This is a genomic window from Serratia odorifera (genome assembly GCF_041448735.1).
GTDB classification, from domain to species: domain Bacteria; phylum Pseudomonadota; class Gammaproteobacteria; order Enterobacterales; family Enterobacteriaceae; genus Serratia_F; species Serratia_F odorifera.
Genome location: NZ_JBGMUT010000002.1, coordinates 575,021 through 690,363, shown reverse-complemented (window position 1 = coordinate 690,363; position 115,343 = coordinate 575,021). Strand labels below are relative to the sequence as shown.

The window sequence follows — 115,343 nt, the reverse complement described above, 5'->3', positions numbered from 1 at the left end:
CCGACGGTGAAACGGTCGCCGCATTGGCAGTCCACATTGACGAAGCAGAACCCAATGCAGACAGCAGCCGCGGTGAAGTACGCCGTACCTGAGCCAGTACCGCTTCGTCGCTGCCGCTAAACCCCAACCGCCGCAGCGTTGGCAAATGCGGCCGCTCTTGCGGTGGCAACACGCCCTGCTGGAAGCCAAGATCCGCCAGCGCCTTCATTTTCAACAACCCCTGTTTGGCCGCCAGTTTCGGGTTGGATACACGATTCTGATACAGCGTAGAGGCTTCATTACCAAACGATAAACCGGCGTAATGGTGGGTTAACCCCACCAGTCCGTCAAAATTGACTTCATATCCCGCCATGCGGTTCTCCCGGCCGGCAGCAAGCCGGCCCTGACGATTAATTGAACGACAATCCCGGCGACAGACTGGCCGGCAGCGTCAGGCTTTCGCTTTCCAGCGACGCCATCGGCCAGGCGCAGTAATCCGCTGCGTAATAGGCGCTTGGACGATGGTTACCCGAAGCACCGACGCCGCCAAACGGTGCCGCGCTCGACGCCCCGGTCAGCGGCTTGTTCCAGTTGACAATACCGGCACGCGCTTCCAGCAACAGTCGCTCGAACTGCGCCCGCTGCGGTGACACCAGCCCTACCGACAGGCCGTAGCGCGTCTGGTTGGCGATCTGCAATGCCTGATCGAAATCGTCATAGCGAATAAGGGTGGTCAAAGGACCAAAGTACTCTTCGTCGGGTACTCCCGCCACGCCGGTGACATCGATAATGCCGGGGCTAAGCAGCGCACTGCCGCTTTCCAGCTGCCGCATGGTCAGCAGGGCCTTGCCACCCAGTGCGAGCAGCTTCTGCTGCGCCGCCAGCATGTTTTGCGCCGCCGTCGACGAGATCACCCCTCCCATAAACGGCTGGGGTTCGGCATCCCAGCGGCCAATGCGCAATGCGCCAGCCACCTGTACCAACCGTTCGATAAACGCATCGCCCTGCTGACCGCGCTTGACCAGAATACGGCGCGCGCAGGTACAGCGCTGGCCGGCGGAGATAAATGCCGACTGGATCGCCAGATTGACCGCCGCGTCGCGATCGTCGATCTGTTCGACGATCAGCGCGTTATTACCGCCCATCTCCAGCGCCAGTATTTTCTCTGGCTGGCCGGCCAATTGGCGATGCAACTGTTCACCGGTAGCGGCGCTGCCGGTGAACAGCAGACCATCAATGCCCTGACTGGCCGCCAGCGCCTCGCCGGTGGCCCGTCCGCCCTGAACCAGATTGATCACGCCGTTCGGCAGTCCGGCATCGAGCCACAGCCGCAGCGTGACCTCCGCCGTCAATGGCGTCAGTTCGCTCGGTTTGAAGACCACGCTATTGCCCGCCAACAGCGCCGGCACGATATGGCCGTTTGGCAAATGGCCGGGGAAGTTATACGGTCCGAACACCGCCAGTACGCCATGCGGGCGGTGACGCAACGCTGAAGCGCCGTCGGCCATGACGCTTCGACTCTCGCCGGTACGTGCCTGATAGGCCTGTAGCGAAATGGCCACTTTACCGATCATCGCCTGCACCTCGGTCAGCGTTTCCCAACGAGGTTTGCCGGTTTCGCGACTGATGGTTTCTGCCAGACGTGCTTTATTTTCTTCCAACAACGCGGCAAAACGCCGCACCAGCTGTTCACGCTCGGCGAACGGCGTGCGCGCCCAGTCAGGGAAAGCGCTGCGCGCGGCGTCACAGGCATCGGCCACATCCTGGCGGTCAGCGGCGTTGGCCTGCCACAGCGGCTGGCTGTCAATCGGATCGTATTTGCTGAATGCAGCGCCGCGGCCCGGCCGCCATGCGCCATTAATAAGCAGTGCAGGATGTGACATCAGGCGTTCTCCTGTCCAATAAGAGGGGTAACTCGCACCGGGCTGCCTTGTTCGACGCCAAGCGCCGCCGCGGTATCGGCATCAAGATGCAAGCGGCCGTCATACAGATCGGCGGGCATCAGTAGTGCACGGTAATGTTGATAGTTATCGTTGGCCACCAGATACAGCGGCGCATCGGCGCGCATCGGCGTGGTATCAAGCACCACTTTGACCAGTTGGCTGCGTTTGATGGCGCGGATCTCGTCGATCTCCGCCTCCAGCGTCGGCCCGCCGTCGAAAATGTCGACGTAACCCTGATAGCGCAATCCTTCTGCTTCCAGCAGACGCCGCGCCGGCGCGGTCTGCGGATGCACTTCACCAATCACTTTCTGCGCGTCTTCCGCCAGAAAGTCGACGTACAGCGGGTGTTTGGGCATCAGTTCGGCGATAAATGCTTTCTGGCCCGTGCCGCTCAGGTAGTCGGCCTTGGCGAACTCAATCGAAAAGAAGTGCCGGCCAACGCTTTCCCAAAACGGCGAACGGCCGTTTTCATCCGAAAAACCGCGCATTTCGGCGATCACCTTGCGGGAAAAATGCTCACGGAAAGCGGCGATGAACAAAAAGCGCACCTTGGAGAGCAGCTTGCCGTTTTCACCATGCCGGTAATCCGGGTCGAGAAACAGCGTACACAGTTCGGAATGGCCGGTGTGATCGTTACTGAGGAACAGCGTCGGCACAGACTTGTACACCCCAAGCTGCTTCGAGGCATGCACCTGCGTGCCAACGCGAAAGCTGTACCATGGCTCTGTCAGGCCAACCGCCACTTCAATGGCGCTGACACCGACCACCTGCTGGCGCTCGCTGTCCTCCAGCACAAACAGATAACACTGGTCGCTCGGTGGAAGTTCGCCTTGCCAGGTTTTCAGCGCCCGCTCAATGCGTGCCGACAAGGTGTCTTCATTTTGCGGCAAGGAGGTGAGGCCTATGCCGGATTTACCGGCAAGCGTCAGTAAATCGGCCAGATCGCGACGCTCTATCGGGCGAATAATCATCATAATGCGAACCTCTATGTCATCCGGCGGCGCCCTTGCGAGCGCCACCGTGGTATCAGCTGCAAATACGCGCCACCGCTCGCGCGAAACGCGCCAGCCCCTCGTTGATATCCGCTTCAGGAATGATCAGGGAAGGCGTGAAGCGCACCACATTTGGCCCGGCGATCAACGCGATAACCCCTTCTTCGTTGGCATATTGAGTGATTTGCTTGGCCTTGCCGGCGAAATCCTGGTTGAGTACGCAACCAATCAACAGGCCGCCACCGCGGATCTCCGAGAAAATCGGATAGCGCTGGTTGATGGCATTCAACTGCTCGATAAACCATAAATGGCGCTGCTTGACACCGTTGAGCACCTCAGGCGTATTGATCAGCGACAATACCGCCCCCGCCACCGCAGTTGCCAACGGGTTGCCGCCGTAAGTGGTGCCATGGGTACCGACGCCCAGCGTGCTGGCCAGCGCATCGGTGGTCAGCATTGCGCCAATCGGGAAACCGCCGCCCAGCGCTTTGGCGGTGGTCAGCACGTCGGGCACCACGCCGTATTGCATGTAGGCATACAGATCGCCAGTGCGCCCGACGCCGGTCTGCACTTCGTCGAAGATCAGCAACGCGTTATGGCGGTCACACAGATCTCGCAGCCCCTGCAGGAATGCGCCATCCGCCGGCAGCACGCCGCCCTCCCCTTGAATCGGCTCTACAATCACCGCACAGGTTTGGTCATTGATCGCCTCTGCGGCAGCCGCAAGGTCGTTGTAGGCGGTATGCATAATGCCGCCTGGCAACGGCGCAAAATCCTGAGAATACTTTGGCTGCCCGCCGGCAGAAACGGTGAACAGCGTGCGGCCGTGGAAGGCATTGTTGAACGCCACGATGCGATTTTTTTCGCTACCGTAGTTATCCATCGCATGTTTGCGTGCCAGCTTCAGCGCCGCTTCGTTGGCTTCGGCACCGGAATTACAGAAAAACACCTTTTCTGCAAAGGTGGCGTCGATCAGCTGTTTTGCCAAACGCAGCACCGGTTCGTTGGTATAGCCGTTACCGAGATGCCACAATTTGCCGGCCTGCTCGACCAGCGCTGCCTTCACCACCGGGTGAGCATGCCCCAGCGCATTCACCGCGATACCGCCGGCAAAATCGATATACTGTTTCCCCTGCTGATCCCAGACGTGTGAGCCTTCACCGCGCACCAAAATAAAATCAGCGGGAGCATAAACCGGGATCATCCAGTCATCAAAAGACTGGCGGGTAACTGCGATTGGCTGTTCCATAGTGACCTCATCACTTCAGCAAAGGCTGAATTTTGACTGTAAGGACCGCTCCTGCGCCGTAACGGCGACAATCAGACAAAAAACCGCGTTGCGATCCGCATCGATACACCGATGATAATTCTCCTTACCCACCGGCATTTAGACACAAATCTGTTACATAAATGCGCTTTTCCGCTATATCTGCCGCCTGACAGCCCCAGAGACGGGGAATAAATGTTAACGGGTAGTTAAAATACATGCCGTTTGATAAAGAGTGTAGAGCAGCTATCGTGCCAACGCGGGATTTGGGAGCCATTTCTCATTTTTTTTCGTTAAAACAACAAGTTATATTGCATAAGTATTCATTTTTTATGCATTCATAATGAATAAACGCAAAAATAGCGCCTGAAATCATCATTGGCGGCGAAATACTATTCATTGACAGAAAGATTCGTTTTTTCTGATCGCGCTCGCAAAAAATAATTCGCTTCGCCCGGTAAAAATCATACTTTTGCTCCACCTCGGTGCAGCCGCGCGCTATTGCAGTGCGCAACGACGTTTGCCCGACGCGCGCACCCTTCGTCTATATGTGCACAGCGTGCCGATACCCGGCTGTTGGCGCCTGCCAGCGACCCTTGAAGGAGGAAACGATGTCCAAACAAGCACTGCCAGTACAGGCTCACGTCAACCGTGAGGTGGCGGCCTTTTTACAAACCCTGCATGACGGCAGCGTCAGGCCCATTGGCCCTCTCAAGCCAAAAGAGGCAAGTAACTCGCTGGAGGAACTGCAAAAAGCGTCGAGGCTCCGCAACGCCTGGAGGAAATCAGTGAAAAAACGCAGCAGGCCACCGGAGAGGCATGGGAATTTTATCTACGCTGAGCTGGCTGGCTGCGGTTTCAATGCGCGGATCAGCGAGGCCAGCGTAGCGATCGCCGCATCCAGCCTGTCGTTCCATTCGAACGAGGCGTTAAGACGAAAACAGTGGTTAAAGTGGTTGCCGGTAGTAAACATTCGCCCAGGCGCGATGCTGACGCCCAACGCCAACGCCCGCTGATACAGTTCCATCGCCGACAGCGAAGGCTCCAGCTCCAACCAGAGAAAATAGCCGCCGTCCGGCTGGCTGACTTTGACCGTCGGCGGAAAATGCTGGGCGATGGCCTGCCGCATGGCGCTTTGACGCTGCGCCAGCAGCCGACGCAGGCGCCGCAGATGGGTATCGTAGCCCCCATGCAGCAGATAGTCGGCGATGGCCAACTGGGTCGGCACGCTGGCCGACACGGTGCTCATCAGTTGCAAGCGCTGAATCTGCGGCGCGTGCTGCCCCGCAGCAACCCAGCCCACGCGGAACCCTGGCGCCAGGCATTTGGAAAACGACGAACAGTGTAAAATGTGCCCGTCGCTATCCAGCGCCTTGGCCGGCAATGGCCGTTCGGCGCTGAAATACAGTTCGCCGTAGACGTCGTCCTCAATCAGTGCAATCTGCCGCTGGCGCAGCATGGTCACCAGTCGCTGTTTGTTGACTTCCGGCATACTGGCGCCCTGCGGATTCTGGAAATGGGTCATCAACCAACAAGCCTTGATCGGGTATTGCGTCAACGCCTGCTCAAGCGAGGCCAAATCAATGCCGTACTGCGGATGCGTGGCAATCGCCACCGCCTTCAGCCGCAGCCGTTCCAGCGCCTGCAGCGCGCCGTAGAACGCCGGCGACTCGATCGCCACATAATCGCCCGGCTGCGTCACCGCCTGCAAACTGAGGCTCAGCGACTCCATGGCACCGGCGGTAATCACGATTTCGTCCGGCGCTACCTGCATACCGCTCAAGGCATAGCGCTGAGCGATATTGCGCCGCAGCGCATCATTGCCCGGCGGTAGGTTGGCCAGCGAGCTGTGCGGGGTAAACTTGCGCGCAACGCTGCTCAACGCGCGCGCCAGTTTGGGTTGTACAAACAGCGTGGCGTCGGGGAAAGCCGAACCGAATGGCACGATATCAGGATCCTTGCACGCCTGCAGCACGTCGAAAATAAAGGCGTTGATATCAACCTGTTCACTCAACAGCAGTTTTTCGCCACGTTCGGCCTGCGGCAACGGCTGTGGTCGCGCTGCCACATAATAGCCCGACTGCGGTCGCGCCACGATCCATCCCTGACTTTCCAGTAGTTGATAAGACTGTACTACCGTCATCAAACTCAGACCGGCACGTTTACCACTCTCACGCAACGACGGCAATTTGTCACCGGCGCGCCATACCCGATTCTGGATCTGCTCGCGGATCTGCTGCGCCAGTTGTTCATATCTTGTCATATCGCGCCACTCACCAACTGTTATAGGGAAAAGTGAAATAACTGTCACTATTATAGTTACTGTACTCCATGCTTAACTTGGCGCCAAGCTTTCCCCATTAGAATTAACGCTATACTGAAGAGGTCAAATTATGTCCAAACCAAGGGGGCGCCATGCTGGGTCTTGATGCACTAGAGCTTGCCAGAATACAGTTCGCCTTTACCGTGTCGTTCCATATTCTGTTCCCGGCCATCACCATTGGATTAGCCAGTTATCTGGCGGTGCTGGAAGGGTTATGGCTGAAGACGCATAACGAAGCCTATCGCGATCTGTATCATTTCTGGTCGAAAATCTTCGCCGTCAACTTTGGCATGGGCGTTGTTTCAGGACTGGTCATGGCCTATCAGTTCGGCACCAACTGGAGCTTTTTCTCCGAATTTGCCGGCAGTATCACCGGGCCGCTGCTGACCTATGAAGTCCTGACCGCCTTTTTCCTCGAAGCCGGCTTCCTTGGCGTTATGCTGTTTGGCTGGAACCGCGTCGGCCCTGGCCTGCACTTTTTCGCTACCTGTATGGTGGCGCTCGGCACGCTGATTTCCACCTTCTGGATCCTGGCCTCCAATAGCTGGATGCAAACGCCACAAGGGCACGAAATCATTAATGGTCAGGTGGTACCGGTTGACTGGCTGAAAGTGATATTTAACCCTTCGTTTCCTTACCGTTTGCTGCATATGTCTACCGCCGCGTTCCTGTCATCGGCGTTCTTTGTCGGTGCCTCCGCCGCCTGGCACCTGTTGCGTGGCCGCGATACGCCGGCAATGCGCACCATGCTGTCAATGGCGATGTGGATGGCGCTGATTGTCGCCCCGATCCAGGCGTTTATCGGCGACGCCCACGGTCTGAACACCCTCAAACACCAACCGGCAAAAATCGCGGCGATCGAGGGGCACTGGGAGAATCCTCCGGGAGAAGCTACGCCGCTGATCCTGGTGGGCTGGCCGGATATGCAGCGGGAAGAAACCCGTTACAAACTGGAAATACCGGTACTCGGCAGCCTGATCCTGACGCATAGCCTGACCGAGCAAATTCCGGCGCTGAAGTCCTTCCCGCCGGAAGACCGGCCCAACTCCACCATCGTGTTCTGGACCTTCCGCATCATGGTCGGCATGGGCATGCTGATGATCCTGGCCGGCGTCTGGAGCCTGTGGCTACGCTGGCGCGGCGGGTTGTATCATTCCAGACCCTTCCTGCACTTCATCTTGTGGATGGGGCCATCAGGTCTGATCGCCCTGCTTGCGGGTTGGTTCACCACTGAAATAGGCCGCCAACCCTGGGTGGTTTACGGATTGTTGCGGACCAAGGATGCGGTCTCCGCCCACGGCGAACTGCATATGAGCATCAGCCTGTTGGCATTTATCGTGGTGTATTGCTCGGTGTTCGGCGTCGGTTACGTTTATATGATGAGGCTGATCCGCAAGGGGCCACAAACCCACGAGGGGCATCAGCCCGACGACACCTACGGTCGACCGGCGCGCCCGCTGTCCGCTGTAAAAGAAAATCTGGACGACAGGAGCTGAACATGGGTATCGATCTTCCGCTTATCTGGTTTTTGATCATCGTGTTCAGCATCATGATGTACGTGGTGATGGACGGTTTCGATTTGGGTATCGGCATCCTGTTCCCCTGGGTAAAGGCCAGCCGCGATCGCGATGTAATGATGAACACCGTCGCACCGGTATGGGATGGCAACGAAACCTGGCTGGTGCTGGGCGGTGCCGGACTGTTTGGCGCTTTCCCACTGGCCTACGCGGTGATCCTCGACGCCTTGGCAATCCCGCTGACCCTGATGCTGATCGGCCTGATTTTCCGCGGCGTGGCGTTCGAGTTTCGCTTCAAGGCCAGCGAAAATCGCCGGCATATCTGGGACAAGGCGTTTATCGGCGGTTCGTTGCTGGCGACGTTCTGTCAGGGGATCGTCGTTGGCGCGATACTTAACGGTTTCCCGGTGGAAAACCGGGGCTACGCCGGCGGTGCGCTCGACTGGCTGACGCCGTTCGCCTTGTTTTGCGGTCTGGGGCTGGTGGTGGCTTACGCCCTGCTCGGCTGCACCTGGCTGGTGATGAAGACCGCCGGCGAACTGCAGGCGCGCATGTATCAGCTGGCAGTCCCGCTGCTGCTGACCCTATTGGCGATCCTGGCTGGCGTCAGCATCTGGACGCCCATCGCCCATGAGGAAATTGCCCAGCGCTGGTTCAGTCTGCCAAACCTGTTCTGGCTGCTGCCGGTGCCGCTGCTGGTATTGCTCAGCGCCTGGGGGATCCGCCGCGGCGTACAGCGTAACGCCCACTATTCGCCGTTTATGCTGACGCTACTGTTGGTGTTCCTCGGTTTGAGCGGGTTGGGCATCAGCATCTGGCCGCTGCTGATCCCGCCGTCAATCAGCCTGTGGGAAGCGGCTTCACCGCCGCAAAGCCTGGGCTTTATGCTGATTGGCGCGCTGTTTATCATCCCGATTATTCTGGTTTACACCTTCTGGAGCTACTACGTGTTCCGCGGCAAGGTCAGCCATGAACACGGCTATCACTGATGAAGGAGGCCACCATGAAGGATAATAACAACGCCACCCCGTGGTGGAAACGACTCAGCTGGCTGGTAATTATCTGGAGCGCCAGCGTCTTGGGTCTGTTCGTTGTCGCCTCGCTGTTCCGCCTGCTGATGGGCGCTGCGGGCATGAAATCGCACTGATCGCCTGCCTGTTGCGCCGCCGGCATTATCTGTCGGCGGCGCCGTTCGGGAAATAGAACGACACTACCAGCGTCACCAAAGGCAAAGCACCAATGCGCAGCAGTTCGAACACCTGCCGCAGCGGCTGATTGTCGTCCCAATAGGCATGAGCGGCGAACACGCCGACGCAAATGACAAACAGACCGCCCAGTACCTGTCTGGCCAGACGTAACCGTTCCATTTCGTCAAACGTGGCACTGGTGTCACAGTATAACTCGCTAACGTTCACCAGTTTTTCCTGGCGTTTTACGCGCATTAAAACAATCCCTGTACCTTGCCGATCACCTCAAGCTCACCGCCCTCGGTGTCGCGCACCACGGCAAGCGTCGTGCCATCCTGTCTCAGCCAATGGTGATCGGCCAACGCCAGTAACGAAAACGCCTTCACGATCACCTCCGTTTTAGCGATGCCATGACGTGCGGCCATGGCATTTAAACTGTCATCAATCTCGTTGGAAATCAGTAAGGGCAAACGACGCATGATCCACCTCCTGTGGCCTTGACTAAGCTGGCTAGACTGTAGCGCCATCGCCGCAGCGGTTCAATTAGCGAACTGCGTAACGCTTCGCAAATTCAGCAGGTTTTTAGCGTGAAATCAAATACAAGAGAAAAGAAGAAAAGAAAATCCGCGCTGCCTGGCAGCCTTGCAGCCAGCGCGGAGAGCAGGATTAACGGCGATTGCGCACCAGTTGATAGCGGCGCGTCAGGTACTCCACCGGCGCGCTCCAGATATGCACCAGGCGGCAGAACGGAAACAGCACAAACAGCGTCATGCCTAACACCATGTGCAGTTTGAAGATCGGCGCCACCCCGACCAGGTGCTGCGATGCCCCTGCGTGGAAGGTCACCACCGCCTGCGCCCAAGCCACCAGCTTCATCATCTCGCTGCCGTCCATATGCTGAGCCGAGAACGGAATCGTCAGCAAACCCAGACAGACTTGTATCACCAGCAGCGTCAGGATCAGAATATCGCCGGTACTGCTGGTGGCACGCACCCGCGGATTGGTCAGCCGACGTTTCAGCAACAGTCCGCCACCGATCAGCGTCATCACGCCGCAGGCTCCGCCGGCGATCATCGCCAGTTTCTGTTTCACATCAATTGGCAAGAAAGACGCGTACATCCAGTGCGGCGTCAGCATGCCTAACAGGTGTCCGGCAAAGATGCCGATAATGCCAATGTGAAACAGGTTGGACGCCAGCCGCATCCCCTTCTTGTCCAGCATCTGGCTGGAGCCGGCACGCCAGCTGTATTGACCATAATCGTAACGCAACCAGCTGCCGATCAGGAAAACCGCCCCTGCCAGATACGGGTAAATATCAAAGAAAAACTGATTCAAATATTGCATGGTTATCTTCCTTTGCTTGCCGTTGCCGCCAGATCGAGATATTGCGGCGCTACCGCACCGGCGAAACGCCGCTGGTGCGCGCTCTGCTGTTCGGAGCCACAGCCTGGCTGTTCGCCAAGGAAGCGGATTTGCTCCTCTTCCCATACCGCATCCAACGCCTGCGGCGTGTCGTCGCGCGCTTCTTGCGCCACCTGCGTTGTCAGCGCCTGGGTTTGCACGTCGCTGCCGGACAGTGCCAGCAGCACATCGAACAACACGCCATAAGGGCTTTGCCGCTGGTGCAAACGGGCACCAAGCAGTGCCAGAATCGGCGCAATATCCAACAGGCCATCGCGCGCCGGACTGTTATCCCGGCCGGACAGGTATTCAAGGTACAGCGGCAGGAAATCCGGCAGTTCGCGGCTGTCGATTTCCAGCCCCTCGGCGCGGTATTGCGCCATCAGGTCAACCATCGCCTGGCCACGATCGCGCGACTCGCCGTGCACGTGCTCAAACAGCAGCAGCGAGGTGGCGCGACCGCGATCGAACAACTCACAATATTCCGCCTGCACATCAAGCAATGGCCGCGAACAGAAAGCGTGGATAAAGCCAATCAGCTGGGCGCTATGGTGCAAATCCAGTTCGTTGGCCGACTCCAGCGCCGCCAGCAGTTCCGGATGATGATCCCAGAGTTGACGGTCCGGATAATCCAGCAGGCGCGCAATTATGCGTAGAGCAATCATCACACCTCCTCCCTGCGGATCGTTTTTTGGCTGATATCGATAGCGTCAATACGACGGCTGTTGAACAGGTTGAACTTGCCGTCGCTGCCGTGGCAGCCGTCACCGAAACTGAAACCGCAGCCCTTGCTTTCCGGGAAGGCTTCACGTGCCAACTCACGGTGACTGGAGGGCACCACGAAGCGGTCTTCGTAGTTGGCAATCGCCAGATAGCGGTACATTTCCTGCGCCTGCGCTTCGCTCAGACCGACCTGTTCCAGTGCACGGGTATCCACCACGCCGTCGACGGTTTCAGCACGTTTGTAGTGGCGCATGGCCAGCATGCGCTTGAGCGCCAGCAGCACCGGCGCGGTGTCGCCGGCGGTCAGCAGATTGGCCAGATACTGCACCGGAATACGCAGACTTTCGACCTCTGGCAGCACGCCGCTGTGCGCCAGCTCGCCGGCATCCGCCGCCGACTGAATCGGCGACAATGGCGGCACATACCACACCATTGGCAAGGTACGGTATTCCGGGTGCAGCGGCAGCGCCAGCTTCCAGTCCATTGCCATCTTGTAGACCGGCGATTGCTGCGCCGCGTCGATGACGCTTTGCGGTATACCGTCCGCCAACGCCTGGGCAATCACCGCCGGATCGTTTGGATCGAGGAAGATATCCAACTGTCGCTGGTACAGATCCTGCTCGTTTTCCGCTGCCGCCGCCTGTTCAATGCGGTCGGCGTCATACAGCAGCACGCCGAGATAGCGAATGCGGCCAACGCAGGTTTCAGAACAGACGGTCGGCTGCCCCGCTTCAATGCGCGGATAGCAGAAAATGCATTTTTCAGACTTGCCGCTCTTCCAGTTGAAATAGATTTTCTTGTACGGACAGCCGGTCAGACACATGCGCCACCCCCGGCATTTGTCTTGATCGATCAGCACAATGCCGTCCTCGCCGCGCTTATAGATAGCGCCGCTTGGACAGGTCGCCACGCACGCCGGATTGAGGCAGTGTTCGCACAGACGCGGTAAATACATCATGAAGGTGTTTTCGAACTGGCCGTACATCGCCTTTTGCATATTGTCGAAGTTTTTATCCTTCGAACGTTTGTCGAACTCACCGCCGAGGATCTCTTCCCAGTTCGGGCCGTTTTCGATCTTTTTCATCCGCTGACCGGTAATCAGCGAACGCGGGCGGGCGATCGGCTGATGCTTGCCCTGCGGCGCGCTATGCAGATTCTGATAGTCGTAGTCAAACGGCTCATAGTAGTCGTCCAGCGCCGGTACGTCCGGGTTGGCGAAGATCTTCGACAACAGTCCCACCCGGCCGCCCATGCGCGGCTCCAGTTTGCCGTTGATTTTTCGGATCCAGCCGCCACGCCATTTTTCCTGATCTTCCCAGGCATGCGGATAACCGACGCCCGGCTTGCTTTCGACGTTGTTGAACCAGGCATACTCCACGCCTTCCCGGCTGGTCCAGACATTTTTACAAGTCACCGAACAGGTGTGGCAGCCGATGCATTTGTCGAGGTTCAGCACCATGCCGACTTGCGAACGTATTTTCATTGGTTTTTCTCCTGCTGGCTGCCCTGCATATCGTCGTTACCTTCCCCGTCCAGCCAATCGATGCGGTTCATTTTACGCACTACCACAAACTCATCGCGGTTGGAGCCGACGGTGCCGTAATAGTTGAAGCCGTAGCTCAGCTGCGCGTAGCCACCGATCATATGGGTCGGTTTCGGGCAAACGCGGGTCACCGAATTGTGAATGCCGCCGCGCTGACTGGTGATTTCCGAGCCCGGAATATTCACGATGCGTTCCTGCGCGTGATACATCATGGTCATGCCGGCCGGAATACGTTGACTGACCACCGCACGCGCGGTCAGCGCGCCGTTGGCGTTGAACGCTTCGATCCAGTCGTTGTCGGCAATGCCCAGATCTTTGGCGTCATCCTCGCTCAGCCAGACAATCGGCCCACCGCGCGACAGCGTCAGCATCAACAGGTTGTCGCTATAGGTGGAGTGAATACCCCACTTCTGGTGCGGCGTCAGGAAGTTGAGCGCCTTCTCTTTATTGCCGTTCGGCTTGCGGTTCAGCAGCGGCTGCGCAGCCCGGGTGTCGATCGGCGGGCGGTAAACCAACAGGCTCTCGCCGAAGGCGCGCATCCATTCGTGATCCTGATAAATCTGCTGGCGACCGCTCAGCGTGCGCCAGGGGATCAGCTCGTGTACGTTGGTGTAGCAGGCGTTGTACGACACGTGTTCATCTTCCAGCCCAGACCAGGTCGGGCTGGAAATAATCTTGCGCGGCTGGGCCTGAATATCGCGAAAGCGAATCTTTTCGTCTTCCTTGTTCAGCGCCAGGTGGCTATGGTCACGGCCGGTAACCTTGCTCAGCGCCTGCCAGGCCTTGACCGCAACCTGACCGTTGGTTTCCGGTGCCAGCGACAGGATCACCTCGGCGGCGTCAATGGCGCTTTCGATCTTCGGCCGACCGATAGCCGGGCCGTCGGTCTTGACGTAATTGAGTTTTTTCAGGAAATCGACTTCGGTCTGGGTATTCCAGCCGATGCCTTTACCGCCGTTGCCGAGCCGATCCAGCAACGGGCCAAGCGAGGTAAAACGCTGGTAGGTGGCCGGATAGTCACGCTCCACCAGCATGATGTGCGGCGCGGTTTTCCCCGGGATCAGATCGCATTCACCGCGTTTCCAGTCCTGTACGCCAAATGGCTGTGCCAATTCGGCGGCGGAATCGTGCTGGATAGGCAAGGTCACCACGTCGGTTTCCTGTCCCAGATGGCCGACGCACACCTCGGAGAAGGTTTTGGCGATGCCTTTGTAAATCTCCCAGTCGCTTTTCGATTCCCAGGCTGGATCGACCGCCGCCGACAGCGGGTGAATAAACGGATGCATATCCGAAGTATTCATGTCGTCCTTTTCATACCAGGTGGCGGTTGGCAAGACGATATCGGAATACAGGCAGGTGCTGGACATGCGGAAGTCGAGCGTCACCACCAGATCCAGTTTGCCTTCGCCGCCGTTATCCTGCCATTCCACCTCTTGCGGCTTCACCCCGCCCTGTTGGCCCAGATCCTGGCCCTGAATGCCATTCTCGGTTCCCAGCAGGTACTTCAGCATGTATTCGTGGCCCTTGCCGGAAGAGCCCAGCAGGTTAGAACGCCAGACAAACAGGTTACGCGGGAAGTTCTGCGGATTGTCCGGCTGTTCGGCGGCAAAGCGCAACGTCCCCTGTTTAAGGCTGTCAACGGTGTAATCCAGCGGCGACTGGCCGGCGGCCTTGGCCTGCGCGGCGATATGCAGCGGGTTGACGTCCAGCTGCGGTGCCGACGGTAGCCACCCCATGCGCTCGGCGCGCACGTTAAGGTCAATCAGACTGCCACCGAAGCGTGATTTATCCGCCAGCGGCGACAGCAGTTCTTCGGTACCGACGGTTTCGTAGCGCCACTGACTGGAGTGGTTATAGAAGAACGAGGTACCGTTCATCTGGCGCGGCGGTCGCTGCCAGTCCAGGCCGAACGCCAGCGGTAACCAGCCGGTCTGTGGCCGCAGTTTTTCCTGACCGACGTAGTGCGCCCAGCCGCCACCGCTCTGGCCGACACAGCCGCAGAAGATCAGCATATTGATCAGCCCACGGTAGTTCATGTCCATGTGATACCAGTGGTTCATACCGGCACCGACGATGATCATCGAACGACCGTGGGTTTTTTCGGCGTTCTCGGCAAACTCGCGCGCAATGCGGATGATGTTCTGGCGCGAAACGCCGGTGATTTGCTCCGCCCAGGCGGGAGAATAGGCCTTGATATCGTCGTAGTTCGCCGCACAGTTGTCGTCGTTCAGCCCACGTTCAAGACCGTAGTTGGCCAGCGTCAGATCGTATACGCTGGTAACCAGCGCCTCGCTGCCGTCCGCCAGTTGCAGACGCTTGACCGGCAGCTTATGCAGCAGGATCTGTTGCAGCGCCACGCTGTTGAAATGTTCGCTTTCCACGCCGCCGAAATACGGGAAACCGACCTCGACTACCTCATCATGCGCATCCAGCAGGCTCAGTTGCAGCTCAACCTCCTGCTGATGCTGACCTTCGCGCTGTTCAAGATTCCATTTGCCCTGCTCGCCCCAACGGAAACCGATAGAGCCTTGCGGCGCTACCAGTTGGCCGGTGTGCCGATCGAGCGCAATGGTTTTCCATTCAGGGTTGTTGTCCTGCCCCAGGGCGTCGACCAGGTCGCTGGCACGCAGCATACGGCCGGCGGCATAGTGGCCGGCTTCGCGCGGCTCCAGCAGCACCAGCATCGGCATATCGGTATAGCGGCGCAGGTAATCGCGGAAATAACCGACCTGACGATCGAGGTGGAACTCCTTGAGCATCACGTGGCCCATCGCCAGTGCCATGGCGCTGTCCGTGCCCTGCTTCGGATTCAGCCAGTGGTCGCACAGCTTGGCAACCTCCGCATAATCTGGCGTGACCGCCACGGTTTTGGTGCCTTTGTAACGCACTTCGGTAAAGAAGTGCGCATCCGGGGTACGCGTCTGTGGCACGTTGGAACCCCAGGCAATGATGTATGACGAATTGTACCAGTCAGCGGATTCCGGGACGTCGGTCTGTTCACCCCAGGTCATCGGCGAGGCCGGTGGCAAATCGCAGTACCAATCGTAGAAACTCAGACAGGTACCGCCAATCAGCGACAGATAACGCGCCCCGGCGGCATATGACACCATCGACATTGCCGGAATCGGCGAAAAACCGATAATCCGGTCCGGGCCAAAGGTTTTGGCGGTGTACACGTTAGACGCGGCGATCAGTTCGTTAACCTCTTGCCAGCTGGAGCGCACAAAACCACCGCGACCGCGCGCCACTTTGTAGCTTTTGGCTTTTTCCGGGTCGGCAACGATCGAGCCCCAGGCATCGACCGGATCGCTGTGCTGCGCTTTGGCCTCGCGCCACAGTTTCATCAGGCGTTTGCGCATCAGCGGATATTTCAGGCGGTTGGCACTGTACAGATACCACGAATAACTGGCGCCACGCGGGCAGCCACGCGGTTCGTGGTTGGGCAGATCGGGACGGGTACGCGGATAATCGGTCTGCTGGGTTTCCCAGGTGACCAGGCCATTCTTCACGTAAATTTTCCAGCTGCACGAGCCGGTACAGTTTACCCCGTGGGTGGAACGCACCACTTTATCGTGTTGCCAGCGGCTGCGATAGCCGTCTTCCCAGTCGCGGTTGGCGTTCAGCGTCTGACCATGCTCGCCGGAAAACGGCTCGGCCAACTGCTTGAAATAGCGGAACCGGTCTAAAAACTTGCTCATCCGGAGTTCTCCTGAAGGCTCTCTCGTTGTAGGTATACCCGGGCGCTCAACCAATGTCTGACAGGGTGCAAACGACGGGTATCGACATTGCTCACTCTGCGGCCAGCCTACTTTTGCCTCAGCGCCAACAATTTGATTGTGATCAAGGGAATACCGGGGAAACGGCGACGGAAAACAGAAAATACCACCAAAGGATTAACGCCAAAAAACAGCATTACTCATTGATTAATAACATAATTATAAAAACATCCTTGCCAGGCGACGGGTATCCTGAGGGGGAGGGATATTTGGAGGTAGACGCGCGATGCGCCGGCGGCATCGCGCATCGGAATGCTTGCTTAGCGGTTCAGCCACAGGCTACGGGAACCGACCGCCGGCAGCGACAGGGTCAGCGTCGTCGCCCCCTGATGATGCCAGCCCGCCGGTAATTGCAGCCGCAGCGTCACCGGGCGATAAAACGGGTTGGTCACCAACAGCAAGGCGCGCCGCTGGTCGGCAAAGATGCGCGCCGGGATCGCCGGGTTGCTGCCGATCGGCGTTAAACGCCGGCCGCTAAGCAGATACGGGGTAAAGCTCTTGATCTGCAACGCCACCGCCGCCACGCCGCGCCAGTTGTCGGCCTGCGCCTGCGGATAGAGACGCCCCTGCTGGCGCCGATAGAACAGATCGGTATAGGAGTAAAACAGCAGGCCATTGGCACCGCCGATCAGCGCCTGCCAGGCCTGACTGCGGATCTCGTCTTCATTCGGTTGGTGTGGCCGACGGCGGGGATCATAGGCGGCGTGATCCATGATTTGAATCACCACCCAGGCCCCCTTGACCCGCCTGGCAGCCTGCACCGTCAACGCGGTATAACGCGTGGTGCGGGTCAGATCGTCATCCACGCCCACCGGGTACGGATCGGTCGCCAGAATATCTGCGCCATGGTAATAGGCGTCCAGATCCGCGGTCTTGTTCAACACCTGGAAGGTCGGATGGTCGCGGTCCAGACGACGGATTTGCCGCTGCCTGGCGACAATCTGCCCAAGGTATTCCGGCCCCAGCTCATCGTTGATATACCAGGCCAGCAGATTGGGCTGGCCTTTCAGCCGCATCACCTGCCAGGCGGCCAATGCCGGATAGCCCGAGCGCGTCGGCGGTGCGAAACGGCTACCGGGATACAGGTCTTTCAGCGAATAGATCACCTGCAATCCCTGGCGTTGTGCACGACGGAAAAAACCATAGGGATCTTTGCCGTTGCCATAGTTGTAATTCAGCACGCTGTTGAACCCGGCGGCGGCGATACGCGCCAGATGCCGCTCGCTGGTTATGTCGGCATAAATGCCCAACGGGAAAATGCGCTGCCCGGCCTTGCGGGTAAACCCGTCGGCGTCGATGCTCACCGCCGCCGCTGGCAGGCCCAGTTCAAGCGGTACTTCGCTGCTTGGCCCCTGCGGCGCCATCGTCGCCGTGACTTGCTGACGCAGACGATATTCCCCGGCCGGCAGCGCCGGCGGCAGGTCAAACTGCAACCGATGGCGTTTGTCTATCTGCAACCGCTGCGAGCTGCTTTTGATGGTACGCCCCTGGCGGTCAAGCAGGCGACTGTCTACCTGTACGCGCTGTGCAGACGCGACCTCGATCAGCGTCTGCGCGTTGCCGTTTTGCCCGACACCCAGCGGATACAGCGCCGGCTGTGGCGGCCGCACGCAGGCGTACAGATCGTCAAACCACGCCTCGCCGCTGCTATAACGGCGCAGGTAGACCCCCAGCGTAACCCGGGCCGCCTGCGCCGGCACGGTATATCGGGCGCGGATAGGCTGCCAGTCGGCGCTACCGCTAACGCCCCGCGGGTAGCTGCCCTCCAGAAACCGCCCTTGCGCATCGAAGCTTTGCAGGTAGACGCTGGCACCGTTGTCGCCCGTGGCTCCGCGCACATTATGCACGCGGATCCAGGCGCCAAAGTCGATCGTCTGCCCCGGTTGCACCGACAGCCGCTGACTGAAGGTGTGGTAACCCTCGGCAGGCGAAGGCCGATAATACAGCGCCGCGCCACCACCGCGCCCCGCGGCCACAACCCGCGCCCCTGCGCTGCGCCAGGCTTGCGCCCCCTGTTCAAAGCCGGGATTGATCAGCAGGTTCGGCGCACAGACGTTTGCCTGCGCCCCCGCGGCCAGCCAGCAACTGGCCAGCAGCAGCGCACGATACGGATTGCCGGTGCTCATTGTCTTTTCATCGCCGCGTTGAACAGATAGGCAAAGAACAGCAGGCAGGATTTTTGATACGACAGGCCCAGATGATTGCGATAGATTTTCCACTGCCAGTCCGCCGCCTTGATTTTATTGCCTGACAGCGACTGATCGGAAAGCCGATAAAATGCCAGCGGTTCGGGAATGCAGTAAGCCAGGCTGTTGCGCGCCTTACGCAGGATCGCCAGCCACATCAGGTAATCTTCGTGCCCCAGATTTTGCTGATACACCTTACCGGTACGGCGCTGGTTATAGATGCCGGTCAGGTTGCCGATCCAGTTGCTCTTCAACATATCCTGATAGCCGATGATCTCTTCTGCGCCACGGTAATTCTTGACGCACTGCGGATCGTTTTCAAAGGTGTAGTAATGCGAACACACCACGTCATAACGCTCGGATTGCAGTATTTCAACCTGACGCGCCAGTTTGCTGTGGTGCCAGACATCGTCACTGTCGCAAAAGGCCAGATAGTCGCCGCGTGCCGCTTCTATGCCGATATTACGCGTCTCCGCTACCCCGTAGTTCTGCCGATTGCGAATATAGGTCAGCCGATCGTGAATGTACGGTTTGACCATCTCGGCGGTGTTGTCGCTAGAGGCATCATCAATCACGTACAGGTGATAGTCGCTGAAACGCTGGTTGAGCACGCCGAGTATCGACGCATTGATCGAGGCCGCGGCATTGTAGGCCGGCATGATGATTGACACTTTTTCCATGTTTTCCTCACGTAATGATGTGCTGCCATTGGGGATAAATGCGTTCTGGCGCAAAACGCTGCGCCTTGGCCAGCGACGCGGCGGAAAAACGCCGGCGCAGTGGTTCATCGTCGATCAGCGTCAGCACGCATTGGCAAAACTGCTGCCGATCGCCCTCCGGCACCAGATAGCCGTTGACGTCGGGCTCGATCAGCTGCGCCGGCCCGGTCAGACAGTCATAGGCCACCAGCGGCAAGCCGAAGCTCATCGATTCAATCAGTACCATCGGCAGCCCTTCATAGCGGGAGGTCATCAGCGTCAGGCTGGCACGGCGGTAATACGCCGTTACATCCCGGGTTGCCGGCAGCAGGCGCACCTGCCGTTGCAGGCCGCATTCGATAATCTGCCGTTGCAGCGCGGCGCGATCCGGCCCGTCGCCGACAATCAGCAACTGCCAGTCCGGTGCCTGCTGCGCCACGCTGCGCCAGATGTCGATCAGCCGATCGAAGCCCTTCTGCGGGCTGAGCCGGCCCATCGCCAACGCCACCTTGCCTCGTTGCCCGAGATCTGGCGGCTGCGCCGCAAACGGCGACACATTCTCGATCACCTGGCATTTGTTGCCGCCGATGCGCCGGGCGATAACGTCGCGATCTTGCCGGGTCAGCAAAACCACCTGGTCGCTCAGGCGGTAAACCAACAGCTTCAGCCACTTCATCGGCCAGGGGTACTGGTGGAAACTGACGTGCTCACTCAGCACCAACCGACTATGCGGGCACAGCAGGCGCAGGTACGGCACGCTAATCGCCGACAGTCGGCCCATGGAAACGATGATGATGGCGTCAAAACGCCCGCGCCGCAGCGTCCAGGCAAGCCGCCACGGCCAGAGCGGCGTGCGGCCGGCCAAAAAGCGCAGCAAGACCGCATCCTCCAACGGAAAAAAGGTGCGATCGCCGCTGATGGAAAACAGCGTTACTCGCTGTCCGGCCTGGCGCGCCAACGCATTGGCCAGCCCGCTGGCAACCCGTTCGGTGCCGCCCTTGCCCGCCATGTTTTCAATCACTATGGCAATGTTTCGTTGCGGCATATCACCTCCTGAAACCGTTGCGCGCATTGCGCAGCAGTCGACCGCCGATCGGGAACAGCCCCAGCCGCGCCAGCCAGTCGCCATACAGTTTTATCACCTTGAATTTGCCGCTCAGGGTGTGGCGCACGATACGCGATGAGTAATAGGTGAAGGCCTGCTGATTTTCGCTGTACAGTGACGCCAACAGGTGCTTGCAGGCAAAGCCGCTGATGTGGCGATCGCTGGGGCGTAAAAAGGTGTCGATAAAACGGTCGCTGGCGTCCAGGTTCAACGTGCCGGTCATGCGTCCACTGCGTCCGACGTCGAGAAAGACACCGCTGCCGGCATCGTGCACCACGTTGGCGCCAAGGTTGGTGGCGTTGACCAGAAATCCCCAGTCCTGATGCTTATAAAGGAACTCCGGGAACAGGAAACGCCGGTCGCCGTGTTTGCGCATGCTGATGGTCGAAGAACGGATATCGCCCATTTCCAGAAACAGAAAATCTTCTCCGGCCGAGCCGCTTTTATACTGGTAGGCGTAGTCGCGTACCGACTCGCCGCGCACTTCGGCATAGTTGCCAAAAATGATGTCGATGCTGACATCCTCATGACGCTTGAGGCGGCGAATAATATAGTTGGTGGTGAAATAATCATCCGAGTCGAGGAAAAACACCACCTCGGCCTGCGCCAGCTGCGCCCCCAGATTGCGCGAAACCGCGGCATTACTTTTTTGCGTCTTTTCGTGCAGCATCACCTGACTGTTGGCCGCCGCCAGTTGCCGCACCTGTGCAATATCTTCGGCATCCGAGCAGTCATCCACCAATACAATCTGGTAATCGAACCCCTGGCAGGCGTTAAAAATCCGCGTCAGCGTGGTCGGTAAATAACCTGCGCTGTTATAGATGGGAATAACAATTGAGAAGTCCATTTCTTACCTCAACGTTAAGGGGGAAAAGTCTTTTTTCGCCCGGTACAGCAGTAACAGGGAAATATTGAATACCGGGACCAAAAAATAGGTTTCAGTAAAGGTGGTCAATAAAAACACCGCGACCACCCAGCGCATAAAACGGCTCAGAAAAGCCAAATTAGCCAACAGACGGCAGTAAACCCACAGCAGCCACAGCGACGCGAGAGCGCCGGCGGAATAAAACAGCGCAAAATAGAAAAAGTCGACCGGCTTGTAGGCGTCAATATTCTGACCAAATAGCGGATTGGGCAGCCCCAGCGCCTGGAACATCTGCCAGGAAAACCAGATGCGCCCGGTCAATGCCTGATTCAGCAGCGCATCCAGCGCCGGGTTGGCTCCCCAGCGCAGCACGCTGACAAACTGGATCAGCAACAGCGTCAACAGCAATACGCTGCAGAACTTGCGGCCAGGCGCCAGGCGCCACAGCGGTGCCAGCCAGAACAGCGCCACCAGCAACAGCGCCAGCAGCAAATAGGTGCGCGAATAGGAGTACATCAGGATCGGCAACAGCATCACCGCCAGCAACAAGGCGGCCAGGTTCTTGATGCCACGGCTGAGCGCGGCGCGATCCAGCAGGCATAACAGCATCGCCAACAACGCGAACAGGTAATACGCCAGCGTATTGGGATTATCAAACCCCAGCGTCAGGCGATTGCCGTAGCGTTCGTCCAGATAAACGAAGCTGTCGGTGTATAGCAGGTACGGCAACGCCACCAGCGCCGCGCTGCTGACGTAGGCGATGACAAAAATGGCCCCGGCGCGTGGCAGATCGACCCGCGACAGAATCAGAAAGGCAATGCTGAACACCACGCCAAACAGATAATCCCCGTGCCCGGTTGCCATATTCAACATGAACAGCAGTATAAAACCGCCCAGCAGGCCCTTTTCCCGGCGCGTGGCGACGGTAAACGCATAGCCGACGTACAGCAGCATGATGCCGTTCAGCACCTTCACCGCCTGCGCGATCGGCGCATTATCAAACGCGCCGGAGGTTAAAAAGGTTTTAAAAAAGAAGATCAGCAAAAAGGTCAACATCACCGTCTGGTCGATAACCCGTTGCGATCCCCCTGCCTGGTCGGCGCATTGCCGTGGTACGGCGGAAATTGGTTTGTGCATCGGCTTCACTCGGTGAAATAACTGCCCCATTCCTGTTCGATATTTTTTGGCATCAGCCGACTGAGTCCAGCCCCCGGGGTAAACGTCAACTCACCGAAGTACACCCGCTGGCCAACCTGATACATATCCACCCGCAGATAGGAAAACTGCTGCACGGTCAGCCGGGCCAGGCGTAGCATGTCGTCGAGCTGGCTCGGCCGTGCCGCCGGCTGCTCGGCATTGGGCAGACAAATGCGGATTTCGGTGCGATTCCAGCGTTCATCAAACAGATCACGCCGGTGCTGGCCAAAGCGCTGATAATCCACCTGAATGAATATGCGTATTTCGCCGTCGCGATTAAAACAGTGAAACTTGAGATCGTTCGGTACCGCACCGTTATCCAACAACAGCCGCTCCGCCATGATGCGCGGTTCGATGTCCTGATAGTGCCTTTCGCGGCTTTGTTGATAAAAGTTGCTGCGCAGCCAACGGCGGGACAAATCGTACAGTTCGGCGTAGCTGACCCGTTGCTTGTCAAACACCAGTCGGTTATAGCCGCTGCCGTGATTGGCCTTGAGGACAAACGCCTGCGGCAGCCGTTGGAACATGTCATAGCTCAGCTCACGCCCTTCGGCATACAGTTCGATCAGGTAGTCCTCGCCCCACAGCCCGGCAATGAACTCGCGCACCCTGTATTTATCCGACAGCGTGCTGTAGATGCTGCGTGGGTATACCTTGCGCCGCATGATCTTTTCGCTGAACCCGCGCGGCTGAGCCAAATGAGGCAACCTTTTGAAATACATGGCATATTTTATTTGATGATGCCAGGCATCCGGCAAACGACGGGAAATTCCCTTAATCAGAGCGTTTAACATGCTGTCTCCTTAGCGTGCTGATAAACCGTGGCGCCGCCTGGAAGCAACTGAGCTGCAAACGGGTGATTTTTCCGCCACGGAAAAAACGGTTCAAGACAAAGAATGAGAAGAATTCGGCCAACAGCGTCGATAGCGCGGCACCGACCAGCCCGAAGCGAGGTATCAGCAGCAGGTTCATCGCCACGTTGGCCAACGCCACCAACGGCATTTTTATTGCGATAAAGCGATAGCCGGCCAACAGCACGATGCTGCGGTACGACACCGTGCCCAGCACCGAAAACAGCGAGGTCAGGCCACACAGGCCAAGCACGGTGGCCGCGGGGTGAAACGCCGCGCCATACAGCCAGTCGATCAGCGGTGTCGAAAACAGGTACAGCACCAGCAGCACCGGCAGCGCCATCGTCAACACCGCCAGGTACAGCAGGCGAATGCGGTACTCCTGTTCCACCAGCGTGCGGCAGCCGGCGATGCCCGGCATCAGCGAAGTGATCAGCGCCAACGGCACAAATAGCCATCCCTGGCTCAGCGTTGTTGCGGCGCTGTACCAGCCCACCGCCTGCTCGCCAATCAGCGCAGCCAGCATGATCTGATCGATGCGGGTATAGATAACAATCGACAGGCTGGCGAACGCCAACGGCATGCCGACCCGCAACAGATAACGGTCATAGCGACGTGATGGCCGCAATGCCACCTGCGACAACCGATGCAACTCACGGTGAAACAGCAGCCGACGCACGCCATACGGCAAAGCGCTGCTGACGATATACGGCAAGGCAAACCACGCCAGTGGCAGCGCTGCACTCACCAACGCCAACCGCATACCGATCGACAGCAGCAGCGCCAGGTTGTTGATCAGCGTGTTGCGCTTCGATCGCAGCCGCGCGTCGTAGTAAATCTTGTAGACGTCCTGCACCGAAAAATAGGCGCTCACCAGCAATAACAGCGTCATCAGCCGTTGTGCCGGCGGCTGGCCGAACTGACTCCAGACCAGCAGTGGCAACGCCACCAGCAGAAACAGCCGCCGCCGTAATCGTCGCGATGCCATCATCAGCCGTATGCCACTGACCTGCCGGCGCGCGAGACGATTGAAGATCACGCTGTCTGCGCCAAGCTGCGCCAGCGGCACCACGATGGCGATGGTTGCCAACAGGTAATTCAGCGTGCCGAACTGCGCCGGCCCCAGATAGCGCGCCACGTATATCGAGACAAAAATCCCTGACAGGCTCAGCGACACGCGTTCCAACATCAACCATAGCGCGTTGGCCACAATGGCTTTCATCAGCTCAGTTACCCGCCGCCGTTGCCGTATCGTCCCGATGACTCGGGTAGGCAAACGCGTAATAGCCGGCGGCGTCGGCGGTTTTCTTCACCACGCCGTTGAGTATCACGCCTTTGATCGCCACGCCGTTCTGTTCAAAGCGACGCAGGCTGGTTTCAATCTGCTTGACGGTGTTGACCTCAAAACGCACCACCATCAGCGCCGTTCCCGCATGATGACCGACGATCGCCGCATCGGTTACCGCCAGTATCGGCGGGGTATCGATCAATATCAGGTCGTAGCGCGGCGCGGCCCAGTGCAGGAAATCGGCCAACCGCGGGTGCATCAATAATTCGGAGGGGTTGGGTGGCACCTGTCCGCGCGGAACGAAGTCCAGCTTGGCAATGGCGGTCGATTTCACCGCCTGCGCCGGCGCTATCTTGCCGGCCAGCATATCCGACAACCCCTGATACGGACTGTCGCTCAGCCAGCGGTGCAAAAAGCCCTTGCGCATATCGGCGTCGATCAACAGTACGCGCTGGCCGGCCTGCGCAATCACTACCGCCAGGTTGGAACTGGTGAAGCTCTTGCCACTGGCCGGGCTGGCGCCGGAAACCATCAGGATGTTGTTTTTCGCCGCCATCATGGCGAAATGCAGGCTGGTGCGCAGACTGCGGATCGCTTCAACCGACAGATCTTCCGGCTGCGCCTGCGCCAGGATCGGCAGCCGTGCCGCAGTTGTTTTCGCCAATTGCTGCCGCTGCCCACGGTTATGCTTGAGCTGCCATGGCGACAGCGGCACCGTGGCGTAAACGCTGATGCCGCGTTTTTCCAGCACATCGGTATTGCTGACGCCACGATGAAAGGCAGCGCGCAACAGCACCACCGAGCAAGACAGCACCCCGCCCATCAGCACCGCCAGGATAACGATCAGCATTTTTTGCGGTTTTACCGGTTTTAACCCGGTTTCCGCTGCGTCGATAATACGAATATTGCCCACCGTGCCGGCCTTGCTGATGCTCAGTTCCTGCTGTTTGTTCATCAGTTGGATATAAACCTGCTGATCCACCTGCACGTCACGGGTCAGACGCAAGATTTCCTGCTGGGTTTTCGGCAACGCCTGTACCTGTTTACCCAGGCGCGCCTTCTCCTCCTCCAACGTGGCGCGTTTTTCCAGCAGTGCGCGGTAGGCCGGATGGGCGCGAGTGTAGAGCTTGGAAATTTCCGACTCTTTAAACGTCAGCTCGTTGAGCTGCGCCTCCAGTTGCACCTGCGTATCCAACACCGATTTGGCCTCCAGCGACAGATCCACCGAGTCGTTTTGCTGACGAAACTGATTGAGCTGGTTTTCGGCGTTGGTCAACGCGGCCTGGGTCTGTGGCAATTGCTCAGCGAGAAACGCCAGCATCCGCTGCGCCTCTTCGGTTTTGCGATCGACGTTCTGTTGCAGGTAGTTTTCGCTGATGCTGCGTAATACGCGCTGGGCACGCAGGGGATCCTCGCTTTCCAGTCGGAAGATCATGATGCCGCTGTCCTTGCCGGCCAGCGCAACGTTCAGGCTGTCGCGCAAATCGTCGACCGCCTGCTGCCGCGCCAGCTTGCTGACGGTGAAACGGGTGCCTACCGGGGCGTCCAGCGCGCCGATCCGCAGGCTCCACACGCCGTTGCGCAGCGGTTGGTCGATCGCCCCCGTCAACACGGTCTGCTGGCCATCGTGCAAGCTGACGCGCCGGTTCTCCAGCACGCTGAGGGTCAGCGACTCCCCCAACATCACCTCTGGTACCGTCAGCTCGGTAACGGTTACGCTGGGAACGCTTGCGCCACGCAAACGGGCGAGCCCTTTGCCCAGCAACGGAAAATAGTCGGCGCTGACGCGCACCGTCAGCTGCTGGTCATCGACCGTTTTCCCCAGCACCTGACGCGAATTGACCAACGCAACCTCATCTTGGCTGGCGGAGTTCTGGCCAATGGAACTTTCCAGCGTTTCCTGCAGCAACGACGCCCCGGAGCTTGGCTGTTCTACCTGGATCAGGGTCGAAGCCTGATACACCGGCGTCGCCAGCAGCGCATAGCCGATGCCCAACGCCGCGGCCAGGCCGGTGACCAGCAGGATACGCCAACGGTTGTCCCACAGCGGGCCGATCAGCCGCTCCCAGTCGAGGTTTTCATCCCGATCGGCCAGCACGGCTGGCAATGCATGATTGTTCATTGTCTGTCCTTGATTCCCTGCGGGCGATGGCCGGTTACGGCCTGGTGAAGGTTAACGATCGGCGGAGGGCGAGTCGGCCAGCGCCGCGGGCTCACACGGTTGGCGCAGCAGCAGCAGGTAACCGCCAAAACACAGGGCAAAAGCCAGCAGCATCAGGTTTTCCGGTAGCCACAGCACCTCGCCGAGCACGCCAATGCAGGCCAGCGTTACCGCCAGCAGGCTGCTCATGCCCAGCGCCTGACGCGCATTCAAACCGCGACGCATCAGAATGTGATGCAGATGGTCACGCCCGGCGCGAAACGGATTTTGGCCGCGTACCACTCGACTCGCCATCACCGACACCATGTCCATCAACGGAATGGCGATCAGCCACAACGCGGTCACCGGCCGCATAACCGGCGCGACGCCCTGGGACGCGCTCAGCAGCAGCCATAGCACGCTGAAGCCAATTACCATGCTGCCGGCATCGCCCATAAAGATTTTGTTGCGCCATCCGAAGGCGCCAAGATTGAATAGCAGATAGGCGGCCAGCGTCGCGATCAGACTCAGGCACCACAGCGCGGTGCTAACGCGGCCACCAAGGGTAAACAGCAGCGCCAGCGCGGCAAAGGTGACGCAGGAAATCACCCCCAGTTGGCCGTCGATACCGTCGATCATGTTGTAGGCATTGATTGCCGCCCATACCGCCAGTGGCGTCAACCACAGCGCACCGCCGCCCAGCAGCAGCGCATCCTGTCCCCATAGCTGGCCCAGTGAGGCAAGCTGCAGGTCCGCCGCCAACATCATTGCCAGTGCAACCGCGCCCTGCACCACCACCCGCGGCGTCACCGGCAAGTCGAAGCGATCGTCCATCACCCCCAACAACAGTAACGCCGTCACGCAGGCCAAATAGATGTCACCCTGCGGCAGCAAATCCGGACGCCAGTAAAACAACAGCGCCAGGGTCAGATAAATGGCAATACCGCCGACCAGCGGAATATGCCCGTGGTGACGTTTACGCGAGCTGGGTTTATCCACCAGCCCGATAGTCAACGCCAAACGCCGGCTAACCCCCAGTAACACCAGCGCTAAAATAAATATCACGCTCAGTTGATATAACATGATTCCTCCAGCGATTAAGCGCGCTACCGCCCTTGAGTTACAGCTGCCAATGCGCGATTGACAAAAATAAAATCTATGCTTCCGGGATATAAATCAGCATGGGTTATTCCTGCTTATTGTCGATTCGGCGGTCTGGCCGACAGCAGGCAAAGCGTATTACCGCCGGCGCTGGTCAACGGCCGGTAAATTCATGCCGAATGGTTTTCTCGATTGCCGAGTTAAGGTCAACCGGCGCAATGAAATCGCCTTGCTGGTTGGATTTAAATTGTGTTCTGGCACAAAACTTTTGTATCCGTATTCGGCTGATGGGGAATTTACGGCGGGTTATTTTAGCCAGCAGGTCCAATACGCTCGCGGCGCACACCCCAACGACATAGGGGATGCGCACGGTCATATTATTGCGTCCCAACGAAGAGGAAATAACGTCGACCAGTTGGTTCATGGTAAAATCCGGTTTATCGACGTAGTTGCTGACCTGGTAATGTAATTGCTGATCCAGCGCGTGCTCGAGCCTGGCGGCAATATTTTCGACATAGGCCATCGACTTCATGTTATTGCCGCTGCCGATCATCACGAAACGGCCGCTGGCAATTTGCCGAAACAGATTATAGACGTTGCCGCGGTTGCCTTCGCCGAATACCACCGTCGGGCGGATAATGGTCAGCCGGTTGGCCTGGTCTGCCTTGTGCCAGGCTTCATAAACATATTCCGCTTCCAGCTTGGATTTTCCGTAATGATTGAACGGCGCAAAGGCCCCGTCTTCGCCGGTTTCCTGTTTGACGAAGCCATAGACCGCCACCGAAGAGGTAAACACCAGTTGGCGGATATCGAGCATCGACGCGAGCTTGCACAGGTTGCGCGCCCCCTCGACGTTAACCTGGTAATACCGCGCAATCGGCTCAACATTATCCTGATGCTCGGCCGCCAGATTAATCACCGCATCGCAGCCGGCCAAGGCCGACTGTAAGCTCTGCGGCTCGGTGATGTCGCCGTACTGATAAAGTTCGGCAAACGCCTCGCTCGGCCGCTTGTCGATAATGGTCAACGCCAGATCGCTGCGGGAACGCAGACGTTTAACCAATCGCGTGCCAATAAAACCCGAGCCGCCAATAATCGCTACTTTACGCTTGTCCATAATTTGTCACTCAGCCTGTTTCCATTATTCCTGCCGCATCAGCGAACGGTCGCAAAATACGCGTTAGGTGATGGTTAACAGACTGGACAAATGATTGTGACTATTCAAATAACAAATAATGAAATAGTAATATTCGCAGCATGTGAAATTATGAACGATATGAAATTTCAGATGACGCTAATTTTTAACATCATACGCCACCCGATATTCCAGATTACTATCCGGCAAGATAAGTTTGAGTGAACCGCCATCAAATGCATTTTCGGCGTCATAGTTCACCGGCTGGCGAAACTGCCCGCGCTTGGGGTCGATGCATTCCAGCGTTGCCTGCGTCTGTGCCTGATGCTCTCCCTGATACAGGCACAACAAGGTCTGTGGCACTTTGGCACGCGGATCGTTTAGCGTCAGGGCCAGCATCACACGGGTGTTGTTTTGTATGTCATTGACGATCGGCGGCCGCACCTGGTTTCCCAGCAAAAACGAAAGATGTGAAATAACCAGCAATGATGCCAGCACCGACAGATAGGTCACCACTCTCGCCGTCGGCAGAGAAAAAAAACCACGGCTGCCCCTGTTTTTTTCCGCTGAATCGCTATTCCCCCGCAATGGCCTGGCCGTTATTGTTGCGGTCTGTTCCATGCTATCAGCTGCGGCGCTGATTTTATCCTGGCTGACTGGCGGCAAGGAGGTTTCTTTTTCAGATATTTCCGCTTGAATATTATCATTGTTCGTCAATTCTTCATGGGAAATATCATCTCCACCGTTATCGACTTCTTCACTGATAAAATGGAACACCTCACTATTTTCCACTTTATAACCCAGGCGAGGAATGGTTCTGATAAGCATATGCTCCCCATCGCCGATTTTCTGCCTAATGGATTTAATGGTTTGATTTATCGTTGAATCCGAGCAATAGGTGCCTTTCCAAATATTTTCTATAATTTCCGTACGGGTAACCAATTCTGGCGAACGGGCAACCAGCAGTGAAAGTATCTGATACTCTTTCCAGCGCAGGCGAGATTTTTTCCTGGAAGGGATTAAAACATCCAGATTCCTAATCTTTATTCTTTTATCAAGATTCACTTTTAATTTCCTTAACGTGCCTGTCCTGCACACTTTGTATAGAAATATGAAAAAATGTTCAAGAAATTAAATGTAAACTCAATAGACTGTTATATTTGCGAAAGATAAATATAAAAAAATCCCGATTTCATTTTTTAAAATACGACATATTTTACCCCATCAGGGCGCCAATCACCGATTAACCCTTGAGCAGCAAGGGTTTTATCAATTGTTAAAGATGACGAAAAAACACCAGCAACCAACTGAAATATAAGTACAAAATCAATTTGTTAGCGGGTTGTTATATTTATAAACTTGTGAAATTTCCCCTTCATCGGCGCATGGCAAACGACTTTCCGTTTAATCCTATTGCAAAAAAACATAAAGAGCGCGGCGACCAATAATGAGATTTTTCTTATTCGATTGTTTTGCAGATATAAGCGCCATTAACGCTTCAGTTATCACTATCGGCGTTGGCAATAGCAAGCGTAATGGGATAATCGCCGGCAACGGCGGGAAGTGAAATGATGAAAATAATGCCAGGCAGTAAATATAAATGGCGGGTATCTCTGATTGGAAAGATACCCGCAAATAACGATCAGCGAGCCTTACGGCCGTACACCAGCCAGGTAATGGCAACGCAAACAATATAAAACACCAGGAACAGCTTCATCGCGCCAGCCGGCGATCCGGTCATCGCCAGTGAGGTACCGAACGCTTTTGGGATAAAGAAGCCACCAATGGCACCAATGGCAGAAATAAAGCCCAACGCCGCAGCAGAGTCGGTCACCGCTTCGCGTTGCGCCAACCGATCCGAACCGCCCTGCGCCATGACCCGTTCGATGGTGATTTTACGGAAAATCACCGCAATCATCTGGAAGGTCGAGCCGCTGCCCAGCCCGGCAGTCAGGAACAGCAGCATAAAGACGCTGTAAAAGGCGATGAATGACCCTTGCGAGCCTTCTCCCGGCAAGGTCAGGAACAGCAGACCGGCAAACACCGCCATCAGCACGAAGTTGATCAGCGTGACACGGATGCCGCCAAAGCGGTCGGACAATGCCCCGCCGGCTGGGCGCGCCAACGCACCAAGGAACGGACCAAAGAAGGCATAGTGCAGAATCACCACGTCCGGGAATTGGGTTTTGGACAGCATGGCGAAGCCGGCGGAAAAGCCGATAAACGAACCGAAGGTCGCCAGATACAGCAGGCTGAGGATCCATAAATGGCCGCGTTTCAACACCGGCAGTTGCTGGCTGAGCGACGCCTTGGATGCCGCCAGATCGTTCATGCCGAACCAGGCCGCCAGCGTACCGATGATCAAAAACGGCACCCAGATCCAGGCGGCATTTTCCAACCACAGTTGGCTGCCGTCCGGCTGTGGGTGTCCGTTGCCGCCAAAGATACCAAACATGCCGATGGCAATCGCCAGCGGCGCAATCAGCTGCATCACGCTCACGCCCAGATTGCCGAGCCCGCCGTTAATGCCCAGCGCCCCGCCCTGTTTGGCCTTGGGGAAGAAGAAACTGATATTGGCCATGCTGGAAGCAAAGTTGGCGCCGGCAAAACCGCACAGCAGCGAGATGATGATGAAGGTATTGAAGGTGGTGCTGGTATCCTGTACCGCATATCCCAACCACAGGCAGGGAACGATCAGCAAGCCGGTGCTGATCGCCGTCCAGCGCCGGCCACCGAATATCGGGATCACGAACGAATACGGCACGCGTAAAATCGCACCGGAAACCGAAGGTAATGCGGTGAGCAGGAACAGTTGGTCGGTTGAAAAATCAAAACCGACTTTATTGAGATTCACGGCAACGGCGCTGAACAGCATCCAGACGCAGAAAGCCAATAAAAGGCAGGGAACGGAGATCCACAGATTGCGACTGGCGATACGGTGGCCCCGGCGTTGCCAGAATTCAGTATTCTCGGGTTGCCAATCCTGAATAACCGCGCCCGTTTTTTTCTTTAATGATGGCGTTACAGTTTGCGACATAAAAACCTCTGACACACGGTGATAACTTCGCCCACCCTAGTGATCCCACCGCACGCCAAAGTTGATGCAAATCAACGCAGCCGCAGGTAGCAATACGGCCAAAACAACCTTACATCCCCTAAGGAGTAAGCCAACGCATTAAATAAAAAACTTATAAATCAAAAGGCTGACAGCGAGGTTATCCGCAGTCACGACGGCATGCCGGCATGCTGGAAACTAATGGGTACTTCGTTAGGGGTATGGGGTTATGCCTGGGGATAATGAAAAATAAGGCTGAATCGTTATTGGAACCACCTGCTCACGCCCCGTGTTTCTTGCTGCCAACGTGTTATACCTTCAGGGATTTGCCTTTATGAAACGGTTACTGGCCCCGCTGTCGATCGTTAATCAGGTTGCCGTGCTGATGCTGCTGCTGGGCCTGTTGGGGATTGCCGGCATGAGTACCTCGGCCTGGATGTCGCAAAGCATTCAGGGTAATGCGCATGCCATTAACAAAGCCGGTTCGCTGCGCATGCAAAGTTACCGCCTGTTGGCGCAGGTGCCGCTCAGTGAGCAAAGCGAGGCGCTGATCGACGAACTGGCCGCCGATGAAAACAGCCGCGATTTACAGCGCGCGGTCGAACAGGAAGGATTGACGCCACAGTTTCAGGCGCTGCGCGCCTACTGGCAGCAGACGCTGCAACCCCAGTTGCGACAGGCGCAACGGCCGGCCGACGCCGCGCCGCAGGTGGCGCATTTCGTCAATCTGCTGGACAAACTGGTCTCCGACATCGATCGCCATACCGAACGACGCCTGTTGATGGTGATGCTGGTGCAATGGGTGTTCATTGCGCTGACGCTATTGCTGCTGATCGGCACCATTTGCTACCTGCGCCGCCGTTTGCTGCACCCATGGCGCCAGTTGGTGGCAATGGCGCAGGCGGTCGGGCACGGTGATTTCAGTCGGCGTTTCGCCCAGCGTGGACATCAGGATGAAATGGCCTCGCTCGGTGGCGCGCTGAACACCATGTCGGACGAACTGTCCGCCACGTACCACGGACTGGAACAGCGGGTAGCGGAAAAAACCGCCGATCTGCAACAAAAAAACCAGGTATTGGGTTTTCTGTACCACACCAGCCGCCAATTGCACACCAGCGAACCGTTGTGCAGCCGCCTGACGCCGGTGCTGAGCCAGTTACAGGCTCTCACCCCACTGCGGGCGATCCAGCTGCGGCTGTATGAAAACAACAGCCAGGAACAGTTTTTGCTGTTGAGCAACAATCAGCCGTTACGGCCGGAATATTGCAATAACGCGGCGTGCAGCGCCTGTCTGAACGAAGAACAGTACCCGGCGCATCAGCACCCGTCGCTAAGCTGGAGTCTGAGCGATAAACTGGGCAACTACGGCGTACTGGTGGCGCAGTATCACCAGCCGCTGAACGACGATCATCATCAACTGATCGCTACCCTGGTCGAACAGCTGACCAGCGTGCTGGCCATCGAGCGCCAGGTAGACCATCAGCAGCAGTTGATGCTGATGGAAGAGCGCGCGGCCATCGCCCGTGAACTGCATGACTCCATCGCCCAATCGCTGTCATGTCTGAAGATGCAGGCCAGTTGCCTGCAAATGCAGGGCGATGCGCTGCCGGCCGCCAGCCTTGCGCTGGTACGGCAAATGCGCGAAGAACTTAACACCGCCTATCGACAGCTACGCGAACTGCTGACCACCTTCCGGCTGCGATTAAGCGAACCGGGGCTGTTGGCGGCATTGCAGTCGACGGTGCAGGAATTCAATGCCCGACTGGGGATCGCCATTGAGCTGGATTATCAATTGGGACCACGCACCGTCCCGGCCTATCAGGCCATCCATCTGTTGCAGATTAGCCGCGAGGCCTTGAGCAATATCCATAAACACGCTCAGGCCAGCCAGGTACGGATTCAGGTGACCAATCAGCAGGGCGAAATCACCCTGTCGGTCAGCGATAACGGCCGTGGCCTGCCTGAACACGGTGAGCGGCCAGATCATTACGGCCTGATTATCATGCGCGACCGCGCAAACAGTCTGCATGGCCGCTGCGATATCACCCCACGCAGCGGCGGCGGCACCGAAGTCCGGGTGGTCTTCCGCCCGGATAACCACGCCATCGATTAATAGGAGACAGTATGACTACCGAAGAGGCCGCCACTATTTTGCTGATTGACGATCATCCGATGCTGCGCAACGGCGTGAAACAGTTGATTAGCATGGATTCACGGCTGCAGGTGATTGCCGAAGCCAGCAATGGCGAGCGTGGTGTTGAACTGGCGGAACAGCTCGATCCCGACTTGATCCTGCTCGATCTCAATATGCCGGGCATGAACGGTCTGGAAACGCTCGACCGCCTGCGTTTGACCGCGCTGTCGGGCCGAGTGGTGGTCTTCAGCGTTTCCAATCACGAAGACGATGTGGTGAGCGCGCTCAAACGCGGCGCCGACGGCTATTTACTGAAGGATATGGAACCGGAAGAACTGCTGAAGGCCCTGCATCAGGCCGCCGCCGGGCAAATGGTGCTCAGCGAGACGCTGACGCCAATACTGGCGGCCAGCCTGCGGGAAAATCGCCCGGCCACCGAGCGCGACATCCAGCAGTTGACGCCGCGCGAACGCGATATCCTCAAACTGATTGCCCAGGGACTGCCGAATAAACTGATCGCCCGCAAGCTGACGATCACCGAAAGTACGGTAAAAGTGCACGTCAAGCATCTGTTGAAGAAGCTGAAACTGAAATCACGCGTCGAAGCCGCCGTCTGGGTGTTGCAAGGCAAGAACGGCTAACCGCCAAACGGTCCGGTAGCGGCCGGTACCGTCGGGGTTTGCAGCGTCTGGGCTGCCGGCATCGAGGGTTGCTCGCCGCCCGACAACGACAGCGGCGGCGTCACCTGCAGCGTGATCCAGTTCGAGGTCACCCGCTGCTGCTGGTCATCTTCCAGCGTTACCGACAGTCGGTAGCGATTTTCCGCCCCGGGGTTGCTATCCCATGCCGGCATGATCACGCTCCAACCATGCGGATCGTTGTTATTGTGCGGCGGCGTCAGACTCAGCGCCTGGGTATCGCCTTGCCAACTGACGCGAGTGATTTTATTGCCGGTTTTGATTTCCAGCACCAGCGGCAGGGTTTCGCCGGCGTGCAGACTCCACGGCGGCGTCGCCAGGAACACCTGCAATGTCTTGCGTTGCTGGAATTCCAGCACCGGTACGTTCCTGCGCTCAATGTTATCGTAGCGGCTGCCGCGCAGCGACTTGGCCTGCGCGACGTACTCCGGCGAAATCTGCTTCACCAACGGTACGCCCAGACGGTAGCTCAACCCCAGTTCTACCGTATCTTGCGTTTCGCCGCCCTCGCCCAGTTTATGCTGCGCCTTCAGCGTTACCAGCGGCACCGGGGTATAGCTCAACCCCAGTTGCATGGCACGCGGATCGTCCTGCTTGTTGCCACTGCCGAACAGATCCACATCGTTGCCACGGTATTGTTCAAAGCTCAATGAAGCGCCCAACTGGCGGTAAAACGGCAAATAGCCTTGCGTGCTGATGTCATAGCCGCGCGCCGGACGGCTGCGGAACACCGCACCGTCTTGCCGCGCCGACATGGCCGACAGTGGATGGTAGTAGTTGGCAGAAAAGCGCAGATAATCGCCCCAGGCTTCCGCGCCAATGCTGCCACGGTTACGCTGATTGCCGATGTCGCTGTCGAACACCGTGTTGTAGCCCAACAGCCAGTCGCCCGCGATCCAGCGCTGCCCCAGCCCCAGATTGGCCAACGAACTGTCGGTCTGTTGCAGCACGCTGACCTGGCTATAGGTCAGCAAGCCGTCGACATCATACAGCGGGCTGAATAACTGGCCGCGGCTGCCGGAAAAGTCGCCTTCCGGCGATACCGTCAACGACAGCGTGGCGGTGCCCAGCGGCGACAGCAGATCTTGCGCCTGCTGTTGCAACAGATGGGTTGCCTGACCGATAACGTAGCTCTCGGCGCGGGTACGAACCTGTTGGCCAGAGACCTCATTCAGGTTACGTTCGCCAAGTTGCTTGGCCATGGTGGCCCACTCTTTTTCGCGCTGTTGATCGTTCACCGCACTGCTGCCGAGGTCGGGCAATGCGTTGGCACCGTCTGGCGCCGAGCTGACCAGCGACTCCGGCGCCGGCGGAGATTCCGCCTGGGCCGCAAATGCCAGGGCTAACGGCCACAGCAGCAACGGCCAGCGCTGCCAAGCTGTTTTAGCCGTTTGAACGGTTAGTCTACTGCGGATAATTCGACTCACTTCTGTCATCAGACTGGCGCCATGACCCCATCCGCGGGACACGACCTACCACCTTTTTCTGCTGCAGCCACTCCCGACGACAGACAACCTCACTTGCGCTCACTATAGCACAGCGCTGCTGTCCATCATTCCCCACCGCGATCCCGCGCACACTCAGCGCAGCCGCGTTAACCAGGCATCCTAGATTATTTATCATACTAAACAATCAGATAAACCTCAAAAGCCGAAGTGACGACGTCACAACATGTCGTATCAGGCGATTTCCAGCGTACGTGGAGCGCCAGTATCTGTCCTGCGCAGCCGGTCGCAAGTTTGCCAACGTAGGCTAAAAACCGCTCGGCGAACCTGATATGAGGCGTTATCTTCGGCGCAGGCAGGGCGTGGGAGAAAAGCGGATGGATGACGCAGGTTTACTGCTGTTATGGCTGTCGGTATTACCGGCATCGTGGCTGGTGCAACAGCTGGTGTGGCGGTCGCCGGCACTGCTGCGTTGGCGTTGGCGTGATGCACGCACCGCAAAGGCACCGCCGATAAAGTGGGCGGTCATGGTAAGCTGTTGTAGCTGCGCCGCCCTGCTGATTGCGCTGGGTCCGGCGGCCGATGCTCGGCGGCTGGTATTGATGGCAATGGCAACCGTGCTGATCGCACTCGCTTTTATTGACTGCCGCACCCTCTGGCTACCAGACAGTTTAACCCTGCCGCTGCTGTGGGCCGGTTTACTGGTCAATTTGCACGGGGCGCTAGTCCCCCTGGCCGACAGCGTGTTGGGCGCGGTGGCGGGCTATCTGCTGTTGTGGGGTACCAATCGACTGTATGTGATTTACCGCCAACGTCAGGGGATCGGTCAGGGTGACTTCAAACTGCTGGCAGCGCTGGGGGCCTGGGGCGGCTGGCCGTTGCTACCCGCTATGCTGTTACTGGCCTCGCTGTGCGCTCTGGCGGTCTGGTTGCCCCGCTCTGGCGCACAACGCTCAAGCCGGCAAACGCCGATGCCGTTCGGCTGCTTTCTGGCGCTGGCGGGCGGACTGACGCTGGCGCTGTCAGCGGGGGGATAGCCCCCATGACCACGCCAGCAGGCGGCGAAAAATCACTCACTTCAGTTAACCGCCGAGGTTGGGGTTCAAATCCGGATTATCCTCCGGACCGACCAGCGCACCGACGCCATGCGGCCCTTGATAGTTGCCCTCGGCATCAAAGTTCGGGTTGCCCTGGCGGTCGAAGGCCGGTGTTTTATCCAGAATTTCTTCGGCGGCACGGTGGATCACCACCACGGTATTGCTGCTATTGTGCCTGTCGTTTTGCCGCGCGTTTTTCCGCTCTTCCAGCGCCATGCGCTGCTGCCACTGTGCATTTTCAGCCGCGACCATTTCATCACGATGAATATCGATTTTTTGCATGCATTGGGCAAATTCGACGCTATCGGCTTTAAAACCGTAACCGCTGCACTGCGCCCGATCCATCGCCGCCTGTTGTTCAGGAGAGACACAGCCGCTCAACAGGCAGACCAGGCCTAATACCGCACTGGAAAGTATCACTAATTTCATTTTTATATCCTCGCGTTTAATCAACTGGAAGGTCGCCTGACATCAGGCAAAATAGCCGCTGTCGATCAGATGTTGCATACCGCCGTGCAATTTGCCGCCCGCCTGCTGAAACAGGCCGCGCGCATGTTGGTATTGGCCGTCAAGCTGACGGTTTTGTTGCATCGATGCATTCAGCGCGAACAATACCGTTCCTTCTTTCATCACCATTACCGGCCCACTGAGACGTGCGCTATGGCCGACCGAGTCCAGGGAGCAGAACAGCAGCAACGCCGTTGCGAAAACCACACCAATGCCGCCAAGCAATTTACCGTTTTTCATTTTGTACCGACCTCGCTAATCAAGTAATAATCCGTTGGGATTCGGCGGTTGCCGTAATGTGGGAAGGAGTATAAGAAACGCACACGCGGACAGATATTTGACTAGTCAGAAAAGCAACCCTCTGCTAATCGCAGAAGATTGCTATCATTATTCATCACGGTAGCGGCAAGGGAGAAACACATGGATGCCGGGCGTACATCTCTTCGTTACGGCCTATTACATTGGCTGATCTTTATCGCGCTTTACTTTCTGCTCGCGACCATCAGCCTCGAAACGCGCGACCCCTGGAGCCTGTCCAGCACCGTCTGGCTGCCGGCCGGCCTGCTGCTGGGCATCTTGTGCACCCGGCAACCGGCCCAATGGCCGATGTGGGTGATCAGCGCCGGCGTGATGCATTTCTCGGTCAGTGTGCTGCACGATCGGCCGGTGGATATCGCGCTGGCGTTCGCGCTGGTCGATCCACTGATACTGTGCCCGCTCGCCCTGATCTGGAACAGCGTGCATCGCTATGCAACCGACCTGTCCTACCGTGGAGAAACCCTGCTGCTGCTGGGCGGGGTCTATCTTGGCAGCGCCGTCGGCGGGTTAATCAGCGACCTGCTGCTCAAGGCCCTTGGTTACCCGACGGTGGTCTCGCATTTCGTTAGCTGGAGCATCTCCAACGCTACCGGCTGCCTGGCGATCGCCCCGCTGTTTATCATCCACCGGCTGAATCGCGGCCGCTGGCTAAACCGACAACAGGGCTATACCGCCGTCTGGGTATTACCGCTGGTGGCGGCGATATTTTGCCTGCCGGCCCCCCTGTTGCAGCACCCGTTGCTGAATCATGCCTTGCTGTATATGGCGCTGGCATTGTCCTTGCTGTTGGCGGCGCTGTGGCCGCTGCTGCCGCTGGCGCTGTACTTTATCCTGTTGACGCTGCTGGTCAGCCTGGCGACGCTTTACGGTTACGGCCCTTTTTCCGCCGCACTGGCAGGCACCCAGGCCGTCGAAGCGTCGCAGCTGTACTTGTTGGCGGTTATTTCACTCGGGCTACTGGTCGCCACGCGTGAACAGCAGCACCGCGCCCGCAACCAGCAGCACCAGCAGCGCTTGCAGCTGTTGGGCTACCTGTTACAGGCGCGCCAACCGGCCTTTTTTTGCCTGACGCCCGGGGCGGAAAGTCTCGACTGGCAGCCGCATGAAGCGATTTTCGGCATGCCGCCGCGTCAGTTGGCCAACCTGACGCTGCTGCTGGCGCATGTACATCCCGACGATCGCGAGCCGTTGGCCAGCCTGTTGCGTCATCCGGCCGCCTCAGCGCAGCAGCCCTCCTGCTGCGCCTTGCGGTTGCTGTTGCCCGATGCGGTTTATCATCAGGTTGAATGCCGGTTATTACCGCATCCACACCACGGGGTAAACGGCGTACTGGCATTGGTCACGGCCAATTAATCCTGCCGTATTTATTGTTGTTTCAAGGAGCGTTGAGTGCAAAAAACCGTGGTAATAGCCGACGATCATCCAGTGTTCCTGATTGGGTTACGCACCGTGGTCACCACCAGCTTCGGCGATGATTTTGTCATCAGCGGCGAAGCGCAAACGGTAGATCAATTGCTGGCGCTGCTGGCGGAAAAACAGCCGGATGTACTGCTTACCGACTTCAACATGCCCGGCGATCGGCAAAGCGATGGCTTGAGACTGATTGAAACGCTGCGGCGTAAATACCCGCAGTTGCCGATCGTCGTGATCACCATGATGACCAACCCCGGATTGGTGAAGACCATTCTGGCCGCCGGCGCGCGGGCGGTGATCAACAAGCAGAGCCTGACCAGCGAACTGACCACCTGCCTGAAAGCATTACAGCAAGGGCGACGTCCCGCTAACGTCAGCGCGATGCCGGTCACCGTGGCAGCCATGAGTCCGCGAGAACTGGAGGTGGTGCGCCTGCTGGCGCAGGGACATAGCGTTAATCACATCGCCGCCATGCTTAGCCGTACCAAGCAGACCATCAGCGCACAGAAAAAAAGCGCCATGATGAAAATCGGCGTCGGCTCCGACGCTGAACTGTTTGAATATCTGCGCGAAGCCGGACTATGAACCTTATGCGCTGGCTGCTGCCATTGCTGCTGTTGCCGGCCTGGGGTTGGTCGGCAGAACCGCTACAGATCGGCCTGTTGCGCGATCGCCTGCCCTATAGCGATCTGGATGCGCAGCGCCAACCACAGGGCGCCGCCAGCGATCTGCTGAGCGCGCTGTCGACCCAAAGCGGGTTGCACTTCAGCGCCCAGGCGGCCTCCAACCGCGACCAACTGGCGCAAATGCTCAGCCAGCAGCGTATCCAGCTGGCCCTGCCGCCGCCGCAGAGTTCACCGCCACCGACCGGCATCCTGCTTTCCAAACCGCTGTGGCAGCAGCGTTGGGCGTTGGTTGTGCGGCGGGATAGCCTACCGTTGCAGCATCAACTGATGCCGGATTTGCGTCATCAGCGCTTGCTGTCCTTGCGACACAGCCCGGTACAGGCCGCCTTGCTGACGACCTACCCCGGCGTGGCGCTCGGTGAAGCGGCAACCCTGCATGAAGCGCTCAGACTGTTGAATGCCGGCGCTGCTCAGGGCATCGTTTGCGACGCCACCCAGGCGGCGCTGCTGGCCAGCAATCTGTATCCGGGCAGATTGCTGGTGCGCCCATTGCCGGCCATCGTCAGCACCCAGCGCCTATGGCTGGCTGCCGATCAGCACGCGTTGCTCGACCGCATCAATCAGGCGATCGATGCCCTGCCTGACGGCATGGCGCAGTCGATCAACCAGCGCTGGCTACTCAACGCGGCGCTCAACGGCATGCTGCCCGCGCCTTCCACTGCCCGCCATTGGCTGACGCCGCTGGCGGGGATCAGCGCTGCGCTGTCGCTGTTTCTGATAGGCTTTCTGCTTAGCGAGATCTTCCGCCGGCGCCGCGCCGAGCGTGGACTGCGCGATGCGCTCAAATATTGGCAAACCTTGCTGAACAGCATTCCCACCCCGCTGCTGGTGTGCGACCCGCTCGGCAAGATTACCCATTGCAATCAGGCATTGTTAACGTCGCTGGCGCTGTCCCACCAGCAGGTCATTGGCAGTACGCTGGAACACTTCACCGCGCACCATCCCATCGCCCCACCGATCGGCCACCAGGAACGCATTGCCGCCATCGGCAGCATGCAGCCGCAGTTTTCCGACCGCACCATGGTAATACGCGGCGAGCAACGGGAAATCGCCCAGTGGCTGGCGGCCTACAGCGACAGCCGCATGACGCCGCAGGGCCTGCTGCTAGGCTGGTATGACATCAGCCAACGCAAGCGGCTGGAGCGCGATCTGGCCGACGCGTTGCAGCAAGCCACCGACGCCAGCCGCGAAAAAAGTGATTTTCTGGCGCGCATGAGCCATGAGATCCGCTCACCGATGAACGCCATCCTCGGCATTCTGGAACTGGAAAGCCAGCGTCCAGACGCGGCAGACTCGTCGCTGCCGATTGCCTATGCCGCCTCACGCCAGCTGTTGCAAATCGTCGGCGACGTGTTGGACATCTCGAAAATCGAAGCCGGAGAACTGCATCTGCAACCGCAGCCCACCGCGCTGTACCCCTTGCTGACGCAGCTGCTGGAAACCTACGCCACGCTGGCGGCGCAAAAAGCGCTGCGACTGGACAGCGACATCGAAGCCGCCTGGCAGTGTGACTATCTGTTGGATGGCACAAAGCTGACGCAGGTGCTCAATAACCTGCTGAGCAACGCCATCAAATATACCGAACGCGGTTTTGTAGCGCTGCAGGTCAGCGTTCAGTCGCAGGATACGCAATACGACCGCGTCACGTTCAGCATCACCGACAGCGGCATCGGTATTGCTCCGCAAATGCAGCAAAAAATATTGCAGCCGTATGTCCAGGCCGATCCCAATACGCCGGCCAGCACCGGGCTTGGCCTGGCAATCTGTACCCAGTTGGTACAATTGCTGGGGGGAGAGTTACAGATTGATTCAGCGCCGCAGCACGGCTCGCGTTTTTCCTTTACGCTGAGCCTGCCACGCAGCGCCATCCATAACGAATCCCAGACCACATCGGCACCCAGCGCGCTGGATCCCGCGCTGCATATCCTGGTAGTAGACGATCTGCCAGCCAACCTGACGGTGATGAAGCTGCAACTGGAAAAGCTCGGCCATCACGTTACCACCTGTGATAACGGCATGCAGGCGTTACAGTGGCTGGAACGGCAACACGCCGATCTGGTGTTGACCGATTGTCAGATGCCGACCCTCAGCGGCTATCAGCTGGCACAGACCCAGCGCGAACGCGAGCGCGGTCAGCGGCGCTACCAGCCGATCGTCGGCTGCACCGCCAATGCCTTTAACGATGAGCAACGCCGTTGTCTGGCCGCCGGTATGGATGCGGTATTGATCAAACCGCTAACGCAAAAAGACTTGCGCAACCTGCTGCAGGAACAGCGGGCAATTGGTTTGAACATGCAGGAAATACGGGCGATGAGCGACGGGCAGCCTCAGGTGCTGTCAACGCTAATCGATGAACTGCAACGCAGCAGTGAAGCCGACCGACAGCAACTGCTTGCCAACGCCGGGCAACCGGAGGCGTTCGCCGCGGTGCTGCACCGGCAGAAAGGCAGTTTTGCGCTGGCAGGCTACCAAAGCGCGGTTACCGTTTGCCAGCAGTTGGAACAAGAGCCACCGACCAGCGCGGAACCGACGGTGGCACTGCTGCGGCTGAACGCGCTGACGCTGCGATTTATCGCCCTGTTGGAACTGCAGCGCCCGTCGGCAACTTAAACCGCCACCGCCGGCGTAACCTGCGGCGCCTGCCAATGGCCGGCGCGGTACAGACCGACCACGCTGCCAATCACCAATAAACCGGGTGACTGTGGGCGTTCGCGAGTCAGCAGCGCGGGCAATTCGACCAGCGTGGCGGTGAGCACCCGCTGCTGCGGCTGAGTGCCTCGTTCGATAATCGCCAACGGCGTCTCGGCGCTCATGCCGTGGCGCATCAACTGCTCGGCAATGCTCGCACCGAGCGCCAGGCCCATATAAAACACCAGCGTCTGCCCGTCGCTGACCAGCGCGCGCCAATCCAGCTTCAGTCCGCCATCACGGCAATGACCGGTAACAAAGCGCACCGACTGCGCATGGTCACGGTGGGTCAACGGAATGCCGGTCGCGGCGGCACAGCCGCTGGCGGCAGTGATGCCCGGCACGATATGACAGGGGATGCCATGGCGCTGCAACGCCACCATTTCCTCACCGCCGCGGCCAAAGATAAACGGATCGCCGCCCTTCAGCCGCACGACGCGATTACCGGCCTGCGCCAGTTCCACCAGCAACTGGTTGATCTCCGGCTGCGACAGCGTGTGGCAACGGGGTGATTTGCCCACGTCGATGCGCAGCGCCTGCTTCGGCACCAGCGCCATCACCGCTGGCGACACCAGACGATCGAACACCAGCACCTCGGCCTGACTGATGGCCCGCAACGCCTTGATGGTCAACAGTTCGGCATCGCCCGGCCCGGCACCGACCAGCCACACCTCGCCGCCGACCACCGGCTGGCGTTGCTGCGCACACGCGATCAACATATCAATCGCTTTCATCGACCTACCCTCCGCTATGCCACCCGCTGGGTCGCATGCTGTTGAATCAGTTTTTTCAGTTCCGGCAGGCAGGAACCGCAGTTGGTACCGCATTGCAGTTGCTCCCCCAGCGTCGCCGCGCTGTGGCAGCCTTGGCGTATCGCCGCAATGATGCGATTTTCACCCACGCCGAAGCAACTGCACACCGTGGCTCCGGGCGCCGTCTGCCCTGGGGCGCTGCGGCCGCCTAGCAACGCCAGACGCTGCGGACCGGTGTCCGGCGCATGGTCAAACGCCGCAAGGATCGCGCTGCGATCCAGCGTCGGCGCGTAGCGTCGGCTGTAAAAGGCCAGTTGCACTTCGCCCTGACGCCAACCGATCGCATGGAAGCCACGCTGTGCAAGTTCGGCGATTTGCAGCGTCAGGCCATCCAGCCCAAAGTGCTGTTGCAACCAGGCTGGCCAGTCGTCGATCTGCTGTTGGCCAGCCATGATGAAATGGTTGACCGACTGCTGCGTCACGCGGCTCCAATACACCCCACGCGGCGGCGCGGCGGCGTGGCGCAAGAAAATCTCCGCCTGCCAGCGGCTGTGCCAGCGACTGACACGCACCGGCGCATGCTTGCTTTCCGGCTGGCCGGAATCGGCGTCGACCACCGGCGGGATCAGGCTGTCCACCCGCCCCTGCGCGGTGAACTGCGCGTTCCAGTGCATCGGCACAAACAGGCTGCCGCGCCGTTGGCCTGCGCTGAGCTGCGCTCGCGCGATCATCCAGCCGTGTGGCGAGCTCAGGCGCACCAGATGGCCGTCATCAATACCCAACGGCACAGCATCCTGCGGATGGATCTCGCAAAACGGTTCGCTGATGTGACGCATCAACCGCGCGGCCTTGCCGGTGCGGGTCATGGTGTGCCACTGGTCGCGAATGCGCCCGGTGTTGAGCACCAGTGGATACTGTGCTGACGGCGCAGAATGCGGCAACCGCGGGGTAATCGGCAATAAGCGCGCCTTGCCGTCCGCATGCAAAAAGCGGCCATCGGCAAACAACCGTCGACAGCCCTGCGGGTGCTGCCTGTTGATCGGCCACTGCATGGGAGGCATCTGATACCACTGCTGGCGGCTGTACGCGGCCAATCCGCTGATATCAAAAGCGCGGCTACCGTGGTTTTCAAAGCCGGACAGCGCCGCATGCTCGCGGAAAATATCGGCCGGATGCTGGTAGGCAAACGCGTCGGCAAACCCCATGCGCGCCGCAACCTGACTGATGATCCACCAGTCTGCTTTTGCTTCGCCAGGCGCAGGTAAAAAAGCGCGCTGGCGTGAAATGCAGCGCTCTGAATTACTGACGCTGCCTTCTTTTTCCCCCCAGGCCAACGCCGGCAGGCGAATATGCGCCAGCGCGGCGGTATCGGTGGCGGCCATAACGTCAGAAACCACCACCAGCGGGCAGTCTTTTAACGCCTGCCGCACTACGTCGGCGTCCGGCAGCGATACCACCGGATTGGTGCCCATGATCCACACCGCCTTCACCTGTCCGGCGGCCACCGCGCGGAACAACGCTACCGCGTTCAAGCCGGGCTGGCGCGCCATCTGCGGCGAGCGCCAAAAACGCTGTAGCCGGTCAGTGTCTGCTGCGCTGAATCCCATATGCGCCGCCAACTGGTTGGCCAGCCCGCCCACCTCGCGGCCTCCCATCGCATTCGGCTGACCGGTAATCGAAAACGGCCCGCAGCCCGGCTTGCCGATGCGCCCACCCGCCAGATGCAGGTTGATAATGGCGTTGCATTTATCCGCCCCGCTAGAGGACTGATTAATGCCCATCGAATACAGCGTCAGCCAGTTTTCCGTTCCGGCCAGCAGGCGGTAAAACGCCATCACCGCGTTGAGCGGCAAACTGCAGAACTCGGCCACCCGTGCTGGCGTCCATGATGCAGCGGCAGCCAGCGTAGCGGACGCACCGAGGGTATGACGCTGCAGGAAATCCTGATCCAGCCGCTGCTGCTGCGCCAGCCAGTGCAGCGCCCCGTTGAACAATGCGGCGTCGCTGCCGGGGCGCAGCGGCAGATGCAAATCGGCACCGTCGCAGGTCGCGGTTTCACGCGGGTCGATCACCACCACTTTCATCTGCGGTCGCCGACGACGCGCCGCGCTCAGCCGCTGGTAGGCCACCGGGTGCGCCCAGGCGGTATTCGATCCGCACAGGATCACCAGATCCGCCAATTCGATATCCTGATAGCTGCACGGCACCGCGTCGCCGCCAAACGCCCGCTTATAACCCACCACCGCCGACGCCATGCACAGGCGGGAATTGGTGTCGATGTTGGCCGCGCCGATATAGCCTTTCATCAGCTTGTTGGCGACGTAGTAATCCTCGGTCAGCAACTGGCCGGAGGCATAAAACGCCACCGCCTGCGGGCCATGCTGCGCGATGATGCGGCTAAATCGCTCGGCTACCGCGTCCAGCGCCTGTGACCAACCGACGTTCTGGCCGTCTAGCTGCGGGTGCAGCAGGCGGCCATCAAGATCGAGCGTTTCCGCCAGCGCGCTGCCCTTGACGCACAGCCGCCCCTGATTGGCCGGATGGTTGGGGTCGCCGGCGACGCTGAACGTGCCATTCTGCTCGGCAATCGCCACGCCGCAACCCACGCCACAGTACGGGCAGGTGGTACAGTGCGCCGCGTTCACGATGTCGCTCCCGCCGTTTCCGGCTCGACAATAGCCGCCTGCATCGGCTGGCTGTATACCCGCACCCGCCCTTGTTCCACCCGCACCGGCCAGGCGGTAAGCCGCAATGAGGCATCATCGACGCTCACTCCGTCACGCAGGCGGAAACGCTGCTTGTACAACGGTGAAATCACCACCGGCTCGCCCGCCACGTCCCCCAACAGGCCACGCGCCAGCACGTTGGCGTCGCTGCCCGGCTCACGGTTGGCCAGCGCATAGACGCCGCTGCCCGGCAGATGGAACAGGGCAATCTGCTGGCCGTCGATCCGCGCGGCCATACCGCTGTGCGGCGGAATGTCGTCCAGCGAACAAATGTCTTCCCACCGCCCCTCGCGCGGCCGTGCCGGCTGCACCTCGAACGCCTGGCCGCGTTCTTCTGCGCCGGCCGGGCGGCGTTGCCCACGTTCCGCTTGCCAGACCACCGCCTCGTCCGGCTGCTCGCTGTTAACAAAGGCGCGGAACAGCTGCAAACGTTCCGGACTTGCCAGGGTGGTTTGCCATTCACACTGGTAACTGGTTACCACCGCCTGCATCTCGCTTTCCAGTTCGGCGGCGATGCCGAGACTGTCTGCCAATACCACCTCACGCAGGTAATCCAACCCGCCTTCAAGGTTATCCATCCAGGTGCTGGTACGTTGCAGCCGATCGGCGGTGCGAATATAAAACATCAGGAAACGATCGACGGTGCGGATCAGCGTTTCCGTATCCAGATCGCTGGCGAACAGATCGGCGTGACGCGGCTTCATACCGCCGTTGCCGCACAGATACAGGTTCCAGCCTTTGTCGGTGGCGATCACGCCGACGTCCTTGCTTTGCGCTTCGGCGCATTCACGCGTGCAGCCGGAAACCGCCATTTTGATTTTGTGCGGCGAACGCAGGCCTTTGTAGCGATTCTCCAGCGCAATGGCCAAAGCGGTGGAGTCCTGAACGCCGTAGCGGCACCAGTTGGAGCCGACGCAGGATTTCACCGTGCGCAGCGATTTGCCGTAGGCATGGCCGGTTTCAAACCCGGCGTCCACCAGCTGTTGCCAGATTTCCGGCAGCTGTTCCAGGCGGGCGCCGAACATGTCCACCCGCTGACCGCCGGTTATTTTGGTGTACAGCTGATAACGTTGCGCAATCTGGCCGATGGCGATCAGCCCCTGCGGCGTGATTTCTCCTGCCGGCACCCGCGGCACCACCGAATAGGTACCGTCTTTTTGAATATTGGCGAAGAATCGGTCGTTGGTGTCCTGCAGGGGCAAATGCTGCGGTTTGAGCAGATATTCGTTCCAGCACGATGCCAGAATCGAGCCAATCAGCGGCTTGCACACTTCGCAGCCGTGACCGTGGCCGTGTCTGGCCAACAGCTGTTCGAACGTGCGAATATCGCCGACCCGCACCAGGTGATACAGCTCCTGACGCGAATAGGCAAAGTGCTCGCAAAGGTCTTTTTTCACCGTCGCGCCACGCGCGACCAGTTCATGATCCATCACCTGCTTTACCAACGCCGCGCAGCCGCCGCAGCCGGTTGCCGCCCGGGTGCAGGACTTCACTGCCGCCAGATCGGCGCAGCCTTGCTCTACCGCCGTACTGATGTCGCCCTTGCTGACGTTATGGCAGGAGCAAATCTGTGCGCTGGCCGGCAAGGCGGCCACGCCAAGCGCTTTCGGCGCTGCGCCGCCGGTGGCCGGCAGGATCAGGCTTTCCGGTGCGGACGGCAGCGGCAGCGCGTTCAGCATCAGTTGCAACAGCGTACTGTATTCGGCGCTGTCGCCCACCAGCACCGCCCCCAGCAGACGTTTGCCGTCGCCGGACACCACCAGCTTTTTGTACACCTCGGCCGGGCCGTCGACCCAGCTGTAGCTTTGGCTGTCGGCGGTGCGGCCATGCGCGTCACCGATCGAAGCCACCTCCACGCCCAGCAGTTTCAGTTTGGTGCTCATATCCGCACCGCAGAACGCGCTATCGCGTCCGGCCAGCGTATCCGCCAGCGTGCGTGCCATCTGGTAGCCCGGCGCCACCAGGCCAAAAATCTGTCCGTTCCACAAGGCGCATTCGCCGATGGCAAAAATGGCGTCGTCGCTGGTACGGCACCGATCGTCGATCACGATACCGCCACGAGGCCCCAGCGTCAGCTCGGCGTCGCGCGCCAGGTTATCGCGCGGCCGAATGCCGGCGGAAAACAGGACCAAATCGGCCTCCAACCGCTCACCGTCAGCAAAATCAAGACTGTGACGGTGTAACAAACCGTCATTTATCGCCCGCGTTTCCTTGCCGGTGTGCACGCTGACGCCCAACGCTTCGATCTTTTTACGCAGCATGGCGGCACCGCCGTCATCCAGTTGCACCCCCATCAGCCGCGGTGCAAACTCCACCACGTGGGTCTTCAGCCCCAGCTGCTGCAAGGCATTGGCGGCTTCCAACCCCAGTAACCCCCCGCCGATCACCACGCCCACCTGCGCGTTTTTGGCGCTGTCGGCGATGGCCGCCAGGTCGTCCAGCGTACGGTAAACCAGGCAGCCTGATCGTTGATTGCCAGCGATCGGCGGTACAAACGGGTAAGAACCGGTAGCCAGCACCAACTGGTCATAGGCGGTTTCGCGGCCAGCGGCGTCAATTACGCACTTGCGTTGTCGATCGATGGCGCACAGCTGCTGGCCAAGCCGCAGTTCAATACCACTACGCTCGAAGAACCCCTCCTCCACCATCGACAAGGACTGCGCGCTTCGCCCGGAGAAAAATTCAGACAGGTGGACGCGGTCATACGCCGCCACCGATTCTTCGCCAAACACCACAATGTGGTAGCGCAGGTGCAGTTGGCGTGCCACCAGCTGTTCCAGAAAATGATGGCCAACCATGCCGTGACCGGCAACCAGCAAAACGGGCTTGTGCATTTCGGATGTCCTCTCGCTCACCGCCTGTGCGGCTTCGGGTTCGGTATTGCCAAACAGCAGCGCCGCCGGGTCGTTGACCGGCTGGCCCAACTGCCGCAAATAAAATTGACTGTCGCTGACGTCGCCATACAGCAGCACACCGTCAAGGATGCCGTCGCGCACCAGCAGACGGCGGTAATGTTGTGCCTGCGGATCCTCGGCATAATGAATCTCGGCCCCGTTGTTTGGTTCAATCTCGCCAGCGCACAGCATGTCGATGCCGCTGACCTTGAGACGGGTGTGCAACGGTGCGGGCCGGTACGGCGCCACCGTCTGCCCGGCCAGCCGCTGAGCCAGTAACGCCGCCTGTTGCCAGCATGGCGCCACCAGGCCAAAGGTGGTGTCACCCAGTTGACTGCATTCGCCGACGGCATAAATCGCCGCATCGCTGGTGCGCATGGCCGGGTCGACAATAATGCCGCGCTGGCAGGTCAGCCCGGCCTCGCGCGCCAGCCGCACCGCTGGCTGTACCCCGGCGGCCACCACCACCAGATCGCAGGCCAATTGCTCACCGGTGCTCAGCGTGGCGGCCTGGACCTGCGCCGCGCCATGGAAGGCGCTGACCTGGCAATCGACCTGACAATCGATGCCGCGCGTCGCCAGATTGCGCTGCAACATCAGCGCCGCCCTGGCGTCCAGCTGACGCTCCATCAGGTAATGACCACGGTGCACCACCGTGCAGCGCATACCGCGCACCGCCAGCGCTGCCGCCGCCTCAATGCCCAGCACCCCGCCGCCGACCACCAGCGCCCGGCCGTCGGGACGGCAGTGGCCAAGCATCGCCTGTACGTCGTCCAGGTTACGAAAACCGTATATGCCGGGCAGCGCGATCCCCGGCGTCGGCGGCAGCCAGGGGTGCGAACCGGTGGCCAGCACCAGCAGGTCATAGGCTACGCAGCGCCGCGCGGTGGTCACCCGTTTCGCCTGCCGGTCAATCGCCAACGCCGCTTCCCCGGCCAGCAGCCGTACCCCCTGCTCGGCATACCAGGACAGGGGGTGCAGCACGGTATCGTCAAACGCCTTCTCGCCCGACAGCACCGGCGAAAGCAGGATGCGGTTATAGTTGCCGCGCGGCTCTGCGCCGATCACCGTGATGGCGTAACGCTGCGGCGCCAGTTGGCAGAGGGTTTCCACCAGCCGCATGCCTGCCATACCATTGCCTATCACCACCAATCGTTGTTGCCTCATCGTGCCGCTCCTCTGTGCGCCAACGCAGCGTGGCTTATGCCGCCTTGGCGTGTTTTTCGTACAGGAACGTCAACACCTGCTGGCGGTAATGGTGATAGGCCGCATCGTCCGCCAATGCCACGCGCGAACGAGGACGCGGCAGTTCCACCGACAGGATTTCACCGACGGTGGCCGCCGGACCGTTGGTCATCATCATCACCCGGTCGGACAACAGCACCGCTTCGTCAACGTCATGGGTAATCAGCACTATGGTGGTATGCAGTCGCTGTTGAATTTCCATCACCGCGTCCTGCAAATGCGCGCGGGTCAAGGCGTCCAGCGCGCCAAACGGTTCGTCCATCAGCAGCACTTTCGGCTTCATCGCCAGCGCGCGGGCAATACCGACACGCTGTTTCATGCCGCCGGAAATTTCGTTCGGCCGTTTATGCAACGCATGCCCCATGTGCACCAGTTCGAGGTTATGTTCGATCCAGTCACGCATTTCGCTTTTGTTCATCTGCTGGCGGAACACCTGATGCACCGCCAGCGCCACGTTTTCATAGGTAGTCAGCCACGGCAGCAGCGAATGGTTCTGAAACACCACGCCGCGCTCGGGACCGGGGCCGACGATCTGCTGGTTGTCGCACAGCAACACGCCGTCGCTCGGCAGCGTCAGGCCAGCGATCAGGTTGAGCAACGTCGATTTGCCGCAGCCGGAATGGCCAATCAGGCTGACGGTTTCCCCCGGCTGAATATCAAAACTCACCTGCTGCAACGCGATAAATTCACCCTGCGGGGTATTGAACCGCTGGCTGACGTTCTGCACCTGGATAATCGGTTTCATGGCGCACTCCTTAATGGTTTTGATAGCTAAAACGTTTGGCCAGCAGCATCAGTCCCTGCTCGAGCAATAGCCCGACCACGCCAATCACTACAATGGCGATGATGATGTTTTCCACGTTGAGGTTGTTCCACTCGTTCCAGATCCAAAAGCCGATGCCAACGCCGCCGGTCAGCATTTCTGCCGCCACAATCACCAGCCAGGCAATGCCGATCGACAGACGCACGCCGGTTAACACAAACGGCAGCACCGCCGGGAACAGGATCTTGCGCATCACCGTCCACTCCGACAGCTTCAGCACCCGCGCCACGTTAAGGTAATCTTGCGGAATGCGCGTCACACCTTCGGCGGTGTTGAGGATCATCGGCCAGATCGAACAGATGAAGATGGTCCAGGTCGACGCCGGTTCGGCACGCTGAAACAGCAGCAGGCCGATAGGCAGCCAGGCCAGCGGGCTAACCGGACGTAACAGGGAAATGATCGGATTCAGCATCTGCGCCAGAAACGCGAAGCGCCCCAGCAGAAAACCGGCGGGAATGCCAACCAATGCCGCCAGGCCAAAGCCGGTCGCCACCCGCTGCAACGAGGCCAGCACGTTCCAGCCGATACCCTGATCGTTTGGCCCGGCCGAATAAAACGGATCGGCAAACAGCGTCAGCGCCGCCTGCCAGGTGGCCAGCGGCGTTGGAAAGCCCTGGCTGTTGAGCGCGGCTATCTGCCACACCGCCAGCACCAGCACCATGCCCAACGCCGCTGGCACCACACGGCGAAACGCCTGCTGCCAGCGCAGGCTGCTGCGCGGTTTGCCGACCGGGGCCGAGGCAGGCAGCGCCACGGGCCTGGCCTCCTTCAGCGGGACAATCTGTGCGCTTACCGGCTGCGCGGGTTCAATTCGTTGTGCCAGATTCTTCATTGCCTACCTCTCAACGTTTAACAGCAAAACTGTTGGCATAGGCCGCCGGGTTGCTGCCGTCCCAGCGCTTGCCGTCGATCAGGGTGCTGGCGCGCATTTCGCTGGCCGGCAGATTGACGCCGCCAACGGCGGTTGCCGCCTGGCGATACACGTCGATACGGTTGATCTGCTTCGCCACCGCCAGATAGTCCGGTTCGGCGCTCAACAGCCCCCAGCGTTGCTGCTGGGTCAGGAACCACATGCCATCGGACAGATACGGGAAGCTGACTTCGCCATCGTGGAAAAAGCGCATGCCATGCGCGTCCTGCCAGCTGTTGCCCAGGCCGTTGTCATACTTGCCGAGCATGCGGCCGGTGATGATCTCGGGTCGGGTGTTGATATAGGCGCGCCCCGCCACCACCTGCGCGGTTTGCTGGCGGTTGGCGTCGGAACTGTCGATCCAGCGGGCGGCATCCAGCACCGCCGCGGTCAACGCCCTGGCGCTGTTCGGGTTGTCGCTGACCCAGGCAGCGCGGGTGCCCAGCACTTTTTCCGGATGATCCGGCCAAATCTGCTGTGTGGTGACCGCGGTGAAACCGATGTCTTCGGCAATCGCCCGCTGGTTCCACGGTTCGCCAACGCAGAAGCCGCTCATGTTGCCGATCTTCATGTTCATCACCATTTGCGGCGGCGGCACCACCACGTTGCGCACATCGTTGAACGGGTGAATGCCGGCGTTGGCCAGCCAGTAATACAGCCACATGGCGTGAGTGCCGGTCGGGAAGGTTTGCGCGAAGGTATAGGTGCCCTTGGCGCTGGCATCGAGGTGTTTTTTCAGCGTGGCCGCATCGGTAACGCCGGCCTGCTTGAACTGATTGGATAAGGTGATCGCCTGGCCGTTATTGTTGAGCGTCATCAGCACCGCCATATCATGCTGCGGCCCGGCAGCCCCCAGTTGCAGCCCATAAATCATGCCGTACAGCGCGTGCGCGGCGTCCAGCTCGCCGGACAGCAGCTTGTCGCGCACCGCTGCCCAGCTGGCCTCTTTGCTCGGGATGATTTTGATGCCGTATTTTTCATCAAACTTGTTCACCGCCGCCATAACCACCGAGGCGCAATCGGTGAGCGGGATGAAGCCGACGCGGATCTCTTTTTTCTCCGGCGCGTCGGAACCCGCCGCCCAGGCTGTATTCATCAGGCCCGGCAGCAACATGCCGCCGCCCAGCGCTGCGCTGCCGACCAGAAAACGGCGGCGCGACAGTTTCATCCCGGAGTGTTTGGTGTGCGTCATCAGCAAATCCTTCACGCGTTGCGATAAAAAACAAAAAGGCGTCCCATCAGCACATTCCACCGTTGGGGTGAACGTGCTGAAAGGACGCCTTTATCCAATCTACCTGCGGCCCGTTGGCCGTTGGGTATCGTTGTTGCTCACTGAACCGCCATTGGCCCAGAGACAATCTGAGTAATGCAGCTTGCGTGCCAGATTTGCAACTGGCGGACTGGTGCGGGTTTTCTCTGCCTCGGCGCGGCTCTGCGGCCAGCGCGTGCACAATCCGGAGGCATTAGCTGCACTGACGGTGTGCATATACTCCCTAGGGAGTAAGGCTATTTTCCCGGCAGGATATCCGCTACCGCCAGCATGGCGCGGGCTATATCGATCAGCCGTTTGTTCTGATCCATCGCCATTTTGCGCAGCAGCTGGTGTGCGCCGTCTTCCGTCATGCCGCGATGCTGAATCAGCAGCCCCTTGGCGCGTTCGATTTCGCCACGCTCCTGCAAGGTGGCGCGGGTTGCCGCCAATTCTTGCGACAGCGCCTGCAGTCGCTGGGATTGCTGGCGGATCATCTCGACCATCGAGCGTCCCAGGCGCGGATTGATGCCGTCGCTGAGCATCGGTTCGCCCTGCGAGGCGGCGATAAACACCGTGTAGCCGTCAGCCTGCGGTTGCAACCGGCTTTGCAGCCCGCCAGCGTCTTGCGTCAGCGCGTCGCTGGCAGCGCTCAGCGCGGCGCGACAACCGGTCATCAGCGCCTCTTCCAGCCGATCCTCAATCTGCTTCATCAGATCGATACGCGCGGTGGTGATGTCGAACCAGCGCAGGCTGGTGTCGTTGCCATCGCCTGGCCGCGTCTGGGTGCAGGCAATGCGCCGCAGCCGTTCAAACTCCCGATCGTCCTGTTGCTGCATGCGCTGCCACTGGGCCAGCGACAACGGATCGGCAAATTCGCTAAAACTCTGAAAACAGCGTTCCTGACCGTCGATCAGCTGCAATAACTGCCGGTGTGCCTCGACGCTGAATTGCTGCGCGGCAAACCCGGCGGCGCCGATGGCACGCTCCTGCCCCGCCAGCTCTTTGCCCTGCATAAAACTGAACATGGCGATCAACCGGCGCGCAATCGCCGGATCGACGCAGGCGTCGGCGGCTTCAAACACCAGCGCCAACAGGCTGCGGATAATCTCGTTGAAGGTATGCATGGCATCCGGCTGGGCCAGCTGCTGCAACTGGATCTGACGGCGCAGCGTCGGCAGCGTGGTGAGGTTATGCAGCGCGCAGGCGATGCTGCTGAACAGCCGGCTGGCACCGGCCAAAGATGCGGCGTTGGCGTCCAGTTGCGCCAGCTGGCGCTGCACCGCCAACTCGGCCTGTTCGACGTCGCGGGTGCGTGCCGCCAACCGTTCGCCAAACAGCCCGCCGTGGGAACACAGATAGATATTTACCGTACCGCGCTCGCGTTGCAGCACGTGGATCAGTTGACTTATCCGTCCGACCAGTTGCCCCATTTGCAACAACTGTCGCAGCACGGTGATTTCACAGCGTTTCGAAGCCAGCAGAAAATCGCTGGCGCTGGGCGGAAAAGCAGGATTACGGCTCATGATGCAATTTCCGATTGGGGATAATACAGCGGATCCTGCAAAACCCGTGCCGTCGCAGCGCAGGCAACCCAAAGGCCACCGTCGCGGGCAGTGGCAGCGTGCTACGGCTGCCGGTCGGCATCAGCGACCGGCAGCCCATCACTCACCGCACATTGCCGCCATCAACTTGACAGCAGAGCGCTGCCGAGGGAGTCCTGACGGTCCTTGACGCCTGGCAAAACAAAGAAATAGCCGCCGCCAATCGGCTTGACGTACTCTTCCAGCGCCTCGCCGTTGAGGCGTTTTTGCACCGTCAAAAAACCCTTTTCCAAATCCGCCTGATAGCACACAAACAGCAGCCCCATTTCCAACTGCCCGGCATTGGACACCCCGAGCGAATAGCTATAGCCACGACGCAGCATCAGGTTGCTCTGGCTTGCCGGCGTGCGCGGGTTGGCCAGTCGAATATGCGCATCCATCGGGATGATCTCGCCGTGCGGGTCGTTGGCGTAATCGGGTTCGTCATGCTCGTGTTGCATGCCCAGCGGCGCACCGCTGTGCTTGTCGCGGCCAAAGATGGTCTGTTGTTCCTGCAACGGCGTACGGTCCCAAAACTCGACGTGGAAGCGGATAATACGCGCCGCCTGGTAACTGCCACCCACTGCCCAGGCGGGTTCTCCAGCGTCGTCGCCCACCCACACCACTTTGTCCATCAATGGCGTGTCGCTGGTTTTGGGATTGGCGGTGCCGTCCTTGAAGCCCAGCAGATTGATCGGCGTTTCCTTGCCTTTGCTGCGCGCCGCATGGGTGGAAATAAAGCCCTCGCGCTTCCAGCGTACGCTGAGCAGATCCGGCGCATGCTTGATAATATCGCGCAACGCGTGGATCACCGTTTCATGGGTATTGGCGCAAATCTGCAACAGCAGATCGCCATGACACAGACTGGCATCGAGCGAATCGTTGGGGAAACGCGTCATGCGCTGCAAACGCAGCGGTTTTTGCGCCGCCAGCCCGAAACGCGCATCAAACAGCGAGGCGCCGACCGATACCGTAATGGTCAGGTTATCCGGGTAAATCTCCGGCCCCATGATGCCGGAATCCAGCGGCGGCAGCTTGGCGTCCACCTCCGGCGCCTTGCCACCATGGGTCAGAAACGCAATGCGGTCGGTCAGCAACCGGAATAACCGCGCCAGATCCTGGCGGTTGGTGGCCAGCACGTCGAACGCCACCAGCATCATTGCCGCCTGCTGCGGCGTCACTACTCCGGCCTGATGCTGGCCGTAAAACGGCTGCGTTTGCCAGCGTTCATCCCGGGGTTCGACGCTGGCGGCAGCACGATCGGCGGCACGCGCCAGCGGGTTGCCCCCCAGCGCCAAGGCGCCGCTCACCATGCCCATCCCCAGCAGCAAACGGCGACGCGATGGCGACGCGGCCTCCTGCGGTTGCGAATGCGGCCCGTCCTGCGGGCCGACGATTTGCTTGCTCATCGCCCGTTGCCTCAATCCAGTCCCAACACGCCGCGCAACTGCGACAAATCTTCCGCCAGCGCGGTGATTGGTCCCTTCAACGCGTTGCGATCGGCATCGGTCAGTTTTTCATAAGAGGCGTAGCCGTCCCCGATTTTGTATTTCGCCAGCACGCCGTCGACGGTTTTGAAGTTGGCGTCAATTTTGGCCAGCAGCGCTCCATTGGCCTTGATCAGCAATGGGCGCAACAGGTTGACTATCTTCTGCGCGCCATCGACATTGGCCTGGAAATCCCACAGATCGGTGCGGCTGTAACGGTCCTCTTCGCCACTGATTTTACTGGCGGCCACTTCCTCGATCAGACCCGCTGCGCCGCCCACCACCTTGCTCGGTGGGAACGTCAGACCGGTAATGCGTTTTTGCAGTTCGACGGTGTCTCGGTACAGGCGATCGGCGTAATCGTTCATGCCGTTGGTGGTGTTATCGGCGAACAGCGCCTTTTCCAAACGGTGGAAGCCGGTGAAGTTGGGATCTTCGGCCTTTTTCTCGTAATCGTCTTCACGGGCGTCGATACTGCCGTCCAGATCGGAGAACAGTTCGGCGATCGGTTCGATACGCTCATAATGCTGCCGCGTCGGCGCATACAGCGTGCGCGCTTCTGCCAGATTGCCGGCCTTGACCGCATCGGTAAACCGTTTGGTCTGTTTGACCAGGCCATCGACCTCTTGGCTGACGTAGACCTTGTATTCGGCAATCGGCCCCACCAGATCCAGCACGCTCGGCTTGCCGTCACCGGCGGTGGCGGCCGCAGTCACCGTCAGTTTGCCCTTCGGATTGCTGAGCAGACCACAGGTCATGTCATACTCGCCGGGCTCGAGGTTGGCGGTCATTTTTTGCGTGAACCCCGGCGCAATATTTTCTCGCTCTTCCACCACCATCACGCCTTTGAGAATTTCCCATTCCAGGTTTTTCTGGCTGGCATTATGCACCACGAACTGGGTTTTGCCGGCCGACACGCTCAGTTGCATCGGCTCGCACTGCTTGTCGTTAACGCTAATCTTCACCTGCGGCACATCGGCCGCCGAGGCGCCGACGCTGAACGCCAACGCCGGTGCGGCCAGTAATGCGGCATGTAATGCCTTACGGCGGAATTGAGTCGTCATGCAAGATTCCCTGTTAAAGTTAATGGTTGATTTTACGTTGTGCCGCCACCGTGGCCGCGGCCGCACGCGGCGGCAGCAAAAAGCACACCAGTGCCGGGATCAGGTAGAGGAAATACACCGCCACTTCGCTGACCGACGGCGCTTCCTGATAGCCGAACATGCCCTCAAGCAGCGTGCCAAACAGCGAATGGGTGGAAAGCGTGGCGCTGAGATCGAATGCCACGGCCTGAAAGTGGTTCCACAGTCCCGCTTCGTGGAAGGCGCGGATCGCACCGGCCGCCAGACCGGCGGCGACAAACAGAATCAACAGGCTGGTCCATTTGAAGAATTTCGCCAGGTGCAGCTTGACCCCGCCCCAGTAAATCATCATGCCCAGCGCCATGGCGCAGACCAGGCCGAGTACCGCGCCGATCGGCGCGCCGATGCCCACATCCTGCTGGAACGCCGCCAGCAGGAAGAACACCGACTCCAGCCCTTCGCGCGCCACCGCAAAGAACACCATGGCAATCAATGCCCAACTCTGTCCCCTGCCAGACGCCAGCGCGTTGTCGATAGCCCCTTCCAGATGCACTTTCACCGAGCGGGATACCTTGCGCATCCAAAACACCATATAGGTCAGGATCAGCACCGCCACCACCGCCACCAGCCCCTCAAACAGCTCCTGCTGTTTCTGCGGGAATTCGCCGGTGGTTTCATTGATGAAGATCCCCAGCGCCAGGCACAGCGCGGCAGCGGCGATCACCCCAACCCACATGGCACCAAGCCATTGCCCGCGCTGGGTGCGCTTGAGGTAGCTGGCGATCAGACTGACGATCAGCGCGGCCTCAAGGCCCTCACGGAACATGATAAGAAAGGGTACAAACATAGGTTAACAACCTCTGAGATGACGACGATCGTCGATTGGCCGGCGAGAAATTCGGCGGTCGTTAATGTAAAGAAAAGTAAACCAGAACGATAGTGATTATCATTCTCTCAAGCAGAAATACAAGTGTGCGAAGGGTGATTTTTTCTTATCAAATTGTCGCCAGTTGTAACCATCGTGGATGAACCACCTTGCGCCAGGCTGACGCAGTCCATGCGGGTCACCGCCTGGAACCTGGCGATCGCCGGCGGCGGCATCATTGGCGATGTACTGTTGGATCGCCTTGGCGTCGGCGCGTTTTCGCCCGCATTGCTGGTGCTGCTGACGCGGGTATCGACCCGTGGTCAACACGCCTTTCCTGCCGTTCGCCGCTGAGCGCAACGGCGTTGCATCCCCAACCGTGGGCCAAAACGAAAAACGGCTCCATCAAGGAGCCGTTTCAATTTCGAGTAGAGCGCAGCTTAAACGGTTTTGAACTCCGCTTCCGCCTGGTCGAAACGTTCGGTGATGGTGGCGGACGGCTTACGCCCCATCAGGCTGACCAGCACAATAGCGATGCTGGCGAACAGGAAGCCAGGAATGATTTCGTACAGATCCAGCCAGGCATACTGCTTCCAGACCAGCACCGTCACCGCGCCCACCAGCATACCGGCCAACGCGCCGTTGCGCGTCATGCGCGACCACATCACCGAAATCAGCACCACTGGACCGAATGCCGCGCCAAAACCGGCCCAGGCGTAGCTCACCAGACCCAGTACACGGTTGTCCGGGTTGGCCGCCAGCGCGATGGCGATCAACGCCACCACCAGCACCATCAGACGCCCGACCCACACCAGCTCACGCTGGCTGGCCCCCTTGCGCAGGAAAGCCTTGTACAGGTCTTCGGTAATCGCGCTGGAACACACCAGCAGCTGGCAGCTCAGGGTACTCATTACCGCTGCCAGAATGGCCGACAGTAGAATACCGGCCACCCACGGGTTGAACAGCAGTCTCGCCAGTTCAATGAATACCCGCTCACCGTTCTGCGACACGTTGCCGGCCTGATCCGGGTTGTTGGCAAAATAGGCAATGCCGAAGAAACCGACCGCCACGGTACCAACCAGACACAGGATCATCCAGGCCATACTGATGCGACGGGCGCTGCGAATGGTACGGTGCGAATCCGCCGCCATAAAGCGCGCCAGAATGTGCGGCTGACCGAAATAGCCCAGCCCCCAGCCCAGCAGCGACAGGATGGCTACCAGATTCAGCCCCTTGAACATGTCGATATTGGCCGGGTTCTTGGCCTCGATCACCATCATGGAGGTGTCAATGCCGCCCACCGCCAGGATCACAAACACCGGCGTCAGGATCAGCGCAAAGATCATCAGGCTGGCCTGTACGGTATCGGTCCAGCTAACCGCCAGGAAACCACCGATAAAGGTATACAGAATGGTGGCTGCGGCGCCGGCCCACAGCGCCGTTTCATAACTCATGCCGAAGGTGCTTTCAAACAGGCGCGCACCGGCCACAATGCCGGAAGCACAGTAGATGGTGAAGAACACCAGAATAACGATGGCGGAAATCACCCGCAGCAGTTTGCTGTTGTCTTCAAAACGGCTGGTGAAGTAATCCGGTAGCGTCAAGGCATTGTTGTTGGCTTCGGTGTGTACCCGCAGGCGCCCCGCCACCAGTTTCCAGTTCAGATAGGCGCCTATGGTCAGACCGATGGCGATCCAGCTTTCGGAAATGCCAGACAGGAAAATCGCCCCGGGCAGTCCCATCAGCAACCAGCCGCTCATGTCGGAGGCGCCGGCAGACAACGCGGTCACCACGCTGCCCAGACTGCGGCCACCGAGGATATAGTCGTCAAAGTTATTGGTTGCCCGGTAGGCAAGCAGGCCGATCAGTACCATCCCGAATATGTACACCAGGAAGGTCACCAGCATAGGTGTGCTCATTGTCATAAACTCTCCACTCATTATTATTCGCTCTACGCTTTTTGCGCAGAATCGCGATGTATCATCATTTGCCCAACCGCCGGAACGAGGCGGAATGCGCATGTGCTGCGGGTAAAATAGTTTCAGCCCGGGAATATGAAACCGTTGGCTATCCTAGTTGACCCTTTCCAAAATCAACAACACTTTTAACAACAAAGTTACACAAAGTTTACCCTGCGTCACATTTAACCGCCTTATGGGTTGCACTCGCATCCTGCCAAAACGGTAGCACCTCTGCTGTTAGCAGCTATATCACTACCGCTGACGGTTGTACTGGCTGGCGCCTGATTTATGCAGCAAGAATCGTGCCGTGCTGCGATGTTAAAAAATCGAGTTGACTCACATTTCCCTCACTGGCCTGATTTAACAAGGTTGCACAAAGTTGCAACATGCAGGATATTGTCAGCATTCAAGACACACACAACACATCTCACGAACCTATCCCAACAGGCTAAGCTGGCCCGGTAATTGAATAGCCTGATGGGATAGGTTCTAAACACACAGGAGTTGGATTGGCATGGGCACTACCACAATGGGCGTGAAACTTGACGAGGCAACACGCGATCGCATTAAAAGCGCGGCACAGCGTATCGATCGCACGCCTCACTGGCTGATCAAGCAAGCCATTTTTAATTATCTTGAACGCCTTGAGAGCGGCTCCGATATTCCCGAAATTCCAGCACTGACTGTCGCCAACCAAAGTGACGCGGACGACATTATGCCGCAACCGCAGGAAGAGTCACACCAGCCGTTCCTTGATTTTGCAGAACAAATTCTGCCGCAGTCGGTCAACCGCGCGGCGATTACCGCCGCCTATCGACGCCCGGAGAGCGAAGTGGTGCCGATGTTACTCGAACAGGCGCGTTTACCCGCCGATCTTGCACAGGCCACGCATAAGATGGCCTACGGCATCGCCGAGAAGCTGCGCAACCAAAAGAGTGCACACGGGCGCGCCGGTATGGTGCAAGGCCTGCTGCAAGAGTTCTCGCTGTCGTCGCAGGAAGGCGTGGCGTTGATGTGTCTGGCGGAAGCGTTGTTGCGTATTCCCGACAAGCCGACCCGCGACGCGCTGATCCGTGACAAAATCAGCAACGGTAACTGGCATTCGCACCTGGGTCGCAGCCCTTCGCTGTTTGTTAACGCTGCCACCTGGGGCCTGCTGTTCACCGGCAAGCTGGTTTCCACGCATAACGAAGCCAATCTGTCACGCTCGCTGAATCGCATTATCGGCAAGAGCGGCGAACCGCTGATCCGCAAAGGCGTGGATATGGCGATGCGCCTGATGGGCGAGCAGTTCGTTACCGGCGAAACCATCGCCGAAGCGCTGGCCAACGCGCGCAAGCTGGAAGACAAGGGTTTCCGCTACTCTTACGACATGCTGGGAGAGGCCGCGCTGACCGAAGCCGACGCGCAGGCCTACCTGGTGTCCTATCAGCAGGCCATTCACGCTATCGGCAAAGCCTCCAACGGCCGTGGCATCTATGAAGGCCCCGGCATTTCCATCAAGCTGTCCGCGCTGCACCCACGTTACAGCCGCGCGCAGTACGATCGGGTGATGGAAGAGCTTTATCCTCGCCTGCTGTCACTGACGCTGCAAGCGCGCCAATATGACATCGGCATCAATATTGACGCCGAAGAAGCGGATCGTCTGGAAATCTCGCTCGATCTGCTGGAAAAACTGTGCTTCGAACCGCAGCTGGCCGGCTGGAACGGCATCGGTTTCGTGATCCAGGCCTATCAGAAGCGTTGTCCGTTCGCCATTGACGCGGTCATCGATATGGCGCAGCGCAGCCGTCGCCGCCTGATGATCCGTCTGGTGAAAGGCGCCTACTGGGACAGCGAAATCAAACGTGCGCAGGTTGACGGGCTGGAAGGCTATCCGGTGTACACCCGCAAAGTGTACACCGACGTCTCGTATCTGGCCTGCGCGCGCAAACTGCTGTCGGTGCCAAACCTGATTTACCCGCAGTTCGCCACTCACAACGCCCACACCCTGAGCGCCATCTACCATATGGCGGGCAATAACTATTACCCGGGACAATACGAGTTCCAGTGCCTGCACGGCATGGGCGAGCCGCTGTACGAACAGGTGGTGGGTAAAGTGGCAGACGGTAAACTGAACCGCCCATGCCGCATTTACGCTCCGGTCGGCACCCACGAAACGCTGCTGGCCTATCTGGTGCGCCGCCTGCTGGAAAACGGCGCCAATACCTCGTTCGTCAACCGCATCGCCGACGCCACGCTGCCGCTGGATGAACTGGTGGCCGACCCGGTGCTGGCGGTCGAAGCGCTGGCGGCAACCGAAGGCCAGCTTGGCCTGCCGCATCCGCGTATTCCGCTGCCGCGCGAGCTGTACGGTGACAAGCGCGTCAACTCCAGCGGTTTGGATCTGTCAAACGAGCAGCGTCTGGCGTCGCTTTCCAGCGCCCTACTCACCAGCGCGGTGCAACAGTGGCGCGCCGAACCGATCATTGATGCCGAGCTGGATCAGGGCGTCGAACAGCCGGTGATCAACCCGGCCGAGCCGAGCGACATCGTCGGTTATGTGCGCGAAACCACCGAAGACGAAGTCAGCCGTGCTCTGGACGCCGCCGCTGCCGCCGGGCCAATCTGGTTCGCGACCCCGCCGGAACAGCGCGCTGCGGTGCTGGAACGCGCAGCCGAACTGATGGAAAGTCAGTTGCAAAGCCTGCTGGGCATACTGGTGCGCGAAGCCGGCAAAACCTTTAATAACGCCATTGCCGAAGTGCGCGAAGCGGTTGACTTCCTGCATTACTATGCCGGCCAGGTGCGCGACGACTTTGCCAACGACAGCCATCGCCCGCTCGGCCCGGTAGTGTGCATCAGCCCATGGAACTTCCCACTGGCGATTTTCACCGGTCAGATTGCCGCTGCGCTGGCAGCCGGTAACAGCGTGCTGGCGAAACCGGCGGAACAGACTCCGCTGGTCGCCGCTCAGGCGGTGCGTATTCTGCTGGAAGCCGGCATTCCGCAAGGGGTGCTGCAATTGCTGCCCGGTCAGGGCGAATCGGTTGGCGCACGGCTGGTCAACGATGCGCGGGTGCGTGGCGTAATGTTCACCGGCTCGACCGACGTGGCAGGCATTCTGCAACGCAGTATCGCCGGTCGCCTGGATCCGCAGGGTCGCCCAACGCCGCTGATCGCCGAAACCGGTGGTCTGAACGCCATGATCGTCGACTCGTCGGCGCTGACCGAGCAGGTAGTGACCGACGTGGTGGCGTCGGCCTTTGACAGCGCCGGCCAGCGCTGCTCCGCGCTGCGTATCCTGTGCATTCAGGAAGACGTGGCGGAACACACCCTGCAAATGCTGCGTGGCGCAATGGCCGAATGCCGCATGGGCAACCCGGAGCGTCTGTCGACCGACATTGGCCCGGTGATCGATGCCGATGCCAAAACCGGCATTGAACGTCATATTCAGGCAATGCGTGCCAAGGGTCGCAAGGTGTATCAGGCTGCACAAAGCAACGCGCAGGACGAAAAGGAGTGGCCACGCGGCACCTTTATCAAACCAACGCTGATCGAACTGGAGAGCTTCGACGAGCTGCAAAAAGAGATCTTTGGCCCGGTGCTGCACGTGGTGCGCTTCCAGCGCGCCAACCTGGAAGCGCTGGTCGATCAGATCAACGCCGCCGGCTATGGCCTGACGTTGGGTATCCACACCCGTATCGACGAAACCATTGCGCGGGTTACCGAACGGGCCAAAGTGGGTAACCTGTACGTGAACCGCAATATGGTCGGTGCGGTGGTCGGCGTGCAGCCGTTCGGTGGCGAAGGCCTGTCCGGCACCGGACCCAAGGCCGGCGGTCCGCTGTATCTCTACCGCCTGCTGGCACACCGTCCAGAGGATGCGGTTCAGCGTACGCTGAACCGTCAGGACGCCGAACGCCCGCTGGAGGCCACCGTGCGCCCGGCGTTGCTGATGCCGCATCAGGCGCTGGAAAAATGGGCCACGGCGGAAAACCTGCGCGATCTGGCAACGCTGGCGCAACGCTATGCCGAGCTTGGCCAGGGCGGTACGGTACGTCCGCTGCCAGGCCCGACCGGCGAGCGCAATACCTACGCCCTGCTGCCGCGTGAACGCGTGCTGTGCCTGGCCGACAATGAAGCCGATGCGCTGACGCAGTTGGCAGCAGTGCTGGCGGTAGGCAGCCAGGCGCTGTGGGTCGATACCGAACTGCAACGCACGCTGTATCGCCGCCTGCCGGCCGACGTCCAGGCATGTATCCGCTTTAGCAAGGACTGGCAGAACGACAAGCTGGAGTTTGACGCGGCCATCTATCACGGAGACGCCGATCAGTTGCGCACCCTGTGTGAACAAATTGCCCAGCGCGGCGGTGCCATTGTCTCGGTGCAGGGCTTCGCGCACGGCGAAACCAATATCCTGCTGGAACGTCTGCTGGTCGAACGCTCGTTGAGCGTCAATACCGCCGCTGCCGGTGGCAACGCCAGCCTGATGTCAATCGGCTAACCTGCGTTTGCAGCCCAGGCTGCGATGATGGCGCATTAAACCCCATGCCGCCCGGTTAATCCCGGGCGGCATTTTTATTGGCAACGCTGGTAATGTTCGGTGTGACGCCATGGCGCGGCAGCGCGAGCGATGGTCTGACAACCTCACGGGCCGTTAACGTCGATAGGCGCGTGTGGTGTTCAGCGTCGGGGGCAAGCCAGGCGGCATCCCCCCTTGTCGGCTAAGCCGTCATCACTGGTTGAGGAACTTGTCGAGGAACTGCTGGGTGCGTTGATGCTGCGGATGGGTAAACAGCTCTTTGGCCGGTCCCTGCTCGACGATACGACCGTGATCCATAAAAATCGCCCGATCGGCGACGTCGCGGGCAAAGCTCATTTCATGGGTGACAATCACCATGGTGCGCTTCTCTTCCGCCAGCGCCCGGATGGTATTCAGCACCTCACCAACCAGTTCCGGGTCGAGAGCCGAGGTCGGTTCATCAAACAGAATCACTTCCGGCTGCATCGCCAGCGCGCGCGCGATCGCCACCCGCTGCTGCTGCCCGCCGGACAGACGCTTCGGATAGGCCGCCTCCTTGCCGTTCAACCCGACCTTCGCCAACAATGCGCGGGCACGTTGTTCCGCCGCGCCACGCGCTTCACCCTTGACGATCACTGGCCCCTCAATGATGTTTTCCAGTACCGAACGGTGCGGGAACAGGTTAAAGCTCTGGAAGACAAAGCCCACCTGCTGACGCAGCTCGCGCACCTGGTTTTTTTGCTTGCCCAGCGAGCGCGAACCGTCAATCTGGATATTGCCGACGCGAATGGTACCGGCATCCGGTACCTCCAACAGGTTGATGCTGCGCAATAGCGTGGTTTTGCCCGAACCGCTCGGCCCGATAATCGCCACCACTTCGCCAGAATTCACTTCAAGGTCAATACCGTGCAGTACCGTCTGGCCGTTAAACTGTTTGACCAGGCCTTTCACTTCGATGGCACTCATGCGTTATTCCTTATCCTGACGGTTTACATGCGCTTCCAGGCGGTTTTGCAGCGCGGACAGCAGCGTCGCCATCACCCAGTAAATCAGCGAAGCCGCCAGATACATGGTGAAAACCTCCAACGTACGCGAAGTGATCAGCTGTGCCTGACGGAACAGCTCCGGCACCTGAATGGTGGCCGCCAGCGAGGTGTCCTTCACCAGGCCGATAAAACTGTTACCCAACGGTGGCAATGCGGTGCGCGCCGCCTGCGGCAGGATCACCCGGCGCAGGGTTTGCCACGGCGTCATGCCGATGCTGGCGGCAGCTTCCCACTGCCCTTTGTCGATCGAGGCAATTGCCGCACGCAGCGTTTCAGAGGTGTAGGCCGCAGTGTTGAGCGACAGGCCGATCAGCGCCGCCGGAAACGGATCCAGTTCGATGCCGAACTGTGGCAGACCGTAGTAGATCATGAACAGTTGGGCTATCAGCGGCGTACCGCGAAACAGCGACACGTAGATACGTGACAGCCATGACAGCGGCCAAAAACGCGAAAGGCGCATCAGCGCCAATACGAAGCCCAACACCAGCCCCAACGCCATCCCCCCCAGACTGAGCTGGAGGGTAAGGATGGCGCCTTTCAATAAAAATGGCGCTGAATCCAGCGCCAGTTGAATACTTTCTTGCATTATTTAGTTACGTCCGCACCAAACCACTTATCAGAAATTTTTGCCAAAGTACCATCCTGTTGCATGTTGGCAATCGCCTGATCGATAGCCTTCAGCAACTCAGGGTTGTTTTTACGCAGCGCGACGCCCGACTCCTGCCGCGAGAACGCCGGGCCGGCTACCGCCAGCGTATCACCGGTTTTCTTCACCAGATCCAGCGCCGCCAGTCGATCGACCAGAATGGCATTGATACGGCCAACGCGCAGATCCTGATATTTGGTCGGATCGTCATCGTAGGTGCGCACGTCAACGCCCTGCACGTTTTCGCGCAGCCATTGCTCGTAGTTGGTCCCCAGACCGACGCCGACCTTTTTACCTTTCAGGTCTTCCGGCTTGGTGATACTGGCTTCGTTGCCTTTTTTCACCAGCGCCTGAATGCCGGAAACGGTATAGGGAGTAGAGAAATCGTACTTTTTCTTACGCTCATCGGAAATGGTCACCTGGTTGATCACCACGTCGATGCGCTTGGATTCCAACGAGGCCAGCATGCCGTCCCATTTGGTCGGGTTCAGCTTGGCTTTCACGCCCAGATGCTGCGCCAGAGCGTTGGCGAAGTCGACTTCGAAACCGGTCAGTTTGCCGTCTTCACCCTGGAAACTGAACGGCGGATAGGTTCCTTCCAAACCGACGATCAGCGTACCGCGCTGTTTGACCTGATCCAGCAGGTTTTCTGCGGCGAAGGTTTGCGCATTGATACCGGCGGTGAGCGTTACCGCCATTACACCCAGAAGCAATTGGCGTCGAACTTTGGAAAACATAATAAATACCCCGTATTTGGTGTTATCTTTTTTGATATCAGCACACTAACAACTCGGCTGACTTCTTGAAGGAATATTACCTAATAAATATAGTTCAAAAAGTTATATAACATAACTAGACGCACGGGTGATACGCAAACAGCGCCGGCGCCCCACCGGTATGCACGAACAGAATCGGACCTGCATGACGGTAGCGTTGCTGCGCAATGCCGTCGATCAGTCCGGCCATCGCCTTGCCGGTATACACCGGATCAAGCAAAATCCCCTCCTGCTGCGCCAGCAGTTGCACCGCCGCCGTGCCTTCATCGTTCGGCATACCGTACTGCGGGGCAAAATAGTCATCCCATAGCACGATCGACGCGGGTTCCCCCACGTGCAATAGCGCGCTCAATTCCTGCTGGATCTGCTCAACCTTGGGCAATTGCTGTTGCGCCGTGCGTGATACGGTGACCCCGATCAGCTCGCATTCAGGCAGCAGCTGTTGCAGGCCCACGGCCAGACCGGCATGGGTACCGGCGCTGCCAGAGGCCACTACCACCGAACCGAACGCTACCTCGCGAGCCTGCTCGGCAATTTCCAGTGCGCATTGTACATAACCCAGCGCCCCGAGGGCATTGGAGCCGCCGACCGGCACCACATAAGGGCGAAACCCCTGCGCTTCCAGCCGCGTCGCGACATCGGCCAATTGCCGTTGCGGATCGTCCAACGCGTCGCACATCTGCACCTCGACATTGAACAGATTCAGCAATAAGCGGTTACCGTTAGTCAGGTAGTTTTCCGCCTGGGTGGCGATCGGGTTTTCCAGCAGGGCAACGCAATGCAAACCGAGCTTTGCCGCCACGGCGGCAGTTTGCCGGACGTGATTGGACTGAATGGCGCCGGCGGTAACCAGCGTATCCGCCCCCTGACGCAAGGCATCTGCGGCTAAAAATTCGAGTTTTCTCAGTTTGTTACCGCCCATCGCCATCGGTGTGACGTCGTCACGTTTAATGTAGATTTCGCGGCCAAGGTAGTCAGAAAGGCGAGACAGCTTTTCAAGCGGGGTGGCGGGGCCAACAAAGTCGAGGCGCGGAAACTGCGCCAATTGCTGTTGTAGATTCACAGCGTCTCCCTGGGAGTGAATAGCAACGTGTAAACGTTAGATTTAGCAGATGTGGCTGCAATATTCACCTTTATTAACGATAGGGAAAAGCGTTTTGCCCCGGCCGAGACCGGGGCCACAGGCTAGTAGCGGTTTTGCCAGGCGAGGTACTGATCGTATTTGCGCAGCGCGATACGATAATTGTTATGCGCCGCACTGGGCAAATCGTCAATGATACGCTGGGGACTGACGCCGTTGGCGAACTGCTCAGCCGGGTAATTGCGCGCCACCAGCATTTCATCCAACCGCCGCAGACGCACCACGTATTCGCGCACCGTGCTGTGGCTCATTTCGGTCTGCTCGAACAGATATTGCTTGAACGACATGATGTCGAAATAGCTCGGCTGGCTGTTACAGGAGATCTCGCTGCAAAAACGGCACAGCGCCGTCAGTTCGGTTTGCACGGTTTGCCATACCTGGTCGTCGATCGGCTGGTCCATGCGCGCTATCGCTTCTTTATTGATTATCTTGCCGCGAAATACCAGCGCCATGCGATCCAACTGCTTGCCGCATTGCGAGCAATGGCTCTGGCTGTGTTTGAAATCTTTCAGATAACGGCTTAACGGCCGCTTTTTAATCATGGTTGCTGACATAGTACGGGTCCGGTTCTCAACATCGGGTTAAACATCAGGCATTGTTCGCCAGACGGGCGCGCAAACGCTTGATGGCCTGGCTGTGTAATTGGCTGACGCGCGACTCGCCTACCTCCAGAACCGCGCCAATCTCCTTCAGATTCAACTCTTCCTGGTAATACAACGTCAGTACCAACTTTTCTCGTTCCGGCAGGGCTTCGATAGCGTCGATCACCCGCTGGCGCAGACTCCCCTCCAGCAACTGATGCAGCGGATTGGCCTCTGCGTGCCCTTCCAGCAGCGGCTCGGCGCTTTCCCCCTGCTCTTCGCGCCATTCGTCATAGGAAAACAGCTGGCTGTTGTTGGTATCCATCAGGATCTGGCGATAGTCTGCGAGTGACATGTTCATCGCCTGCGCCACTTCCAGTTCGCCGGCCGGACGCCCCAACTGCTGCTCAAGCCGTTGCATGGCCTGCGCCACGTCACGGGCGTGACGCCGTACGCTGCGCGGTACCCAGTCACGGCTGCGCAGTTCGTCCAGCATCGCGCCGCGAATGCGCTGCACGGCATAGGTGGTGAAGGCGGTTCCCTGCAGGGCGTCGTAGCGTTCAACCGCGTTCAGCAACCCGATACCCCCGGCTTGCAGCAGATCGTCAAGCTCCACGCTGGCGGGTAACCTGACCTGCAGGCGCAACGCTTCATGGCGCACCAGCGGCACATAACGCAACCAGAGAGAATGTTTGTCCATCACGCCGTCGGCGGTATACAAATCGCTCACTATGTCTAAAACCTGCGGATAAGGGAGTCAGCGCTATTATCCGTAGGGGGACAAATGCCAATCGACAGAACAGCCGTACAAAACGGGTCTTATTTGCGTCATGTCGCCGTTTGGCGCGGAGCGCCTGACGGCACGCATAAAAAACCCCGCCAATGGCGGGGTTCTTTATGCAACAGATTAATCGGAGAGAGTCGATTAACGCAGCAGTGACAGCACGTTCTGGGTCGACTGGTTAGCCTGTGCCAGCACGGAAGTACCAGCCTGTTGCAGGATGTTGGCACGGCTCATGTTGGACACTTCGGTCGCGTAGTCGGCATCCTGAATGCGTGACTGAGAAGCAGACAGGTTGTTCACGGTGCTGTTCAGGTTGTTGATGACAGAGTCGAAACGGTTCTGCACCGCACCCAGGGAAGAACGCAGGGAATCAACCTGTGACAGCGCCTTGTCGAGCGTTGCCAGCGGATCGGCCGTTTTTGGTTCGGTAGATTGCTGTGCGCCCTTGGTCACTTTACCGGTCGCATCAACGGAAGCCTTGAAGAAAGCGTCGTTGCCATCAGCATCTTTGCCTTTGACCACATAACCGGCTTTGCCGGCTGGATCGGTGTAAGAACGCAGTTCTTCGCCAGTGCCCAGACCGCTAACGGTGGTGGAACCAACCTTAACCTGGCTGGTTTCGGTCAGGCCGGCAGGCTTGGTCGCTACCACGTTGGCTGCGGTGCCGGAGTCGAAGGTGAACTCGCCGGTGCCGCTTACGCTACCTTTAACCCACTCGCTGGCGCCGGTCTGGATGTAAGAATTGGTACCGTCGGAATACACTTTACCGTCGGTGGAGGTTTTCGGTGCGGCGGTGTTGGTATCGGCAGCAATGGTCGGTGCAGCCATTTTGTCAATGGCGGTCAGCGCGGTGGTACCTACTTTGGTGGTGTCCAGCGCGTCGGCAACGCTGAATTTCTCCAGGCCCAGCGTTTTGGCGTTGATATCTTTCAGTTCGATATCGATGGTTTCGTTGTCGTTGGCACCAACCTGAATGGTCAGTTTCTGATCGCTGCTCAGCACTTTAACGCCGTTGAAATCAGTCTGCTCGGAGATGCGGTTGATTTCAGACAGACGCTGGGAGATCTCGTCCTGGATGGATTGCAGATCGCTGGAGGAGTTGGAGCCGTTTTGCGACTGAACGGTCAGACGACGAATATTTTGCAGGTTGTCGTTCACTTCGTTCAGCGCGCCTTCGGTGGTCTGCGCCAGAGAGATGCCGTCGTTGGCATTACGAGAAGCCTGAGTCAGGCCCTTGATGTTGGCGGTGAAGCGGTTGGAGATCGCCTGACCCGCAGCGTCATCCTTGGCGCTGTTGATACGCAGACCGGAAGACAGACGCTCAATCGCGGTACCCAAAGAAGACTGAGATTTGTTCAGGTTGTTCTGCGCCATCAGCGACAGGCTGTTGGTATTAATTACTTGTGCCATAGTGTGCTTTCCTTACGAATCAGTACGAAGTTGCGACATTCGCATTCACAATTAAAGGTTCGGGCATTTGCCCACGGCGTCAACCACCGTCCCCTCAGGTATCGGCTCTGCCCCAGCAACCTTTAGCAATTTTTTATTTATTTTTCTGCTGGTCGCCAATGCGCTAAACAACGCATGATTTCCCTCTTCTATTACGCCATCGTTTTTTTGTTTTTCTCGTAAACTTTTTCCTCACCTGGCCGATAACGCGTAAAGCGAATAAAGTCATTGACCTTAGGAGAATTACGAATGGCATCGATCAGTTCATTAGGCATCGGCTCAGGACTTGACCTCAACGCCTTGCTGGACAAGTTGAGCAAAGCGGAACAGCAGCGCCTGACGCCGTATACCAGCCAGCAGACCAGCTACAACGCCAAACTGACGGCCTACGGTACGTTAAAGGGCGCACTGGAGAAGTTTGACAATCTGAGCAAGGATCTGGCCAAACCGGCGTTTTTCAACAACACCACGGCAAGCACGCACGACCAGTTCGCCGTCACCACCAACGCCAAAACGGTGCCCGGCAACTACACCATTACCGTCGATAAACTGGCACAGCCGCAAACGCTGACCACCCAGGCCAGCATTGCCGATCAGACTAGCCAGCTCGGTACCCGCGGCGCCACCGATCGCTCAATGTCGATCACCGCCGGCAACCCGCCGAAACAGGTGAACATACCGCTCGGTGACGATCAAACCTCGCTGGTGGAAATGCGTGATGCGATCAACGGCGCCAAAGCCGGCGTCAACGCCAGCATCATGCGCGTTGGCGACAACGAGTACAAACTGGCCATCAGCTCCACCACCACCGGTGAAAACAATAAGGTGAGCGTGACGGTCAACAATGACGCCAAGCTCGCGGGCATCCTCAATTACGATTCCACCAGCAACACCGGCGCGATGAAAGAGACGGTAGCCGGCCAGGACGCTGAAATCACCGTCAACGGCACCAAAATCAAACGCAGCACCAACTCGATCGCCGACGCGTTACAGGGCGTCACGCTGGATCTGAAAACCACCACCAAACCCGGCGAACCACAAAACCTGGTGATCAGCACCGATAAAAGCGGCTCCACCGAAAAAATCAAAGCCTGGGTCGACAGCTATAACTCGCTGCTGGATACCTTTACATCGCTAAGCAAATACACCCCGGTAAAAAGCGGTGAAGAACAATCGGCGAAAAACGGTGCGCTGCTGGGCGACAATACCCTGCGCGGCGTACAGTCTTCGATTAAAAGCGCGTTAAGCGCGGCGCAGGATAACCCGGAATTAAAAGGCCTTGGCAACCTGGGCATTACCACCAATGTCAAAACCGGCAAGCTGGAAATCGATGATGAAAAGCTGAAAAAAGCGGTGGATGAAAAGCCGGAACAGGTGGCGAACTTCTTTGCCGGCAACGGTAAAGATACCGGTATGGCCACCGAGATCCATAATGAAATCCAGACCTATATCAAGGCCGGTGGCGTAATAGAAAATTCCACCAAAAGCATTAATACCAATCTCGATCGCCTGAACACGCAAATTACCCGGGTGACGGAAAGTATTCAGGACACTATCGATCGATATAAACAACAGTTCGTCCAGCTCGACACCATGATGTCGAAACTGAACGGCACCAGTACGTATTTAACCCAACAGTTCTCATCCTAATAAATAGGTTTTCACCAGGTAAAACAGCATGTACAACCGTAGCGGAACGCAGGCCTACGCACAGGTCAGTTTGGAAAGTGGCGTAATGAGTGCCAGCCCGCATCAGTTAATCGTAATGCTATTCGACGGGGCGCAAAGCGCCCTGTCTCGCGCACGAATTCTGATGGACCAGGGCGATATTGCCGGCAAGGGTCAGGCTATCTCCAAAGCAATCAATATTATCGACAATGGTCTGAAAAACAGTCTCGATCACCAGCGGGGCGGCGAGGTAGCGGACAATCTTGCCGCGCTGTATGACTATATGAAACGTCGCTTGTTGCAGGCTAATCTGCATAACGATCAACAGGCTATCGAAGAGGTAGTCAAGCTGCTGGATAATATTGCCGACGCCTGGCGCCAGATTGGCCCCAACTATCAACCTTCTCAGGACGCCATTTAATGGAACGCCAACAGCAACTGCTATCCGCCTATCAGCAAATATATACCCTGAGCAGCCAAATGATCGCACTGGCTAAAACCGGCCATTGGGATCAGTTGGTGGAACTGGAATTGACCTATGTGACCTCGGTGGAAAAAACCGCCGACTTCGCCGGCGTGATGGAATCGTCACTCGCCTTGCAAGAATTGTTGCGCAATAAATTGCAGCAGATCCTGGATAACGAAACGCAATTGCGCGCCTTGCTGCAGGCGCGCATGGATGAACTACGCGAATTGATCGGCCAGTCGACGCGGCAAAATGTGGTTAACAGCACCTACGGGCAATTTCACGATCGCGCATTGCTGCTGGGCGAGCCGCAGATCCGCTGATGCCTACTCCGTAGACTCATTGGCTTGATGGCGACATCATCATCCGCGAGAGGTTTATATCATTAGCATTTGAATTATTCCCACACGGCGTAATTAATCGAGATGCGCGTATTGACGTATATTTTAGGGATATTTATTCCTTCGACACGGACGTTTTCTGTTCAGCAGGAAATTGATTTTTGACCATTGACACACCGCGTTGTTCTGCCCAACGCATGGAAAATAGTTGCTCCAACGCACCGCAACGCGTAAAGATATTCTTAGAGACTGGCAGCGAAACGAATATCGATGGAACGCACAATTAATCTTTGCCCTGGAATCGGCGCTTCAGCGCACCTTATTCAGCATACTGAATTATTATTTTCTTCGGTATATTTCGAACAACCACATCTATATCTGATACAACAAGGCCATAAACGCATCCGCTGGCAACAGCAGGAGCTGGTGGCATACCCTGGGGAGCTGATGATGATAGACGGAGGGCAAACCGTTGATATCATTAATGGTCTTTCAGATGACGGCGTGTTCAGCTGCCAGTTGCTGACCTGCGATCCGCTGCTGTTCGCTGCCGCCAGACCGCTCAGTCCGACGGTGTCGGACCCTGCCTTCGCCGGCGTGCAAACTCTGCGCAACCTCCCCTGTGGTTTTATCCACAGTTTTGAAACCACTCACCTGGCGCTGGCGCTGAACAACAGTTTTCCGACGGCGATCACCCGACATAAAGTGCTGGAGATCCTGTTATGGCTGACGCAGTTTGGCATCAAGTTCGTGCACAATGAGGTGAAGGATCTGACCCAGCGCGTACGCCGTTGCCTGGCAACCGATCCCCACAGCATATGGACCGCCGCCAAAGTCGCCGAAAGTCTGTCGATGAGTGAAGTGATGCTGCGGCGCAAACTGTCGGCGGAAAATACCGCGTTGCGCAATCTGATGATTGACGTGCGTATGAACAGCGCACTGGCATTGCTGCAATCCACCGACTGGCCGATTTCGATCATCGCGCAACACGTCGGCTATGAAAGTTCCTCACGTTTTGCCGAGCGTTTTCGCAAGCGCTTTGGCTTTGTCCCCACCGCCATTCGCGGCCATCAGCGCCCCGAATAAACCGCCAGCGCGCAAGGTAATCAAGCGAGATAATGACCAGCGTATACCGGTGTTCACTGGCGTAACGCGAACACCGGTATGCAGGTTCGACCACAAAAGTGTTGGCCCTGGTTGCCATAATGCGGGCAGGTGGTAGGATCTGCCCCTGGAGTTTTTGGGGTTAATCTTATGGACAAGTCCTTTTTCAAATACGTCGCTATCGGCGTGGTTAACACAGCAATACATTGGGCAATATTTTTCGCCATGCTCAGGGTGGTCAAGGCCGATCAGGCACTGAGTAATTTTGTGGCTTTTTGCGTGGCTGTGAGCTTTTCGTTTTTCGCCAATAGCGCGCTGACGTTTAAAGCGACGGCGACCACGACCAGATATGTCATGTACGTCGCCTTTATGGGATTTTTGAGTATTGCTACCGGGGCCGTCGCCGATAGGCTCACCATTATCCCCTGGGTAACGCTGATTGCGTTTTCTGGCATCAGTCTGTTTTGCGGCTATATCTACGCCAAACATATCGTTTTCAAGGAAAGAAAATGAAAATATCTCTGGTAGTTCCAGTATTCAATGAGCAGGAAGCGGTACCGATTTTCTATCGTTCGGTACGGGCCCATACAGCATTAAGCCAGCAACAGGTAGAAATTATTTTCATTAATGATGGCAGCAAAGATGCTACCGAAACCACCATTGTCAATCTTGCCGCCGACGATCCCCAGGTTAAAGTCATCTCGTTTACCAGAAACTTCGGCAAAGAGGCGGCGCTGTTCGCCGGACTGGAGGCGGCTTCCGGCGAGGTAATCATCCCTATTGACGTCGATCTGCAAGATCCGATCGACGTCATTCCCTTAATGGTGGAAAAATGGCAGCGCGGCGCTGACGTGGTGTTGGCAAAGCGCAGCGATCGATCCTGCGATGGCCGGATGAAACGGAAAACGGCGGAATGGTTTTATCGACTGCACAATAAAATCAGCACCCCAAAAATAGAAGAAAACGTCGGTGATTTCCGACTGATGTCGCGCGAAACGGTGGAAAATATAAAGCTGTTGCCGGAACGCAACTTATTTATGAAAGGCGTATTATCCTGGGTAGGCGGCAAGGTTGCCATTGTTGAATACACCCGGGCCGATCGCATTGCCGGCACCACTAAATTCAACGGTTGGAAACTGTGGAATCTGGCATTGGAAGGCATAACCTCTTTTTCGACCTTTCCGTTGCGCATCTGGTCTTATATCGGCTTTGTCATCGCCGGTATCTCATTTTTTTACGGCGCATGGATGATGCTCGATACCCTGGCATTTGGTAATCCGGTGCGAGGCTACCCCTCATTATTGATATCGATCCTGTTCCTCGGCGGCGTTCAGCTGATTGGCATCGGCATACTGGGCGAATATATCGGCAGGATTTACACCGAAGCAAAACAAAGACCGCGATATATAAAGAAAACGTTTAAGGAAGAAAAACCGTAATGATTAAAAAGCCCGCATTATATCTCGCTGTATTTCTACTGCTTTGCTTTATATATCTGCAGATTACCGCCGGGATTATTGCCAGCTCCGATGGCGCATCGGGTCTGCTAGAGGGGCGGGATCTGGCCGCCGGCAACATTCTGCTCAGCGGCTGGAGCCTGTCTACCGTTTCGTTTTATTTCACCGATCTCATCTGGTATGCGGCAGCCACGTTGCTGGCAGGTTATGGCGCCTGGCAATCCGCGCTGCTGCCATCAATGATGCTGGCGTTGTTGAGCGTATTTTCACTTTATCTGTCAGTAAAAGACGGCAAAAAAAATCTGTGGCCGATCGTTATCGGCTTCGCCGCCCCTGGTGCATTTGCCGCATTAAACACCCTGATGCCGGTGATACATATCGGAACCTATATCTACATACTCGGTTGCTTTATGCTTGCCGACAGATATGCCAATCGCGGTGGCGTCAGTTGCCTGATTGCGTTGGGCCTGCTGCTTGCCATTACTTTGTTCAGCGATAATATCAGCAGCTATCTGGCGGTCGTGCCACTGTGTCTATCCTACGGCTATGCGGCGTACCAGCAAAAATCAGCAAAGCATGCCGGCGTCGTCGTCATGGTTATTCTGTCCTCTCTGTTGGCCAAACTGATTGCTGCCGGGTTTGATGCGCTGGGGGGATTTTATCTTCCCGGTATTCCCTCTCCCACCTTCGTCAACTTTGATGATATCGGCAACAACCTGTACCTGTTCACCAAAGGGCTACTTCTTTATTTCAATGCGGATATCTTTGGCAAGGCGCCGACCAGCAGGCAAACCCTGTTTTACCTGTTCAATCTGTTTGGCATGCTGATGTTCTTCTTGTACCTTGCGCGGGCTGCAAAGAAAATCAAGAGCCTTTCCCCGTTGGATATCACCCTGGGATTGGCGGCACTGATCATGATCCCGGCCTACCTGATCAGCAACAGGCCCATCGACGTATATGCCGTGCGCTATCTGGTACCGGTATTTATTTTTGGCGCCATCTTTATTGCCAGAAACATAGAGATGAACGCGAAGGTGTCATATTTGCTGACGGCGGTGTTTATTATTGCCGCCGCCGGGAGCTGGCGTGCTGAGCCGCTGCGCAACAATCCGGACGAAATTATCAATCAGTTGAAAGACGCGATCAGAAATAACCACCTGCAACGGGGCTATGCCAGCTTTTGGTATGCTTCCTCAGTGTCTATAGACGGTGATATTTCCATTGCGCCAATCGAGATAGACCAGAATACGCATAAAATCTCTGCCAGCAGATGGTTGTCTGACGCTCGGTGGTATACACGCGGCGGCGACTTTTTTATCGCGGATACCCCGGCGATGGCCGAGTTGATCAAGCGCCATTATGGCGATCCCGTCAGGGTGATTGCCGTTAATGAAAAAAGCCTGTTGGTTTACACGCGGAATATTGTGATTGATTAACCGCGGCGGGGATCGCTCCCATCCCCGCCCTGGCGTACTACACCTGCATATTCATTACGTCTTGATAGGCCGCAACCAGCTTGTTGCGGACCTGAATCCCCATTTGCAGCGATACCGACGATTTTTGCAGATCCACCATAACGTCGTTGAGGCTGATGCCCGGCACGCCCATTTCAAAATTCTGCGCCTGCTGGCGCGCGGTTTGCTGGATGTTGCTAATTTTGCCGATCGCCGCCTTCAGTTCGCTGGCGAAACTGGCTCCCTGCGCCGGAGGGGCATTGGTGATGCCACCGGCCTGGAGAGCCGTTGCCTGTAATTGTTGTAATACCCCTTCGATGCCTTGAATCGCCACGCGTCCCCCGGTTGGTTTTTTGTCGGGCAGCGTTGTACCCGAGACAATTCCGATGGTGCACACCCTAACACACCCCAATAGCGCTAAAGCGGCTAATTAACTGCAAAAAACACGGCTTATCGAGCCATCAAACTTGGCGTTAAATGCAAATATGGCATCCGAAAATGGGGACGCTATCTACCCAATGGATTTCGAGTTGTATCTCTGCGGCAACGCGCAACCAACAACCAAACAGCTGAAAGACAAAGGGCGTAGTCCGTTAAGTTATGTGCATCAGGGAGCCAGTTTTGTCACCACACAACGCTAACCATATCGTTCATCTGCCAGGCAAGGGGCAAGCATGAGCGCGTCACTCTCCGCCGGCGAAAACCGTGAAAATGGCCTTCAGGCCCAGTGGAATCGCCTGCGCGCCAACCCCAAAATCCCGTTGCTGGTGGCGGCCTCGGCGGCGATAGCCATCGTTGTCGCATTGTTGTTATGGGCAAAAAGCCCGGATTATCGCGTGCTGTACAGCAATCTTAACGACCGCGACGGCGGCGCCATCGTCACCCAACTGACGCAGATGAATATCCCCTACCGTTTTGCCGAAAACGGCGCAGCGCTGATGATCCCGGCAGAAAAAGTGCACGAAACCCGCTTGCGTCTGGCGCAACAAGGCTTGCCGAAAGGCGGCGCAGTCGGATTTGAACTGCTGGATCAGGAAAAGTTCGGCATCAGCCAGTTCAGTGAGCAGATCAATTATCAGCGCGCCCTGGAAGGCGAACTGTCGCGCACCATCGAATCACTCGGCCCGGTGCAGAACGCCCGCGTGCATCTGGCGCTGCCAAAGCCGTCGCTGTTCGTGCGTGAACAAAAATCCCCTTCCGCTTCGGTGACCCTGAACCTGCAGCCAGGGCGCGCGCTCGATGACGGCCAAATCAACGCTATCGTGTATATGGTTGCCAGCAGCGTCGCCGGTTTGCCGCCCGGCAACGTTACGGTGGTCGATCAGGCTGGTCGTTTACTGACCCAGTCCGACGGCAGCGGACGCGATCTCAACGCCAGCCAGTTGAAATACACCAGTGAAGTCGAAAATCGCTATCAACGCCGTATTGAAGCAATACTGGCGCCAATCGTCGGCAGCGCCAACGTGCGGGCGCAGGTCACCGCGCAGATAGATTTTTCCATCCGTGAACAGACCGACGAACAGTACCAACCGAACCCAACGCCGGAAAAGGCCGCGATTCGTTCACGACAGCTGAGCCAGAGCGATCAACTTGGCGGCCAGCCGGTCGGCGGCGTGCCGGGGGCTTTGTCCAACCAGCCGAGCGCAGCGCCCACCGCGCCGATTGAAACGCCCGCGGCCGACGCCACGGCGAATACCAATACCACCGCCAACAACGCCCCCCCTGCCGCGCGGCAAACCAGCAACACAGCCACCGGCAACGGCAACGGCAACGGCCAGCCGCAAAACAGTCGCCGCGATGAAACCACCAACTATGAAGTGGATCGCACCATTCGCCATACCCAGCATAAATCCGGGGCGGTGCAACGCCTGTCGGTTGCGGTGGTGCTGAACACGCTCGGCAGCGACAAGGACGGCAAGCCGCTACCGATGAGCAAACAGCAGCTGACGCAGATTGAATCGCTGGTGCGCGAAGCGATGGGCTATTCCGGCACCCGCGGTGACACGCTGAACGTGGTCAATTCACCGTTTACCGAAACTGAAATGACCGCTGGCGAACTGCCGTTCTGGCAAACGCAGTCGTTTATCGACTCGTTGCTGAACGCTGGCCGTTATCTGCTGATCCTGCTGGTGGCCTGGCTGCTGTGGCGCAAACTGGTTCGCCCTCAGCTGCAACAGCGCCAGGCGCAGCAACAGGCCGCCATTGCCGCCGCCAGCGCCCCTGCCGCCCGCCCTGCCGACGCCGGTAAGCCGAGCAATGACGAACTGGTACAGCACAAGCGTTCGCAGCAGCGCGTCAGCGCCGAAGTCCAGAGCCAGCGGATCCGCGATCTGGCGGACAAGGATCCCCGCGTGGTCGCCCTGGTAATCCGCCAATGGATGAGTAACGAGATATGAGTCTGACAGGTACAGAAAAGAGCGCCATTCTGCTGATGACGCTGGGAGAGGACCGCGCCGCCGAGGTGTTCAAACACCTTTCTTCACGTGAGGTTCAGCAACTGAGTGGCACCATGGCCAGCATGCGCCAGGTGTCGCACAAGCAACTGAGTGAGATACTGCGCGAGTTCGAAGACGACGCCGAGCAGTACGCGGCGCTCAGCGTCAATGCCAGCGACTACTTGCGATCGGTACTGGTCAAGGCGCTGGGAGAAGAACGCGCCGCCAGCCTGCTGGAGGATATTCTCGAGTCGCGCGAAACCACTACCGGTATGGAAACGCTCAACTTTATGGAGCCACAGAGCGCCGCCGATCTGATCCGCGACGAACACCCGCAGATCATCGCCACCATTCTGGTTCACCTGAAACGTGGGCAGGCGGCGGATATTCTGGCGCAGTTCGACGAACGGCTGCGCAACGATGTGATGTTGCGTATTGCCACCTTCGGCGGCGTACAGCCGGCTGCACTGGCCGAGTTGACCGAGGTGCTCAATAACCTGCTTGACGGCCAAAACCTCAAGCGCAGCAAAATGGGTGGCGTACGCACCGCCGCCGAGATCATCAACCTGATGAAAACCCAGCAGGAAGAAGCGGTCATTGACGCAATGCGTGAATACGACGGCGAACTGGCGCAGAAGATCATCGACGAGATGTTCCTGTTCGAAAATCTGGTCGAGGTCGACGATCGCAGCATCCAGCGCCTGTTGCAGGAAGTGGAAGGCGAGTCGCTGCTGATCGCGCTGAAAGGAGCCGAACAGCCGCTGCGCGAGAAGTTCCTGCGCAATATGTCGCAACGCGCCGCCGATATTCTGCGCGACGATTTGGCCAATCGCGGCCCGGTGCGCATGTCGCAGGTGGAAAACGAACAGAAGGCCATTTTGCTGATCGTGCGCCGTTTGGCGGAAAGCGGCGAAATGATCATCGGCGGTGGTGAGGACACCTATGTCTGATCGCATCAACAGCCTGGCCTGGCAGCCGTGGTCGCTCAATGACCTGGCGGAACAGCCCCCGGTGGCACCATCACCGCTGCTGGCGACGCCGGACCAGGAACCGTTGCCGCTTGACGCGCCTATTGACCCGCAACAACAGTTGGAAACGCTGCGTTTGCAGGCGCAACAGCAGGGACAGCAATTGGGCTATGCCGACGGTCAGCAAAAAGGTTACCAGGCCGGTTTCCAGACCGGACTGGAAGAAGGCCGCCAGCAGGGTATCTTGCAAGAACAGCAGCAGCAACAGCCGCTGACCGAGCACTGGCAAAATCTGGTGAACGAGTTCCAGCATACGTTGGACGCGCTGGACAGCGTGATCGCTTCACGCCTGATGCAGCTGGCGCTGACCGCTGCCAGGCAGGTGCTTGGCCAACCGCCGGTGTGCGACGGCACCGCTCTGCTGGCGCAAATTCAGCAATTGATCCAACAAGAGCCGATGTTCAGCGGCAAGCCGCAGTTGCGCGTGCATCCGGACGACTATGAGCGTGTCGAACAGCAGCTTGGCGTCACGTTGAGCCTGCACGGTTGGCGATTGCTGGCTGACGGACAGCTGCACCCGGGCGGTTGCAAGGTCAGCGCACAAGACGGCGACCTCGATGCCACGCTGGCTACCCGCTGGCATGAACTGTGCCGTTTGGCCGCGCCGGGAGAGCTGTAATGACTCAGCGCCTCAACCGCTGGCTAACCAGCCTGGATACGCTGGAACAGCGTATCGCGCAGGCACCGACGGTGCGCCGTTACGGTCGCCTGACCCGCGCCACCGGCCTGGTGCTGGAAGCTACCGGGTTGCAACTGCCGCTCGGCGCCACCTGCCTGATCGAACGGCACCACGCCGGCGAGGTGCAGGAGGTGGAAAGCGAAGTGGTCGGTTTTAACGGCCAGCATCTGTTTCTGATGCCGCTGGAAGATGTCGAAGGCATTGTGCCCGGCGCGCGCGTCTACGCCCGCGTTGCCCCCGAAGGCCAACATGCCGGCAAACAGCTGCCACTGGGGCCGGCGCTGCTCGGGCGCGTATTGGACGGCAGCGCCAAGCCGCTCGACGGCCTGCCTGCCCCCGATACCGGCTACCGCGCACCGCTTTTCACCGCGCCGTTCAACCCGTTGCAGCGTACCCCGATCGCGCAGGTGCTGGACGTTGGCGTACGCACCATCAACGGCTTGCTCACCGTCGGCCGCGGCCAGCGGATGGGGCTGTTCGCCGGTTCCGGCGTTGGCAAAAGCGTACTGCTCGGCATGATGGCCCGTTATACCCAGGCCGACGTGATCGTGGTCGGTCTAATCGGCGAACGCGGTCGCGAAGTCAAAGACTTTATTGAAAACATTCTCGGTGCCGCGGGTCGCGCGCGTTCGGTGGTGATCGCCGCGCCGGCCGACGTGTCGCCGCTGTTGCGCATGCAGGGCGCCGCCTATGCCACACGCATCGCCGAAGACTTCCGCGATCGCGGCCAGCACGTGCTGCTGATTATGGACTCCCTCACCCGCTATGCCATGGCGCAGCGCGAAATCGCTCTGGCGATCGGCGAACCGCCGGCCACCAAAGGCTACCCGCCGTCGGTATTCGCCAAACTGCCGGCGCTGGTGGAGCGCGCCGGCAACGGCATCAGCGGCGGCGGCTCGATCACCGCATTTTATACCGTATTGACCGAAGGCGACGATCAGCAGGATCCGATCGCCGATTCGGCACGCGCCATTCTGGACGGCCACGTGGTGCTGTCACGCCGCCTGGCCGAGGCCGGCCACTATCCGGCGATAGATATCGAAGCGTCGATCAGCCGTGCGATGACCGCCCTGATCGATGATGAGCATTATCGGCGCGTGCGCAATTTCAAGCAGATGCTGGCCAGCTATCAGCGCAACCGCGATCTGATCAGCGTTGGCGCCTATGCCGCTGGCAGCGACCCGTTGCTCGACAAGGCGATGACGCTCTACCCGCAGATGGAGGCCTATCTGCAACAGGGCATTTTTGAACGCAGCGGCTATGACGACGCGTGCGATCAATTGCGGCAGTTGATGGTTTAACCCGGCGGAGAACACCATGAAAACATCATCACCGCTGATTACGTTGCGCAATTTGGCGCAAGATGCCGTGGAACAGGCGGCTCGGCAGCTCGGTCAGCTACGCCAGGCGCAGCAGGCTGCGGAGCAGCAGCTGTCGATGCTGCTCAATTATCAGGACGAATATCGCCACACCTTGAACAGCACGCTGAGCGATGGCATGGGTGCCGCCAGTTGGCAAAATTATCAGCAATTTATCGGCACCCTGGAACAGGCGATTAGCCAACATCGACAACAATTGCTGCAATGGAGTCAAAAAGTGGACCAGGCCGTCAAGCAGTGGCAGGACAAACAGCAGCGATTAAACGCCTTCGAAACGCTGCACACCCGCGCGCTTGATGCCGAACGGCTGCTGGATAACAAACGTGACCAAAAATTGATGGATGAGTTCGCTCAACGTTGCTCACATAGGAATACCACCCCATGAATCTGACCCTGTTGGCCGGCCTGTCACCGGCCGTTGATAGCGCCACGCCCGATCGGGCGGCGCTGCCGCTGGACGCCGCGCAATGGTCTGCGGGTTTCGCTCAACTGCTCGGCGCACGGGTGCTGCCGACGGCGAACCGCGGCGGCCTCTTGACCACCGAGCATCTGTCCGCCGAACAGCAACCCGTGTCGCCTCTGACCCGTCAGTCGCTTGAGGCGCTGTTGTCGGCGCTGACGCAGCCGGACGCTGACCCAAGCCTGACTGGCGTCTCCCGCTTGCCCGATGACGTATTGCCGGCATCGCACCACGGCGACAGCACGCCGCTGAAGAGGCTAACAGAACTGGATGACGCCACCCTGCAAGCGCTGTTCGCCATGCTGCCGGCCAGTCCATCGTCGCCGTTGACCAGCCCAACGCCGCCCGACCACGCCAGCGCTACGCTTGCGCCGGTGACCACCGCCGAGCGCGCATTGCCTTCCCTGCGCCCCGCCGTGACGCCGCACCCGTCCGGCCAGGCCAACGCACCGACCGGTCGCCAGCCTGAGCCGCCATTGAGCGCTGCGGTGACGCAGACGGATACGGCGTTAGTCGCCGATAGCGAGGCGGCCAACGTCGCTGGACATCGCATGCCGACCGACGGCGCCTCCCCATCCCACAGCCCGTCGTCGCCGGCCATGATGCCGCCCGTGTCCAGCCCGATCGCAGCCAACGCCCACTCCAGCGCACAGCTCACCGCTGCGACGACGCCGCAGTTGAACGCACAGCTCGGCAGTCCGGAATGGCAGCAGGCGCTGAGTCAGCAGGTACTGATGTTCCACCGCAACGGCCAGCAAAGTGCGGAACTGCGTTTGCATCCACAAGAGCTGGGCGCATTGCAGATTACCCTGAAGCTTGACGATAACCAGGCGCAGTTGCATATCGCCTCGGCACACGGCCAGGTGCGCGCAGCGGTGGAAGCGTCGATGCCGCAACTGCGTCATGCGCTGGCGGAAAGCGGTATCAACCTGGGTCAGAGCAGCGTCGGTAGCGAATCAATGCCGCAACCGCAGCAGCAGGCGTCCAATGGCAGCGGTCAGTCGTCTTATCAGCCGCAGCACGGCGACAGCGATGCGCCGCTTGACGCCGTGGTGGCACCGGCCGGTCTGCAGGCCATGGCTCGGGCGGTGGACGGCGTCGATATTTTCGCCTGAGTCACGGCTAACGCTGAAGCTGGGAGGCTTTTCCCCGTCTATTCAGGCCATTGCACGCCCGAATTGACGGGATAATAAGGCCATCGTTTCCCCTTACGGTTTGGGGGTCATACCCACCATGATGCGCGTTAACCATGGCGGGTATTCACGGGTGACGTTCCCCGTGTCAATAACAGGAATTTGATTAGCTAATGTCCCAAAATACTCTACCAACCGCAGCGAAAAAGCGCTCGCTACTGGTTATATTGCTGCTGTTGATCACCGTCGCTGCCTGTGGCGCCGCGGGTTACAGCTGGTGGCTATTGCAGCAGAAGAACGACGGCGCTCCGGTCGCCGCCAAGCCGCAGCCGCCTACGGCGCCGGTATTCATGCCGCTCGATACCTTTACCGTCAATCTGCTGACGCCGGACAACAATCCGGATCGGGTGCTGTACATCGGTTTGACGCTGCGCCTGCCGGACGAGGCGACCCGCCGTCAGTTGAACGATTTCCTGCCGGAGGTCCGCAGTCGTCTGCTGATGCTGCTGTCCCGCCAGGAAGCCGCGCAACTGGCGAACGAGCAAGGAAAACAGCAACTGGTGGCGCAGATCAAGGACGTACTCAGTCCACCGCTGGTTAAAGGCCAACCGAAGCAGGTGGTCAGCGATGTGCTGTTCACCGCGTTCATACTGCGGTAATTACCCATGGGCGACAGTATTCTTTCACAGGCAGAGATCGATGCCTTGCTCAACGGCGAAGCCGAAGGCGATGAGCCTGCGGCAACTGTCGGCAACGACAGCGACGTCAAGCCTTACGATCCCACCACCCAGCGCCGCGTGGTGCGCGAGCGTCTGCACGCGCTGGAAATCATCAACGAACGTTTTGCCCGGCAGTTCCGCATGGGGCTGTTCAACCTGCTGCGCCGCAGTCCGGATATCACCGTCGGGCCGATCAGGATCCAGCCATACCATGAGTTTGCCCGCAATCTGCCGGTGCCAACCAACCTGAACCTGGTGCATCTCAACCCATTGCGCGGCACCGCACTGTTCGTATTTGCGCCCAGCCTGGTATTTATTGCGGTCGACAACCTGTTCGGCGGCGACGGCCGGTTCCCGACCAAAGTGGAAGGCCGTGAGTTCACCCCGACCGAACAGCGCGTGATCAAGCGCATGCTACGTTTGGCGCTGGATGCTTACGGCGATGCCTGGAGCGCCATTTACCAGATTGACGTGGAATACGTGCGCGCCGAAATGCAGGTGAAATTCACCAATATCACCACCTCACCGAACGATATCGTGGTCACCACGCCATTCCAGGTGGAAATCGGCGCGCTGAGTGGCGAATTCAATATCTGCATCCCGTTCGCCATGATCGAACCGCTGCGCGAACTGCTGACCAACCCACCGCTGGAAAACTCCCGCCAGGAAGACAGCCGTTGGCGGGAAACGCTGGTGAAACAGGTTCAGCACTCCGAGCTGGAGCTGATAGCCAATTTTGTCGATATCCCGATGCGGCTGTCGAAAGTGCTGAAACTGCAACCGGGCGACGTGTTACCGATCGATAAGCCGGAACGCCTGATCGCCCACGTCGACGGCGTGCCGGTGCTGACCAGCCAATACGGCACCCTGAACGGGCAATATGCCCTGCGTGTTGAACATTTGATTAACCCTATCTTGAATGCTCTGAGTGAGGAACAGCCCAATGAGTGATCCTAAGCAACCGTCTGGCGAAGGAAAGGAATCCGTAGACGATCTGTGGGCTGACGCGTTTAACGAACAGCAGTCGTCCGAGAAGACCAGCGCCGCCACCGAGGGCGTGTTTAAAACGCTGGAAGCACAGGACGCCATCGGCAGCCTGCAAGATATCGATCTGATCCTGGATATTCCGGTCAAGCTGACGGTAGAACTTGGCCGCACCAAAATGACCATCAAAGAGCTGTTGCGTCTATCGCAAGGTTCGGTGGTCGCGCTCGACGGGCTGGCCGGCGAACCGCTGGATATCCTGATTAACGGTTACCTGATCGCACAGGGTGAAGTGGTGGTGGTCGCCGACAAGTTCGGCGTACGCATCACCGACATCATCACGCCGTCCGAACGTATGCGCCGCCTGAGCCGCTAATGAACGCCAATGCCAATGCCAATGCCAACGTGCAGGCGCACACCGTTCAACCGGCAGCCAGCCCGGCGCTGCCGGCCGGTTCGGTATTGACCCAGGTGGGCAGCGCGCTCGGCGCGATCCTGCTGCTGATCCTGCTGGCCGGCTGGCTGTTTCGCCGGCTGGGGTTCGCCCCGCAGGCGCGCAACGCCGCGCTGCTTAACCTGCGCGCCAGCTGTCAGGTCGGCCAGCGCGAGCGGGTGGTGGTGGTCGAAGTGGATAACACCTGGCTGGTGCTGGGTGTTACCGCGCAAAGTATCACGCCGTTGCATACGCTAAGCACGCCGCCGTCCGCCCCCGCTGCGACCAAAGCCGCGCCGGCGGACTTTCGCCAATTGATGCACAAAATTCTGCAACGCCCGGAAAAATCGGCATGAACCACACTCGGTCTCTCTCACCGGCTGCGCTGCTGCGTTGCCGCGCTCTCGCCCCGCTGCTAACTCTGGCTTTGTTGGCGTTAAGCCCGTCGGCCATAGCGCAGTTGCCGGGGCTGATCAGCCAGCCGCTGGCCGGCGGTGGCCAAAGCTGGACGTTGCCGGTGCAAACGCTGGTGCTGCTGACCTCCCTCAGTTTCCTGCCAGCGATGCTGCTGATGATGACCAGCTTCACGCGTATCATCATCGTGCTCGGCCTGCTGCGCAACGCGCTGGGCACGCCAACTGCGCCCCCCAATCAGGTGATGCTGGGACTGGCGCTGTTTCTGACCTTCTTCATTATGGCGCCGGTGTTCGACAAGGTGTATCAGGACGCGTATCTGCCGTTTAGCCAGGACAAAATCAGCATGGAGACGGCAATCGACCAGGGCGCGCAGCCGCTGCGCGAGTTCATGCTGCGTCAGACACGTGAAGCCGACCTGGCGCTCTACGCTCGCCTGGCCAACCTGCCGCCGCTGGCCGGGCCGGAGGCGGTGCCGATGCGCATTTTACTGCCCGCCTACGTCACCAGCGAACTGAAGACCGCCTTCCAGATTGGTTTCACGGTTTTTATCCCGTTCTTGATTATCGACCTGGTGGTTGCCAGCGTACTGATGGCGCTGGGGATGATGATGGTACCGCCGGCCACCATTTCCTTGCCGTTCAAACTGATGCTGTTCGTGCTGGTGGATGGTTGGCAACTGCTGCTCGGCTCACTGGCACAGAGTTTTTATGCGTAACGGAGAGCGCAATGACACCTGAATCCGTAATGGCGCTCGGCACCGAAGCAATGAAAGTTGCGCTGGCGCTGGCCGCACCGCTGCTGTTGGCGGCGTTGATCAGCGGTTTGGTGGTCAGCCTGTTGCAGGCCGCCACCCAGATCAACGAAATGACGCTGTCTTTCATTCCCAAAATTCTGGCGGTAGTCGCCACTATCATCATCGCCGGGCCATGGATGCTTAATTTGCTGCTGGATTACATGCGCATGCTGTTCAGCAACCTGCCCAACCTGATTGGCTGAGTATGCTGACCTTCGACAGCGGGCAAATCGGCGTCTGGCTCAGCCAGTATTTCTGGCCGTTGCTGCGCGTGTTGGCGCTGATCGCCAGCGCGCCGGTGTTCAGCGAAAAACAAATCAGCAAAAAAGTGAAGATCGGCCTCGGCGGCCTGATCGTGCTGCTGGTGGCGCCGAGCCTACCCGCCAATAACATAGCGATTTTTTCCGCCAGCGGCCTGTGGCTGGCCATGCAGCAGATACTGATTGGTGTCGCGCTCGGGCTGACCATGCAATTCGCCTTCGCCGCGGTCCGGACCGCCGGTGAGGTAATCGGCATGCAGATGGGGCTGTCGTTCGCCACCTTCTTCGACCCGTCCGGCGGGCCGAATATGCCGGTGCTGGCGCGCTTGCTCAACCTGTTGGCGCTGCTGCTGTTTCTGGCCTTTGACGGCCATTTATGGCTGATTTCGCTGCTGGCGGACAGCTTCCATACGCTGCCGATCCAGGCACAACCGTTGAACGGTAACGGTTTTCTGGCGCTGACCCAGGCCGGCTCGCTGATTTTCATCAATGGCCTGATGCTGGCGTTGCCGCTGATCTGTCTGCTGCTGACGCTCAACCTGTCACTGGGCCTGCTTAACCGCGTAACGCCGCAGCTGTCGGTGTTTGTCATCGGCTTCCCGGTAACCATGACCATCGGCATTCTCACCCTGGGCCTGATGATGCCGATGCTGGCGCCGTTCTGCGAACACCTGTTCGGTGACGTGTTTGATCGGTTGGCAACGGTGATTAGCGGCATGGCCAACTGATCCGACAGCAACGCCCCCTTTCGTCTAAAACAAAATGGCAGTTAAAACGTTTTATTGACACAAGAGCCTGATAAACGTCATTTATCCGGATTAAGATTCAAATGTCTCCGCTGGCTTGAATAAATGCTGCCGGCTGACGGGCGCAATATCCGCCTTTGTTAACCACAGGAGCAACATCATGATTAAAGCGAAAAGCAACCGCTAGGCACGTCGTTTAAGTGATGAAGCGAATGGCCTATGGATACCGGGATAACGCTGACTTCTTTCTGAACATCAAAGCTGCGCTCCTCGGTAAAACGCGATGAACCCCAAAAAAAAGCCCGTCACTCAAACCTTAGTGGGAGAAAGAACGACGGGCCAAACAGCGCGCCCGGTTTAAGAATCCCCCGCACGGCGCGTTGGCCGGCAACGTCTTCTCAGCGCGCCAAAAGGGGCCTGCCGCGACGCGAAGTCACGGCAAGATAGAACGGGTTAACGATTCATCTGGAACAGCGACATACCCTGCATATCGCTGAAGGTTTTATAGGAGGCTTGCAGCGCGGCCTGCTGCATAAAGTAGGACGAGATCGCCTCGACCATATCCACATCCACCAGCGCGCTTAATTGCGCCTGATTGGTCATATCACGATCTTTGCCAATGCTGTCCAGCGTATCCATTTCCTGCAGTTGCGTGCCCAGTTCGGCGCGCACGCTCAACACGTTGTTGTAAGAGTTGTCCAGACCGCGGTTGGCCTTGTCCAACGCTACGCTGACTTTTTCGCGGGTGGCGTCATCCGCACCCTGCAACGGCGTTTTCAACGCCTCCAGCGCCGTGTCGATACTGTCAAATACGTTGGCGACCGGCGCACTGCCGTCTGGCTCCGGCTTCGGATTGCTGGTCAGCGTCATGAAAATGGCATCTCCGGTATGGCCAACGGTCATGGTGCGATTGGCATCCACCTTTTGTTCGATCGGCGTCGAACCGCCCTGGTAACGGATCGAGCCGTCGGCCTGCTGCACAAACGGCGGCTGGTCGTTTTTAAATCCGGCAAACATGTAGCGGCCATTGCCGTCGGTGCTGTTGGCCTGGCTCAGCAACTGATCTTTCATCCCCTGCAACTGGGTCGCCAGCGAAGCGCGGTCGTTATCGCTCAGCGTGCCGTCGCCGGCGTTGACGATCAGCGCCTTCATGTCCTTGATGCCGCTGGTGACGTTCGACAGTACGGTTTCTTCCATCGACACGCTCTGCCGTGCGAAGGTACGCGCCAGGGCGTACTGGCCGTTTTCCGCTTGCGCCTGCGACACCATAATCGCCTGCGAGGCCGCCAGAGGATCGTCCGACGGCGTCAGCACTTTTTTACCGCTGGATAATTGCTGCGCCGATTTCATCCACAGCGATTGGTTATCGGTAAGGCCGCTCATGTTTTGTTGATACATCATGCTGGTGCTCATGCGCATGGTGTGGATTCCTTCTGCTATCAGCGAATGGACAGGATGGCGTCGAACAGCGAACTGGCGGTTTGGATCACCTGGGCGTTAGCCATGTAATACTGCTGGAAACGCAGCAGTTCGCCGTATTCTTCGTCCAGGTTGACGCCGGACACCGACTGTTGCTGAACCGTCAACTGCTTGACGATGTTGCCCTGCGCCGCACTGTTGCTTTTGGCGGTGGCGGTCTGATTGCCGACGTTGCTCACCAGACTGGCGTAAGCACCGGTCAGCGTCGCCTTGCCATCCACCAGTTTCCGGGTTTGCAGGTCGAGCAGTTTTTTGGCGTTGTCGTTATCGCCACGCCCGCCATCATCGGCACCGGCGGCGGCAATTTTGCCGGCATCGCTGATGGCCACCTTCAGGCTGCCCGCCACGTCGCTGACCGGCTTCACGGTAAAGCTGTCATTCTTTTGCGCGTTACCGTCAATGCTGACCTGCAACCCTTCAAATGCCAGCGTCGGCGTGCCGCTGGCGTCGGTACCGGCGCTGGCGGTAATCGGGGTGTTGTCGGACAGGCGCGTGACCTGCCAGTTATTGCCGTCGAACTCCACGTGGTAATCGCTGGCCTGTACTTTGCCGGTGTCGGTATAGGACACGCCGAGGGTGGCGTCGCCAACGTTGCGGGTGTTTTCCACCACCCGGCCGCCGCTAAAGCTGAAGAAATCGCCGCCGGCGTCGCCATTGATGTCAAAACCAGCCCGGTGTTGCTGGTTAAAATTGTCCGCCATCGCCAGAGCAATCTGCCCAAGCTGGTTACGCGCGCTGTCCAGCGCTTCGCTGCGGAACTTCAACACGCCGCTGACGCTGCCGCTGACGATCTGCCCTTGTGGAATTTCGCTGGCGCCCGAGCCGCGGTTATAGCCCAGCGTCAAACGCGACGGATCCTGGCTGGATGGCATCGCCTCTACCTGATAGGCGTTGTTGCCCTGCACCAGCGTCAGGCCATTGGCAAAAGAGACGCTATACGCATCGCCGTCCTGCTGGGTCACCTGCACGCCGACTATCTGATTCAGTTCGCTCACCAACTGGTCGCGTTGATCGAGCAATGCGTTCGGCTCACCGCCGCCGCTGCCGCGCAAGCGCGTGATGTCCTGGTTCAGTTTGGCAATCTGCTGGCTGTAGTTGTTGATTTGTACCGCGCTGTCGCTCAGTTGCTGATTGACGCCGCTTTCCATATCGCGCAGATATTTATCGGTGTTGTTAAACTGGTTCACCAAGCCGTTGGCCTTGCCCAGCACGGTATTGCGCGACGCGTCGTCGCCGGCGTTGCTGACCAGGTTTTGCAGATTGCTGAAGAAGTCCTGCATGCTGCTGGACAAGGTATTGGTTTTATCCGCCAGCAGATTATCGATTTGCGACACTTTCTCGAAATACGCATCGTGCGCGCCTGCCTGGCTTTGCGCGCCACGCAGCTGATTGGTGATGAACTGATTGTATTCACGGTTGACGCTGGTCACGGTGACGCCGTTGCCGATAAAGCCGGACATGGTGCCCATTCCGCCGTTCTGCGCCAGAATCGCCGTCTGCCGGTTGTAGCCGGCAACGTTGTAATTGGAAATATTGTTGCTGACGGTGCTGAGCGCCACCTGCGCCGCATTCAGACCACTCATCGCGGTGTTGATTAAGCTATTAGACATTGGGGTTCCTTGTCACTGGCCCACAGGGTTTAATCGTGCTGCTGAACCTCTGCGCTCAGCCTGCCTGGGTTATCGGCCGCCAAGCGCAGAACTTGAGAGCAAAATGCGCCTAAAACAGTTCTTGCAGATCGTGGCTATAGGCCTTTGCCACCTGTTCCCCGGCGTTCTTCATTTGCTGGATCACGCTGACCAGCTTTTTGGCGTACTGCGGGTCGGTGGCGTAACCGGCCTGTTGCAGCGCATAGGCCGCCTGTTCCGGACTGCGCGCGGCGGCAACGTTGGCGTAACGCGGGTTGCCGGTCAATAGTTTGACGTAATCGGCAATCGCTTCGACGTAAGAGCCGTACACCCGGAAACGCGCCTTGATCGTCTTCGCCGTACCCTGCTCGAATTCAGTGGTAGCGATCTCCGTTACCGGCCCGTTCCAGCTGCTGCCAGCCTTGATACCAAACAGGTTGTAGCTTGGAGAACCGTCGGCGGTCGGGATCTCGCGCTGGCCCCAGCCGGATTCCAACGCCGCCTGCGCGACGATCAGCTGATGCGGGATACCGCTTTGCTGACTGGCCAGCCGTGCCGGAATCGACAGTCGAGCCACAAAGTTGCCGTTGGTCAACGACGGCAGCGGCGGCGTTTGCGGCATGGCGCGCCGCACCAGTTGCTCCAGCGTCTGGTTCGGCAAACTTTGCAGCCTCTGCCTGTCAAACATCAGCTGCGCCGGTGTGAAGTTGTCCAGCGCCATCGGCCGCGTACCGGCGGTTTCGCTCGGTCGCGCGCCGGCATTGCCCAGCTGTTTCACCATCATTTCCGCCAGCCCCAACCCTTTTTGCGACATCTGCTGAGCAATTTGCTGATCGTACAGCGAGGTGTACAGCCGGGTCTGATCGCTGCTCAGCGCGCCGTCCTGCGGCAGCGCGGCACGCATGCTCTTCAGCATCATCTGCACGAACATTCCTTCCACCTGCTGGGCAACCTGCTTCAGATTGCCGTGCGGATCGGCAGCGGCGGCGGTTTTTAGCCCGTTCAGCGCCTGAGCGTCGTACGCCGCTCCGGACAGGCTCATCAGATCGCGACTCATCAGATAATGTCCAATTTGGCGCGCAGACAGCCGGCGCTCTGCATCGCCTGCAAAATCGACATCAGATCGATCGGCGTTGCCCCGAGCGCGTTCAGCGCGCGGATCACATTGTTGAGATTGGCGCTGGCGTTGATTTTTTGCAGCGAACCGCCCTGCTGCTGCATGGAAATCTGGGTATTGGGCGTCACCACCGTTTGCCCACCGCCGAACGGCGTATTCGGCTGGCTGACCGTATTCTGCCGATCGACCACCACCGACAGATTGCCCTGTGCCACCGCACAGGAGTCCAGTATCACTTCACGGTTCATCACCACCGAGCCGGTACGTGAATTGATGATTACCTTGGCGTCCATTGCGCTGACGTTAACGTTGATATTCTGAATATCCGCCAGGAAACGCACCTGCGAACTATTACCCTGTGGCACCAGCACCTTGACGGTTCGCGCATCCAGCGGCGTGGCAGTGCCATAGCCGCGCTGACGGTTGATGGCGTCGCTGATCTGCTGGGCCAGCGTAAAGTCTTCATCATTCAACTGCAGATTGATTTCACCCCCCTGGCCAAAGGTGCTTGGCAATTCACGCTCGATCACCGCCCCGTTGCTGATGCGCCCGCCGTTGAGCTGATTCACCTGCACGCTGCTGCCGCCGGCCGCCGCGCCAGCGCCGCCCACCAGCACGTTACCCTGCGCCAGCGCATAGACCTGGTTATCTGCGCCCTTTAGCGGCGTCATCAGCAGCGTGCCGCCGCGCAGGCTTTTGGCGTTGCCCATTGAGGACACCACCACGTCAATGTTCTGTCCGCTGCGGGCAAACGGCGGCAGCTTGGCGGTCACCATCACTGCGGCAACGTTTTTCAGTTGCATATTGGTACCCGGCGGCACGGTGATCCCCAACTGCGACAGCATGTTGCTCAGGCTCTGGGTGGTGAACGGCGTCTGCATGGTCTGGTCGCCGGAACCGTCCAGCCCCACTACCAGCCCATAGCCGATTAATGCGTTGTCGCGAACGCCCTGCACCGTGACCAGATCGCGAATGCGTTCCGCCGCCACCGGCAGGCTGATTGTCGCCGCCAGCAGCGCCATGAGTAAATTTTTCAGCATCGTGCGATCCTTAATACGGTGACAGGTTCAGGAAGAAGCGTTGTAACCACCCCATGGTCTGCGCTTCATTGATATAGCCGTTGCCGACGTATTCAATGCGAGCGTCCGCCACCTGGGTCGAGGTCACCGAGTTGTTGCCGCTGATGGTGCGCGGGTTGACCACGCCGGAGAAGCGGATAAATTCCGTGCCCTGATTGATGGCGATCTGTTTTTCCCCCACCACGTGCAGGTTGCCGTTGGCCAATACCTGATTGACGGTGACGGTAATGGTGCCATTGAAGGTATTGTTGGCATTGGCGCCGCCCTTGCCACCAAAGGTGTTGTCGCCGGACATTTCCATGTCGGCGCGCGCGTTGCCAAACAGGCCGTCGAGGTAGCGCGGGGCGGTGGCAACGCCGAACTTGCTGCTGCCGTTGCGGCTGGCATTGGCCGAAGAACTTTTGCTGGCGCTGACATTTTCTTGCAGCACGATAGTCAGGGTATCGCCGATGTTACGTGGCCGGCGATCCTCGAACAGCGGCTGATAGCCGTAGTTCATCGGCTGCACGGACTGGAAAATCGAACCGTTGGGCATCGGTGCGCTGGCCGGCGCCGGCTGTGCGCTGGTTGAACCGTCGACCAGCGGTTTATGCGGAATATAGGCGCAGCCGCCGATAGTCAACATCAGCATCGCTGCCAAAACGCGTGTTGTCTGCGGCGGCAGGTTAGCCGTCAAAAGTGTGGTGCCCACAAATATCGCCTTTGTTTACCAGGGGTGTGACATCGGGCACAGCATGCTGCGCCCCCAGGCCGCAAGTGCCTGCGCCGCTTACAGCTGCGTCAGTTTCTGCAGCATCTGATCGGAGGTGGAAACCGCCTTGCTGTTGATTTCATACGCACGCTGCACCTGGATCATATTGACCAACTCTTCCGCCACGTTGACGTTGGAGGTTTCAACATACCCCTGATACAGCAGTCCGGCGCCGTTGAGACCCGGGGTGCTTTCATTCGGCGCGCCGGAGCTCTCGGTTTCCTGATACAGATTCTCGCCAACGCTTTCCAGGCCGCTGTCGTTGATAAAGGTGGTCAGCGTCAGTTGACCCACCTGCTGTGCCGCCGTCTGGCCCTGCTGGGTGACGCTGACGATACCGTCACGCCCAACGGTAATGCTCAGGGCATTGGCGGGAATGGTGATCGCCGGTTGCACCTGAAAACCGCTGGCGGTGACCAACTGGCCGTTCTGATCGATCTGGAACGACCCGTCGCGGGTATAGGCCTGACTGCCGTCCGGCAACATCACCTGAAAATAGCCCTGCCCTTTGATCGCCACGTCTTTGCTGTTATTGGTCTGCGACAGGTTGCCCTGGCTGTGCAACCGCTCGGTGGCCACCGGACGCACGCCGGTGCCGATCTGCAAGCCGGACGGCAAGGTGGTTTGCTCGGAGGACTGTGCCCCTGGCTGACGCATGGTTTGATACAGCAAATCTTCAAATACCGCGCGCTGACGCTTGAAGCCGTTGGTGCTGACGTTCGCCAGATTATTGGCAATCACGTCCATATTGGTCTGCTGCGCATCCAGACCGGTTTTGGCAATCCATAATGATGGGATCATTCTGCTCTCCTGGAGCGGGTCATTCAGCTGGCTCAGCTCATTGACAACAATGAGTTGGCGCGTTGTTCATTCTCATCCACGCTGTGGATGACCTTCATCTGCATTTCGAAACGTCGGGCGTTGGCGATCATGTCGACCATGGTTTCCATCGGCTTGACGTTACTGCCCTCAATCACCCCCGGCATCACCTGCACCAGCGGATCGTTTTGCAACTGATTGCCGCGTTGCTCGCGGGTGGCCGGCGTCAGATGGAATAGACCGTCATCGCCGCGCATCACTTCCCTGGCGTCGGCCTTGACCAGCTTCAGCCGGCCGATTTGCGCGATGGTGTTAGGTGGATCACCGGGGTTGAGCGCCGAAATGGTGCCGTCGGCGGCGATGGTGATTTCAGCCTGCGGTGGCACCTCAATCGGGCCGCCGTCCCCCATCAACGGCAGTCCCTGCACCGTCAGTTGCCCGGTGGACGAGATCTGGATATTGCCGTTGCGGGTATAGGCTTCGCTGCCGTCCGCCTGCTGCAAGGCCAGGAAACCATCCTGTTGCAGCGCCACGTCCAGCGGGCGTCCGGTGTAGTTCAGCGCCCCCTGACTCATGTCGGCGCCCGGCGTCGAGGCGGTAACCAGCGTGCGCGTTTGCAGACTCGGGCCGTCCACCGGCACCGCACGCAGCGCCGCCAGCTGCGCGCGGAAACCCGGCGTCGAGGCGTTGGCCAGGTTATTGGCGGTAATCGCCTGCTGGTCTAACGTCTGCCGCGCCGCGCCCATGGCGGTATAAATCGCGTGGTCCATTGCTTACCCCTTAACGCGATTAACGCAGGCTGACCAGCGTTTGCAGGATCGAATCCTGGGTTTTGATGGTTTGCGCGTTCGACTGATAGTTACGCTGCGCGACGATCATGTTGACCAGTTCCTGACTCAGATCGACGTTGGAGGCTTCCAGCGCACCGCTGGTGAGGTTACCGAACCCGCCGCCGCCTGCAGTGCCGACCCGTGGCTGCCCGGACGCCCCGGTTTCCTGCCACACGTTATCGCCCTTCGACGCCAGGCCTTCCGGGTTGGAGAAGTTGGCCAGCACGATTTGACCCAGTACCTGTTTCTGTTGGTTAGAGTAAATGCCAACCACGGTACCGTCTTTTTCGATCTGGAAGTTGTTGTATTCTCCGGCGGTATAGCCGTTCTGCGCCACTTTGCTCACCGAGTCGCTGCCAACGTTCTGCTGCATGCTGCCGGCAAAGCTGAGCGTGAAGTTCTGCGCTGGCGCACCGTCCTTGGCAGACATCGGGATGGTCAGATTGAAATCGGCGGTAGCCACGCCGCTGGCGTCCAGCGTTTCGGTCAGCGCGCCACTTGCATTGAAGTTCAGGCTACCGGCCTTGGCCGCCGGGGCACCGGTGACGCTGCCGTCCTGGGTATAGACATCCCATTTGTTATCGGCGGTTTTGACAAAGTAGGCGTTCACGTTGTGCGCGTTGCCCAGTGAGTCGTAGGTGGTAATGGTATTTACATAGTTGTAAGAATCCGATTTGTTCGGATCGAAGGTGCCGTTGGCGGGCACGCTATGGGTAGATTTCAGGTTGGCGACCATGCTGCCGGAGGTGGTCGACTTGGCGTTCATCATGCCTTCCGGAATGCTCAGCGGCACCGGATCCGCGCCCTGCTGAATGGTCGGCGGCGTGCCAGCCGCCGGATAGCCGGTCAGGTTCAGTCCCTGCATGTTGACCAGGTTACGGTTTTCATCCAGTTTGAACTGGCCGTTGCGGCTGTAGAAAATGCCGCCGTCGCTGTCCTGCATGCGGAAGAAGCCGTTTTCGGTGATGGCAACGTCCAGTGCGCGATTGGTGCTGGTGGTGGTGCCACCGTTGAAGTTCTGGGTGATGCCAGCCACTTTGACGCCCAACCCGACCTGTGAACCGGCAAACATGTCGGCGAAGGACACGCTGCCCGACTTAAAACCGGCGGTCGCCGAGTTGGCAATATTGTTACCGATCACGTCCAGATTAGTGGCCGCCGCATTTAAGCCGCTGACCGCCTGAGAAAAGGCCATGTGTAGTCTCCAAAACGAATATCAATTGAAATAGCCGAAGCTGAAATACTGCGTGTCGAGGCTGAGTGCCGCCCCTTTACAAGATTTGTCGCACGTCTTCGAGCGACGCGCTGCCCGCCAGACCAAGATCCAGCAAGGCGCCGTCGCCGTTGCGGGTAACGCCGTTCACCATCGCAAAGCGCAACGGGTTTGCCACCAGCTGTTCGCCGTTGCTCTTGGCATTCAGCGCTACGGTATAGGCGCCGTCCGGCGCGTTGCTGCCGTCTTCCAGCGTGCCGTCCCAGGTAAAAGCATGCACGCCGGCGGTCAGTCCGCCGACGTCGATGGTGCGCACCACCTTGCCGCTGGCGTCACTGAGGGTGGCCGTGACGCTATCCGCCGCCCGCTCCAGTTCGACGCCAAACGGCGTGGTGCTGACGTTGCCCTCTTTGCTGCCGACCAGAATGTCTTTCCCCGGCACCATCACCCCGTGGCCGATCAGCGCGCTGGCCTGCAGCGACTGGTTGCTGTTGATCTGGCCGGAAATGGCGCCGAGCGTGGTATTGAGTTTTTCGATGCCGCTGACGGTATTGATCTGCGCCAATTGCGAGGTCAGCTCATTGTTCTGCATCGGGTTGGTGGGATCCTGGTTTTTCAACTGCGCCACCAGCAGCGTCAGGAAGCTGTTGTGCAGATCCTGGCTGGTGTTGCCGCCGACGCTGCGATTGGCGTTAACGCCGGCGACGGTGTTATCCAGTGGTTCATTGGTGGTTGCGGCAATGCCCATGGGGAGCTCCGGTTATTGACCCAGCGTCAGGGTTTTCATCATCATCGATTTGGTGGTGTTGAGGACTTCAACGTTGGCCTGATAGCTGCGCGAGGCGGAAATGGTGTTGACCATTTCGCCCACCACGTCGACGTTTGGCATGCGCACGTAACCTTTGGCATCCGCCAGCGGGTTGCCCGGCTGAAACACCAGGCGTTCCGGCGCGGGATCGTCGACGATGCTTGCCACGCGCACGCCGCCGGTTGGCTGGCCGGGCGCGGCGGCCACCTCAAACACCACCTGCTTGGCGCGGTAGGGTTGACCATCCGGCCCGCTGACGCTGTCGGCGTTGGCCATGTTGCTGGCGCTGACGTTCAGACGCTGCGATTGCGCAGACAGCGCCGAGCCGGAAATATCAAAAATATTGAGTAACGACATAGGTCTTATCCTGATTGCAACACTGACATCATTCCCTTGATCTGGCCGTTGAGCAGCGTCAGATCGGTTTGGTATTTCAGGCTGTTATCGGCGAAATTGGTCCGTTCGCGATCCATATCCACCGTATTGCCGTCGATCGATGGCTGATCCGGCACGCGGAACAGCAAATCCAGCTGCGGCGGCTGCAGGTTTTGCGCCGGAATGTGCCGCGCCGAGGTCAGGCTAAGCGCCACGCCGCTACCGCTGGCGCGCCCTTGCGCCATCACCTTGTTCAACTGGCTGGCAAAATCGATATCCCGCGCCTGATAGCCGGGGGTGTCTGCGTTGGCAATATTGCCCGCCAGAATTTCCTGCCGCTGGGCGCGCAGGTTCAGCGCCTCTTGACCAAAACGCAGAGCAGCGTCCAGTTTGTCGAGCATGCTCCCTCACGAGGTTGGAATTTGGAGTCGACAGCATAAACGCCCCCCTTGCCACGCTATCGCAGGAATAAGGGCAAAATGCGTCGCTATTTGTCTGCTTAGCCGGCCAACACTCAGGGTACACTTGGCGCGGAGACCATCGACCGGGCTTGGGGCATCGCCACACGCCACGGTCATCAACGCCGAGGAGCCGGGATGAAGAGAGGATATCTGTTGCTGATGACGCTGCTGTTTAGCCTTAACGCACGCGCCGACGATCTGGCAGCGCAGATCGACCGCTTTATCAAGGCGCAGTTCAGCGCGAGTCCGGTCGCGGTGACGGTACGGGTTCGCACCCCAGCCGCGCAATGGCCGCCCTGCCAACGTCCGCAGTTGGCTTTGGCCAGCAACGCGCGCCGCTGGGGTAATATCAGCATTTCAGCCCGTTGCGGGCAGCAGCGCAGCTTTATACAAACCCAGGTGCAGGTGGTCGGCCGTTATCTGGTGTCGGCGCGCAGTATCAGCGCCGGCAGCATCCTGACCGCTGCCGACGTGACGCTGAAAACCGGCCGCCTGGATACGCTGCCGCCGCGCATGCTGGTTGACAGCCGCCGTGCGCTAGGTGCGGTCAGCCTGCGCAATCTCGGCCCCGGCCAGCCGTTGACGCTGTCGATGCTGCGGCGCGCCTGGGTAATCAAGGCCGGTCAACCGGTCCAGGTGACCGCACAGGGCGAGGGCTTTAGCATCAGCGGCGCAGGCAAGGCGATGAACAATGCCGCCGCCGACGATCGCGTACGCGTGCGCATGTCCTCGGGGCAAATCGTCAGCGGTATCGCCGGCGACGATGGCGCCATCCGCGTGACGTTATAAAAAGGTAAAGGTTTGCCAAACCGTGCCGATACTAAAACCATAACACCCAGTTAACGCCTACTCGGGCAACAAACGCCATAACCGCCGACCTGGGGTCATGGTGATGGAGATTGAACATGAGTATCGATCGCACTCAACGGTTACAACCCGTTCCGGCGGTACAGCCACGCGACACCGCGGCGGAAAACGGCCTTAAACCGCAAAAAAATGCGCGCTCGGAAACTGGCGTCAGCGCTACCCAAGTCAAACTGAGCGATGCGCAAGCGCGTCTGATGCAACCGGGCAGCCAGGATATCGATATGGGCCGGGTGGAAGCCATCAAACAGGCCATCCGCAACGGCGAGTTGAAAATGGATGCCGGCAAAATTGCCGACGCGCTGCTGCAAGAAATGCAAAACGACAACCAGGGTGCTTCCGGCCGCGGCTGAGCGGTCTGAACCCGGTGAGTAACAGAAGGTAATCAATCAATATGGAAAGCCTGGCGCAGCACCTGGATACACTGCTGGAAACCCTCGGTGCGCTGGACAGCGTGCTGGCGGAAGAACATAACCTGCTTTGCGCCGGGCCGTTGCCGGGCGTGGCGTTGCAACGTATCACCGACGGTAAGAGCCAACTGCTGGCCACGGTGAATTACCTGGAACAACAGCGACTGGAGCTGGAGCGCGTCAACCGCCTGCAGGCGCCCTATACCGGCATAGCGACGCTGGCAGCGCGTTGGCAGCAGATCCAGCAGATTGGCCAGCGCCTGCGCGACAGCAATCAGCATAATGGTCTACTGCTCAGCCGCCATATCGAGCACAACGCCGCCGCGCTGACGGTGCTGAACAAACACAATAAAACCCTGTACGGCCCCGACGGCCAATCGCGTTCCGGCAGCGTGCTGGGGCGCAAAATCGGCGTATAGTCACGGCACATCTGCGGCATTCAGCCGCCGGACGTCGTTGCCTAGACGTCGTTGCCTATTTGGCGATACGTCGCGTTGGCGATCCTCGGCTGAACGCTATTGGTAATTGACAATCAGCTGATTACTCAGCACCCGCAGCGGTGGGAACACCGCACCGCGCGTTTGAATCGAGTAAACAAAGTAAAATTCGCCGTTGGCAAGCTCCCCCCGCAACGCCTCGCTACGCCCGCTGCCCCCCTCTAGCGCCATGCAGCGCGCCGGCATGCATAATTCAACCTGCAGCCCGGCTGGCGCGCTCGATGCCAACCGATAGCGCCAGCTGATGCTGGTAATGCGCGCGTTGGCATCGGGCAATGCATTCGGCGGGCGTAGCGACGGCGATGTCAAACGCACCCCGCCGTGGCCGAGCGAAACGCCCACGCTGTCGGCCACCCAGGAACCGGAAACCGCCTGCGCCGCCCCGGCGGCCAAGCCCCAGAACACCATCAGGACACGCCACATCATGCTGCACCGATAGTGGCGGTCATGCGAATTTGCCGCTCGTCGTTGATTTCCAGATTCGACAGCACCACGATTTGCGGCAGACTGCGGCGCAAAAAGCGCGCCAGTAATGCGCGCAAGGCGTGGTTAACCAGCAGCACCGGCGGCGCGCTGAGCATCTCTTGCCGTTGCAGTGCCTGTCGCGCCTGATCCAGCAACCGATCCGCCAGCCCCGGCTCCAGACCACCGCCGCCCTGCAGCGCCTGCAACAGCAAGCGCTCAAGCTGGGTATCCAACCCGATAACCTGTATTTCGCCCTGCCCCGGGAACCACTGCTGGGTAATGGCACGTCCGAGCGCCACCCGCACCACGGTAGTCAATTCGTACGGGTCGCTCTGCGTCGGCGCATGCTCCGCCAGCGTTTCAATGATGGTGCGCATATCACGAATCGATACCCGCTCCGCCAGCAGATTCTGCAGCACTTTATGCAGCGTGGTCAGCGACACGACTGCGGGGATAAAGTCTTCGGTCAGCTTTGGCATCTCTTGCGCGACGCGATCGAGCAACTGCTGCGCCTCCTGACGGCCAAACAGTTCACTGGCAAACTGGCCAATCAGGTGATTCAAATGCGTCGCCACCACCGTACTGGCTTCCACCACGGTAAAGCCCTGGATCTGCGCCTGTTCACGCAGCGCGCTGTCAATCCACACCGCCTCCAGACCAAAGGCCGGATCGACGGTTTTCTCTCCCGCCAGCGTACCGGCGGCATTGCCCGGGTTAATCGCCAGCCAACGCCCCGGATGCGCTTCGCCGCGGCCGATCTCTACCCCCTTCATCAGAATACGGTAGCTGGCCGGCGGCAGTTCCAGGTTATCGCGAATGTGCACCACCGGCGGCAAATAGCCCATTTCCTGGGCAAACTTCTTGCGTATGCTGCGAATGCGACCGAGCAGTTCGCCATCCTGCTGAAAGTCGACCATCGGGATCAGCCGATAGCCGACCTCCATGCCGAGCGGGTCTTCCAGCTGTACGTCAGACCAACTGGCCTCCACCGCCTGTGGGTTGTCTTGCGCTATCGTCGGTTCAGGCGTCTGCACCGACTGCCGTTCACGGCCGCGCAGCCACCAGGCCAGACCGAGCAAAGCGGCGGTAAACAGCAGAAACACCAGGTTGGGCATGCCCGGCACCATGCCAAGCAACCCCAGCACCCCGGCGCTGAGCAGCATGACACGCGGATTGTTGAACAGTTGGCCGACCATCTGTTCGCCGACGTCCTGATCGGTCGCCACGCGGGTGACGATCACCCCGGCCGCCGTCGAGATCACCAGCGCCGGGATCTGCGCCACCAGGCCGTCACCGATGGTCAGCAAGGTGTAGCTTTCAGCGGCGCTGCCGAGCGACATGCCATGCTGAATAACGCCGACCAGTAGACCACCAACCACGTTAATCACCATGATCATCAGACCGGCAACCGCGTCGCCGCGCACAAACTTGCTGGCACCGTCCATCGAGCCGTAAAAGTCCGCTTCCTGTGTGACTTCGGCACGACGCTTTTTCGCTTCGTCTTCGCCAATCAGGCCAGCGTTGAGATCGGCATCGATCGCCATCTGCTTGCCCGGCATACCGTCCAGCACAAAACGCGCGCCAACTTCGGCAATGCGCCCGGCGCCCTTGGTGATCACCATAAAGTTGATCAGCACCAGAATGATAAACACCACGATGCCGATGGCGAAGTTACCGCCCACCAGAAAATGGCCGAAGGCTTCGACGACCCGTCCTGCGGCGGCGGAGCCGGTATGTCCTTCCATCAGGATGATGCGCGTCGACGCCACGTTCAGCGACAGACGCAGCAAGGTGGAAAACAGCAATATGGTCGGGAACGCGGCGAACTCCAGCGTCCGCTGGGTGAACATCGCCACCAGCAGTACCATGATCGACAGGGCAATATTGAAGGTAAACAGCAGATCGAGGATAAAGGCCGGCAATGGCAACACCATCATCGACAATATCAGCAGGATCAGGATCGGGCCGGCCAAAACCTGCCACTGCGTATCTTTAAAATTACCCGGCAAACGAAGCAGGGAGGCCAAATTAGCCATCAGCGTTACTTTCTCCAGCAAAATCCAGTGCTTCCGGCACCGGTAAACGTTCAGGTTTTTTCGGGATCAACCCCCCTTCGCGCTGCCAGCGGCGCAGTTGATAGACCCAGGCCAGAACTTCGGCTACGGCAGCGTACAGGGTGGTGGGAATATGTTGTCCGATCTCGCTATGGCGATACAGCGCACGTGCCAACGGCGGCGCCTCGAGCGTCGGTATACGGTGCTGCGCCGCCAGTTCGCGTATGCGCAACGCGATCTCGCCGGCCCCCTTGGCCAGCACCCTTGGCGCACTCATCTGCTTGTCGTTGTATTGCAATGCCACCGCGTAATGAGTCGGGTTGGTGACGATCACATCAGCCTTTGGCACGTCGGACATCATGCGGCGGCGGGCAATCGCCTGCTGTTGCTGTCGAATACGGCCCTTAACGTGCGGATCGCCCTCCTGTTCCTTGAATTCATCACGAATGTCCTGCTTGGTCATCTTCAGCTTTTTAATGTGGCTCCACAGCTGATAAAACACATCGAACGCCACCATCGGCACCAGCCCGAGGACCACCAGCAAACCGCAGAAAACCACCATTTGCAGCGCATTGGCTAACGCGTCCAGCGGCTGTTGCGTCACCAGGTGCAACATCGCCGCCCAGTTGTGCCACAGAAACAACCCGGTCACCCAGCCGACCAGCAAGGCTTTCAGAACGCCCTTCAGCAATTCCGCCAACACCTGACTGGAAAATATGCGCTTCAGACCGGAAAGCGGATTCAGACGTTTCAGATCGAACTTGAGGGATTTGCCGCTAAACAGAATGCCGCCCAGCAACATCGGCGCGGTCAAGGCCACCAGCACCAGACCGGCCATCACCGGCAGCAGCGCCCATACCGCCTGGCGCAATAGCATGCCAAGCTGATGCAGCATTTGCCGGTCGTTGTTGACCATGCCGTGATCAAAGTGCAGCCCGTCGGTCAGCATCTGCGCCAGCTGTCGCGCCAGGTTGCTGCCGCCGACCCACAGGATGGCCAGTCCGGCTATCAGCATCAGGATCGAGGTCAGTTCGCGTGAACGCGGGATCTGGCCTTCTTCGCGCGCTTTTTCCACCCGGTGAGGGGTGGGCGCTTCGCTTTTTTCCAGATCGCTGTCTTCAGCCACGGTGGCACCCTGTATGGGGAACAAATAAAATTGCCGCCAGCATGCCAAAAAACGCCCGAATTCATTGATGGAACAGCGGGGAAAAAGGTGGGTTATTTAAAGGATGGCCAAACAGGCATCAGCGTACGCCAGGCGTTGCCGTGCGGCGGCGACGGTCACTGTCTACCGGCAGTACGTGACGCGGCGTGGCAAGACGCTGCGGGCGCGGCGCGATGTCGCGCCCGCAGTCGTTTAGAATCCGAGGCTGTCGAGCAGGTCATCCACCTGATCCTGACTGGCCACCACGCCGGCGGCAGAGGCGTCCAGTTGAGGTCCGTTTAGCAACGCTTCATTGGCGCGTTTGGCGCGCGCTTCCGGTTCAGGGATATTTTCCATCAACACCATCAGCAGCTGCTTTTCAATTTCCTGCACCACATCCATCATGCGTTTGATCACCTGACCGGTCAGATCCTGAAAGTCCTGCGCCATCATGATTTCCAGCAGTTGTGCGTTGGTAAACGCGGTATGCTCCGGCACCCGCTCCAGATACTGGCGGGTATCGGTTACCAACGAACGCGCGTCCGACAGTTCTATCGGGTTGGCAAACCAGTCATCCCAGCGCCCTTTCAGCGTTTTGGCCTGTGACTCCAGCTCTGCCTGGCGCGGCTGAGCCGCCTCTACGCAGTTCAGCGCACGTTCCGCTGCCTGCGCCGTCATGGTAACCACATAATCCAGACGGTCGCGCGCATCCGGGATCGCTTCTGCCGCCTGGGCAATCGCCTGATCGAGTCCCAGTTCGCGCATGCTGTCGCGCAACATACGCGTCAACTGGCCGATGCGCGAGATGATCTCTCCGGCGGTCGCTGCATCGCTGGCAGGCATTGGAATATCTCTCATTGCCCGTTCTCCTTACATGCCCAGTTTTTCAAAGATCTTATTCAGCTTCTCTTCCAGCGTTGCCGCCGTAAAAGGTTTCACCACATAACCACTGGCACCGGCCTGCGCGGCGGCAATGATATTTTCCTTTTTGGCTTCCGCCGTTACCATCAGCACCGGTAACGCCGCCAACTGAGCGTCGGCGCGGATGGTTTGCAACAGCGCCAACCCGTCCATGTTCGGCATGTTCCAGTCGGATACCACAAAATCAAAACCGCCGGCGCGCAGTTTGTTCAACGCATCGGCGCCGTCTTCGGCTTCTTCCACGTTGTTGAAGCCCAGCTCTTTTAATAGATTTCTGACGATGCGACGCATGGTTGAGAAATCGTCCACCACCAAAAATCTGAGATTTGTATCCGCCATTGTGACTCCTAAGGTTGTTACTTTTACATGACGGCAGCCGAACCCCGGCCGCCTAAAATTAAATCCGCAGCGCCTGGCCGCCGGCGATTTGCGCCAGCATGCGCTGGCTGATGCGCTCCAGCTCCACCACCTCGTTGACGCCGCCGCTGGCTATCGCCTCACGCGGCATGCCGAACACCACGCAGCTGGCTTCGCTCTGCGCCAGGGTATAGGCCCCGGCACGGTGCATTTCCAACATCCCCGCGGCGCCGTCGTTGCCCATGCCGGTAAGGATCACCCCCAACGCATTGCGGCCAGCAAACTGTGCGACCGAACGGAACAGCACGTCCACCGACGGACGGTGGCGATTGACCGGCGGGCCGTCTTGCAGCTTCACCTGATAGTTGGCGCCGCTGCGCGTCAGTTCCAGGTGCCGGTCACCCGGCGCAATGTAGGCGTGGCCCGGCAGTACCCGTTCGCCGTCTTCGGCTTCCTTTACCGTGATCTGGCACAGCTTGTTCAGCCGTTCGGCAAACGAACGGGTAAAGCCCGGCGGCATATGTTGGGTAATCAGCAGCGCCGGGCTGGTGGCCGGCAGCGGTTGCAGCACCTGACGGATCGCTTCCGTGCCGCCGGTCGATGCGCCGATGGCGATCAGTTTTTCACTGCTCAACAGCGGCGTATGGCTGAGAATGGCCGGCGTCGGTGCAGTGGAGCGTTGCGGCAACCGCGCTTTGGCGGCGGTGCGGATCTTCTCGGCGATCAGTTCGCTGTAGGCCAGCATTCCTTCGCGAATACCCAACTGCGGTTTGGTGACGAAGTCCACCGCCCCCAGCTCCAGCGCGCGCAAGGTAATTTCCGAGCCCTTGCCGGTCAACGAGGACACCATCACCACCGGCATCGGCCGCAAGCGCATCAGTTTCTCGAGGAAATCCAGCCCGTCCATGCGCGGCATTTCAACGTCCAGCGTCAATACCTGCGGGTTGAATTTTTTGATCAGGTCGCGCGCCACCAAGGGGTCAGGCGCGGTCGCCACCATCTCCATATCGGGATGGCTGTTGACAATTTCGGTCATCAGTTGTCGCATCAATGCCGAATCATCTACGCTTAATACGCTGATTTTATTCATTACCTCTCCCTGGTCAGGCCATATACGGTCTGGCCACGCAAGTAGAAATCGCGGCTGATCTGGCTGAAGTTTTCGGAATGACCGGCAAACATCAACCCTCCCGGCTTCAGCAGGGGTACAAACCGCCGCAGGATGCGTTCCTGGGTTGCCTTATCGAAATAGATCATCACGTTGCGACAGAAAATGGCGTCAAACTGCCCCGGCAGCGTCCATTCCGGCGCCAGCAGATTCAGCGGTTGAAAGCTCACCCGCGCCGCCAGTTCCGGTCGTACCCTTACCAGTCCCTGGTGCGGTCCGGTGCCGCGCAGGAAATAGCGCTGCATCTGACCTGGCGTCAGGGTTCGCAAATCTTCCTGCCGGTAGACGCCCGCTTCGGCTTTCTCCAACACCTGGGTATCAATGTCGCTGGCCCATACCTGGCAACTGGCGGCGCGCTGCCCCAGTGCTTCGCTCAACGTAATGGCGATCGAATAGGGTTCTTCGCCGGTCGATGCGGCAGTGCTCCAGACGCGGTAGCCGTTTGGCCGTGCGCGTGCATGTTCCGCCAAAATCGGGAAGTGATGCGCCTCGCGGAAAAAGGCCGTCAGGTTGGTGGTCAGCGCATTGATGAACGCCTGCCATTCGGCGCTGTTCGGATCGCTTTCCAACAGCGCCAGATAGTCGCCAAAGTCATGCAGCCCCAACAGACGCAGGCGGCGTACCAGGCGGTTGTAGACCATCTCGCGCTTGTGGGCCGCCAGCACGATGCCGGCACGCTGATAGATCAGCTGGCTGATACGGCGAAAATGAACGTCCGACAGCGGCAGTCGCTGCGCCATCTGGAGCAATAATGGGCTTTGCGGAGACGATGATGTCATATCGCCCCACCCGATCGTTTCAGTCTCATGCTTGTTGACAATCTGCGTGTTCCTTTACCTCAACGGCAACGCTTTGCTGATGGCTGTCTGCTACGCTGAAGTTGTCGTCCGCCAGGCGGAAAACCGCAACCGCATCCGCCAGCGTGATCGCCTGCTCCTCCAGCGCGGCGGCGGCTGAAGCGGCCTCCTCCACCAGAGCGGCGTTCTGCTGCGTTACCTGATCCATCTGGGTTACCGCCTGCGTAACCTGCTCAATACCACGGCTTTGCTCATCCGACGCGGAGGCGATTTCGCCCATGATATCGGTCACCCGTGTTACCGAATGCACGATGTCCTGCATCGTCGAGCCGGAGTTTTCAACCAGCGTCGATCCCTGCTTGACCCGACTGACCGATTCATCGATCAGGCTTTTTATTTCTTTTGCCGCCTGTGCGCTACGCTGCGCCAGATTGCGCACCTCGCCGGCCACCACCGCAAAGCCACGCCCCTGCTCGCCGGCGCGCGCCGCCTCCACCGCCGCATTGAGCGCCAGAATATTGGTCTGGAAGGCAATACCGTCGATTACGCTGGTAATGGCACCAATCTTCTGCGAACTGCTGGCGATATCATGCATGGTGGTCACCACGTCGCTGGCCAGTTCACCGCCCTTGGCGGCGGTGGCGGACGCCTCGCGCGCCAGCTGTGAAGCCTGGCGGGCATTGTCGGCATTCTGTTTTACCGTGGCGGTCAGCTGTTCCATGCTGGCGGCGGTTTGTTCCAGCGAGGCGGCCTGCTGTTCGGTGCGCGACGACAGATCGTTGTTACCCTCCGAAATTTCCTGCAAGCCAATCAGGATCGACTCCGCGCCTTCACGCACCGCCCCCACCGTACCGATAAGCGACTGCTGCATCGTTTGCAGACTGCCAAACAGCAGGCTGATTTCATTGCGTCCATAAACCTGGATCGGCGCGGCCAGATCGCCGCTGGCGATGCGTTCAAAGTGGGCACGCATGATCTCCAGCGGCTGCACCAGCATGCGGCGCAGCCACCACATTGCGCTGCCGGTGACCGCGATCAGCATCAGCACCGCGCCCACCACCAGCCAGATCGCATAGGCGTACGAGCGCTGGTTGGCCTCTCTGGCCTGCTCGATGCTGTCATTAACCCCTTGCAGATATTGCACGAACTCGGCTTCGAACAGGTCCTGGGTCTTTTGCGTCGGCTGATCCATAAAGGCTTGCAGGTTGTTATTCTCAAGGAAACCGATCAGCTCACGCAGCGCGCTGCGTAATTGGTCATAGCTGGCTTGGGTATGTTCAGTCAGTTGCCGCTCCCGATCGCTGACGCGCGGCACCGCCAGAAACTGATTGAAATAGAGATCGGCCTTTTGCAACGAGCTGCGCGCATTGCCCATCAACAGGTTGACCTGCTCTTGCGGCACCTTCAGCGCCGCGCGGGTTCCGGCGCGGTTCAGGGTATTGCGCGCCTGCAACAGGGCAACCCAGCTCAGGCTGAGCGCATCGCGCTGCTGGCTGCCCAGGGTAATGATAGTGAGATTCTGGTTATCGGAACGGAAAGCGCTATACGACAGGCCGGTGCTGATCAACTGCATCACGCAAAAAGTCAGCAGCAACAGGAACAGACTGGTAGAGATACGGATTCGGTTGAACACAGTAAACCTCCTTGCAGCCGGCCGCAGCCAGCACGGAAAAAGGGGCGACCCCGGCTCCACGTCCTTCGTTTGATCAACGAAGCGCAGACAGGGTCACCCAATACCGGTTTTAGAACGTTTCCCAGTTATCTTGCAGATCGCTGGCGTTTGCTTTCTTATGGTTAGTGCCTGGGGGAACGATTTTGCCGGCGACAGGGGTTTTGAACTCCTCCTGTCCGGTTGGCTGTAGACGGAACACCGCCACCGACTGCGTCAACAGGCTGGCCTGTTCTTCCAGTGCCGCAGCGGCGGAGGCGGATTCCTCAACCAGCGAGGCGTTCTGCTGGGTTACGCGGTCCATTTCGGCCACCGCCTGACCGACCTGATCGATGCCACGGCTCTGTTCATCGGACGCCGAGGCGATTTCCCCCATGATATCGGTGACACGCGTTACCGCATTGACAATGTCACCCATGGTTTCACCGGCGCTTTCCACCAGAACCGACCCCATGTCAACGCGGCTGACGGAGTCTTCGATCAGGCCTTTGATTTCTTTCGCCGCCTGCGCGCTGCGCTGCGCCAGGTTACGCACTTCACCGGCCACCACCGCGAAGCCGCGACCCTGTTCACCGGCGCGCGCCGCTTCTACCGCCGCGTTGAGCGCCAGAATATTGGTTTGGAAGGCAATACCGTCAATTACACCGGTAATGTCGGCGATTTTCTGCGAACTTCCGGCAATGTCATGCATGGTTTGCACCACGTTTGCCACCACCTTGCCACCTTTCTGCGCGGTTTCCGACGCGCTCAGCGCCAGTTGGCTGGCCTGACGGGCATTTTCGGCGTTCTGTTTTACCGTGGCGGTCAGCTGTTCCATGCTGGCGGCGGTTTCTTCCAGCGACGCAGCCTGCTGTTCGGTGCGTGACGACAGATCGTTGTTACCGGCGGCAATTTCCGACGCGCCGCTATAGATGGCATCTGCCCCCTGACGCACGCCGCTGACGGTGTCCGCCAATTCGCTCTGCATGTGTTTCAGACTGGCGGCCAGCACGCCCATTTCATTACGGCTGGTGACGTCGATGCTGTGCGTCAAATCACCGGCGGCAATAAACCTGATGTGCTCGATAATGCGGTTCAGCGGACGCACCAGAATGTGATGGATGCCGCTCCACACCAGAACGATCGCCGCCAGTACCACCAGCAACACCACCGCCAGGGTCCAACTGGCCGAGGTAAAGGAACGGTTGCTGTCTTCTACCGCGCTTTGATACAGCGTGTCGTTCTGCGTGAGGTAGGTTTTATAGACCTGCTCGAAACCGTCCTGATAGCGCTGCGTCGGCTGGTCAAAGAAGGCGTTGATTTTGCCCTGCTCCAACAGTTGGATCAGTTCCGCCAACGCGCCGTGCAGGATCGCGTACTGCTGTTTGAGCTGCTCGGCGGATTGCGCATCCTGTCGCGCGTCGCGCGGGATTTTTTCATACGCGGCGTAGCGCTGCTCCGCCACCGCCAGAGCACCTTTGGCGAAGGTCAGCAGTTCTGTTACCGTCGAGCCGCTGCCGATCTTGTTGGCATCCATCATGTAGCGAATACCCGCGCGGTTCAGGGTATTACGGGTCTGCAGCAGCGAAACCCAGCTACCATTCAGCTCCGACTGCTGCTGACGAATGGTCTGCAGCACGGTAAAGTTTTCCTTGTCACTCTTGAGCGAGGAAAAAAAGAGCCCGCCTGAAATCAGTTGCAAGGCGCCAAATAACACCAACACCAGCAGCAGGCTGGTGACCACCTTCATACGATTAAACATGTTTTCCCTTCTTGTAAGCCCGCACGGACAGGCTCTGAGTTCGTTGACTGTCAACGTTATCGGCGCAACGGAAGAGAACTTTATGGTTGGCGGCAACTATTTTGGCGGCAGCGGGCCGGAAATGACGGGCGCACAGCACTGCGCCCGTGAGGGAGAGTCAGAGGTTTTTCGCCACGCTGTCCACCAGAGACATCTCTTCGCTGCTGAGCAGTTTTTCGATGTCGACCAGGATCAGCATGCGTTCACCCAACGACCCCAGGCCGGTGAGATATTCGGTCGCCAGCGTAACGGCGAATTCCGGTGCCGGGCGAATCTGGTCTGCGGTCAGCGACAGCACGTCAGACACGCCATCCACTACAATGCCCACCACCCGCTGACCAAAGTTGAGCACGATGACCACGGTGTTTTCGTCGTAGCTGACGCCCTGCTGCGCGAACTTTACCCGCAGATCGATAATCGGCACGATCACGCCGCGCAGATTGGTTACGCCCTTGATAAACGCCGGTGTGTTGGCGATGCGCGTCACCTGATCGTAACCACGGATTTCCTGCACTTTGAGAATATCGATGCCATATTCTTCATTGCCGAGCGTAAAGATCAGAAATTCCTGTCCTACCGTTTCGCCAGCCAGTTTGCTGACGGTTGCCAATCCTGCCATGTTGTATGCCTCTAATTCAGTCAATCAATCGTTAAGCAGCGGTGTCCGCCAACAGCTTTTCGCGGTTAAGGGTCTGCAGCGCCGATACGTCGACAATCAGCGCCACGCTGCCGTCGCCTAAAATGGTGGCGGCGGAAATGCCCGGCACTTTGCGGTAATTGCTTTCCAGGTTTTTCACCACCACCTGATGCTGGCCGATCAACTGATCCACCAATAGCGCATAACGGCGTCCCGCGCTTTGCAAGATCACCACGATGCCCTGAGTGGCTTCGGTTTTCGCCCCGGCCACGTCAAACACCCGATACAGTTCCACCAGCGGCAGGTACTCGCCGCGCACCTGCAATACCCGCTCGCCGCCGGCCATCGGGTGCAGATCCTCGGCCTGCGGCTGCAACGATTCCATCACCGCGTTCAGCGGCAAAATAAACACTTCGTCGTTCACCTTGACCGACATGCCGTCAAGGATCGCCAGCGTCAGCGGCAACAGAATGCGGATCGCCGTGCCCTTGCCCGCTTGTGAATGAATTTCAACGTGGCCACCCATTTCCTGAATGTTTCGCTTCACCACGTCCATACCGACGCCGCGACCTGAGACGTCGGTAACCTGTTCGGCAGTAGAAAAACCGGGCGCGAAGATCAGCATGCCGACCTCTTCGTCGCTCATGTTGTCGTTGACCAGCAGCCCCTGTGATGCGGCCTTGGCCAGAATCTTCTGCCGATTGAGGCCGGCACCGTCATCGGTCACTTCGATACAGATGTTGCCGCCCTGATGTTCCGCCGACAGCACCAGATTACCGACCGCCGACTTGCCCGCCGCCTCGCGCGTTGCCGGATCCTCAATGCCATGGTCCAGACTGTTACGCACCAGGTGAGTCAACGGATCGATAATCCGCTCGATCAGGCTTTTATCCAGTTCGGTAGAGCTGCCCTGCAGGGTCAGTTCCACCTGTTTATCCAGCTTGCCGGCCAGATCGCGCACCAGGCGCGGGAAACGGCTGAACACATATTCCATCGGCATCATGCGGATCGACATCACCGACTCCTGCAAGTCACGCGCATTGCGTTCCAACTGGCTCATGCTGTTTAGCAGATCGCCATGGGCAACCGGATCCAGAGTGTCGGAGCGTTGCGCCAGCATTGACTGGGTGATCACCAGCTCACCGACCAGGTTGATCAGTTGATCGACCTTTTCGACCGCCACGCGGATACTGGTGGACTCACTGGCTTTGGCCCGCGCTTTTGGCGCTTCGACGACGGCCGGGGCGCTCGGTTTTATCAGCGGCGCCGGTTCTGGCGCGGCATTCGGCGCCGGTGGTCGCTCGGTAGCTGCCGGGTTAAAGGCAATCTGCTCCGGTTCCAGCACGAAGCACAGCACGGCGCTGATGTCATCTGCGCTGGCGGAAGTCAACAGCGTGACCGCCAGGCTGTTCTCACCCGGCTGCGAGTGTTTCACCTCCCCCAGATTGCCAAGCTCTTCCAGCATTAGCGGTATTTCGTTTGGCTTCAGGCCGCTCAAGACGATGCGCAGGCCGCCCTCAACGGCCGCAGGCGCCGCTGCCGCCAGCGCTTCGCCAACCGATGCCGTGGTGGGCGCCTGTTGCTGCGCGTCTAACGCCAGCTGCCGCAGCGCCTGGCAAATGTATTCAAAGCTGTCGGTGTCAGGTTGTTGCGACGTTTTATAGGCGTCCAGTTGCTCCTGCATAATGTCTTTGGTTTCCAGAAACAGGTTGATAATGTCGGTGCTCAGGTCCATTTCCTGACGCCGCGCGCTGTCCAGCAGGTTCTCCAGCAGATGCGTGGTTTCCTGCAATACCGCAAAGCCGAAGGTCGCCGCCCCGCCCTTGATCGAATGCGCAGCGCGGAAAATGGCGTTCAACGGTTCGATGTCCGGCGCAAGCGGATCCAGCTCCAGCAGATGTTGCTCCATATCGGCCAGCAGCTCGTCTGCCTCATCAAAAAAAGTCTGATAAAACGCGCTAATATCCATGCTCACGGGGGTTACCTCTGCGGTGAGTCGCTGTTAGTCGAAGGCATCGCTGCCGGCGCGGCAGGAATGGCGGCGGTTGGCGCAACCGTTGCGGCCGGGACGACGCTGGCCGGCGCGATGACAGCCGGTTTCAGCTGTTTCAGCGCTTCCGGGGCGCCAATGTCGGTGGCGTTGCTTTCCGCATTTTCATGTTCAATGCCCTGCTGGGTTTGCTTGTTCAAAACCAGGATGGTAATGCGACGATTAATCGCGTCATCCGCGCCGTGCTGTTTCAAACTCATGGTCGCAGCCATGCCTACCACGCGCAGCACCTTGCCCTCCGACAGCCCGCCG

Annotated in this window: 102 protein-coding genes (2 of these 102 running past the window's edge); 34 read left to right on the top strand and 68 right to left on the bottom strand. The window is 58.8% G+C overall.

Features of this window, described 5'->3' with window-relative positions; genetic code table 11:
• The 5 genes from astB to ACCC84_RS09270 all read right to left on the bottom strand — a co-directional run.
• Nucleotides 1–352: the start of an N-succinylarginine dihydrolase gene (gene astB / locus ACCC84_RS09290; protein ID WP_004961735.1), read on the bottom strand. 989 nt of this gene lie to the left of the window's left edge; only the first 352 of its 1,341 coding nucleotides appear in the window; its start codon is at nt 350–352; its stop codon lies beyond the left edge, outside the window.
• Between the two features lie 37 nt (nt 353–389).
• Nucleotides 390–1,862, bottom strand: a complete 1,473-nt coding sequence (astD, locus tag ACCC84_RS09285; protein ID WP_371901780.1) for a succinylglutamate-semialdehyde dehydrogenase — start codon at nt 1,860–1,862, stop codon at nt 390–392.
• Complete coding sequence (astA, locus tag ACCC84_RS09280; protein WP_039991991.1) at nt 1,862–2,896, bottom strand: arginine N-succinyltransferase; 1,035 nt, start codon at nt 2,894–2,896, stop codon at nt 1,862–1,864. Before astA ends, astD begins: the two co-directional genes overlap by 1 nt.
• A gap of 52 nt (nt 2,897–2,948) precedes the next feature.
• Nucleotides 2,949–4,163 (bottom strand): aspartate aminotransferase family protein, encoded by a 1,215-nt coding sequence (locus ACCC84_RS09275; RefSeq protein ID WP_004961727.1) that lies wholly within the window; start codon nt 4,161–4,163, stop codon nt 2,949–2,951.
• A gap of 850 nt (nt 4,164–5,013) precedes the next feature.
• Complete coding sequence (locus ACCC84_RS09270; protein ID WP_371901779.1) at nt 5,014–6,444, bottom strand: aminotransferase-like domain-containing protein; 1,431 nt, start codon at nt 6,442–6,444, stop codon at nt 5,014–5,016.
• 152 nt (nt 6,445–6,596) lie between these two features.
• On the opposite strand from ACCC84_RS09270, the gene ACCC84_RS09265 reads away from it, so the two are divergent.
• The 3 genes from ACCC84_RS09265 to ACCC84_RS09255 are packed head-to-tail and all read left to right on the top strand — an operon-like array spanning nt 6,597 to nt 9,168.
• Nucleotides 6,597–8,000 (top strand): cytochrome ubiquinol oxidase subunit I, encoded by a 1,404-nt coding sequence (locus tag ACCC84_RS09265; protein ID WP_371901778.1) that lies wholly within the window; start codon nt 6,597–6,599, stop codon nt 7,998–8,000.
• A gap of 2 nt (nt 8,001–8,002) precedes the next feature.
• On the top strand, nt 8,003–9,010 hold the full coding sequence (gene cydB / locus ACCC84_RS09260; protein ID WP_004961716.1) for a cytochrome d ubiquinol oxidase subunit II: 1,008 nt from the start codon (nt 8,003–8,005) through the stop codon (nt 9,008–9,010).
• On the top strand, nt 9,010–9,168 hold the full coding sequence (locus ACCC84_RS09255; protein ID WP_371901777.1) for a DUF2474 domain-containing protein: 159 nt from the start codon (nt 9,010–9,012) through the stop codon (nt 9,166–9,168). Before cydB ends, ACCC84_RS09255 begins: the two co-directional genes overlap by 1 nt.
• Before the next feature lie 25 nt (nt 9,169–9,193).
• Here ACCC84_RS09255 and ACCC84_RS09250 read toward each other — a convergent pair whose 3' ends face one another.
• From ACCC84_RS09250 to ACCC84_RS09165, 18 genes are all read right to left on the bottom strand, one after another.
• Nucleotides 9,194–9,463, bottom strand: coding sequence for a hypothetical protein (locus ACCC84_RS09250; protein WP_198772898.1), 270 nt, complete (start codon nt 9,461–9,463; stop codon nt 9,194–9,196).
• Nucleotides 9,463–9,687 (bottom strand): hypothetical protein, encoded by a 225-nt coding sequence (locus ACCC84_RS09245; protein ID WP_198772899.1) that lies wholly within the window; start codon nt 9,685–9,687, stop codon nt 9,463–9,465. The genes ACCC84_RS09250 and ACCC84_RS09245 overlap by 1 nt, the downstream gene beginning before the upstream one ends.
• 187 nt (nt 9,688–9,874) lie before the next feature.
• Nucleotides 9,875–10,552, bottom strand: coding sequence for a respiratory nitrate reductase subunit gamma (narI, locus tag ACCC84_RS09240; protein WP_004961707.1), 678 nt, complete (start codon nt 10,550–10,552; stop codon nt 9,875–9,877).
• A 2-nt stretch (nt 10,553–10,554) separates the two neighbouring features.
• The gene (narJ, locus tag ACCC84_RS09235) at nt 10,555–11,274 is read right to left on the bottom strand and encodes a nitrate reductase molybdenum cofactor assembly chaperone (RefSeq protein WP_004961704.1); all 720 of its coding nucleotides are present in this window, start codon (nt 11,272–11,274) and stop codon (nt 10,555–10,557) included.
• Complete coding sequence (narH, locus tag ACCC84_RS09230) at nt 11,274–12,815, bottom strand: nitrate reductase subunit beta (RefSeq protein WP_004961700.1); 1,542 nt, start codon at nt 12,813–12,815, stop codon at nt 11,274–11,276. The genes narJ and narH overlap by 1 nt, the downstream gene beginning before the upstream one ends.
• A complete protein-coding gene (locus ACCC84_RS09225; protein WP_273869989.1) occupies nt 12,812–16,573 on the bottom strand; it encodes a nitrate reductase subunit alpha in 3,762 nt (1,253 codons plus the stop codon). Before ACCC84_RS09225 ends, narH begins: the two co-directional genes overlap by 4 nt.
• Before the next feature lie 338 nt (nt 16,574–16,911).
• Nucleotides 16,912–18,777: a carbohydrate-binding protein CenC gene (locus ACCC84_RS09220; protein ID WP_371901776.1), complete on the bottom strand. Its 1,866-nt coding sequence runs from the start codon at nt 18,775–18,777 to the stop codon at nt 16,912–16,914.
• Nucleotides 18,774–19,517 carry a glycosyltransferase family 2 protein gene (locus ACCC84_RS09215; protein WP_371901775.1) on the bottom strand — a complete coding sequence of 248 codons (744 nt, stop codon included), beginning with the start codon at nt 19,515–19,517 and terminating at the stop codon, nt 18,774–18,776. Before ACCC84_RS09215 ends, ACCC84_RS09220 begins: the two co-directional genes overlap by 4 nt.
• A 7-nt stretch (nt 19,518–19,524) precedes the next feature.
• Nucleotides 19,525–20,580: a glycosyltransferase family 4 protein gene (locus ACCC84_RS09210; protein ID WP_004961679.1), complete on the bottom strand. Its 1,056-nt coding sequence runs from the start codon at nt 20,578–20,580 to the stop codon at nt 19,525–19,527.
• A gap of 1 nt (nt 20,581) precedes the next feature.
• Complete coding sequence (locus ACCC84_RS09205; protein WP_004961675.1) at nt 20,582–21,487, bottom strand: glycosyltransferase family 2 protein; 906 nt, start codon at nt 21,485–21,487, stop codon at nt 20,582–20,584.
• A gap of 3 nt (nt 21,488–21,490) precedes the next feature.
• On the bottom strand, nt 21,491–22,642 hold the full coding sequence (locus tag ACCC84_RS09200) for a hypothetical protein (protein WP_088499718.1): 1,152 nt from the start codon (nt 22,640–22,642) through the stop codon (nt 21,491–21,493).
• Between the two features lie 5 nt (nt 22,643–22,647).
• Nucleotides 22,648–23,496 (bottom strand): ATP-grasp fold amidoligase family protein, encoded by an 849-nt coding sequence (locus tag ACCC84_RS09195; RefSeq protein WP_273869997.1) that lies wholly within the window; start codon nt 23,494–23,496, stop codon nt 22,648–22,650.
• On the bottom strand, nt 23,477–24,775 hold the full coding sequence (locus ACCC84_RS09190; RefSeq protein WP_004961666.1) for a flippase: 1,299 nt from the start codon (nt 24,773–24,775) through the stop codon (nt 23,477–23,479). The genes ACCC84_RS09195 and ACCC84_RS09190 overlap by 20 nt, the downstream gene beginning before the upstream one ends.
• A gap of 4 nt (nt 24,776–24,779) precedes the next feature.
• A complete protein-coding gene (locus ACCC84_RS09185) occupies nt 24,780–26,963 on the bottom strand; it encodes a polysaccharide biosynthesis tyrosine autokinase (RefSeq protein WP_371901774.1) in 2,184 nt (727 codons plus the stop codon).
• A 51-nt stretch (nt 26,964–27,014) separates the two neighbouring features.
• On the bottom strand, nt 27,015–28,064 hold the full coding sequence (gene wecA, locus ACCC84_RS09180) for a UDP-N-acetylglucosamine--undecaprenyl-phosphate N-acetylglucosaminephosphotransferase (protein ID WP_371901773.1): 1,050 nt from the start codon (nt 28,062–28,064) through the stop codon (nt 27,015–27,017).
• Nucleotides 28,065–28,236: 172 nt separating this feature from the next.
• A complete protein-coding gene (locus ACCC84_RS09175) occupies nt 28,237–29,199 on the bottom strand; it encodes an NAD-dependent epimerase/dehydratase family protein (RefSeq protein ID WP_371901772.1) in 963 nt (320 codons plus the stop codon).
• A 177-nt stretch (nt 29,200–29,376) separates the two neighbouring features.
• Entirely contained in the window at nt 29,377–30,282 is a 906-nt protein-coding gene (locus ACCC84_RS09170; protein ID WP_273870006.1) for a winged helix-turn-helix domain-containing protein, read from the bottom strand.
• Nucleotides 30,283–30,859: 577 nt separating this feature from the next.
• Nucleotides 30,860–32,254 (bottom strand): NarK family nitrate/nitrite MFS transporter, encoded by a 1,395-nt coding sequence (locus ACCC84_RS09165; protein ID WP_088499720.1) that lies wholly within the window; start codon nt 32,252–32,254, stop codon nt 30,860–30,862.
• Nucleotides 32,255–32,606: 352 nt separating this feature from the next.
• On the opposite strand from ACCC84_RS09165, the gene narX reads away from it, so the two are divergent.
• Together narX and narL are read left to right on the top strand one after the other, a co-directional pair.
• On the top strand, nt 32,607–34,385 hold the full coding sequence (narX, locus tag ACCC84_RS09160) for a nitrate/nitrite two-component system sensor histidine kinase NarX (RefSeq protein ID WP_371901771.1): 1,779 nt from the start codon (nt 32,607–32,609) through the stop codon (nt 34,383–34,385).
• An 11-nt stretch (nt 34,386–34,396) separates the two neighbouring features.
• Complete coding sequence (gene narL, locus ACCC84_RS09155; protein ID WP_004961638.1) at nt 34,397–35,047, top strand: two-component system response regulator NarL; 651 nt, start codon at nt 34,397–34,399, stop codon at nt 35,045–35,047.
• Here the strand turns inward: narL and ACCC84_RS09150 are convergent.
• Nucleotides 35,044–36,540 carry a YchO/YchP family invasin gene (locus ACCC84_RS09150; protein WP_004961635.1) on the bottom strand — a complete coding sequence of 499 codons (1,497 nt, stop codon included), beginning with the start codon at nt 36,538–36,540 and terminating at the stop codon, nt 35,044–35,046. The genes narL and ACCC84_RS09150 overlap by 4 nt on opposite strands.
• Before the next feature lie 386 nt (nt 36,541–36,926).
• Here ACCC84_RS09150 and ACCC84_RS09145 point away from each other — a divergent pair, with 386 nt between their 5' ends.
• A complete protein-coding gene (locus tag ACCC84_RS09145) occupies nt 36,927–37,586 on the top strand; it encodes a prepilin peptidase (protein WP_371901770.1) in 660 nt (219 codons plus the stop codon).
• Between the two features lie 45 nt (nt 37,587–37,631).
• Here ACCC84_RS09145 and ACCC84_RS09140 read toward each other — a convergent pair whose 3' ends face one another.
• Together ACCC84_RS09140 and ACCC84_RS09135 are read right to left on the bottom strand one after the other, a co-directional pair.
• Nucleotides 37,632–38,075 carry a hypothetical protein gene (locus tag ACCC84_RS09140; RefSeq protein ID WP_039991988.1) on the bottom strand — a complete coding sequence of 148 codons (444 nt, stop codon included), beginning with the start codon at nt 38,073–38,075 and terminating at the stop codon, nt 37,632–37,634.
• 42 nt (nt 38,076–38,117) lie between these two features.
• Entirely contained in the window at nt 38,118–38,393 is a 276-nt protein-coding gene (locus ACCC84_RS09135; RefSeq protein ID WP_004961628.1) for a hypothetical protein, read from the bottom strand.
• Nucleotides 38,394–38,573: 180 nt separating this feature from the next.
• Here ACCC84_RS09135 and ACCC84_RS09130 point away from each other — a divergent pair, with 180 nt between their 5' ends.
• The 3 genes from ACCC84_RS09130 to ACCC84_RS09120 are packed head-to-tail and all read left to right on the top strand — an operon-like array spanning nt 38,574 to nt 43,180.
• Nucleotides 38,574–39,824: an MASE1 domain-containing protein gene (locus ACCC84_RS09130; RefSeq protein WP_273870015.1), complete on the top strand. Its 1,251-nt coding sequence runs from the start codon at nt 38,574–38,576 to the stop codon at nt 39,822–39,824.
• A gap of 36 nt (nt 39,825–39,860) precedes the next feature.
• Nucleotides 39,861–40,469, top strand: coding sequence for a response regulator (locus tag ACCC84_RS09125; protein WP_371901769.1), 609 nt, complete (start codon nt 39,861–39,863; stop codon nt 40,467–40,469).
• On the top strand, nt 40,466–43,180 hold the full coding sequence (locus ACCC84_RS09120) for an ATP-binding protein (RefSeq protein WP_371901768.1): 2,715 nt from the start codon (nt 40,466–40,468) through the stop codon (nt 43,178–43,180). The genes ACCC84_RS09125 and ACCC84_RS09120 overlap by 4 nt, the downstream gene beginning before the upstream one ends.
• Here the strand turns inward: ACCC84_RS09120 and cobA are convergent.
• From cobA to efeU, 10 genes are all read right to left on the bottom strand, one after another.
• A complete protein-coding gene (gene cobA, locus ACCC84_RS09115) occupies nt 43,177–43,992 on the bottom strand; it encodes a uroporphyrinogen-III C-methyltransferase (RefSeq protein WP_371901767.1) in 816 nt (271 codons plus the stop codon). The two genes, ACCC84_RS09120 and cobA, sit on opposite strands and share 4 nt — an antisense overlap.
• 14 nt (nt 43,993–44,006) lie before the next feature.
• A complete protein-coding gene (locus tag ACCC84_RS09110) occupies nt 44,007–46,655 on the bottom strand; it encodes a nitrate reductase (RefSeq protein WP_371901766.1) in 2,649 nt (882 codons plus the stop codon).
• A complete protein-coding gene (gene nirB / locus ACCC84_RS09105; RefSeq protein WP_371901765.1) occupies nt 46,652–50,797 on the bottom strand; it encodes a nitrite reductase large subunit NirB in 4,146 nt (1,381 codons plus the stop codon). The genes ACCC84_RS09110 and nirB overlap by 4 nt, the downstream gene beginning before the upstream one ends.
• Before the next feature lie 34 nt (nt 50,798–50,831).
• On the bottom strand, nt 50,832–51,620 hold the full coding sequence (locus ACCC84_RS09100) for an ABC transporter ATP-binding protein (protein WP_004961607.1): 789 nt from the start codon (nt 51,618–51,620) through the stop codon (nt 50,832–50,834).
• Nucleotides 51,621–51,630: 10 nt separating this feature from the next.
• Nucleotides 51,631–52,530 carry a nitrate ABC transporter permease gene (gene ntrB, locus ACCC84_RS09095; RefSeq protein WP_004961604.1) on the bottom strand — a complete coding sequence of 300 codons (900 nt, stop codon included), beginning with the start codon at nt 52,528–52,530 and terminating at the stop codon, nt 51,631–51,633.
• Nucleotides 52,531–52,540: 10 nt separating this feature from the next.
• Entirely contained in the window at nt 52,541–53,800 is a 1,260-nt protein-coding gene (locus tag ACCC84_RS09090) for a CmpA/NrtA family ABC transporter substrate-binding protein (protein ID WP_039991985.1), read from the bottom strand.
• Between the two features lie 314 nt (nt 53,801–54,114).
• Nucleotides 54,115–55,383, bottom strand: a complete 1,269-nt coding sequence (locus tag ACCC84_RS09085) for a nitrate regulatory protein (RefSeq protein ID WP_004961598.1) — start codon at nt 55,381–55,383, stop codon at nt 54,115–54,117.
• Nucleotides 55,384–55,544: 161 nt separating this feature from the next.
• Nucleotides 55,545–56,849 (bottom strand): iron uptake transporter deferrochelatase/peroxidase subunit, encoded by a 1,305-nt coding sequence (efeB, locus tag ACCC84_RS09080; RefSeq protein WP_004961591.1) that lies wholly within the window; start codon nt 56,847–56,849, stop codon nt 55,545–55,547.
• An 11-nt stretch (nt 56,850–56,860) separates the two neighbouring features.
• Entirely contained in the window at nt 56,861–57,991 is a 1,131-nt protein-coding gene (efeO, locus tag ACCC84_RS09075; protein ID WP_004961587.1) for an iron uptake system protein EfeO, read from the bottom strand.
• A 19-nt stretch (nt 57,992–58,010) separates the two neighbouring features.
• Nucleotides 58,011–58,856, bottom strand: coding sequence for an iron uptake transporter permease EfeU (gene efeU / locus ACCC84_RS09070; RefSeq protein ID WP_004961582.1), 846 nt, complete (start codon nt 58,854–58,856; stop codon nt 58,011–58,013).
• 174 nt (nt 58,857–59,030) lie between these two features.
• Between efeU and ACCC84_RS09065 the strand changes: the two genes are divergently transcribed.
• On the top strand, nt 59,031–59,228 hold the full coding sequence (locus ACCC84_RS09065) for a hypothetical protein (protein WP_071586671.1): 198 nt from the start codon (nt 59,031–59,033) through the stop codon (nt 59,226–59,228).
• Nucleotides 59,229–59,314: 86 nt separating this feature from the next.
• Here the strand turns inward: ACCC84_RS09065 and putP are convergent, their stop codons facing one another.
• Nucleotides 59,315–60,799, bottom strand: a complete 1,485-nt coding sequence (putP, locus tag ACCC84_RS09060) for a sodium/proline symporter PutP (RefSeq protein ID WP_198772917.1) — start codon at nt 60,797–60,799, stop codon at nt 59,315–59,317.
• Between the two features lie 550 nt (nt 60,800–61,349).
• Between putP and putA the strand changes: the two genes are divergently transcribed.
• Nucleotides 61,350–65,321 (top strand): trifunctional transcriptional regulator/proline dehydrogenase/L-glutamate gamma-semialdehyde dehydrogenase, encoded by a 3,972-nt coding sequence (gene putA / locus ACCC84_RS09055; protein WP_371901764.1) that lies wholly within the window; start codon nt 61,350–61,352, stop codon nt 65,319–65,321.
• Between the two features lie 231 nt (nt 65,322–65,552).
• Here the strand turns inward: putA and tcyN are convergent, their stop codons facing one another.
• From tcyN to ACCC84_RS09020, 7 genes are all read right to left on the bottom strand, one after another.
• Entirely contained in the window at nt 65,553–66,305 is a 753-nt protein-coding gene (gene tcyN, locus ACCC84_RS09050) for an L-cystine ABC transporter ATP-binding protein TcyN (RefSeq protein WP_004961572.1), read from the bottom strand.
• A gap of 3 nt (nt 66,306–66,308) precedes the next feature.
• Entirely contained in the window at nt 66,309–66,971 is a 663-nt protein-coding gene (gene tcyL, locus ACCC84_RS09045; RefSeq protein WP_004961568.1) for a cystine ABC transporter permease, read from the bottom strand.
• A complete protein-coding gene (gene tcyJ / locus ACCC84_RS09040; RefSeq protein WP_088499723.1) occupies nt 66,971–67,771 on the bottom strand; it encodes a cystine ABC transporter substrate-binding protein in 801 nt (266 codons plus the stop codon). Before tcyJ ends, tcyL begins: the two co-directional genes overlap by 1 nt.
• A 112-nt stretch (nt 67,772–67,883) precedes the next feature.
• Nucleotides 67,884–68,870: a D-cysteine desulfhydrase gene (locus ACCC84_RS09035; protein ID WP_004961560.1), complete on the bottom strand. Its 987-nt coding sequence runs from the start codon at nt 68,868–68,870 to the stop codon at nt 67,884–67,886.
• 122 nt (nt 68,871–68,992) lie between these two features.
• Nucleotides 68,993–69,502, bottom strand: coding sequence for a flagella biosynthesis regulatory protein FliZ (fliZ, locus tag ACCC84_RS09030; RefSeq protein ID WP_039991982.1), 510 nt, complete (start codon nt 69,500–69,502; stop codon nt 68,993–68,995).
• Between the two features lie 34 nt (nt 69,503–69,536).
• Complete coding sequence (locus ACCC84_RS09025; protein WP_004961554.1) at nt 69,537–70,259, bottom strand: RNA polymerase sigma factor FliA; 723 nt, start codon at nt 70,257–70,259, stop codon at nt 69,537–69,539.
• A gap of 195 nt (nt 70,260–70,454) precedes the next feature.
• Complete coding sequence (locus ACCC84_RS09020; RefSeq protein WP_004961551.1) at nt 70,455–71,723, bottom strand: FliC/FljB family flagellin; 1,269 nt, start codon at nt 71,721–71,723, stop codon at nt 70,455–70,457.
• Between the two features lie 288 nt (nt 71,724–72,011).
• Between ACCC84_RS09020 and fliD the strand changes: the two genes are divergently transcribed.
• The 7 genes from fliD (at nt 72,012) to ACCC84_RS08985 (ending at nt 78,234) form a co-directional block, all read left to right on the top strand.
• Nucleotides 72,012–73,412, top strand: coding sequence for a flagellar filament capping protein FliD (gene fliD / locus ACCC84_RS09015; RefSeq protein WP_004961547.1), 1,401 nt, complete (start codon nt 72,012–72,014; stop codon nt 73,410–73,412).
• A 28-nt stretch (nt 73,413–73,440) separates the two neighbouring features.
• On the top strand, nt 73,441–73,851 hold the full coding sequence (gene fliS, locus ACCC84_RS09010) for a flagellar export chaperone FliS (RefSeq protein ID WP_371901762.1): 411 nt from the start codon (nt 73,441–73,443) through the stop codon (nt 73,849–73,851).
• Nucleotides 73,851–74,219 carry a flagella biosynthesis regulatory protein FliT gene (gene fliT, locus ACCC84_RS09005; protein ID WP_004961541.1) on the top strand — a complete coding sequence of 123 codons (369 nt, stop codon included), beginning with the start codon at nt 73,851–73,853 and terminating at the stop codon, nt 74,217–74,219. Before fliS ends, fliT begins: the two co-directional genes overlap by 1 nt.
• A 288-nt stretch (nt 74,220–74,507) precedes the next feature.
• Nucleotides 74,508–75,323, top strand: a complete 816-nt coding sequence (locus ACCC84_RS09000; RefSeq protein ID WP_004961538.1) for a helix-turn-helix transcriptional regulator — start codon at nt 74,508–74,510, stop codon at nt 75,321–75,323.
• Between the two features lie 168 nt (nt 75,324–75,491).
• A complete protein-coding gene (locus ACCC84_RS08995; RefSeq protein WP_198772921.1) occupies nt 75,492–75,854 on the top strand; it encodes a GtrA family protein in 363 nt (120 codons plus the stop codon).
• On the top strand, nt 75,851–76,780 hold the full coding sequence (locus ACCC84_RS08990) for a glycosyltransferase family 2 protein (RefSeq protein ID WP_004961533.1): 930 nt from the start codon (nt 75,851–75,853) through the stop codon (nt 76,778–76,780). Before ACCC84_RS08995 ends, ACCC84_RS08990 begins: the two co-directional genes overlap by 4 nt.
• The gene (locus ACCC84_RS08985) at nt 76,780–78,234 is read left to right on the top strand and encodes a hypothetical protein (protein ID WP_371901761.1); all 1,455 of its coding nucleotides are present in this window, start codon (nt 76,780–76,782) and stop codon (nt 78,232–78,234) included. Before ACCC84_RS08990 ends, ACCC84_RS08985 begins: the two co-directional genes overlap by 1 nt.
• A 37-nt stretch (nt 78,235–78,271) precedes the next feature.
• Here ACCC84_RS08985 and fliE read toward each other — a convergent pair whose 3' ends face one another.
• On the bottom strand, nt 78,272–78,586 hold the full coding sequence (gene fliE / locus ACCC84_RS08980; RefSeq protein WP_004961527.1) for a flagellar hook-basal body complex protein FliE: 315 nt from the start codon (nt 78,584–78,586) through the stop codon (nt 78,272–78,274).
• 340 nt (nt 78,587–78,926) lie between these two features.
• Here fliE and fliF point away from each other — a divergent pair, with 340 nt between their 5' ends.
• The 13 genes from fliF (at nt 78,927) to fliR (ending at nt 89,700) form a co-directional block, all read left to right on the top strand.
• Nucleotides 78,927–80,648 (top strand): flagellar basal-body MS-ring/collar protein FliF, encoded by a 1,722-nt coding sequence (gene fliF, locus ACCC84_RS08975; protein ID WP_004961524.1) that lies wholly within the window; start codon nt 78,927–78,929, stop codon nt 80,646–80,648.
• On the top strand, nt 80,645–81,637 hold the full coding sequence (fliG, locus tag ACCC84_RS08970; protein WP_004961521.1) for a flagellar motor switch protein FliG: 993 nt from the start codon (nt 80,645–80,647) through the stop codon (nt 81,635–81,637). Before fliF ends, fliG begins: the two co-directional genes overlap by 4 nt.
• The gene (fliH, locus tag ACCC84_RS08965) at nt 81,630–82,334 is read left to right on the top strand and encodes a flagellar assembly protein FliH (RefSeq protein WP_371901760.1); all 705 of its coding nucleotides are present in this window, start codon (nt 81,630–81,632) and stop codon (nt 82,332–82,334) included. Before fliG ends, fliH begins: the two co-directional genes overlap by 8 nt.
• Nucleotides 82,334–83,695, top strand: a complete 1,362-nt coding sequence (gene fliI, locus ACCC84_RS08960; protein WP_004961517.1) for a flagellar protein export ATPase FliI — start codon at nt 82,334–82,336, stop codon at nt 83,693–83,695. Before fliH ends, fliI begins: the two co-directional genes overlap by 1 nt.
• A 16-nt stretch (nt 83,696–83,711) precedes the next feature.
• On the top strand, nt 83,712–84,158 hold the full coding sequence (gene fliJ, locus ACCC84_RS08955; protein ID WP_004961513.1) for a flagellar export protein FliJ: 447 nt from the start codon (nt 83,712–83,714) through the stop codon (nt 84,156–84,158).
• The gene (locus tag ACCC84_RS08950; protein WP_273871353.1) at nt 84,155–85,348 is read left to right on the top strand and encodes a flagellar hook-length control protein FliK; all 1,194 of its coding nucleotides are present in this window, start codon (nt 84,155–84,157) and stop codon (nt 85,346–85,348) included. Before fliJ ends, ACCC84_RS08950 begins: the two co-directional genes overlap by 4 nt.
• A gap of 191 nt (nt 85,349–85,539) precedes the next feature.
• On the top strand, nt 85,540–86,025 hold the full coding sequence (gene fliL, locus ACCC84_RS08945) for a flagellar basal body-associated protein FliL (RefSeq protein WP_004961507.1): 486 nt from the start codon (nt 85,540–85,542) through the stop codon (nt 86,023–86,025).
• Between the two features lie 6 nt (nt 86,026–86,031).
• Nucleotides 86,032–87,036: a flagellar motor switch protein FliM gene (gene fliM, locus ACCC84_RS08940; protein ID WP_004961504.1), complete on the top strand. Its 1,005-nt coding sequence runs from the start codon at nt 86,032–86,034 to the stop codon at nt 87,034–87,036.
• Nucleotides 87,029–87,445, top strand: coding sequence for a flagellar motor switch protein FliN (gene fliN / locus ACCC84_RS08935; RefSeq protein WP_004961501.1), 417 nt, complete (start codon nt 87,029–87,031; stop codon nt 87,443–87,445). The genes fliM and fliN overlap by 8 nt, the downstream gene beginning before the upstream one ends.
• Nucleotides 87,445–87,858 (top strand): flagellar biosynthetic protein FliO, encoded by a 414-nt coding sequence (gene fliO, locus ACCC84_RS08930; RefSeq protein WP_371901759.1) that lies wholly within the window; start codon nt 87,445–87,447, stop codon nt 87,856–87,858. Before fliN ends, fliO begins: the two co-directional genes overlap by 1 nt.
• On the top strand, nt 87,855–88,634 hold the full coding sequence (gene fliP / locus ACCC84_RS08925; RefSeq protein WP_004961496.1) for a flagellar type III secretion system pore protein FliP: 780 nt from the start codon (nt 87,855–87,857) through the stop codon (nt 88,632–88,634). The genes fliO and fliP overlap by 4 nt, the downstream gene beginning before the upstream one ends.
• Before the next feature lie 11 nt (nt 88,635–88,645).
• Complete coding sequence (gene fliQ, locus ACCC84_RS08920; protein WP_039991980.1) at nt 88,646–88,915, top strand: flagellar biosynthesis protein FliQ; 270 nt, start codon at nt 88,646–88,648, stop codon at nt 88,913–88,915.
• Nucleotides 88,916–88,917: 2 nt separating this feature from the next.
• The gene (gene fliR / locus ACCC84_RS08915) at nt 88,918–89,700 is read left to right on the top strand and encodes a flagellar biosynthetic protein FliR (protein ID WP_004961492.1); all 783 of its coding nucleotides are present in this window, start codon (nt 88,918–88,920) and stop codon (nt 89,698–89,700) included.
• A 471-nt stretch (nt 89,701–90,171) separates the two neighbouring features.
• Here the strand turns inward: fliR and flgL are convergent, their stop codons facing one another.
• The 11 genes from flgL to flgB form a co-directional block, all read right to left on the bottom strand.
• Nucleotides 90,172–91,137 carry a flagellar hook-associated protein FlgL gene (gene flgL / locus ACCC84_RS08910; RefSeq protein WP_004961487.1) on the bottom strand — a complete coding sequence of 322 codons (966 nt, stop codon included), beginning with the start codon at nt 91,135–91,137 and terminating at the stop codon, nt 90,172–90,174.
• A 20-nt stretch (nt 91,138–91,157) separates the two neighbouring features.
• Nucleotides 91,158–92,807 (bottom strand): flagellar hook-associated protein FlgK, encoded by a 1,650-nt coding sequence (gene flgK / locus ACCC84_RS08905; RefSeq protein ID WP_371901758.1) that lies wholly within the window; start codon nt 92,805–92,807, stop codon nt 91,158–91,160.
• A 109-nt stretch (nt 92,808–92,916) separates the two neighbouring features.
• Nucleotides 92,917–93,882 (bottom strand): flagellar assembly peptidoglycan hydrolase FlgJ, encoded by a 966-nt coding sequence (gene flgJ, locus ACCC84_RS08900; protein WP_371901757.1) that lies wholly within the window; start codon nt 93,880–93,882, stop codon nt 92,917–92,919.
• Nucleotides 93,882–94,982 (bottom strand): flagellar basal body P-ring protein FlgI, encoded by a 1,101-nt coding sequence (locus ACCC84_RS08895; protein WP_004961481.1) that lies wholly within the window; start codon nt 94,980–94,982, stop codon nt 93,882–93,884. Before ACCC84_RS08895 ends, flgJ begins: the two co-directional genes overlap by 1 nt.
• Before the next feature lie 10 nt (nt 94,983–94,992).
• Nucleotides 94,993–95,652 carry a flagellar basal body L-ring protein FlgH gene (gene flgH, locus ACCC84_RS08890; RefSeq protein ID WP_004961477.1) on the bottom strand — a complete coding sequence of 220 codons (660 nt, stop codon included), beginning with the start codon at nt 95,650–95,652 and terminating at the stop codon, nt 94,993–94,995.
• Between the two features lie 138 nt (nt 95,653–95,790).
• A complete protein-coding gene (gene flgG, locus ACCC84_RS08885; RefSeq protein ID WP_004961475.1) occupies nt 95,791–96,573 on the bottom strand; it encodes a flagellar basal-body rod protein FlgG in 783 nt (260 codons plus the stop codon).
• Between the two features lie 32 nt (nt 96,574–96,605).
• Nucleotides 96,606–97,361: a flagellar basal body rod protein FlgF gene (locus ACCC84_RS08880; RefSeq protein WP_004961472.1), complete on the bottom strand. Its 756-nt coding sequence runs from the start codon at nt 97,359–97,361 to the stop codon at nt 96,606–96,608.
• A 19-nt stretch (nt 97,362–97,380) separates the two neighbouring features.
• Nucleotides 97,381–98,616, bottom strand: coding sequence for a flagellar hook protein FlgE (flgE, locus tag ACCC84_RS08875; protein ID WP_004961468.1), 1,236 nt, complete (start codon nt 98,614–98,616; stop codon nt 97,381–97,383).
• A gap of 76 nt (nt 98,617–98,692) precedes the next feature.
• Entirely contained in the window at nt 98,693–99,382 is a 690-nt protein-coding gene (gene flgD / locus ACCC84_RS08870; RefSeq protein WP_004961465.1) for a flagellar hook assembly protein FlgD, read from the bottom strand.
• A gap of 12 nt (nt 99,383–99,394) precedes the next feature.
• Entirely contained in the window at nt 99,395–99,799 is a 405-nt protein-coding gene (gene flgC, locus ACCC84_RS08865; protein WP_004961463.1) for a flagellar basal body rod protein FlgC, read from the bottom strand.
• A gap of 5 nt (nt 99,800–99,804) precedes the next feature.
• On the bottom strand, nt 99,805–100,218 hold the full coding sequence (gene flgB, locus ACCC84_RS08860) for a flagellar basal body rod protein FlgB (protein ID WP_004961462.1): 414 nt from the start codon (nt 100,216–100,218) through the stop codon (nt 99,805–99,807).
• A 195-nt stretch (nt 100,219–100,413) separates the two neighbouring features.
• Between flgB and flgA the strand changes: the two genes are divergently transcribed.
• The 3 genes from flgA (at nt 100,414) to ACCC84_RS08845 (ending at nt 101,971) form a co-directional block, all read left to right on the top strand.
• A complete protein-coding gene (gene flgA, locus ACCC84_RS08855) occupies nt 100,414–101,067 on the top strand; it encodes a flagellar basal body P-ring formation chaperone FlgA (RefSeq protein WP_004961458.1) in 654 nt (217 codons plus the stop codon).
• Nucleotides 101,068–101,183: 116 nt separating this feature from the next.
• Nucleotides 101,184–101,495 (top strand): flagellar biosynthesis anti-sigma factor FlgM, encoded by a 312-nt coding sequence (flgM, locus tag ACCC84_RS08850; protein ID WP_004961452.1) that lies wholly within the window; start codon nt 101,184–101,186, stop codon nt 101,493–101,495.
• A 41-nt stretch (nt 101,496–101,536) separates the two neighbouring features.
• Nucleotides 101,537–101,971, top strand: a complete 435-nt coding sequence (locus tag ACCC84_RS08845) for a flagella synthesis protein FlgN (RefSeq protein WP_198772929.1) — start codon at nt 101,537–101,539, stop codon at nt 101,969–101,971.
• A gap of 96 nt (nt 101,972–102,067) precedes the next feature.
• On the opposite strand, the gene ACCC84_RS08840 is transcribed toward ACCC84_RS08845, so the two are convergent.
• From ACCC84_RS08840 to motB, 12 genes are all read right to left on the bottom strand, one after another.
• Nucleotides 102,068–102,472, bottom strand: a complete 405-nt coding sequence (locus ACCC84_RS08840) for a flagellar protein FlhE (protein WP_102991017.1) — start codon at nt 102,470–102,472, stop codon at nt 102,068–102,070.
• Nucleotides 102,472–104,550 (bottom strand): flagellar biosynthesis protein FlhA, encoded by a 2,079-nt coding sequence (gene flhA / locus ACCC84_RS08835; RefSeq protein ID WP_088499726.1) that lies wholly within the window; start codon nt 104,548–104,550, stop codon nt 102,472–102,474. The genes ACCC84_RS08840 and flhA overlap by 1 nt, the downstream gene beginning before the upstream one ends.
• A complete protein-coding gene (gene flhB / locus ACCC84_RS08830; protein ID WP_039992683.1) occupies nt 104,543–105,694 on the bottom strand; it encodes a flagellar biosynthesis protein FlhB in 1,152 nt (383 codons plus the stop codon). Before flhB ends, flhA begins: the two co-directional genes overlap by 8 nt.
• Nucleotides 105,695–105,925: 231 nt before the next feature.
• Nucleotides 105,926–106,570 (bottom strand): protein phosphatase CheZ, encoded by a 645-nt coding sequence (gene cheZ, locus ACCC84_RS08825; RefSeq protein ID WP_004961441.1) that lies wholly within the window; start codon nt 106,568–106,570, stop codon nt 105,926–105,928.
• A 12-nt stretch (nt 106,571–106,582) separates the two neighbouring features.
• Nucleotides 106,583–106,972, bottom strand: a complete 390-nt coding sequence (gene cheY / locus ACCC84_RS08820) for a chemotaxis response regulator CheY (protein ID WP_004961437.1) — start codon at nt 106,970–106,972, stop codon at nt 106,583–106,585.
• A 58-nt stretch (nt 106,973–107,030) separates the two neighbouring features.
• Nucleotides 107,031–108,080 (bottom strand): protein-glutamate methylesterase/protein-glutamine glutaminase, encoded by a 1,050-nt coding sequence (locus ACCC84_RS08815; protein WP_273871400.1) that lies wholly within the window; start codon nt 108,078–108,080, stop codon nt 107,031–107,033.
• A complete protein-coding gene (cheR, locus tag ACCC84_RS08810) occupies nt 108,080–108,937 on the bottom strand; it encodes a protein-glutamate O-methyltransferase CheR (RefSeq protein ID WP_273871402.1) in 858 nt (285 codons plus the stop codon). The genes ACCC84_RS08815 and cheR overlap by 1 nt, the downstream gene beginning before the upstream one ends.
• A 25-nt stretch (nt 108,938–108,962) precedes the next feature.
• Entirely contained in the window at nt 108,963–110,588 is a 1,626-nt protein-coding gene (locus ACCC84_RS08805; RefSeq protein WP_039991973.1) for a methyl-accepting chemotaxis protein, read from the bottom strand.
• A gap of 109 nt (nt 110,589–110,697) precedes the next feature.
• A complete protein-coding gene (locus ACCC84_RS08800) occupies nt 110,698–112,353 on the bottom strand; it encodes a methyl-accepting chemotaxis protein (protein ID WP_004961427.1) in 1,656 nt (551 codons plus the stop codon).
• 169 nt (nt 112,354–112,522) lie between these two features.
• Nucleotides 112,523–113,023: a chemotaxis protein CheW gene (gene cheW / locus ACCC84_RS08795; RefSeq protein ID WP_004961423.1), complete on the bottom strand. Its 501-nt coding sequence runs from the start codon at nt 113,021–113,023 to the stop codon at nt 112,523–112,525.
• A gap of 31 nt (nt 113,024–113,054) precedes the next feature.
• Complete coding sequence (gene cheA, locus ACCC84_RS08790) at nt 113,055–115,016, bottom strand: chemotaxis protein CheA (protein ID WP_371901756.1); 1,962 nt, start codon at nt 115,014–115,016, stop codon at nt 113,055–113,057.
• Nucleotides 115,017–115,021: 5 nt separating this feature from the next.
• Nucleotides 115,022–115,343: the 3' end of a flagellar motor protein MotB gene (gene motB, locus ACCC84_RS08785; RefSeq protein WP_371901755.1), read on the bottom strand. 671 nt of this gene lie beyond the right edge of the window; the window shows 322 of its 993 coding nt (coding positions 672–993); the start codon falls outside the window, past its right edge; its stop codon occupies nt 115,022–115,024.

Excerpts from the sequence above, each read along its gene's own strand:
- ACCC84_RS09145 (WP_371901770.1), top strand. The coding sequence starts at position 36,927 with ATGGATGACGCAGGTTTACTGCTGTTATGGCTGTCGGTATTACCGGCA.
- putP (WP_198772917.1), bottom strand. The coding sequence starts at position 60,799 with ATGACAATGAGCACACCTATGCTGGTGACCTTCCTGGTGTACATATTC.
- ACCC84_RS08990 (WP_004961533.1), top strand. The coding sequence starts at position 75,851 with ATGAAAATATCTCTGGTAGTTCCAGTATTCAATGAGCAGGAAGCGGTA.
- ACCC84_RS09000 (WP_004961538.1), top strand. The coding sequence starts at position 74,508 with ATGGAACGCACAATTAATCTTTGCCCTGGAATCGGCGCTTCAGCGCAC.
- flgB (WP_004961462.1), bottom strand. The coding sequence starts at position 100,218 with ATGCTCGACAAACTGGACGCTGCTCTGCGTTTTGGTCAAGAGGCGCTG.
- astD (WP_371901780.1), bottom strand. The coding sequence starts at position 1,862 with ATGTCACATCCTGCACTGCTTATTAATGGCGCATGGCGGCCGGGCCGC.
- flgD (WP_004961465.1), bottom strand. The coding sequence starts at position 99,382 with ATGGGCATTGCCGCAACCACCAATGAACCACTGGATAACACCGTCGCC.
- ACCC84_RS09175 (WP_371901772.1), bottom strand. The coding sequence starts at position 29,199 with ATGGACAAGCGTAAAGTAGCGATTATTGGCGGCTCGGGTTTTATTGGC.
- flhA (WP_088499726.1), bottom strand. The coding sequence starts at position 104,550 with ATGGCTAATTTGGCCTCCCTGCTTCGTTTGCCGGGTAATTTTAAAGAT.
- cheR (WP_273871402.1), bottom strand. The coding sequence starts at position 108,937 with ATGACATCATCGTCTCCGCAAAGCCCATTATTGCTCCAGATGGCGCAG.
- flgC (WP_004961463.1), bottom strand. The coding sequence starts at position 99,799 with ATGTCGTTACTCAATATTTTTGATATTTCCGGCTCGGCGCTGTCTGCG.
- efeU (WP_004961582.1), bottom strand. The coding sequence starts at position 58,856 with ATGTTTGTACCCTTTCTTATCATGTTCCGTGAGGGCCTTGAGGCCGCG.
- ACCC84_RS08800 (WP_004961427.1), bottom strand. The coding sequence starts at position 112,353 with ATGAAGGTGGTCACCAGCCTGCTGCTGGTGTTGGTGTTATTTGGCGCC.
- nirB (WP_371901765.1), bottom strand. The coding sequence starts at position 50,797 with ATGAGGCAACAACGATTGGTGGTGATAGGCAATGGTATGGCAGGCATG.
- ACCC84_RS08880 (WP_004961472.1), bottom strand. The coding sequence starts at position 97,361 with ATGGACCACGCGATTTATACCGCCATGGGCGCGGCGCGGCAGACGTTA.
- cydB (WP_004961716.1), top strand. The coding sequence starts at position 8,003 with ATGGGTATCGATCTTCCGCTTATCTGGTTTTTGATCATCGTGTTCAGC.
- putA (WP_371901764.1), top strand. The coding sequence starts at position 61,350 with ATGGGCACTACCACAATGGGCGTGAAACTTGACGAGGCAACACGCGAT.
- ACCC84_RS09275 (WP_004961727.1), bottom strand. The coding sequence starts at position 4,163 with ATGGAACAGCCAATCGCAGTTACCCGCCAGTCTTTTGATGACTGGATG.
- ACCC84_RS09165 (WP_088499720.1), bottom strand. The coding sequence starts at position 32,254 with ATGTCGCAAACTGTAACGCCATCATTAAAGAAAAAAACGGGCGCGGTT.
- ACCC84_RS09135 (WP_004961628.1), bottom strand. The coding sequence starts at position 38,393 with ATGAAAAACGGTAAATTGCTTGGCGGCATTGGTGTGGTTTTCGCAACG.
- fliR (WP_004961492.1), top strand. The coding sequence starts at position 88,918 with ATGCTGACCTTCGACAGCGGGCAAATCGGCGTCTGGCTCAGCCAGTAT.
- tcyL (WP_004961568.1), bottom strand. The coding sequence starts at position 66,971 with ATGCAAGAAAGTATTCAACTGGCGCTGGATTCAGCGCCATTTTTATTG.
- ACCC84_RS09245 (WP_198772899.1), bottom strand. The coding sequence starts at position 9,687 with ATGCGTCGTTTGCCCTTACTGATTTCCAACGAGATTGATGACAGTTTA.
- ACCC84_RS09225 (WP_273869989.1), bottom strand. The coding sequence starts at position 16,573 with ATGAGCAAGTTTTTAGACCGGTTCCGCTATTTCAAGCAGTTGGCCGAG.
- ACCC84_RS09085 (WP_004961598.1), bottom strand. The coding sequence starts at position 55,383 with ATGAGCCGTAATCCTGCTTTTCCGCCCAGCGCCAGCGATTTTCTGCTG.
- wecA (WP_371901773.1), bottom strand. The coding sequence starts at position 28,064 with ATGTTATATCAACTGAGCGTGATATTTATTTTAGCGCTGGTGTTACTG.
- ACCC84_RS09130 (WP_273870015.1), top strand. The coding sequence starts at position 38,574 with ATGGATGCCGGGCGTACATCTCTTCGTTACGGCCTATTACATTGGCTG.
- narH (WP_004961700.1), bottom strand. The coding sequence starts at position 12,815 with ATGAAAATACGTTCGCAAGTCGGCATGGTGCTGAACCTCGACAAATGC.
- efeB (WP_004961591.1), bottom strand. The coding sequence starts at position 56,849 with ATGAGCAAGCAAATCGTCGGCCCGCAGGACGGGCCGCATTCGCAACCG.
- astA (WP_039991991.1), bottom strand. The coding sequence starts at position 2,896 with ATGATGATTATTCGCCCGATAGAGCGTCGCGATCTGGCCGATTTACTG.
- ACCC84_RS08950 (WP_273871353.1), top strand. The coding sequence starts at position 84,155 with ATGAATCTGACCCTGTTGGCCGGCCTGTCACCGGCCGTTGATAGCGCC.
- flgH (WP_004961477.1), bottom strand. The coding sequence starts at position 95,652 with ATGCTGATGTTGACTATCGGCGGCTGCGCCTATATTCCGCATAAACCG.
- fliL (WP_004961507.1), top strand. The coding sequence starts at position 85,540 with ATGTCCCAAAATACTCTACCAACCGCAGCGAAAAAGCGCTCGCTACTG.
- flgG (WP_004961475.1), bottom strand. The coding sequence starts at position 96,573 with ATGATCCCATCATTATGGATTGCCAAAACCGGTCTGGATGCGCAGCAG.
- ACCC84_RS08895 (WP_004961481.1), bottom strand. The coding sequence starts at position 94,982 with ATGCTGAAAAATTTACTCATGGCGCTGCTGGCGGCGACAATCAGCCTG.
- narI (WP_004961707.1), bottom strand. The coding sequence starts at position 10,552 with ATGCAATATTTGAATCAGTTTTTCTTTGATATTTACCCGTATCTGGCA.
- fliT (WP_004961541.1), top strand. The coding sequence starts at position 73,851 with ATGGAACGCCAACAGCAACTGCTATCCGCCTATCAGCAAATATATACC.
- ACCC84_RS09120 (WP_371901768.1), top strand. The coding sequence starts at position 40,466 with ATGAACCTTATGCGCTGGCTGCTGCCATTGCTGCTGTTGCCGGCCTGG.
- ntrB (WP_004961604.1), bottom strand. The coding sequence starts at position 52,530 with ATGAAGAATCTGGCACAACGAATTGAACCCGCGCAGCCGGTAAGCGCA.
- flgA (WP_004961458.1), top strand. The coding sequence starts at position 100,414 with ATGAAGAGAGGATATCTGTTGCTGATGACGCTGCTGTTTAGCCTTAAC.
- ACCC84_RS09210 (WP_004961679.1), bottom strand. The coding sequence starts at position 20,580 with ATGCCGCAACGAAACATTGCCATAGTGATTGAAAACATGGCGGGCAAG.
- narX (WP_371901771.1), top strand. The coding sequence starts at position 32,607 with ATGAAACGGTTACTGGCCCCGCTGTCGATCGTTAATCAGGTTGCCGTG.
- cobA (WP_371901767.1), bottom strand. The coding sequence starts at position 43,992 with ATGAAAGCGATTGATATGTTGATCGCGTGTGCGCAGCAACGCCAGCCG.
- fliQ (WP_039991980.1), top strand. The coding sequence starts at position 88,646 with ATGACACCTGAATCCGTAATGGCGCTCGGCACCGAAGCAATGAAAGTT.
- ACCC84_RS08845 (WP_198772929.1), top strand. The coding sequence starts at position 101,537 with ATGGAAAGCCTGGCGCAGCACCTGGATACACTGCTGGAAACCCTCGGT.
- flgM (WP_004961452.1), top strand. The coding sequence starts at position 101,184 with ATGAGTATCGATCGCACTCAACGGTTACAACCCGTTCCGGCGGTACAG.
- ACCC84_RS08840 (WP_102991017.1), bottom strand. The coding sequence starts at position 102,472 with ATGTGGCGTGTCCTGATGGTGTTCTGGGGCTTGGCCGCCGGGGCGGCG.
- ACCC84_RS09185 (WP_371901774.1), bottom strand. The coding sequence starts at position 26,963 with ATGAACAATCATGCATTGCCAGCCGTGCTGGCCGATCGGGATGAAAAC.
- ACCC84_RS09090 (WP_039991985.1), bottom strand. The coding sequence starts at position 53,800 with ATGACGCACACCAAACACTCCGGGATGAAACTGTCGCGCCGCCGTTTT.
- fliN (WP_004961501.1), top strand. The coding sequence starts at position 87,029 with ATGAGTGATCCTAAGCAACCGTCTGGCGAAGGAAAGGAATCCGTAGAC.
- ACCC84_RS09020 (WP_004961551.1), bottom strand. The coding sequence starts at position 71,723 with ATGGCACAAGTAATTAATACCAACAGCCTGTCGCTGATGGCGCAGAAC.
- ACCC84_RS09205 (WP_004961675.1), bottom strand. The coding sequence starts at position 21,487 with ATGGACTTCTCAATTGTTATTCCCATCTATAACAGCGCAGGTTATTTA.
- ACCC84_RS09220 (WP_371901776.1), bottom strand. The coding sequence starts at position 18,777 with ATGAGCACCGGCAATCCGTATCGTGCGCTGCTGCTGGCCAGTTGCTGG.
- ACCC84_RS09265 (WP_371901778.1), top strand. The coding sequence starts at position 6,597 with ATGCTGGGTCTTGATGCACTAGAGCTTGCCAGAATACAGTTCGCCTTT.
- fliD (WP_004961547.1), top strand. The coding sequence starts at position 72,012 with ATGGCATCGATCAGTTCATTAGGCATCGGCTCAGGACTTGACCTCAAC.
- fliJ (WP_004961513.1), top strand. The coding sequence starts at position 83,712 with ATGAAAACATCATCACCGCTGATTACGTTGCGCAATTTGGCGCAAGAT.
- fliF (WP_004961524.1), top strand. The coding sequence starts at position 78,927 with ATGAGCGCGTCACTCTCCGCCGGCGAAAACCGTGAAAATGGCCTTCAG.
- ACCC84_RS09250 (WP_198772898.1), bottom strand. The coding sequence starts at position 9,463 with ATGCGCGTAAAACGCCAGGAAAAACTGGTGAACGTTAGCGAGTTATAC.
- ACCC84_RS08995 (WP_198772921.1), top strand. The coding sequence starts at position 75,492 with ATGGACAAGTCCTTTTTCAAATACGTCGCTATCGGCGTGGTTAACACA.
- ACCC84_RS09150 (WP_004961635.1), bottom strand. The coding sequence starts at position 36,540 with ATGACAGAAGTGAGTCGAATTATCCGCAGTAGACTAACCGTTCAAACG.
- fliZ (WP_039991982.1), bottom strand. The coding sequence starts at position 69,502 with ATGTCAGCAACCATGATTAAAAAGCGGCCGTTAAGCCGTTATCTGAAA.
- fliO (WP_371901759.1), top strand. The coding sequence starts at position 87,445 with ATGAACGCCAATGCCAATGCCAATGCCAACGTGCAGGCGCACACCGTT.
- fliS (WP_371901762.1), top strand. The coding sequence starts at position 73,441 with ATGTACAACCGTAGCGGAACGCAGGCCTACGCACAGGTCAGTTTGGAA.
- efeO (WP_004961587.1), bottom strand. The coding sequence starts at position 57,991 with ATGACGACTCAATTCCGCCGTAAGGCATTACATGCCGCATTACTGGCC.
- ACCC84_RS09270 (WP_371901779.1), bottom strand. The coding sequence starts at position 6,444 with ATGACAAGATATGAACAACTGGCGCAGCAGATCCGCGAGCAGATCCAG.
- fliG (WP_004961521.1), top strand. The coding sequence starts at position 80,645 with ATGAGTCTGACAGGTACAGAAAAGAGCGCCATTCTGCTGATGACGCTG.
- flgJ (WP_371901757.1), bottom strand. The coding sequence starts at position 93,882 with ATGAGTCGCGATCTGATGAGCCTGTCCGGAGCGGCGTACGACGCTCAG.
- fliP (WP_004961496.1), top strand. The coding sequence starts at position 87,855 with ATGAACCACACTCGGTCTCTCTCACCGGCTGCGCTGCTGCGTTGCCGC.
- ACCC84_RS09200 (WP_088499718.1), bottom strand. The coding sequence starts at position 22,642 with ATGCACAAACCAATTTCCGCCGTACCACGGCAATGCGCCGACCAGGCA.
- ACCC84_RS08985 (WP_371901761.1), top strand. The coding sequence starts at position 76,780 with ATGATTAAAAAGCCCGCATTATATCTCGCTGTATTTCTACTGCTTTGC.
- narL (WP_004961638.1), top strand. The coding sequence starts at position 34,397 with ATGACTACCGAAGAGGCCGCCACTATTTTGCTGATTGACGATCATCCG.
- ACCC84_RS08815 (WP_273871400.1), bottom strand. The coding sequence starts at position 108,080 with ATGAATAAAATCAGCGTATTAAGCGTAGATGATTCGGCATTGATGCGA.
- ACCC84_RS09215 (WP_371901775.1), bottom strand. The coding sequence starts at position 19,517 with ATGGAAAAAGTGTCAATCATCATGCCGGCCTACAATGCCGCGGCCTCG.
- ACCC84_RS09100 (WP_004961607.1), bottom strand. The coding sequence starts at position 51,620 with ATGAAACCGATTATCCAGGTGCAGAACGTCAGCCAGCGGTTCAATACC.
- tcyN (WP_004961572.1), bottom strand. The coding sequence starts at position 66,305 with ATGAGTGCCATCGAAGTGAAAGGCCTGGTCAAACAGTTTAACGGCCAG.
- flgK (WP_371901758.1), bottom strand. The coding sequence starts at position 92,807 with ATGTCTAATAGCTTAATCAACACCGCGATGAGTGGTCTGAATGCGGCG.
- ACCC84_RS09190 (WP_004961666.1), bottom strand. The coding sequence starts at position 24,775 with ATGAAAGCCATTGTGGCCAACGCGCTATGGTTGATGTTGGAACGCGTG.
- cheZ (WP_004961441.1), bottom strand. The coding sequence starts at position 106,570 with ATGAGAGATATTCCAATGCCTGCCAGCGATGCAGCGACCGCCGGAGAG.
- flgE (WP_004961468.1), bottom strand. The coding sequence starts at position 98,616 with ATGGCCTTTTCTCAGGCGGTCAGCGGCTTAAATGCGGCGGCCACTAAT.
- fliM (WP_004961504.1), top strand. The coding sequence starts at position 86,032 with ATGGGCGACAGTATTCTTTCACAGGCAGAGATCGATGCCTTGCTCAAC.
- flgL (WP_004961487.1), bottom strand. The coding sequence starts at position 91,137 with ATGCGCATGAGCACCAGCATGATGTATCAACAAAACATGAGCGGCCTT.
- cheW (WP_004961423.1), bottom strand. The coding sequence starts at position 113,023 with ATGGCAGGATTGGCAACCGTCAGCAAACTGGCTGGCGAAACGGTAGGA.
- ACCC84_RS09195 (WP_273869997.1), bottom strand. The coding sequence starts at position 23,496 with ATGTTAAACGCTCTGATTAAGGGAATTTCCCGTCGTTTGCCGGATGCC.
- fliI (WP_004961517.1), top strand. The coding sequence starts at position 82,334 with ATGACTCAGCGCCTCAACCGCTGGCTAACCAGCCTGGATACGCTGGAA.
- ACCC84_RS09255 (WP_371901777.1), top strand. The coding sequence starts at position 9,010 with ATGAAGGAGGCCACCATGAAGGATAATAACAACGCCACCCCGTGGTGG.
- narJ (WP_004961704.1), bottom strand. The coding sequence starts at position 11,274 with ATGATTGCTCTACGCATAATTGCGCGCCTGCTGGATTATCCGGACCGT.
- ACCC84_RS09140 (WP_039991988.1), bottom strand. The coding sequence starts at position 38,075 with ATGAAATTAGTGATACTTTCCAGTGCGGTATTAGGCCTGGTCTGCCTG.
- fliH (WP_371901760.1), top strand. The coding sequence starts at position 81,630 with ATGTCTGATCGCATCAACAGCCTGGCCTGGCAGCCGTGGTCGCTCAAT.
- cheY (WP_004961437.1), bottom strand. The coding sequence starts at position 106,972 with ATGGCGGATACAAATCTCAGATTTTTGGTGGTGGACGATTTCTCAACC.